The organism is Stutzerimonas marianensis, assembly GCF_022810315.1.
Classification (GTDB): Bacteria; Pseudomonadota; Gammaproteobacteria; order Pseudomonadales; family Pseudomonadaceae; genus Stutzerimonas; species Stutzerimonas marianensis.
In genome coordinates, this window is sequence record NZ_JALGRD010000004.1 from 115344 (window position 1) to 230686 (window position 115343).

The window sequence follows — 115343 nt, forward strand, 5'->3', positions numbered from 1 at the left end:
CTGCTCATGGTGCGCGGCACGCGGTATGGGCCGATGCGCTTGACGCCCTTGTCGCGCAGGATGTCGATGGCTTCCATCTGGTTGATGGTCGAGGCGCCACCGGAACCGGCGATCAGGCCGATGCGCGGATTGGAGATGTCATCGAGGTCGAAGCCGGCATCCTTCACCGCCTGCTCCATGGCCAGGTAGGCATAGGCGGCTGCGTCGCCCATGAAGCGCAGGACCTTGCGGTCGATCAGTTCTTCGAGGTTCAGATTGACGGAGCCGGAAACCTGGCTGCGCAGACCCATGTCCGCATAGGCCTGGTTGAAACGGATACCGGGGCGACCGGCACGCAGGTTGCCGGAGACGGTCTCTTTGTCATTGCCCAGGCAGGAAACGATACCCAGGCCAGTGATCACGACGCGACGCATGCGGATGTCCTTCAGAAGCTGTCGGTAGAGGTGAACAGGCCGACGCGCAAACCTTCGGCACTGTAGATCTCGCGGCCATCGACGCTGACGGTGCCATCGGCGATGCCGAGGATCAGCGAGCGGTTGATGGTCCGCTTGATATGGATGTTGTAGGTGACTTTCTTCGCGGTCGGCAGGACCTGACCGAAGAACTTCACTTCGCCCGAGCCGAGCGCGCGGCCACGGCCGGGATTGCCCTGCCAGCCGAGGTAGAAGCCGACCAATTGCCACATGGCATCGAGGCCCAGGCAGCCCGGCATGACGGGATCGCCTTCGAAATGACAGGCGAAGAACCAGAGGTCGGGGTTGATGTCCAGTTCGGCAACCAACTCGCCCTTGCCGTACTTGCCGCCCACTTCGCTGATATGCACGATGCGATCGACCATCAGCATGTTCGGCGCGGGCAGTTGCGCATTACCGGGACCGAAAAGCTCGCCGCGGCTGCAACGAAGCAGATCTTCCCGAGTAAAGGCCTGTTGTTTGGTCATGCGTATTCCTCAATGGTCCCTACATGGAGGGCTTGCTGCTTTCATCCGACCCGGAACGAGGGAGGGATCATGAAGACTAGTCGTAGACTGCAGCCCTGCGCCGAAAGTCACAGCATCAGGGGCATGCAAGCCACTCGTTTACTGGCGCGATGCCGACACCCGCGCGCAAACGGGGCAATACTTTAACACTCCTGCACACATGACTACGACCTTGTGACACCTTGTCCTCTATAGACCATCGCCCAACGGCCTGTTGCGACGCGGCGGACGAGCGGCTCCGGCGCAGGTTACACAAGGCTCCGGCGTGGTTTTCCGCCTTGTTTCGCGGATGGCCGGCGGGGCGCTGGCTGACCCGCGCACGCTACGTATAATGCCTGGCACTGCCACCCGTTGGCTCGATACGGACAAGTCATGACTGAACAGCAACCCATCGCGGTGCTTGGCGGCGGCAGCTTCGGTACCGCCCTGGCGAACCTCATGGCCGAGAACGGTCACAGCGTTCGATTGTGGATGCGCGATCCGGAGCAAGCTCGGATCATCCGCGTCGAGCGCCAGAATCCCCGCTATCTCAAGGGCGTGAAGGTGCATGAAAAGGTCGAGCCGGTAACTGACCTGCACCAGACCATAAGCGACTGCGAGCTGATCTTCGTTGCGCTGCCGTCCAGCGCGTTGCGCGCTGCACTGGCGCCTGTGGCCGGCCTGCTGGACGGTCGCATGCTGGTCAGTACCACCAAGGGCATCGAGGCCAGCGGTTTCAAGCTGATGAGCCAGATCATCGAGGAAATCGCGCCACAGGCCCGCATCGGCGTCATATCCGGACCCAATCTCGCCCGTGAAGTGGCAGAGCATGCCCTGACCGCCACCGTGGTCGCCAGCCACGACGAGGCCTTGTGCCGCGCCGTTCAGGCTGCGCTACATGGACGTACGTTTCGCGTGTATGCCAGTGCCGACCGTTTCGGCGTCGAGCTGGGCGGTGCGCTCAAGAATGTCTACGCAATCATGGCAGGCATGGCGGCGGCGTTGGGTATGGGCGAGAACACGCGCAGCATGCTCATCACCCGGGCGCTTGCGGAAATGACCCGTTTTGCCGTGAAGCTGGGCGCCAACCCGATGACGTTTCTCGGCCTGGCCGGTGTCGGCGACTTGATCGTGACCTGCACCTCGCCGAAAAGCCGCAATTTCCAGGTTGGCCACGCGCTCGGCGAGGGCCTGAGCCTGGAACAGGCTGTTGCACGCCTTGGGGAGGTGGCTGAAGGCGTCAACACGATCAAGGTATTGAAGTGCCGCGCAGAGGAATTGCAGGTCTACATGCCACTTGTCGCGGGTCTGCATGCGATCCTGTTCGAGGGGCGTACGCTGGATCAGGTCATCGCCGTGTTGATGCGCGGCGAACCCAAGACTGATGTCGATTTCATTTCCACCGATGGCTTTTGAGTACCGGGAGACAACCATGAACAATCGCAACGCTGAGCGAGAGTCGCTGATCCTGCGAGCCATCTGGATGCTGGTCTTCTTCTTCGTCTGGCAGCTGGCTGAACTGGCTTTGCTGCTGGTGGTGGTCGTGCAGCTGATCATGCGGGCCGTAAAGGGGCGGGTGGATGAGAGTCTGCAAGCGTTTGGCGACAGCCTCAGCCAGTACGTGGCGCAGATTGGGCGTTTCGGCACCTTCAATACCGATCGCAAGCCGTGGCCGATGTCCGACTGGCCGACACCGCGTCCAGCGGACGTGGAGACACCGCCTCCTGTTACGTCTGTCACTCCAAAAGAGGAACCGCCTGTATGAAGCTATGGCTCCTTCGCCACGGTGAGGCTGAATCCCGTGCGCGTACGGACGCGCAGCGCAATCTCACCGAAGCCGGGCGTGCCGAAGTACAAAGCAGTGCTGCGGCGCTGCGTGGCCAGCCGCTGCAGGCGATCTTGGCGAGCCCCTACGCACGCGCGCAGCAGACTGCCGAGATCGTCAGGCAGGCGATTGGCTTCGAAGGGCGGGTCGAAACCGTGCCCTGGGCGACACCCGACTCTGATCTCGGAGATGCCCTGTTGTATCTCGATCGTCGCAGCGAACAGTCGTTATTGCTGGTTACCCATCAACCCTTCGTCGGGGCGCTGGGCGGCTGGTTGGTCAGCGGTCACCGCGAAACGCCGTTGCCGATGGCGACCGCCAGCCTGGCCGAGCTCGAAGGTGAACAGATCGCCGCGGGCCTGATGCATCTGTTGGACCTCAAGCATCCCCGCTAGGCTGCAATCATGGTCTCGGGGCTGTCCGAGCCGTTCATGACAACAACAACGAAGGAGCGTGGCATATGGGCATCTGGTATCGACGACCCGACCTCGAACAACTCAACGCCAGCCGTGAAAACACCATCGTGGAGCTGCTCGACATCCGTTTCGAGGCGGTCGATGACGAGTCACTGACGGCGAGCATGCCGGTCGATGCGCGCACCCATCAACCTTACGGTCTGCTGCATGGTGGCGCGTCGGTGGTCCTGGCCGAGACCTTAGGTTCCATGGCCAGTTATCACTGCATCGACACTAGCAAGTTCTATTGCGTGGGGCTCGAGGTCAATGCCAACCACCTGCGTGGCCTGCGCAGTGGACGGGTGATCGGGGTATGCCAGCCAGTGCATTTGGGGCGTTCGACCCATGTCTGGGACATTCGCCTGAGCGGCGAGGACGGCAAGACGAGCTGCATCTCGCGACTCACGGTGGCGATCGTTCCGCTTGGGGAAGGGCGGCCCACCCCTTGATCCGGCGAACCAGGCCGCTTGTTTGGCATGACTGCCTTTCAATCGGCTGAGGTCCCCGATTGCCGTGCACGGACGCTGGCCAGACAATGAACGCCCCATTCCGTCAGCGCGCAATCATGTCGCAACGCATCTTCTTCGCCCATGCCAACGGCTTTCCCTCGGGCACCTATCGCAAGCTGTTCGCAGCGCTGGAGCCCGACTACCAGGTCACCTATCTGGACCAGCATGGGCACGACCCAAGGTTTCCGGTCGACGACAACTGGCGGAACCTTGTGCAGGAACTGATCGTGCAGCTGTCCGCACTGGGCGAGCCCGTCTGGGGCGTTGGCCATTCGCTGGGCGGCATGCTGCACTATCACGCCGCCTTGCAACGTCCCGACCTCTACCGGGGCGTGGTCATGCTCGACTCACCCATGCCGACCTGGCTCGATCAGGCCGTGATCTGGACCGCCAAGAAACTCGGCTTCATCGACAAGCTGACGCCTGCCGGCCAGACCCTCGGGCGTCGTGAAGCCTTCAGCTGCCGCGACGAGGCCAGGCGCTACTTCGCCAGCAAGCCACTGTTCCGTACCTTCGACCCGGACTGTCTGGACGCGTACGTCAGCTACGGTCTGCAGCCGTGCGGGCGGGGTGTGCGCCTGCGTTTCGATCCGCAGACGGAAATCAACATCTATCGCAGCGTGCCGCACGTCACGCCGGGTTGGCCCCACGCGTTGGCGATCCCGCTCGCCGTTGTGCGCGGCACGCAGAGTCGCGTCGTGCTACCGCATCACGCCTACCTGTTGCGACTGGTGGCGCGCGGTGAAGCACACAGGGTTCCTGGCGGCCACATGTTCCCGCTGGAATATCCTTCGCAAACCGCGGCGCTGTTGCGCGAGCTGTTTGGCCGCTGGGCTGCCCATGATCGGAAAGCAGTCGCATGAGCCTCGTTTTCGAAGAGATTCGTCTGAACCTGCCACATATCGAAGTGGCCGCTCATCTCTATGGGCCCGAGCAGGGCAGGCCGGTGATTGCACTGCATGGCTGGCTGGACAACGCTGCCAGCTTCTCGCGTCTGGCACCTTTGCTCGAGGGGGTGCGGATCGTCGCGCTGGATCTGCCTGGCCACGGCCATTCGGCCCACAGACCGGCTGGCGCCGCTTACAACATCTGGGATTACGCCCATGACGTTCTGCAGGTCGCCGAGCAGCTTGGCTGGCAGCGGTTCACGCTGCTCGGCCATTCGATGGGCGCGATCGTATCTGTCCTGCTGGCCGGGGCGATGCCCGAACGCGTCGAACGGCTGGCGTTGATCGATGGGGTCATCCCCTATACCGGGGAAGCGGACACCGCGCCTCAGAAGCTGGGCGAGTCGCTGCGTGCGCTGCTCGAGGTCGATGAACGACGCAAACCGGTCTATACAAGCTTCGATGAGGCCGTTTCGGCCCGCATGAAGGGGGTTGGTGCAGTGAGCCGCGAGGCCGCCGAACGTTTGGCGCAGCGTGGGCTGATGCCCGTGCCAGGCGGTCTGACCTGGCGAACCGATGCGCGACTGATGCTGCCTTCACCTATGCGCCTGACGCGCGCTCACGCGTTGGCTTTCGTCGACCGCGTCGAGTGTCCCGTAAGCCTGGTACTGGCGGAGCAGGGGCTGATGACCGAGCCACCAATCCGTGGACTGGTCGACCGTTTTCCCTTCGAACGCCATCGCCTACCGGGCGGCCATCATCTGCATCTGGACGACGAGCAGGGCGCACAGGCCGTGGCCTCGGTATTCAATGCGTTCCTTGATCGTTGAACCTCTCGCAAGAAACTGTCGCAAAGCCCTGCTTGACTTGCATTTCCCAACTGGTGAGGCTGACGTCACGTCTCAACCCGGTAGCCCTACGCATGACTGGATCGATTTTGCCGGCATGGCCCATGCTCGACGAGCGGAGCTTGGCGACGTTACGCGGCTTCGCAGGGTTGTGTCAGACAGTCTCGAAGTGTTGAGGAGCGTTATGCGAGGTACATGGATCGCCCCCCTGGCACTGTTCAGCATGGCCACGCTGGCTGCTGACGTGCCGGGAAGCACTGATTTCGAAGCGCTACCGCGCTATCCGCAGGCCGAGATCGTTGGGTTCAAGGAACAGCAAGTGGTGGAGCGCACCTACCCACTGGACTCCATTAGGCGAATCAGTGGGCGGTTGCGCATGGCGGACCAGGTCAGTGCGCCCGGTGAACTGACTGCTGTGACCTACCTGCTACCGAGCGTGCACACGGGCATCGAGGCCTTCGAGAAAAGCCGACGCGATCTGCTGGCGGCTGGTGGCGAGCTGCTGTACTGGTGCGAGGGCCGCGAATGCGGATCGAGCAGTCTTTGGGCGAACGATGTGTTCCAGCGCGCCATGCTCTATGGGCCGGATGCGCAGCAGGCGTTCCTGCTGGCGCGGATGCCCGGCGAAGCCGATGAATTGATGGCTTTGTACGGCATCACTCGAGGCAACGGCCGACCCTACCTGCAGGTGGAGCGTCTCCGCCCAGAGCGCCCCCTCGGTGTGATTCTTCCGAACCCTGCGACGCTGCTTCGGCAATTGAAGACGACGGGCGAACTGCGTCTGGCGCGGCTACCCGATGAGCCCACTGCCGAGTGGGGAGCCTTGCTGGCCAATGTGCTGCGGCTCGATAGCACCATGCGTATCGAGCTGATCGGGAGCGGGGCGGCAGCCTGGCTCGAAGCGCTACGGGCCGAGCGCGTCAAGCCGCGGCGGATCGACGCCGTCGACTCCGATGAGCCAGGACTGGTGATCCGGCTCTTGCGTTGAAGGCTGTTTCCAGACTGAATAGCGCTCCAGCCCGGTGCGCCTTGCTCAAGGCGCACACTGTTTCTCGATAGGTAATTCCTGATGCTCAATAATGACCGCCTGCTGGTGCAGATTCTGCTCCTGGTGCTGCTCGGTGCCTGTCTTTGGGTGTTGGCGCCGTTCGCTTCGGCGATCTTCTGGGCGGCGGTCCTGGCGTTCGCGAGCTGGCCAGTCATGCGGGTGCTCACGCGCTGGCTGAAGGGCAACGCCACGCTTGCCGCAACGCTGTTGACGGTTGGCTGGATGGTTTTGGTGGCGGTGCCGCTGGTCTGGCTGGGGTTCAACATCGCTGACCAGATCCGCGAGGTAAACGTGCTGGTGCACAATCTTCAGGTTCAGGGCTTGCCAGCGCCACCTGATTGGCTTGGTGAACTGCCCCTGGTAGGGGAGCGCCTGGTGACCCTCTGGACCACCCTGGACGAGCAGGGCACGGCGTTCTTCGCAACGATTCGGCCCTACATCGGGCAGGTCGGCAACTGGCTGCTGGTACGCAGCGCACGGATCGGCGGCGGTATGCTCGAACTGGCCCTGAGCCTGGTGCTGGTGTTCTTCTTCTATCGCGATGGCCCGAAGCTCGCCGCATTCGTCCATAGCCTGCTGCATCGTCTGATCGGCGAGCGTGCCGACCATTATCTGGAGCTGGTCGCCGGAACGGTACAACGCGTCGTCAATGGGGTGATCGGCACCGCCGCGGCGCAGGCGATCCTGGCCTACGTCGGCTTCAGCATCGCCGGCGTGCCAGGGGCGCTGATCCTGGGCTTGCTCACCTTCGCGTTCAGCTTCGTCATGGTTCCGCCACTGGTGTGGGGGCCTGCGGTGGCGTGGCTGGCCTGGCAGGGGCAGTACGGCATGGCGGTGTTTCTCGGCGTATGGGGCATGTTCATCATCAGTGGGGTGGACAATGTGCTCAAGCCCTACCTGATCAGCCGTGGCGGCAACCTGCCGCTGGTCGTGGTGCTGCTCGGTGTGTTCGGCGGTGTGCTGGCATTCGGCTTCATGGGGCTGTTCCTTGGTCCGACCTTGCTTGCCGTCGCGTACAGCCTGCTGGGTGATTGGCTGATCAAGGAGGTACCGGAGGTGGCGGCGCCGGAGCGGCTGCCCGGCAACCGGGTCGACTGATCAGGCCTGCTCCTGCTCATACCGCGCAAGCGTGTCGCTGGCGATGATCCGTCCCAGTTGAATCAGTTCCGGAGCCTTGTAGAACTCGTAAAAGCGGCATGCGCGTTTAGGAATGTTGATCAGCACATTGGGCGGGTAGCCGGCGATCTTGTACTGCGTCAGGGATGACTGCATGACCTCGAAGCTCTGGTTGATGAGTTCGAGCAGCGAAGCCGGGCCACCGACATCCACCACCCTCGAACCCTCCGCCGATTTCGGCGCGCTGCGGCCGCTCGGCGCGACGGCGGCATGTTCTTCCAGTAATACATCGGCCGGTTCGAGCTCGTTGCCCTGGTCCTCAAGGGCCTTGCTGTCCTTGCGCCAGAAGGGCAGGTGGGAGCTGAGCGAACTGACCATCGCATCGAAACGGCCCGGGCGCAGGACTTCCGGTAACGGATACTGGCGATGGTTGTTCCCGTTGAGGTTCACCGCGATGATCAGGTCGCTATGGCTGGACACCACCGGTACGATCGGCAGCGGGTTAAGAATGCCGCCGTCGACGAGCATCCGGCTGCCTTGCATCACCGGTGTGAACAGGCTTGGGATCGCTGCCGAAGCGCGCATCGCCAGTTCCAGGTTGCCCTCCTGGAACCATATTTCCTGTTGGTTGGTGAGGTCTGTGGCGACCGCGGTGTAGGGGATGGGCAGGTCTTCGATGTTGATCGAGCCCAGCATGTCGCGTATCCGGCCGAAGATTTTCTCGCCGCGGATGGCACCCAGGCTGAAGCTCAGGTCCATCAGCCGCAGCAGGTCGAAGTAATCCAGGCTCTCGATCCAGGCTCGGTATTCGTCCAGTTTTCCAGCGGCATAGATGCCGCCGACAACCGCCCCCATGGAGCAACCGGCGATGCAGTTGATCTCGTAACCCCGCGCCGTAAGTTCCTCGATGACGCCGATGTGCGCGTACCCTCGCGCTCCACCGGAGCCCAGTACCAGTGCGACCTTGTTGCCCATGCGTTTCTCCCTTTGCAGGGGCGTTAGCTTCACGCCTGCGGCGCCTGGCTTCAAGGGGGCATGCGGCTGTCGTCGCGATACCGCTATCAGCGGGGCTTCTTGCTACAATCGCCGCCCGTTTTTTCAGCGTCGCGAGAGCCACTCCATGAGCGAACCCATCCGCCTGACCCAATACAGCCACGGTGCCGGCTGCGGCTGCAAGATTTCGCCGAAGGTGCTCGATGTGATCCTCTCCGGAAGTGGTGCGCAGAACCTCGATCCGCGCCTTTGGGTCGGCAACGCCTCGCGTGATGATGCCGCCGTCTACGGTATCGATGACGAGCGTGGCGTGGTGTCCACCACCGATTTCTTCATGCCGATCGTCGATGATCCCTACGATTTCGGCCGTATCGCCGCGACCAATGCGATCAGCGACATCTTCGCCATGGGCGGTACGCCGCTGATGGCCATCGCCATCCTGGGCTGGCCAGTGAACGTACTGCCACCAGAAGTGGCCCGTGAGGTCATCGCTGGTGGCCGGGCGGTATGCGACGCGGCCGGCATTCCGCTGGCGGGCGGGCATTCCATCGACGCGCCCGAACCGATCTTCGGGCTGGCCGTCACCGGGCTGGTCGATAAGCGACAAATGAAACGTAACGACACTGCGACCCTTGGCTGCAAGCTGTACCTGACCAAGCCACTGGGGATCGGCATTCTCACCACGGCGGAGAAGAAGGCCCTGCTGCGCGCCGAAGATGTTGGTCTCGCGCGCGACTGGATGTGTACGCTCAACACGCCTGGCGCACATTTCGGCAAGCTCGACGGCGTGCGTGCCATGACCGATGTCACCGGTTTCGGTCTGCTCGGCCATCTGGTGGAGATGGCCGATGGCAGTGGCCTGACGGCCCGTATCGAGTACGCGCGGGTTCCGCGTCTGCCGGGCGTCGAGCATTATCTGGAGCAGGGCTGCGTGCCGGGTGGCACGGGGCGCAACTTCGACAGCTACGGTGAGCGCATCGCGGGGCTGGACGAGGTGCAGAAACAGCTGCTGTGCGACCCGCAAACCAGCGGTGGCCTGCTGGTGGCGGTAGCGCCTGAAGGCGAGGATCAGTTCTGCAAGGTGGCCGCCGGACTGGGGCTGGCGCTCGAGCCCATTGGCGAATTCGTTGAGGCCGGCGCCTTTGCCGTCGAGGTCCGTTGATGCGCCACGATACCGCGGACTACCGCCAGCTCTTCCTGGACGATGTACCGATGATGGACGCCCGCGCACCGGTGGAGTTTTCCAAGGGCGCGTTTCCCGGTGTGGTCAACCTGCCGCTCATGAACGATATCGAGCGGCAAAAGGTGGGAACCTGCTACAAGCAGCACGGCCAACAGGCGGCGATCGAACTGGGCCACCGCCTGGTAACCGGCAAGGTCAAGGCCGAGCGAATCGAGGCCTGGGCGGCTTTCGCCAGAGCCAATCCGCATGGCTATATCTACTGCTTCCGCGGCGGGCTGCGCTCGCAGCTCGTCCAACAATGGCTTAAAAGCGAAGCCGGGATCGATTACCCCCGCGTCACGGGTGGCTACAAGGCAATGCGCCATTTCCTGCTCGAGACGCTCGAGCACGCTGCCGATCACAGCAATTTCATTCTTGTCGGTGGCATGACCGGGACCGGAAAAACCGAAGTGCTGGCGCGGCTGGACGATAGCGTCGACCTCGAGCATATCGCCAATCATCGAGGCTCCAGCTTCGGCAAGCGCGCCACGCCGCAGCCGGCCCAGATCGACTTCGAGAACATGCTGGCCATCCGCTTGCTGAAGATGCAGGCGGCCGGTGCTCGGCAATACGTACTCGAGGACGAGGCGCGCCTGGTTGGCCGCTGTTCGATTCCGTTGCCGTTGTATCAAGGCATGCAGCGTTATCCGCTGGTGTGGCTCGAGGACAGTCTGGAAAGCCGTGTGGAGCGTATCCTCCGCGACTATGTGATCGACTTGTGTGCAGAGTTCGTTGCCGAAGAGGGCGAGGGTGGGTTTGCCTCATTCAGCGAGAGTTTACGGCAAAGTCTGGTCAATATCAGCAAGCGGCTAGGCGGCGAAGGCTACAAGCGGCTGGCGGCGATCATGGATCAGGCGCTCGCCGAGCAGGCCAGTAGCGGGGCGGTGGACCTACATCGCGAATGGATCGAGGCCCTGCTTAACCAGTATTACGACCCGATGTATGCCTACCAGCGCGAGAACAAGGCCTCGCGGATCGAATTTGCTGGCGAGCAGAATGCGGTGGTGGAGTTTCTGCAGGCCCGTGCCGCGAAAGACCCAATGTGAACAAATGTCGAAAACGAGGGATGTATCGATGAAGAACCTGATCTGTGTGTCACTGATCGCACTGGCCCTGACCGGCTGTGCCGGGAAGACCGCCTACCGGGACAGCTGCGCTTCGCAGCTCGACGCTGCCTGGGAAGAACAGAGCCTGGCCGAGGCGGAAGGTTTTGCTGGCACCGTCAGCTACTCCAAGGCGATGGCCCTGCTGACCGGCGCCAAGACCCAGCAGCAGTTCGAGGCCTACCAGGGCTGCGTCGACAAGGCCAAGAAGGCACGCTTCTACTTGCGTGAGTCACGCGCCGGTCGCTGAGTCGTCCTCTCACGTGGCGGTCGCATCGGCCGCCACCGTATCACCCGTCACGCCGGTCGCCTCGACCCGGCAGGAACCCAAGCATGCAACTCGATTTTTCCACCCTGGCGCCCCAGGATGCCTACCGTTGGCTGACGTCCACGGTAACGCCGCGTCCCATTGCCTGGGTTTCGACCTGCTCCAGTGGCGGGGTGAGCAACCTCGCGCCGTTCAGCTTCTTTCAGGTCATCAGCAGCGAGCCGCCGACGCTGTTGATCAATGTCGGCTTGAAGAACGGCCAGCCAAAGGACACCGCGCGCAACGCTCAGGAAACGGGCGAATTGGTGGTGCAACTGGTCAGTGCCGAGCAGGCCGAGGCCATGAACGCTTCCGCCGCAGCGCTTGCCCACGGGCTGAGCGAGTTCGAGCACTGCGGTATCGCCAGCGAGCCGTCGCGGCTGGTAGCGGTGCCACGCGTGATCGGAGCGCCGGTCGCCTTCGAATGCCGCGTGGCGCAGATACTCCCGTACCCGGCCCAGTCGCCCAACTGCCAGCTGATCTTCGCGGAGGTGCTGATGGCACACATCGACGATGCCGTGCTGGACAAGCGCGGTCGCGTCGATGCTGCGCGGCTGGATCTGGTTGGCCGGCTCGGTGGCGCTGCCTACAGCTATACCCGTGAGCGCTTCGAGATGCAGCGGCCCTGACGGTCTTGCCGGCGGCTGAGGCAAGCGGCCGTTCACAACTTCGTCACCGCAGGTTTCGATCGGCTTGCCTGAGCCTCAGGGCCCGGTAGGATCGCCGGAACGAACAAAGGAGAGTCGTATGCGTGCCCGATTGGATGTCTGTCTGCGAGCGGTCAATGAAGTCCTGCTCGGCAAGCAATCTCAGGTGCGACTGGCCATGGCCTGCCTGCTGGCACGTGGGCATCTGCTGGTCGAGGACCTGCCCGGCATGGGCAAAACGACCCTCAGCCACGCATTGGCGCGCATCATGGGGCTGGAGTTCCAGCGCATACAGTTCACCTCGGATCTGTTGCCGGGCGACATCCTCGGCACTTCGGTGTTCGACAAGGAGAGCGCCGGGTTCGTTTTTCACCCCGGCCCGATCTTCGCCGAGCTGATTCTGGCCGATGAGATCAACCGCGCCACGCCGAAGAGCCAGAGTGCCCTGCTCGAAGCCATGGAAGAGGGTCAGGTCACCATCGAGGGCGCTACTCGACCATTGCCGGAACCGTTTTTCGTCGTGGCCACGCAAAACCCGGTGAGCTCGGGCGGCACCTTCGCCTTGCCCGAGTCACAGATGGACCGGTTTCTCATGCGCCTTTCGCTGGGGTATCCGGCCAAGGCTGCGGAAAGAGCCCTGTTGCTCGGCGACTCGCGTCGCGATCTCCTGGCTCGCCTCGAGCCGCAGTTCGATCGCACCGCGCTGCGTGCCGTTCAACAGGAGGTCGCCGGCGTTCGTGTCAGCGATGCGCTGGTCGACTACGTCCTGCGGTTGGTCGAGGCGACTCGCACTCAGCCCCAGTTCGCCTGGGGACTGTCGCCGAGGGGAAGCCTTGCGCTGCTCGCCGCCGCCCGCGCCTGGGGCTATCTCGACGGTCGCGACTACGTGATTCCCGAAGACGTCCAGGCCGTGTTGCCCTCGGTAGTTGGCCACCGCCTGCGCGAGCGGGCAGATGCGACCGGCCACGGCGGTGGAGCCCTGGTGCAATGGCTGTTGCGTGAAGTGCCCGTCCTTTGATCCCACGCACCGCGGCCCGTTGAGGATGCGCCCATGAGACTGCTGCCCAGGCTTCGCGATCGCTGGCTGCTGCAGCGCATCCCGCCCGGTCCGAGCGTACGCCTCGATCAGCGCCGGATATTCATCATGCCGACGGCGATAGGCCTGGCCTACCTCGTGGCGATGCTGCTCATGCTGCTTGCCGCGATCAACTACCAGAACAGCCTGGCCTATGCGCTGACCTTTCTGCTCGGCTCGGTTTTTGTCGTGACGATTCTGCATACCTGGCGCAACCTGGCCGGACTCGTTCTGCAAGCGGGTGGGGCCGAGGCGGTTTTCCTGGGTGAGCACGCCCGCCTGCGGGTGCGGTTGGAAAGCCCGACGCGCACCTATCAGGCTGTGGCGCTGGGTTGGCCAAAGAGCGGCTTGCAGGTTATCGACGTCCCGCCGGGCGGGACCTGTGAGGTCGAGCTGAGCCTGCCGACCGAACGGCGCGGCTGGCTTCGCCCCGGACGCCTGCGTGTGGAGAGCCGTTTCCCGCTCGGCATCCTGGTCGCCTGGAGCTGGGTCGATTTGCAACTCGCAGCGTTGGTTTACCCAAACCCGCAAGAGGCCGAGCTACCGCCGACCATCGGAGCCCTTGGGGACGAAGAGGGCGCGCGGGCTTCCGGGCGTGGTGTCGATGATTATCAGGGCTTGCGGCAATGGCAGCCGGGCGACTCGCGGCGCCGACTGCACTGGAAGGCCTACTCGCGCGGACAAGGTCTCTTGGTCAAGGATTTCGCTGCGCTGGCAGGGCAAGAGCCGATGCTTGATCTGGATGCCCTTGGTGGCGATCTCGAGTCACGGTTGTCCGTGCTCTGTCATTGGGTGGTCGAGCTTTCGGCGCGGCTGCAGCCGTTCAGCCTGATCATCGACGGCCAGCAGATAGGCCCGGATCAGGGTGCTGAGCACCGCGCACAATGCCTTCGCGCGCTGGCCCTGTTCGGTTCGCAGCAGGAGCGCACCGCGTGAGCGTCGTCCAGCCGATCCCGCGTAACGGACTGCTCTGGTTGCTGGTGGCACAGGTGTTGGTGATCCTGCCGCATCTTGGCCATTTGCCTTTGTGGATCATCGGGCTCTGGCTGACCTGTGCGACCTGGCGCGTGCAGATCTTTCGCATGCGCGCGCGCTATCCCCGCAGCTGGGTGAAGGCGGCAATGATGATTGGCACCGGTGCAGGGGTGTACCTGTCCCGTGGCAGCCTGATCGGGCTGGACGCCGGTGCGGTGCTGTTGATCGCGGCCTTCATCCTCAAACTGGTCGAAATGCGCAGCCGGCGCGACGCGTTGGTGTTGGTCTTTCTGGGCTTCTTTGCGGTGGTTACCAGCTATCTGTTCAATGACAGCCTGGTCGCCGGTGTGTACAGCCTGCTTCCAGTTACCGCTTTGCTCGCGGCCATGATCGGGCTGCAGCAGAGTCGGGTCGAAACGCATCCCTGGTCAACATTGCGACTGGCCGGCTCGCTGATGCTGCAGGCGGTGCCCTTGATGCTGGTGTTGTTCGTGTTCTTCCCACGGTTGGGGCCTCTGTGGTCGTTGCCGCAGCCGAGCGACCAGGGTGTGACGGGACTGGCCGACAGCATGTCGCCAGGGGATATTGCGCAGCTAAGCCGTTCCGGCCAGCTGGCATTTCGCGCCAGTTTCGAGGGACCCGTCCCGGCGCGCGACGCGCTTTACTGGCGCGCCGTCACTTTCGAGCGGTTCGACGGTCGGCGCTGGTCACAAGCCGCTCGTGCCCCGGCTTCCACGCCGCCCGCCTGGACGCCCGAGGGGGCGCCACTGCGCTACAGCATCGTCATGCAGCCAAGCGGTCGCCCCTGGCTTTATGCGTTGGATGTGCCCGAGCTGGAGGCTAACCAGGCGCAACTGATGCCTGATTTCCAGCTGCAGCGTGCGCGCCCGGTCGATCAGGCCCTGCTTTATCAGGTGACATCCTGGCCGCAAGCACAGCGCGAGCCGGTCGCACCGGCCGATACCCTGGCGCGGGCGCTGCAGCTTCCGCCCGGCGGCAATCCGCGTAGCCGGGAGTGGGCGGTCGAGCTTCGCCGCCAGCATCCCGAGCCTGAGGCGCTTGTCCAGACCTTGCTCATGCACTTCAATCGTCAACCCTACGCCTATACGTTGCGCCCCCCAGCTGTCGGGGCGGACATCGTGGATGGCTTCCTCTTCGACACCCGTCGCGGATTCTGCATCCACTATGCCGGTGCCATGACGTTCGTGCTGCGAGCCGCGGGAATTCCGGCTCGGGTCGTGGCCGGGTACCAGGGCGGCGAGCTCAACCCTTCGGGCAACTATCTCTCGGTGCGCCAGCTGGACGCGCATGCGTGGGTCGAGTATTGGCTACAGGGGCGCGGTTGGGTGAGTGTGGACCCCACCTTCCAGGTTGCTCCCGAACGCATAGAGCTAGGGCTGGAAGAGGCGCTCGCCGATGAGCAGGACCTCTTCGAAGGCACGCCGATGGATCTGCGCCGCTATCGCCAGATCGGCTGGCTCAATGAGCTGCGGTTTGGCTGGGATAGCCTCAACTATGGCTGGCAGCGTTGGGTGCTCGGCTATCAGGGCGAACGTCAGCTGGACCTGCTGCGCAGCGTCTTCGGCAAGCTCGACGGTGGCCGGCTGGGGCTGATCATGGTCGTCGTCGGTGCCGCGTTCGTCCTGTTGCTTGCGGTGGTACTGCTCAAGCCCTGGAAGCGCGAGCGCGATCCTCAAAAGCGGCTGTTTCGCCGCTTCGAGCGGGCCTTGGCGCGGCGTGGCGTGACGCGCGCCCGTGGCGAAGGCGCGCGCGATTTCGCTGAACGGGCCGCTCGCGCCCTGCCAGATGCGGCGGAGCCCATCCGCAGTTTTGCGCATGGCTATGAGCGACTGCGCTACGGTGGCGAATCCGACGCCTTGCCTGCGTTGCACCGCTCGCTTGCGCAGCTTAAGCGGCAGTTGGGTTGGGGGCGGCGCCGATAGCGGCCATCATTGGCGACTGCGATAACTCGTCAATCAGCCGGCGGGGCCGTCTACCGGTCGGAGAGCTGCCGTCATAGCATGCCCGCAGAACAACAACTCGAGGTCGACATGACACTTTCCGAACTGATTCAAGCCGCGCGTGCCAATCCGCAAGCTCTGGTAGTTCCCGCCAGTTGGGGCCAAGGTCGCGCCGGCTTCGGTGGCCTGGCCGCCGCGCTGGTCTTCGAAGCCATGCAGGCGCGCGTTCCGCACGACCGGCCGGTGCGCTCGTTGGCGATCACGTTCGTCGGCCCGCTGCAGGTGGATAAACCGGTCAGCCTGGAAGCCGAAGTGCTACGGGAGGGTCGCGCGGTGAGTCAGGTGTTGGGTCGCGCCGTGCAGGACGGCCAGGTCGTGACGCTGGTCCAGGGCAGCTTCGGCGCGCCGCGTGAGTCGGCCGTGCGCGTCGAAGCGGAGCCGGCGCCGGAGCTACCACCGGTCGAGGCCTGCCAGGAATTGCCCTACGTGCCGGGTGTGCCACCCGAATTCACTCGGCATCTGGCGATGCGTTGGGGAATCGGCGGCTTGCCATTCTCGGGTAACCGGTCACGGGAAATGGGTGGTTGGGTCCGCCAGCGGGGCGAGGTGATACGAGAGCGGGTAACCGTCTCGCACCTGTTGGCATTGGTCGATGCCTGGCCTCCCGCGGTATTGCCGCATCTCAACGGGTTCGCACCGGGTAGCTCGCTGACCTGGACGATCGAGTTCGTGCAGCCCCTGCCCACGCTCGACACCCACGAGTGGTGCCGTTATCGGGCGATCATCGAGCATGCGCAGGATGGCTATGGGCACTGCGCGGCGGGCCTGTGGACCGCCGCCGGAGAACTTGTTGCGCTGAGCCGTCAGACGGTGACGGTGTTCGGGTAGCGGCTAGAGCTTGAGCTGCTGGATCGCCTTGCCCAGGTCGCCGGACAGCGCTGCCAGTTCAACGCTGGTATTGGCCGAGGCGACGGTCTGCTGGACGGTCTGCTCGGTCACGTCGCGGATGACGGTGACAGCGCGGTTCAGCTCTTCGGCGACGCCGCTCTGCTGCTCAGCGGCGACGGCAATCTGCGTATTGCTCTCGCGCATCTGCGCGACGGCCTGGGTGATGGCCTCGAGCGCAGTGCCGGCTTCGCGGGCCTCGCGCACGCAGTCATCAGCTTTCAGCGAGCTGTCCTGCATGAACTCGACCGCGTCGCGGGTCATCGCTTGCAGGCCCGTCACCATCTGGGTGATTTCTTCGGTCGAGAGCTGGACGCGTTTGGCGAGGTTGCGGACTTCATCGGCTACCACCGCGAATCCACGCCCCATCTCGCCGGCGCGCGCCGCTTCGATGGCCGCATTGAGCGCAAGCAGGTTGGTCTGCTCAGCGATGTCATGGATCACGCCGACGACACCATTGATCTTCTGGCTGTCTGCAGCCAGTTGGCCAATGGTTTCCGCAGTCTGCTGGACGCCCAGCGACAGCGACGAGATCGATCGCTCAACCCGCGCCACGACCTGCTGTCCCTCGCCGGCGAGCCCGTCTGCGCGTTGAGACTGGTCACGCGTGGCGCGCGCATGTTCCGCGATGTGATGAACGGTGGCCGTCATCTCGTTGATCGCTGTTGCCGCCTGATCGGTTTCGTTCTGTTGCCCGATCATGCCTTGGCGCACCTCGCTCATGCTCGACGCTAGCCGGCCGGCGCCGTCATCCAGCCGAGTCGCCGCCTGCGCCACGGTCCCTACGATCCGCTGATAGCCGGCCTGCATGGCGTTGAAGGCACTGGCCATCTGGCCCACCTCGTCGCGGCTGTCGAGCGGCACACGCATGGCCAGATCGCCGCTGCGCTCGACCTGCAGCATGACGTCCTTGAGGGTGTTCAGATGGCTCAGCAGGAAACGGATCAGCAATTGCGAGGCGGCCAGCAGGACGAGCATTAGCACGGCAACGGCCGCTGCATAGCTGAAGAAATGAGTACTCAACAGCTGCCAGACGCTGGGCGATCGGGCCACGACCGCCAGTGTGCCGTTCGCCCCGGCATTCACCAGCGCGGCGCCAATGACGGGCGACTCGGAGAGAAACCGATCATGCTCAAGGTCGACCCACCCACGGGTCGCTGGCAGGCTTTGGCCGTCGATCCTGATCGGCTCTCCTGCAGCGGCACGGACGATCTCATCCATGACCGGTGCCGGAGCGTCCTGGGGCCAGGTCTGCAGGACGGCGGCCATCCGCTGCGCATGCATTCTGGCGTCCTGGCTGCGCACGTCCTGTTCGAGGTGCAACGCGAACACCACCAACATCAGGCTGATGGCGAAGCTCACCATGTTCAGGGCCCAGAATTTGTACTTCAGCGACAGGTCACGTATCCAAAGAAACATGGCGGCCCTTTCTTGTCTGGTAGGGGGAGGGGGTTGCTCAGCCGTACGATGAGAACCCGTTCATATAACGGCAGGTTGCCCGGTGGCTTGAGGGTCAGCCTGTCTCGATGGTGTCCAGCCGGAAAAAACGCCGCGCGGTTGCCGTGGTATGTCGGGCAAGCTCAACCTCGGTTTCACCTCGGTGGCGTGCGACTTCGCGTAGCACCTCAGTCAGGAAGGCCGGCTCGTTGTGGCCGCTTTTTGGCTTGGGCCGTAAGGTACGGGGCAGCAGATAAGGAGCGTCGGTCTCCAGCATGAGCCGGCCGGCAGGAATATCGCGGACCAGCGGGTGCAGATGCGTTCCGCGGCGCTCGTCGCAGATCCAGCCGGTGATGCCGATGTGCAGGTCCATGTCGAGGTAGCCATAGAGCGCGCGCTTTTCCCCGGTGAAGCAATGAATGACAGCCGCGCTCAGCCGATCACGGAAGTGGCGAAGCAGCTCGATCATGCGCTGGTCCGCGTCGCGCTCGTGAAGGAACACGGGGAGGCCCGTCTCGGCAGCCAGCTGAAGGTGTTCCTCCAGTACGCGTTCCTGCTGCGAACGAGGCGAGAAGTCGCGGTTGAAGTCCAGTCCACACTCACCCACCGCACGTACCTCGGGCTCCTTCAGTAGGCCGTTGAGCTCGGCGCCGCTCTCGGCTGTCCACTGGCTCGCATCGTGCGGGTGAACGCCAGCGGTGCAAAACAGGCGTTGCCGGCTCTCGTCCAGCTCCTGGCAGAGGCGTTGCGCCGTTTCGCTTTCCTCAAGGCTGGTGCCGGTCAGGATCATCTGCCCGACGCCGGCCGCGTAGGCGCGCTCCAGCACGGCGACGGCGTTCTTCAACAGTGAGGGGTGGGTCAGATTGACGCCAATATCGACCAGTTGCATGCGGTTCTCGCTTATGAAATCAAAATATAACGTTATTTTTCAATTGGTTGTGATTCGTTCTTGAGGTGATTGATCGCATTCGGCTGGCGGCGTTTCGCTCGCTGTGAGAACCTTCGCCGCTTGGCGCGGCCCAGCCCCGCCTGGCCACCCCTCTTTCGAGCCATTCGATGATCCGACTGCTGCCCTTGCTGCTCTGCCTGTTGGCGCTGGCGCCCTGGCCGGCGACTGCCCGCGTTGTGGGGCCGGTCGCTTGTTGGCAAGCGGGCGATACGGTACGCGATCTGGCCGAGATTCGCCGCAGCGGTGTGTTGCGTGTGCTGGTCAACCAGAGCCGTAACAGTTCGGGTGAAGTGAAGGGCGAAGCCATTGGCGTCGAATATGTGCGGCTGCGTGCCTTCGAGCAGTTCCTCAACCGCAGCGGTAAAGGCATGCCGATCCATCTGGAAATCGTGCCCAAGGCCAAGGACCAACTGCTCGCCGCGCTGCAGCGTGGGGAAGGTGATCTCGTCGCACCCGGCGAGCTGCTCGACTCGGCTGGCGTGCGCAAGGTCAGTCGCAGCAGGGCGGTGGTCCCCAAGGTTTCGATGATTCTTGTCGGTCGCCAGGGCGGCCCGCGTTACCAGCGGCTTCAGCAGCTGTCGGGCCGTAGCCTGGCATTGCCTGCCGGGAGCGCCGCCGGGCCGTTGCTGGCGCAACTGAACCAGGAGCTGATGGAGGCCGGAAAGTCGCCGATTGCGATCGAATGGGTCGACCCGACGCTGGCGGTCGAGGATGTCCTCGAGATGGTGCAGGCAGGTATCTATGCCGCCACGGTCGTCGAAGACAGTATCGCCAAACGCTGGGCCAAGGTGATGCCTAAGCTGCGCCTTGAAACGGCGCTGACGCTCGGCGAGCCGGCCGACATGCATTGGTTCGTGCGGCAGGATGCACGGACCCTGCGCGCCAGGGTCGACCGTTTCCTCGAGCGCTACAGCCCGCCAGACAACCAGGATGCGGCATTCGTGAGGGTCTACCGGCGGCTGTATCGGGTTCAGTATCCATTGGATCGCCTGGGCCGGCAGCGGCTGGAAAAGGTCCGTCCAACCTTGCAGCGTTACGCCCAGCAGCAGGAGCTCGACTGGCTCAACCTCGCCGCGGTGGCGTTCAAGGAGTCTACGCTCAACCCCGCCGCCCGGGGTGCGGCGGGCGCAACCGGCCTCATGCAGGTGACGCCCACGACGGCCCGCAGCATGGGCGTGCGCGATATCAGCTCGCTGGACAACAACGTCTTGGCCAGCGCGAAGTACCTGACAAGTATCCGCCGGCAGTTTTTCGCCAGTGCCAGGCTCAACGACCGCGAGCGGATGGCCTTCGTGCTGGCCGCATATAACCTCGGCCCGCAGCGTGTCCAGAGCCTGCGTGCCGAAGCCCGACGGCGCGGGCTCAACCCGGATCAATGGTTCTTCCAGGTGGAACGCGTCGCGATGGAAACCATGGGCATGGGCGTGGTCAGCTACGTCAATGCAGTGAACAAGTACTACCTGGCCTATTCGCGCGAGCGCTACCTGCTGGAAGGGGCCCCGCAAAGCGCTGCGAAATAGCGTCAGTGGCGCTTCTGCGCGATCCGCTCTTCGGAAGCAGCCAGGCGCAAACGCTCGGTTTCGTCGAAACGTTCACGGGCGAGCAGGGTGATCGCGGTGTGCTTGTCCGCCTGGCTCAAGCCCCGGCTGCGCTCGATGCGCGCCTTTTCCTGCTGATAGCCGGCGAGTCGCGTGCGCCAGGCCTGTCTTTCGAGATCCAGCTTCTCCAGTCGGCGAGTCGCCTCGTTGCCGACCAGTTGCTGGCGCAGCGCGCGCAAGGCCTCCGGGGATCCTCCGGTGGCCCGCAGCGCACGGGTCTGCTGGTTCAGCTCCAGATGCATGGCCGGCGTCAGGGCATCGAGCATCGCTGGCGGCAGGCTGCGCTTGAGCTGGTCGAGCGCTTCTCCCTTGGCAGCGGCATCCAGCTGCGGGTCGTGACGTATGGCCAGCCGTTGCAGGGTGAAGCGATCCAACGCCTCCTCGTCAGCAAAGAAGGCTCGATGAGCCTCTTCGCTGAACAGAGTTTCGCGCAGTTGCTGTGCGGCATGCAGTCGACTGCGCAAGCCTTCCAAATCCGCCTTGAGCGGATGCGTCTGCTCGAGCACCAATAACTGGCGCCGATAGTCGAGATAACGGCCTAGCAGGTCGAACGCCTGGCCGCGTGCGGGCTGTGCCAGCTGCGTCTCGAGGTGCCGGCGCAGGCGCGCCACGCTCGTCTTGAGCGGTTCCTCTCCGAAGGTGCTGAGGAAATAGTCGAAGACCTGCCTGACCTCCCGGTCGACCAGCAGGTTGCCTGACGAATCCGTGCGCAGGGTTCCGTCCACTCGGGTTCCGCTAAGAGAAGCCGGTAGCCGCGCCAGGTCCGGGGCCGGCGCAGGCGGCGTCTCACCTTCATGCTTGGTCGTTGCTGCGTTCGGAGCGGCGCCGGCTTCGGCGGCTGGCTGATCGATCAGGGGCCTGTCTGCGTCCTGATCGAGCACAACGAGACTGACGCCCACGACCAGCAGGAACAACGGGAAAAGAATCTTCATCGGCTCGATGCCCTCGCACAGGTATCCGGGGCCTGGATGGCCCCGTCGATGCTTAAAGCCCTGCGTTCTTCAAGCGATTGGCGTGCTGTCGATAGATGCTGACCGGGTCGGTCTCGAACAGGCTGGTCAGGCCGAATACCTGGTTGACCTCGTCCAGATGGTTCATGCGGTAATTGTCGCGGATGACCATGCCCAGATGAGAGCTGCAGCGGCCCACGAGTCCATCGGTCGGGCCTTCGAAAGCCAGTGATGCGGCGCCCATCATGGCATCACTGACATCCAGCGGGTTGGTCAGGGGGCTGGTGCCGCTCCAGGAGTAGTAGCGAACGCCATTGACCTTGTACGCGCCTTCGCCACATTCGGTAGTGGGCACGCCTTGCGGGTACTTGGCATTGAAACGGGCGGCTCCCTCGCTGTTGAGCGATTCCAAGCTGCCGAGGGAGTTCTGCGGCGCCGTGCTGCTACTGCCGGAAAGGAAATTGATCAGCGCGCCCATGCCATTGACGAGGCCTGCAACGATGGCTTCTTCGGTGGAACCCTCGGGAATCCTGCGCAGCAGGTCCGCTACGTCCGAACCCTTGTGCGGACCGCCGACGCTGGTGACCGATGCGACCAGATCCGGCCTGACGGCGGCGACATAGCGGATCGTGGGGCCTCCATGGCTGTGGCCGATCAGGTTGACCTTCGGCTTGCCACTGATGGCGACGATTTCCTCCACCTGGGCCAGCAGTTCTTCGCCGCGCAGTTCGGACGTGTTGAGCTGGCTCACTTCAGTGACATAGACCTGCGCGCCGTCGCGCCTCAGCGCGGCAGGAATGCCGTACCAGTAGTCGACGCCCAGCAGGCTGTCGAAGCCCAGCATGCCGTGCGCCAGGACGATTGGGTAGCGAGTCTCGGTATAGCCGCTGGAGCCGAACAGGCTGGCGTTAACCGAGCCCGAGGCGGAGAGGGCAACGCCAAGGGTGAGGGCAAGCATTTTCTTGTTGTTGTTCATTGAGGCACTCGTCTTTGGGTATCAAGCTCCCGGCCCGTGGGGTCAGTGAATGACTCGGCTCGAACGGACGAAGGCTGCAACCGGGGCCCCGGGGAGCGTCCCCGGGGTGCAGCCGCGAAACAGCGCAAGCCTTGGCTCAAGTGGTCACCGACCATACAGGCCCCCTGAGCGGTCCTTCGCCTTTTCACCGCGCCCCGCGCGTACTGCCGCTTCAGTACCGCAGCTATCGTGCCAGCCTGCACGGCAGGAGCCGTAATCCGCTCTAGCGCCTTGATGTACATTCCGTTTGGGCGAGGTTGGCCGCGCGGGTTGAAGCTCAATAAGTGTTACCAGGCGGAACGTGTGCGCAGCATTGTGTTCTATCGCGACATTCGGCGCTCAAATCGGAGCGTTTTCGACGTAAATCGTGACCTATAAGTCTTTTTTCTACCGCAAGGTCACGAAGCCGATTGGTCACGGATAGTCGATCGAGACGATGTACCAGTATTTCGGACCTGTCGGTGTCTGGACCTGCACCTCCGCATCCAGCGGTTTGCCAACGAGGGCTCGTGCCAAGGGCGAATCGATGCTGATATGCCCGATCTTCAGGTCCAGCTCATCCGGGCCTACGATCCGGTAACGGGCCTGCTCGCCGTCTTCATCCTCGAGCGTCACCCAGGCGCCGAAATACACCTTGCTGGCATCGCTTGGCCGATCGTTCACTACCTTGAGCTTTTCCAGCCGCTTGGTCAGGAAGCGGACCCGACTGTCGATTTCACGAAGCATCTTCTTGCCGTAGGTGTATTCGGCATTTTCCGAACGATCGCCTTGGGCTGCCGCTTCGCTGACCGACTGGGTGACCTGCGGGCGTTTGACATGCCAGAGTTCATGCAGCTCGGCGCGCAGTCGGGCTTCGCCTTCTGGCGTGATCAGCGGGGTGCCCGCGGGGCGGGGTGGGCGGTAGCGGCTCATGGATCTTCCGGTTCTGTCGGTTGTCGCTGCGCGCTGGGGTCAGCTTTCACGCAGCACGTTCAATGGGCTGGCGTTGAGCGCACGTCGGGTTCCGAGCACGCCGGCCGTGCCAACCAGCACGGCACCTATCAGGGGCAATGTCAGTAGCCAGGGGTGCGGTTGCCACTGAAGGTCGAAAGCGAAACGATAGAGCAAGGCGCTCACCAGCTCGCATCCCAGCGCGGCCAACGCGCCGCTGGCTGCACCAAGCACGCCGAACTCGGTGCGCCTTGCCCGAATAAGCAGCCGGCGTTCGGCGCCCAGTGCCCGCAACAACGCACCCTGGCGAATACGTTCATCCAGCGTGGCTTGCAAGCCGGCGAACAGAACCGCAAGGCCTGCGGCCAAAACGAACATCAGGACGTACTCGACCGCGATGGACACCTGCATCAGGATGCTGCGTAACTGCGACAGCAGGGCGTCGACCTGTAACAGCGTGGCGGACGGAAAGTCGCGGGCCAGCTTGACCAGCTCTCGCTCCTGGCCGGCGGGCAGGTAGAAGCTGGTCATGTAGGTTGTCGGCATGTCGCGCAGGGTGCCGGGCTCGAAGATCATGTAGAAGTTTGGCTGGAAGCTGTCCCAGTTCACTTCACGCAAGCTGGTCACGCTCGCATCGCGCGTGATGCCACCGACGGTAAAGCTGAGCCGGTCGCCGAGTGACAGTTGCAGGCTTTCGGCCAGTTCGGCTTCGACCGACACGCCCGGTAGCTCGCCGGGTTCGCCGCCCCACCATCGGCCGGCGCTGAGCCGGTTGTCGGCGGGCAGGTCTTGCGACCAGGTGAGGCTGAGGTCACGGCGAATCGCGCGCTCGCCCTGACTGTCCTTGGTGACCTGCTGGCGAACCGGTTCTCCGTTGATCGCCACAAGCCGCCCCGGCACGACCGGGTACAGGGGCGCGGCGTGGTCCGAAAGCGCGGCGATGCGGCCGGCAAAGGCGTCGCGCTCGGCCGGTAGCACATTGAGCACGAAGTGATTCGGTGCGTCCGCTGGCAGTTGGTCCTGCCAGGTGTCGAGCAGTTCGCCACGCAGCAATGCGATCAGGGCCATCGCGAGAAGAATCAGGCCGAAGGCCAGTGATTGGCCGGCCGCGGCAAGCGGATGGCGTAGCAATTGGCCCAACCCCAGGCGCCACGGCAGCGCTGCGCCGGAAAGCATCTGGCGCAGGCCTCGCAGGGTCAGCAACAACAGGCCACCAAGCACCACCGTCGCCAGCAGACCTCCGCCGAGCAGCGCAAGAGTGATGCGCAGGTCCAGGCTCAGCCGCCACATGATTACGCCCAGCGCGGCTACTGCCGTGCCGTAGACGAGCCAGGAGCTGGCGGGGACCGGCAGCATGTCGCGGCGCAGCACGCGCAGGGGCGGAACACGACCGAGAGCGGCGAGCGGTGGCAGGGCAAAGCCGGCCAGTGCCACGAGCCCGGTTGCCATCCCCGCGAGCGCCGGCCAGAGAGTAGCAGGCGGGATCTCGTTGACGATCAACTCTCTCAGCAGGTGGAACAGTCCGAGCTGGGCGACCCAGCCCAGCAGGGCGCCGACGGCACAGGCGAACAGGCCTAGATAGCCTAACTGGAACCCGTACAGCGTCAGAGCCTCGCGCCGCGAGAGGCCCAGGCAGCGCAGCAGCGCACTGGCGTCGAAGCGACGTGCCGCGAAGCGTGCGGCGGACAGCGCAACGGCGACGCCAGCCAAGAGCACGGCAGCCAGGCTCGCCAGGTTCAGGTAGCGCTCGGCACGGCCCAGGGCGCCACCAATCTGGCGATTGCCGTCCTTGGGTGTTTCAAGGCGCTGGTTCGGCTCGAGCGTAGGGCGGACCGCGCGCTCATAAGCTGCGAGCTGTTCACCTGGGCCGCGCCACAGCTCGCGGTAACGCACACGGCTGCCGGGTTGCACGACACCAGTCGACGCGAGGTCATCCAGGTGCATGAGCACTCGAGGGGTAAGACTGTAAAAGTCGCCCACCCGATCGGGCTCGTAGGTCAGGACGCGAGTGAGGCGCAGCCTTTTGTTGCCGACCTCGATGTCGTCACCGATGCTCAAGTCCAGCGCAGCGAACAATCGGGCCTCTGCCCAGGCTTCACCCGGGCCGGGGCCCTGGCTCGGCTGCTCCGCCTCGTAGGGCGCCGGTGCACTGCGAAGCGTACCGCGCAGTGGGTAGTTGCTATCCGCGGCCTTGACGCTGGAAAGCTGCAGGTTTTCGTCGGTCGCGATGACGCTTGAAAACTCGACGACCTGCGAATGATCCAGTTGGAGGTTGCGTCCGATTTCGATTTGTTCCGGCTCAGCCGGTGCGCTGCCCCGCAGGACCAGGTCGGCACCAAGGAATTCGGTCGCGCGTAGCTGCATGGCGTCGTTCAGGCGTGCCCCGAAGTAACCGATGGCCGTACTCGCGGCCACAGCGATGACCAGGGCGAAGAACAGGACCCGCAACTCGCCAGAGCGGGCGTCACGCCACAGTTGGCGCAGAGCGAGCTTGGCCAGTCGACTGGCGGGAACCGACCTCATGCGCTTTGGCCGCTGATCTGGCGGCCTGCTTCGAGGCGGATCGAATGCTGGCAGCGGTGTGCCAGGCGTTCGTCATGAGTGACCAGCACAAGGGTGGTGCCTCGCTCGCGGTTCAGTTCGAACAGCAGCTCGGTAATGGTTGCGCCGGTGTGGCTGTCGAGATTTCCGGTAGGTTCGTCAGCGAAGAGGACATCGGGCTCGGCGGCGAATGCGCGTGCCACGGCAACGCGCTGTTGTTCGCCACCGGAGAGCTGTCGCGGGTAATGGTGCAGGCGAGAGCCAAGTCCGACACGGTCCAGCAGCCTGGTCGCCTGCGCTTCGGCGTCCGGACGACCGTGCAGCTCCAGTGGCAGCATGACGTTCTCGAGTGCGTTGAGGCTGTCCAGCAGCTGGAAGGATTGAAATACGAAGCCGACATGTTCGGCCCGAACCCTGGCTCGCTGGTCTTCGTCCAGCGAGCCGAGCAGGTTACCGGCGAGACGTACTTCTCCGGTGCTGGGCAGGTCCAGGCCTGCCAGCAGGCCGAGAAGAGTCGACTTGCCCGACCCCGACGTGCCGACGATAGCCAGGCTGTCACCTTTGGCGAGGTCCAGGGAAAGGTCTTCAAGGATCACCAGCTCGCCTTCCGCGCTGGGTACCACTTTGCTAAGGTTCCGGGCATTGAGAATGCTGGCGCTCATGGAGAATCCGATGCGAATGTGGCTGAAAGGTGGGGTTCTGCTGCTGTTGTGCTGGGCGCAAGGAACTGCGGCAGGCACGCTGCTGGTGGTCGGGGATAGTATCAGCGCCGCTTTCGGCCTGGAAACCAGTCAAGGTTGGGTGCATCTGCTCGAACAACGCCTGCAGCAGGAGGGGCTCGATCACCAGGTGGTGAATGCCTCGATTACCGGCGACACCACGGCTGGCGGGCTCTCCAGGCTGCCTGTGCTGCTCGCCGAGCACGACCCCGAGCTGGTGATCCTGGAGCTGGGGGGCAACGATGGGTTGCGCGGCCAACCACCGGCGCAAATGAAACAGAATCTTTCGCAAATGGTGGCGCTGTCCCGCGAGTCGGGCGCCCAGGTCTTGCTGCTTGGCATGCGTCTACCGCCCAACCTTGGCCAGCGCTACACGAGCGCCTTCGCCGGCGTGTTCGACTCGCTTGCCGAGGAGAAGCAGCTCGCCTATGTACCGTTTCTCCTCGAAGGTGTCGGTGGCGTCTCGGGGATGATGCAGGCCGACGGCGTACACCCGACCGCGGATGCCCAGCAAAAGCTGCTGGAAAACGTCTGGCCGGTGCTCGAGCCCTTGCTTTGATACGTGGGCGCGGCTACTGTCGCGCCCCTTGATTGGAGCCTTAGATGCCGCGGCCAGCCTGGACCCTTTTCGCTTACAGAATGATCGTGCCCGACGAGCAGTTCGACCTGTTCGCCTGCCGTGAAAATCGCTTTCATCTGGCGCTGCGGCAGCTCGAACTCAACGGTCAGGTCGATCGCACCCTCTGTGGTGGTTTTCTTCCGGCTCAGCCGCGCTGGGAGGATTTGCAGCGACCGGCACTGAAGGATCGGCGCCTATGCGCGGCCTGTCGCGACGCCCTGCAGGCGCAGCGTCGCGGCCTTCCGTCTGCCGCGAACGTCTGGTAGCTCGGCGTCTCCGTTGGCTTCGCGTACAATGGCCAGCAATTTCCATCATCCTCGTTCCAAGGAATTCTGAATGCTCTCGCGCGCGTTTGCAGTCGCCTCCTGTGTGTCTATCGCTGCTCTGCTGGGTGCAGGTCAAAGCGCTGCGCTTGAACTGCCATTGCCACCGGAAGGCGAGGACGTGGTTGGCCAGATCCAGGTGGTCAAGGCCAGGTACGAAGACACCTTTGCGGCGCTGGGCGAAGCGCATGATCTCGGCTATCTGGAGATGGTGGCGGCGAATCCGGGGGTTGATCCCTGGCTCCCCGGCGAAGGGACGGACATCATTCTGCCAACGCGTTTCATCCTGCCGCCAGGACCACGCGAAGGGATCGTCATCAACCTGCCTGAGTACCGTCTGTACTACTACCCCAAGGGCGAGAACGTGGTGCATACCTTCCCGCTGGGCATCGGTCGTGAAGGGTGGGGGTCGCCCGTAGGCAACACCCGCATTTCAGCCATGACCAGCAATCCGGCCTGGTACCCGCCGCAGTCGATCCGCGATGAGCACGCTGCCGAAGGTGACCCACTGCCTAAGGTCGTACCACCGGGCCCGGATAACCCACTCGGGCCGTACAAGATGAATCTGGCCATCCCTGGTTATCTCATTCACGGTTCCAACAAGAAATTCGGGATCGGCATGCGGGTCAGTCATGGTTGTTTCCGCATGCTCAACCACAACGTTCTTGAACTGGCCGGACTGGTGAAGGTGGGGACGCCGGTTCGTATCATCGACGAGCCTTACAAGTTCGGTTTGAGCCAGGGCAAGGTCTACTTGGAGGCGCACACGCCGTTGCAGGACGAAGACCACCACATGACGCTTATGGACAAGCACGCAGTCGTGATCAATACGCTTCTCAAGCGCGACGAGGCGGCCAGTGGACTGCAACTGGATTGGGAGATGATTCGCGAAATCGTGGCGGGAGAAGACGGCCTGCCGATTCAGATTGCCGATCAGGCCCAGGCGCTGGCGGCGGCAGAGGACGAACAGATTTTCTGATGCCGTAGTCCGCCGCGGCTGAATGACACGCATAAAAAAGCCGACCTGTTTGCAGGTCGGCTTTTTTTCGCCTGAAAGCTTACTTGCGGCTGGCGCGTTCCAGCATGCGCAGGGCGCGCTCATTGGCTTCGTCAGCAGTCTGCTGAGCCTTCTGAGCAGCCTGCAGAGCCTCGTCGGCCTTGCTGTACGCTTCGTCAGCGCGAGCCTGAGCACGGGCAGCAGCATCTTCGGTAGCGGTCAGACGGGCTTCGCTTTCCTTGGTCATGCTGTTGCTGCAACCAGTGGCCAGTACTGCGGCGAATGCCAGAGCAGAAAATTTCAGAACGTTGTTCATCGTGTTCCCCTTAAGGATGGAATCCATGGCAACTTCCGTTATGGAAAGTTGGCGCGCACATACTACCTATTAGTTGCGCTAAGTAAACTGAGTCAAGCAGCAACTGCACAGTTTTTTCTGCAAACTCGTTTCGTGCAACGTACCCACTGATTGGAATGCTCAAAAAGCATCCAGCCGGTGCTCGTTGCGCACGCTACATGGACCGGCAGCGCACCGGAAAGTTGCACTTCGTCCGGCGCAGGGATATATGAATCCGGCTTGGCGAAGTGCGGTTAGATGCATCAAAGCGTTTGTCGCCGTGCAGGGCTGGCAGTAGGATGCGGGGTCAACTAACAACAATGAAGCAAGCACGCCTCGTCGGCGTGACCTTCGCCATTGACAGGCAAACACGCCTGCTTGGGAGGCCATATGAGCGAACAGCTGACTATCCGCCACGACCGGACGGGCCACCAGTTCGAAACCACGGTGGACGGCTATCGCGCGTACCTGGCTTATGTCGATCTTGGCAAGCAGACGCTGGATATCTATCGCACCTTCGTTCCGGATGCGCTTCGGGGGCGCGGGGTCGCAGCTGCGTTGACTCAGCATGCGCTCGACTATGCCGCCCGGGAGGGATTCACCGTCATTCCTTCGTGTTCGTATGTCGAACGTTACATGGAGCGCCAGGCAGGCGAGCGGGATGACGCTTGATTAGGTGCAGGCAAAACTGAAAGACCCCGCCAAGACGGGGTCCTTTCCAACTCTCTGCGACATCAGCTCCGGGTGCGTTTTGGCAGGATGTCCTTAAGCTTCTGGTGCATGCCTCGTATCGCTTTTTCCGTTGTCTCCCAGTCGATACAGGCGTCGGTGATGGATACGCCGTATTGCAGGTCCGCCAGATCTTTCGGAATTGACTGGTTGCCCCAGCCCAGGTGGCTCTCGACCATCAAGCCCACGATTGAGTTATTGCCTTCTAGGATCTGGTTGGCGACGTTGTCCATCACCAAGGGCTGAAGGGCCGGATCCTTGTTCGAGTTGGCGTGGCTGCAGTCGACCATGATGTTCGGACGGATGCCAGCCTTGTTCAGTGCCTGTTCGCAGATCGCGACGCTGACCGAATCGTAGTTCGGCTTGCCGTTGCCGCCACGCAGGACCACGTGACCGTAGGCGTTGCCCTTGGTCGTGACGATCGAGACGCCACCGGATTGGTTAATGCCGAGGAAGCGGTGCGGGCTGGATACCGATTGCAAGGCGTTGATCGCGACGGTCAGGCTGCCATCGGTGCCGTTCTTGAAGCCGACGGCCGAGGAAAGGCCGGATGCCATTTCCCGATGCGTCTGGGATTCGGTGGTGCGCGCCCCGATTGCGGACCAGCTGATCAGGTCCTGCAGGTACTGCGGAGAAATGGGGTCGAGCGCCTCGGTGGCGGTCGGCAGGCCCATTTCCGCCAGGTCTAGCAGCAGCTGTCGGCCGATGTGCAAGCCATCCTGGATCTTGAAGGAGTCGTCCATGTAGGGATCGTTGATCAGGCCTTTCCAGCCGACCGTCGTGCGCGGTTTTTCGAAGTAGACACGCATCACCAGAAACAGACTGTCGGCGACTTCTGTCGCAAGACCCTTCAGGCGTTCGGCGTACTCGTGTGCGGCTTTCAGGTCATGGATGGAGCAGGGGCCCACCACTACGAACAAACGATGGTCCTTGCCGTCGAGGATGTCGCGCACGACCTGGCGACCTTTCGAGACCGTCTGGAGCGCAGTCGCGGTCAATGGAATTTCACGCTTGAGCTGGTCCGGAGTAATCAGGGTCTCGTTGGACGCAACGTTAAGGTCATCGATCGGTAAATCAGCCATCGTGTTACTCGTCAGGATCACGGATGCCGTCCGCCAGCCATCCCGGTGCGGCGGATCAGAGCGTGGGGCGCAGCGGGAAAGCGGAACCTTAGCGCGGATGCTCCGCCCCGACAATGGCCTGGAAGTCTTACGGGCCGGATACTGGGAAGGAGTGGCTGGACGCTGTTACTGTTTCGCCTCGCGCATCCGCGCAGCGGTTGTTCCCTGACATCGTATGGAGAGTTTCATGACTGCGACCGGCCCGAGCATCGGCATCATAGGTACAGGCGCGATTGGCGGCTTCTACGGCGTTCTGCTGGCTCGCGCCGGCTACGACGTGCACTTCCTGCTGCGTAGTGAATACGAGGCGGTCATCGAGAACGGCTTGCTGGTGAACAGTGCGATACACGGCCGCTTGCATCTCGACGGCGTACAGGCCTATCGAGACGCTGCCGACATGCCGAAATGCGACTGGGTGCTCGTCGGTGCAAAAAGTACCAGCAACAACGCCCTGGCGCCGTTGATCGCGCAAGCCTCCGCCGAGCATGCCAAGGTCGTGGTCCTGCAGAACGGCCTTGGCGTGGAGGATGCACTGCGGCAAGCACTGCCCGAGCGTGTTCATCTACTCGGCGGGCTCTGCTTCATATGCGTCCATCGTTCAGCGCCGGGTGTCGTCGAACACCAAGCCCTGGGCGGTATCAACCTCGGCTATCACTCCGGTCCCGCGACTGATCTGGAACAGAAAGCACTGGTCGAGGAAGGGGCGGCCATGTTCCGTAAGGCCGGCGTTGACTCCAGCGCAGCGCCGAACCTGGCGCAGGCGCGCTGGCAGAAGCTGGTCTGGAACATGCCTTACAACGGCCTCTCGGTTTTGCTGAACGCGGGCACCTCCAGGCTGATGGGCAATCCTGACAGTCGTGCGTTGGTCAAGGCGATCATGGAGGAAGCCTGCGGTGCGGCCGCCGCTTGTGGTCACCCGCTGCCCGAGGTGCTGGTGGAGCGGATGCTGATGGCCACCGATCACATGCCGGACTACCTGCCGAGCATGTACCACGACCACAAGGAGAGGCGGCCGATGGAGCTGGATGCAATCTACGCGGCGCCACTGGCTGCGGCGGAGCAGGTCGGCTTAGCGATGCCTCGCGTGGAGTCTCTGTACCGCGCGTTACGCTTTCTCGATGCAGAATCCGGTGCGCGGCAATGAGGCCGCTGGACGGCGTATTGGTCCGGTAGTGCTTTTCCGGCGGCCTGCTAAGCTCATTTCATGCCGGTTCGGTCCGATTTCGCTGCACGGCGGTGGGCGCGTTCATATACCGCCAGCGTTCTGGTTGACCGGCGTCTCATTCGATGAGAGACGTCCGTGGAGCGTCGGGCCAACTTGAGCGATATACCCTAGAATCCGCACGACGGCTGCAACGGTTATAAGAAAAGGGTGGCGTGCAGCGCCATGGTCTCGAGGGATCTCTATGAAGCTTCAGCAACTGCGTTACATCTGGGAGGTGGCGCATCATGACCTCAACGTCTCGGCGACCGCGCAAAGCCTGTTCACCTCCCAGCCTGGCATCAGTAAACAGATTCGCCTGCTCGAAGACGAGCTCGGCGTCGAAGTGTTCGCCCGCAGCGGCAAGCACCTGACACGTGTAACGCCTGCCGGTGAGCGGATCATTGCCACTGCCGGCGAAATCCTGCGCAAGTGTGAAAGCATCAAGCAGATCGCTCAGGAGTTCTCTAACGAGAAACGCGGCACCCTCAGCATTGCCACGACCCATACCCAGGCACGTTACGCGTTGCCGCCGGTGATCAGTCGCTTCATCAAGCAATACCCCGATGTCTCGCTGCACATGCACCAGGGAACCCCCACTCAGATTGCCGAGATGGCCGCTGACGGTACCGTCGATTTCGCGATCGCCACCGAGGGGCTGGAGCTGTTCGGCGATTTGGTCATGATGCCCTGCTATCGCTGGAATCGCTGCGTGGTCGTGCCACAGGATCACCCACTCAGCAAACGGGGCAAGTTGACGCTGGAAGCGTTGGCCGAGTACCCGATCGTGACGTATGTGTTTGGCTTTACCGGGCGTTCGAAGCTCGACGAGGCCTTCAGTCACAAGGGGTTGTCACCCAAGGTGGTCTTCACCGCCGCCGATGCTGACGTGATCAAGACTTACGTTCGCCTGGGGCTTGGCGTGGGCATCCTGGCGCGGATGGCCGTCGACGCCCAGCACGACCCCGATCTCGTCGTGCTCGATGCCAGCGAATTGTTCGAGCCAAGCGTCACCAAGATCGGGTTCCGCCGCGGCACCTTTCTCCGAGGATTCATGTGCGACTTCATCCAGACGTTCGCGCCGCACCTCGACAAGGACATGCTCGAGCGTGCCGTGCAGTGTCGCAACAAGGCCGAGCTGGATGCCCTGTTCGAGAACGTGGAGTTGCCGACGTTCTAGCGCGCAAGCGCTCGCGCCCTTTGTGATTCCATCCAGGAACCACGAGCGCGATACGGCGCGTCAGCTTTTCGCAATGAGATTGCCGGCGTGGAGCCCGCATTCTTTTTGCGTCGATTCCTCCCACCACCACCGCCCCTCGCGCTCATGCTGGTTCGGCAGGACTGGGCGGGTGCAGGGTTCGCATCCGATGCTGATGAATCCACGCTCATGCAGGCTGTTGTAGGGAATCTCCAGCATGCGGATGTAGCCCCAGACCTCCTCGCTGGTCATTTGGGCGAGGGGGTTGAATTTGTACAAGGTGTTCTCGGGCGTGGAAAACGCCGTGTCGATTTCCAGCACCGACACCTGGCTGCGAGTGCCGGGGCTCTGGTCGCGTCGCTGGCCTGTAGCCCAGGCGCGTACGCTGGAGAGCTTGCGGCGAAGGGGCTCGATCTTGCGGATGCCGCAGCACTCGCCATGACCGTCGCGGTAGAAGCTGAAGAGGCCTTTCTTGTTGACCATGGGCTGTAGCAGCGCGGGATCGGGCGTCATGATCTCGATGGCGATACCGTAGTGTTCGCGTACTTGCTCGATGAAACGGTAGGTCTCGCTGTGCAGGCGCCCTGTGTCGAGGGTGAAGACCTTGACGCTCTTGTTCAGCTTCCAGGCCATGTCCAGCAACACCACATCTTCGGCGCCACTGAAGGAGACCCAGAGGTCATCGCCAAACAGGTCGAAAGCGAGTTGGAGAATCTGTTGCGGGGACTTGCCGGCATAGGCGGTGGCCAGCTCGGCGACATCGATTGATTGGCTCATCAGGCGGTTTCCTAATCTGGCGCTGTGCGCTCTTTGCAGGCCGGGGATGGTAGCAAAGCCGCTTTATTCCGCTAAATAACCTTTAGGCTTCCATACCCATTCTTCACGGAATAAGCGTTGCGTTGCGTCCCTCGGGGCATGCCGTTAGAGTGCCGGCTCCAATTTTTCTGCTTTGAGGAGTGGCCCCGTGGAAATTGCCTGTCTCGACCTGGAAGGTGTACTGGTTCCGGAAATCTGGATCGCCTTTGCCGAGGCCACCGGAATCGAGTCGCTTCGGGCGACGACGCGCGACATCCCCGACTACGACGTGCTGATGAAGCAACGCCTGCGGATTCTCGACGAGCACGGGCTCAAGCTCGCTGACATTCAGAAGGTCATCTCGACACTGACGCCGCTGGATGGCGCTGTCGAGTTCGTCGACTGGCTGCGTGAGCGGTTCCAGGTCGTGATCCTGTCGGATACCTTCTATGAGTTCTCCCAGCCGCTGATGCGTCAGCTCGGCTTCCCGACGTTGCTCTGCCATCGCCTCATCACCGACGATTCGGATCGGGTCGTGGATTACCAGCTGCGGCAGAAGGATCCCAAGCGTCAGTCGGTCATCGCGCTGAAAAGTCTGTATTACCGTGTGATCGCGGCAGGCGATTCGTATAACGACACCACCATGCTGGCCGAGGCGCATGCCGGTATTCTGTTCCACGCGCCCGACAACGTCATCCGCGAGTTCCCGCAGTTCCCGGCCGTGCATACCTTCGATGCGCTCAAGCAGGAATTCATCAAGGCGTCCAACCGCAAGCTGAGCCTCTGACCGAGCCCCGGGTGCGCCGAACGGTCAAGGCTCGGCGGCGCACTCCAGCGTTCTCATCAATACCCCGACCTTGTCCATTGACTCGCGATACTCGGCCTGCCAGTCAGAGTCCGCGACGATGCCGCCTCCACCCCAGCATGTGGCCTGCCCGTCCTTCATCAGCAGCGAGCGGATGGCAATGGAGCTGTCCATTTCTCCTCGCACATCCAGATACAGCAACGATCCGCAATAGATCGACCGGCGAGTAGGTTCCAGTTCGTCGATGATCTGCATGGCTCGAATCTTCGGGGCACCGGTAATCGATCCGCCAGGGAAACTGCCGGCCAGCAGATCCAGGGCGTCTTTGCCGGGCGCCAGGGTGCCGGTTACGCAGCTGACCAGATGGTGGACGTTCGGGTAGCTCTCCAGGCTGAAAAGCTCGGGCACTCTGACGCTGCCGGTCTGGCAGGTGCGTCCCAGGTCGTTACGCAGCAGATCGACGATCATCAGGTTTTCGGCGCGATCCTTGGCGCTCGCGAGCAACGCCTGGGCCTGTTCGGCATCGGCGCGGGGATCGGCGTGACGAGGGCGGGTTCCCTTGATCGGTCGGGTTTCGACTTGGCCCTCGCTCAGACGCAGGAACCGCTCAGGCGAAAGGCTCAGGATGGCATCGCTGCCCAGCGAAACAAAACCTGCGTAAGGAGTAGGGCAGGCCGCGCGGAGCCGCCTGTAGGCTTCCCACGGGTCGCCCTCGTAAGGCGCGCGGAAGCGTTGGGCGAAGTTGACCTGATAACAGTCGCCGGCCGTGATGTAGCGATGGATGCGTTCGATCGCCTGTCGATATTGGTCGGCTTGCAGGTCGGGCTCGAAGCGCCCGCGCAGGCGAAAGGAGCTGGGCGCGGTGAGCGTCTCGGCGCCGAAGAGGCGAATGATTCGTTGACGCTCGCCATCGGCCAGCGTTGGATGGAACACCAACTGGCAAGTCCCCAGATGGTGGTCGCTGACCAGTGCCCAGGAATAGAGTCCGAATCGGGCGTCCGGCAACGCGAGGTCGTCGTTGGACAGTCTTTTCAGGCGCTCCAGCCGCGCGCCAAAGTCGTAAGCGAGGAAACCCAGCAAGCCGCCAACGAAGGGCAATGCAATGCCCTTGGGGGCTTGCGCCGGGCCAAGCATTCGCGTGGTCGCGCGCAGGCGCTCGAAAAATGCGCCGCCAGACTCGTCAGGCCATGGCTCGACGACTTCCAGTGGCCATGCGCTCAACAGGTCGTAGCGGCCTCGTGTGGCGGTCGGGCGGCCGGAATCCAGCAGAATCGCGCCTGGCGCGTGGCGAACCCGCTCGAACCAGGGCGCCGGATCGGCGAGGTAGGGTAGTGGGTATATCGAACAGGAGGGCATTCGAGTCGTTCGGTTGATGACCCGGCGTTCGCCGGGCCAGGGTCAGGCGTGGCTGGGAATGTGGCCGAACAGCTCCTGGGCGAAGCGGACGCGCTCTTCGGGCGTTTCCTGGACACCTTTTTCCTTGAGCGCCTCGATGCGGTTCTCGATGGCATGGGCGCGGTGGGTCAGGCCGCAGTCGTTGGCGATCTGGATGTTCAGGCCGGGGCGGGCGTTGAGCTCGAGGATCAGCGGGCCCTTGTCCTGATCCAGCACCATGTCGACGCCGATGTAGCCGAGCCCGCACAGCTCGTAACAGCCGGCGGCCAGCTTCATGAAGCCGTCCCAGTTGGGCAGCTGTACGCCATCCACCGCGTTGGTCGTGTCGGGGTGCTTGGTGATCTTGTTGTTCAGCCAGGTACCGCGGAGTGTGATGCCGGTCGCCAGATCGACCCCGACGCCGATGGCGCCCTGGTGCAGGTTTGCCTTGCCGCCGGATTGGCGGGTCGGCAGACGCAGCATCGCCATCACCGGATACCCCATGAGCACGATGATGCGAATGTCCGGGACGCCTTCGTAACTGATGCTCTTGAAGATCGGATCCGGTGTGACGCGGTACTCGATCAATGCGCGGTCACGGTGGCCACCCAGCGAGTAAAGCCCGGTGAGGATGTTCGAAATCTGATGCTCGATTTCCTCGTGGGTGATGATCTTGCCGGACACCGTGCGATAGCGCCCCTCGAAGCGGTCGGCGATGACCAGGATGCCGTCACCGCCTGCGCCCTGGGCGGGCTTGACCACGAAGTCGACGTGGTCCTTGACGATATCCCTGAGCTTGTCGATGTCCTTCTCGGTTTCGATGATCCCGTACAGCTCCGGCACGTCGATGCCGGCCTCGACCGCCCGTTCCTTGGTGATGATCTTGTCATCGACGATTGGATACAGGTGGCGCTTGTTGTACTTGAGCACATAGTCCGCATTACGGCGGTTGATGCCCATGATGCCCTTGGCTTCAAGGGCCTTCCACGTCTTGATCAGACCGAACATGGCTCAATCCTTCAGAAAGGCTTTGAATCGGAACAGCTCGGTCAGGCGATAGCCGCGGTAGCGACCCATCGCCAACATGAAGCCCACCATGATCAGCAGCACGGCCGGGAAGGTGAAGATGAAGTAGGTCAGCTCCGGGATGCTCATCAGCAAGTGCGCGAGCGTGGCGGCAATCAGGGTACCGACGGCGACCTTGAAGGCATGGCTGGCGCCGCGCTCTTCCCAGGTGATCGACAGACGCTCAATGGTCATCGTCAGGATCACCATCGGGAACAGGGCCACCGACAGGCCGCGTTCCAGGCCCAGCTTGTGGCTGAGCAGGCTGATAACGGCGATCAGCACCACCACGAACGTCAGGACTACGGACAAACGCGGCAGCATCTGAAGCTTGAGGTGCTCGAGGTAGGAGCGCAGCGAAAGGCCGAGCGCGGTGATCAGGGTGAACAGAATAATGCCGAAGCCCAGCTGGGTTTCGCGGAAGGCCAGCGCAATCAACACCGGGGTGAATGTGCCCAGTGTCTGCAGGCCGCCCAGGTTCCGCAGAATGAGGATCACCAATACGCCGATCGGGATCATGATCATGATCTGGTAGGTCTGCTGGGTCTGCAGTGGCAGGCCGTATAGCGAGTACTCGAGGAAGTCGGCGTCCGTGTTTTCGTCCGTCAGCTTGGCCAGGCGGATGGCGTTCATTTCACTGCTGTTGAGCGTGAAGGTGACCTGCGCGTTGCGGCCGCCTTCGAGGCTGAGCAGCGGGTCGTCACCTGTCCACCAGATCAGGCGATCCTTGGGCAGGCCTTGCTCGCCGTTCTCGGGGTTGAAGTAGAGCCATTTGTCGCCGTTGAAACTGCGCAACCAAAGTTCAGGGGACTGCGCCGTGTCGGCGGCCAGGCGAATGGTATGCACACGCTCCATCGGGACGTGCGCAATGGACAGCAGCAGTTCGACCACACGTGCCTTGTTGGCAGTCGAGGCGTCGCCGCCAAGCAGCAGCCTCACATTGTCGTCGTTGGCATTGTTGACGCGCTTGATGGCCTCGCTGATGAAGGTCTCGACGTCGGCCGAATGCTGGCGGATCGGCGAAAGCAAGGCTTCTGCGGCGATCTTTTCGGCGCCTTCGACCGGGATGCTGTCGCGGAAGATGGGGCCGGTGGTCTTGGTCTGCTCGCCGCTGTAGCGGCGCGTCAGCACCAGGCGGTAGTAGAGGGTCTGGTTGCCGTTCGCGCGGCGTGCGGACCAGGTGACGCGGCGGTTGCCGTCGGCGCGGTTGATGCTGACGCCATAGTTGTTCGAGATGAAGCTCTCGTTGAGGCTGACGAATTCCTGGGTCAGTGGCGGCACGTACATCTGCAGCTTCACCGGCTCGCGCGCGTTGGTCTGGAATTCGATCTTGGCGTCGATGTTCCACAGATCGTCCGTCTCGTCTTCGGTCACGGGAATGCCGAGGAAGAAGATCTGGTACGCCGTGATCGCGACTCCCAGCGTGACGAGCAGGAAGATCAAGACTTTGAGGTGCAGGGTCAGGGAGCGCATTGGGTTACTCGTCAGCGTCGGATACGGTAATGCAGCCAGGTTTGCCGGCAGCGTAGGTGAGGCTCGGGTCGACCAGCGCCCCGAAGCGGGTAAGGGCGTCGGAGCCGATCAGAAGCGGGTATTGAAAGGCACTGCGATCGGTGAGGTTCACTTCGATGCTGCGCCGAGCCGCGCCCATGCAGAGGTCCAGTTCGACGACCGGGCGCGGTGTGTAAGTCTTGTCCTCGTCCGGGTCGAAATCGCCGGCGCGTCGCTTGATCTTGCTGATGCGTTGCAGGGGCAGCTCGATGGGGCGGTCATGGGCCTCGTCAATCGCCAGGTAGAAACGCACCCAGCTCTTGCCGTCGCGCTTGAAGCGCTCGATATCGCGTGCGCTGAGTGAGGCGGTTTGCGCCCCGGTGTCGAGTTTGGCTTGCACTTCCAGATCGAAACCAGGTAAGGCCACGTGCTCGTTCAGGCCGTAGATGGTTTTGTCGGCGGCATGCGAAAGCAGAGGGACAGGCAGTAGGCACAGCAGTAGAAGGTAGGGTCTGACGCTCATAGATCCAGGCGTAGTCGAGTCGGAAGAAGCATGGCGGAACAACGGCACATGCGCTTGAACGATCACGAACAGCGAACGCTGACCGCGGCGAAGTATCGCTGCATTCTAGCATGGCGTCCTTGGGGTCGCGAGAAGGCCAATGCAGCGCTTGCATGTCGTCTCTCGATGTTGATGTGTCGACAATCTACCTTGGTATACGTTGACCCTCTGCAGTTTACAGGCGTAGATTTGCGGAAAACTCGTCGCAAGTGTCAACAATATGCTCGATACGCTCATTCCGAACTCGTCAGCTACCGCCGATAGCGGAACCCTCTCCGAGCATGTGTTCCGCTCGATCCAGGCCGCGATCATCCGCGGGGACATCGCGCCTGGCAGCAAGATATCGGAGCCTGAGCTCGCCAGAACCTATGGCATCAGCCGCGGGCCGCTGCGCGAAGCCATTCACCGGCTCGAAGGCCAGAAGCTGCTCGTCCGGGTTCCTCATGTCGGGGCGCGGGTGGTGTCCTTGAGCCACGCCGAACTCATCGAACTCTATGAGATTCGCGAATCACTGGAGGGCATGGCATGCCGTCTCGCCGCCGAGCGTATGAGCGAGGCGGAAATCGACGAGTTGCGCCGTGTGCTCGATACGCACGAGCGTGACGAGGCCTTCCAGGCTGGTGTGGGCTATTACCAGCAGGAAGGCGATTTTGACTTCCACTATCGCATCATCCAGGGCAGCGGCAACCGTACCCTCACCCAGATGCTCTGCAGCGAGCTCTATCAACTGGTACGGATGTACCGGATCCAGTTTTCGACCACTCCCAACCGGCCGCGCCAGGCCTTCGCCGAGCATCACCGCATCCTTGATGCGATCGCCGACCGGGACGGTGAACTGGCCGAGCTGCTGATGCGCCGCCATATCTGCGCGTCCAAGCGCAACATCGAGCGTCACTACCAGGGCGTTCGCCAACAGACACCACAGACAAGAGGTGAGGCATGACACTTCCAACACCCGGCCAACGCTTTCGCGACGCCGTCGCCAGTGAGCATCCTCTGCAGGTGGTCGGCGCGATCAACGCCAACCATGCGCTGCTTGCCAAGCGCGCCGGCTTCAAGGCGATTTACCTCTCCGGCGGCGGCGTAGCGGCCGGCTCGCTAGGACTACCGGACCTGGGCATCACCGGGCTGGACGACGTGCTGACCGACGTCCGCCGGATCACCGACGTCTGCAATCTGCCGTTGCTGGTCGATGTCGATACCGGTTTCGGCGCTTCGGCATTCAACGTGGCGCGTACCGTGAAGTCGATGATCAAGTTCGGTGCCGCTGCGATCCATATCGAGGATCAGGTCGGCGCCAAGCGTTGTGGCCATCGGCCCAACAAGGAAATCGTGAGCCAGCAGGAGATGGTCGATCGGATCAAGGCGGCGGTTGACGCCCGCACCGACGACAGCTTCGTGATCATGGCGCGAACTGACGCGCTGGCCGTCGAGGGGCTGGATGCGGCACTCGAACGTGCTCAAGCCTGCGTCGAGGCGGGGGCCGACATGGTCTTCCCGGAGGCGATCACCGAGCTGGCCATGTACAAGCAGTTCGCCGAGCGCGTCGGCGCGCCCATCCTGGCGAATATCACCGAATTCGGCGCGACGCCGCTGTACACCACCGATGAGCTGGCAAGCGTCGACGTCTCGCTGGTGCTTTACCCACTGTCGGCCTTCCGCGCAATGAACAAGGCCGCGGAAAACGTCTACACCGCCATCCGCCGCGACGGCACTCAGAAGAACGTCGTCGACACCATGCAGACCCGCATGGAGTTGTACGAGCGCATCAACTATCACGCATTCGAGCAGAGCCTTGACGCGCTGTTCGCGCAGAAGAAGGGCTGAAGCGCGTAGCACGAAGCGACTTTGCAATATCCAGAATAAATCCAAGAAGGAGAACGCAATGGCTGAAGCAAAAGTACTGAGCGGGGCGGGGCTGCGCGGGCAGATCGCCGGCCAGACCGCACTATGCACCGTCGGTAAGGAAGGTGCGGGTCTGACCTATCGTGGTTATGACGTGCGCGACCTGGCCGCCGTGGCCGATTTCGAGGAAGTCGCCCATCTGCTGTTCCATGGCGAGCTACCCAACGTGGATCAGTTGGCCCGCTACAAGGCGCGCCTGAAGACGATGCGCGACCTGCCGCAAGCGCTCAAGGAAGTGCTCGAGCGCATTCCATCGAGTGCACATCCGATGGACGTGATGCGCACCGGCGCATCCATGCTGGGCACACTTGAGCCCGAGCTCAGCTTCGATCAGCAGCGCGACGTGGCCGAGCGGCTGATGGCGGCCTTCCCGGCAATCATGTGCTACTGGTATCGCTTCAGTCATGACGGGGTGCGGATCGACTGTAACAGTGATGAGGACACCCTGGGCGGGCATTTTCTGGCGCTGCTGCACGGCAAGAAACCGAGCGATCTGCATGTCAAGGTGATGAACGTCTCGCTGATTCTTTACGCCGAGCACGAGTTCAACGCGTCGACCTTCACTGCACGTGTCTGCGCCTCGACCCTCTCCGACCTCTATTCCTGCGTGACCGGCGCTATCGGCTCGCTACGTGGCCCGTTGCATGGCGGTGCCAACGAAGCCGCGATGGACATGATTCAGCAATGGAAGTCGCCAGACGAGGCGGTGCAGGGCATCCTCGGCATGCTCGAGCGCAAGGACAAGATCATGGGATTCGGCCATGCGATCTATAAAGAGTCGGATCCGCGCAACGAGGTGATCAAGGTCTGGGCGAAAAAGCTTGCCGACGAGGTCGGTGACACCGTCCTGTATCCGGTGTCGGTCGCGGTCGACGAGACCATGTGGGCACAGAAGAAGCTCTTCCCCAACGCCGACTTCTACCACGCTTCGGCGTATCACTTCATGGGCATCCCCACCAAGCTGTTCACGCCGATCTTCGTTTGCTCGCGGGTAACCGGCTGGGCGTCCCATGTGTTCGAACAACGCAGCAACAACCGCATCATCCGGCCGAGTGCCGACTACATCGGCCCGGAGCAGCGCGCGGTCGTTCCGCTCGCCGAGCGCTGATGGACAACGGGGAGCCGAGTGCTCCCCGGACATGCACACACCGAATCGAGTCTTTCCGGCATGAATACAGAACACCGCAAACCTTTGCCCGGCACGCAGCTGGACTACTTCGACACGCGCGCCGCCATCGAAGCGATCCAGCCGGGTGCCTACGACAAGCTGCCTTACACCTCGCGCGTGCTGGCCGAGCAGCTGGTGCGTCGCTGCGATCCCGCGTTGCTGGGCGATTCGCTGCGGCAGATCGTCGAGCGTCGGCGCGACCTCGATTTCCCCTGGTACCCGGCGCGGGTGGTCTGCCACGACATCCTCGGCCAGACCGCTCTGGTGGACCTGGCCGGCCTGCGCGATGCCATCGCCGAGCAGGGCGGTGACCCGGCGAAGGTCAATCCGGTCGTGCCAACTCAACTGATCGTCGACCACTCGCTGGCGGTCGAGTACGCGGGCTTCGACCCCGACGCGTTCGAAAAGAATCGAGCGGTCGAGGAGCGGCGCAACGAGGACCGTTTCCACTTCATCGAGTGGACCAAGACGGCGTTCAAGAATGTCGACGTGATTCCCGCTGGCAATGGGATCATGCACCAGATCAATCTGGAAAAGATGTCCCCGGTCATCCAGGCGCGCCATGGCGTGGCCTTCCCCGACACCTGCGTCGGCACGGACAGCCACACCCCTCACGTCGATGCGCTGGGTGTGATCGCGGTCGGCGTCGGTGGGCTGGAAGCGGAAACGGTCATGCTCGGGCGTGCCTCGATGATGCGCCTGCCGGATATCGTCGGTGTGCGTCTGGAGGGCAAGCGGCAGCCGGGCATCACTGCGACGGATATCGTGTTGGCGCTGACCGAATTTCTACGCCGCGAGCGCGTCGTCGGCGCTTACGTCGAGTTCTTCGGCGAGGGTGCGGCGAGCCTGACCATTGGCGACCGCGCAACCATCTCGAACATGTGCCCGGAATACGGCGCCACAGCAGCAATGTTCTATATCGACCAGCAGACCATCGACTACCTCAAGCTGACCGGGCGTGAGCCGGAGCAGGTGGCGCTGGTCGAGCACTACGCGCGGACCACCGGCCTCTGGGCTGATGCACTGGTCGATGCCGAATACGAGCGCGTGCTCGAATTCGACCTGTCCAGCGTCGAGCGCACCATGGCGGGGCCGTCCAACCCCCATCGGCGCCTGCCGACCACGGCATTGCACGAGCGCGGTATCGCAGTCGACCTGGACAAGGCAAAGGCCGAGGAAGCGCAGGGTCTGATGCCCGACGGGGCGGTTATCATCGCCGCGATCACAAGCTGCACCAACACCTCCAACCCGCGCAACGTGGTCGCTGCCGGTCTGCTGGCGAAAAAGGCCAATGCGCTGGGGCTCGTACGCAAGCCGTGGGTGAAAACCTCGTTCGCGCCCGGCTCGAAAGTGGCGAAGCTCTACCTGGAGGAGGCTGGCCTGCTGACCGAACTGGAGAAGCTCGGCTTTGGCATCGTGGCCTATGCCTGCACCACCTGTAACGGGATGTCGGGCGCGCTGGATCCGAAAATCCAACAGGAAATCATCGAGCGCGACCTTTACGCGACGGCCGTGCTTTCCGGCAATCGCAACTTCGACGGGCGCATCCATCCCTACGCCAAGCAGGCCTTTCTCGCTTCGCCGCCCCTTGTCGTGGCTTATGCAATCGCAGGTACGGTGCGTTTCGACATCGAGCAGGACGTACTGGGCCACGATGCCGAAGGGAAGCCGATCACCTTGAAGGATCTCTGGCCCAGCGACGAGGAAATCGACGCGATCGTCGCGTCGTCGGTCAAACCCGAGCAATTCAAGCAGATCTACATTCCCATGTTCGATCTGGGCACGGTCAGGGAGGCTGAAAGCCCGTTGTATGACTGGCGGCCGATGTCGACCTACATCCGTCGCCCGCCGTACTGGGAAGGGGCGCTGGCTGGCGAGCGTGCGCTCAAGGGCATGCGTCCGCTGGCGGTGCTGCCGGACAACATCACCACCGACCATCTGTCGCCCTCCAATGCGATCCTGCCGGACAGCGCGGCGGGCGAATACCTGGCGAGGATGGGTTTGCCTGAGGAAGACTTCAACTCCTATGCCACCCACCGCGGCGATCACCTGACTGCGCAGCGCGCCACCTTTGCGAATCCACAGCTGGTCAACGAAATGGCGGTGGTTGATGGGCAGGTGAAGAGAGGCTCGCTGACGCGCGTGGAGCCGGATGGCACCGTGATGCGGATGTGGGAAGCGATCGAAACCTACATGAACCGCAAGCAGCCGCTGATCATCATCGCGGGCGCGGACTATGGGCAGGGATCCTCGCGTGACTGGGCAGCGAAGGGCGTTCGATTGGCCGGGGTGGAAGCCATTGTGGCTGAAGGGTTCGAGCGTATTCACCGGACCAACCTGGTCGGCATGGGTGTGCTGCCGCTGGAATTCGAGCCTGGAACGACGCGCCTTACGCTTGGCATCGATGGCAGCGAAACCTTCGACGTGATCGGTAAGCGCACGCCTCGTGCCACGCTGACACTTGTAATGACGCGCAAGAATGGCGAACGCATCGAAGTGCCCGTCATCTGCCGGCTGGACACTGCCGAAGAGGTATCGATCTACGATGCCGGCGGCGTGCTGCAGCGTTTTGCCAAGGATTTTCTCGGCCAATCCTGACGACGCGCCGGGGCGCAGCGGCCCCGGCGAACCCTTATCCAGGCGGCGCTGCTTGTTCGCCGCCCCATCTCATGAGGCACACCTTCGATGGCCCACGCACCCCAGATGAGAATCCCCGCGACCTACATGCGTGGCGGGACCAGCAAAGGCGTATTCTTCCGTCTGCAAGACCTGCCGCCTGCTGCGCAGGTCCCCGGCGAGGCGCGGGACCGGCTGTTCATGCGTGTCATCGGCAGCCCGGACCCCTACGGCAAGCACACCGACGGTATGGGCGGTGCTACCTCGAGTACCAGCAAATGCGTGATCCTGTCGCGCAGCGAACGCGCTGAGCATGACGTCGAGTATCTCTACGGCCAGGTCTCGATCGACACCGCATTCGTCGACTGGAGCGGCAACTGCGGAAACCTGTCCACTGCAGCGGGCGCTTTCGCCATCCACGCCGGCCTGGTCGACCCGGCACGTATCCCGCGCGACGGCACCTGCAGCGTACGGATCTGGCAGGCCAATATCGGCAAGACCATCATTGCCCATGTACCGGTCAGCGACGGAGCGGTCCAGGAAACCGGCGATTTCGAACTTGACGGTGTGACCTTCCCGGCGGCGGAGATCGTGTTGGAATTCCTTGACCCGGCGGACGAAGGGGAAGGCGAGGGCGGCGGCTCGATGTTTCCTACCGGCAAGCTGGTCGACGACCTGGATGTGCCTGGCGTCGGCGTGCTCAGGGCAACCCTGATCAATGCGGGCATTCCGACCGTCTTCATCAACGCCAAGGACGTCGGCTTCAAGGGCACCGAATTGCAGGACGCCATCAATGGGCACCCTGAAACGCTCGCCATGTTCGAATCGATTCGCGCTCAGGGCGCGATCCGCATGGGGCTGATCGAGTCCGCGGAGCAGGCCGCCAAGCGGCAGCACACGCCCAAGGTTGCGTTCGTTGCCAAGCCTGCCGACTATCTGTCGTCGAGCGGCAAGACAGTGCATGCGGAAGAGGTGGATCTGCTGGTGCGCGCGCTGTCGATGGGCAAACTGCACCACGCGATGATGGGTACCGCCGCCGTCGCCATTGCCACCGCGGCTTCGGTTCCGGGAACGCTCGTCAATCTCGCCGCTGGCGGAGGCGATCGATCTGAAGTGGTGTTCGGGCACCCCTCGGGCACGCTCCGGGTGGGCGCCGAGGCGCGCCAGGTCGATGGCAACTGGACTGTGCTCAAGGCCAGCATGAGTCGCAGTGCGCGCATTCTCATGGAAGGGTGGGTGCGCGTCCCAGGCGAAGGCCTGTAAAACCGCAGTGGCGTCTCCATCACCTGGCCGGGTTGATCGCTATCAGACAACAAAAAGTCCGCACTAAGCGGACTTTTTGTTGTCTAGCGAACCGGTGACTATTTGAGCCTGCGCTCGACGCCTTTCTCGACGAGGATCTTCGCGGATATTTCCTCGACTGAAAAATGCGTCGAGTTGATGAAGTTGATGTTCTCGCGCCGGAAGAGACTCTCGACCTCGCGGACCTCGAATTCACACTGGGCGAAACTGGCATAGCGGCTGTTGGGCTTGCGCTCATTGCGGATCGCGGCCAGTCGGTCGGGGTCGATTGTCAGGCCAAACAGCTTGTCGCGATGCGTCTTCAGCGCATTCGGCAGCTGCAGCCGCTCCATGTCGTCTTCGGTCAGCGGGTAGTTCGCCGCGCGGATGCCGTACTGCATGGCCATGTAGAGGCAGGTAGGCGTTTTGCCGCACCTGGACACGCCGACCAAAATGAGGTCGGCCTTGTCGTAGTAGTGCGTGCGAGCACCATCGTCGTTATCGAGGGCGAAATTGACCGCATCGATTCGCTCCATGTAGTTCGCGTTATGGCTGATCGAGTGGGATTTGCCCACGGAATAGGAGGAACGTGACATCAGTTCATGTTCCAGCGGAGCAAGGAAAGAGGAAAAGATGTCGATCATGAATCCATTCGACTCGGCCAATATGTCCCGAATCTCCTGGTTGACCAGCGTGTCGAAGATGATCGGCCGCGCCCCGTCGTTCTCCGCCGCTTTGTTGATTTGCTGTACCATTGCCCGCGCTTTTTCGGCCGTATCGATATACGGGCGGGTCAGTTTGGTGAAGCTGATCGTTTCGAACTGTGCCAACAGACTCTGGCCGAGTGTTTCGGCCGTGATTCCGGTGCCGTCGGAGATAAAGAAAGCAGTTCGTTTCATTGCGCCTGGGACCTTAAGTCAAGAACGGTTCTCAGCTATAGTAGGCCCCTTCGCCGAGCCTCGATTGGCGGGCATTGTTACTTATTTCGCAGGGCCAGGCCACCGTGCCGCGGAAGGGCACGAATCGAGTTTCCAACACAACGTGGAGAGATCACCTTGGTAGAGTACGTAGTTTCCCTCGATAAGCTCGGCAATCATGATGTTGAGCGTGTAGGGGGCAAGAACGCCTCCCTGGGCGAGATGATCAGCAACCTGGCGGGTGCCGGTGTCTCGGTGCCCGGTGGTTTCGCCACTACGGCTCAGGCGTATCGCGACTTCATGGAACTCAGCGGACTGAACGAGCAGATCCACTCGCTGCTCGACGCGCTGGACGTCGATGATGTCAATGCCCTCGCCAAGGCCGGCTCGCAGATCCGAGGCTGGGTCATGGATGCCGAATTCCCGCCGCAGCTCGACGCCGACATCCGTACCGCGTTCGCTGAAATGGGAGCTGGCAATGAGAATATGGCGGTCGCCGTTCGCTCATCTGCCACCGCCGAAGACCTTCCAGACGCCTCTTTCGCCGGGCAGCAGGAAACCTTCCTCAACATCCGTGGCGTCGACAATGTCATTCGCGCCACCAAGGAAGTCTTCGCCTCCCTGTTCAACGATCGCGCCATTGCGTACCGCGTGCACCAGGGCTTCGACCACAAGCTGGTTGCGCTCTCCGCCGGCGTCCAGCGCATGGTGCGCTCGGAAACCGGCACCGCGGGCGTGATGTTCACGCTGGATACGGAGTCCGGTTTCCGCGACGTCGTATTCATCACCGGTGCCTATGGCCTCGGCGAGACCGTGGTGCAGGGCGCGGTCAACCCTGACGAGTTCTACGTCCACAAGCACACCCTGCAGGCCGGCCGTCCAGCGATCCTGCGCCGCAACCTCGGCAGCAAGGCCATCAAGATGGTGTACGGTGAGGAGGCTCGTGCCGGCAAGTCGGTCAAGACCGTGGATGTCGAGCAGGCCGACCGTATGCGCTTCTGTCTGACGGACGAAGAGGTCTCCAACCTTGCCAAGCAGGCGATGATCATCGAGCAGCACTACGGCCGTCCGATGGATATCGAATGGGCGAAAGACGGTGACGACAACCAGCTCTATATCGTCCAGGCCCGCCCGGAGACCGTGAAGAGCCGCAGCAGCGCCAATGTCATGGAGCGCTACCTGCTCAAGGAAAAAGGCAAGGTACTGGTCGAAGGCCGTGCGATTGGCCAGCGCATTGGCGCCGGCCCGGTCAAGATCATTCGCGACGTCTCCGAAATGGACAAGGTTCAGCCGGGCGACGTGCTGGTCTCCGACATGACCGACCCGGACTGGGAGCCCGTGATGAAGCGCGCCAGTGCCATCGTCACCAACCGTGGCGGTCGTACCTGCCATGCCGCGATCATCGCCCGTGAGCTGGGCATTCCCGCTGTCGTCGGTTGCGGCAACGCCACCGAACTGTTGCAGGACGGCCAGCGCGTAACCGTAACTTGCGCCGAGGGCGATACCGGCCTGATCTTCGAGGGTGAGCTGGGCTTCGACATCCGCCAGAACTCCATCGATGCCATGCCCGAGCTGCCGTTCAAGATCATGATGAACGTTGGCAACCCCGACCGTGCGTTCGATTTCGCCCAGTTGCCGAACGAAGGCGTGGGTCTGGCCCGTCTCGAATTCATCATCAACCGCATGATCGGCGTGCACCCGAAAGCGCTGTTGAATTTCGACGGCCTGCCGGCGGACATCAAGGGCAGCGTCGAGAAACGTATCGCCGGTTATGGCGATCCGGTCGACTTCTATGTCGAGAAGCTGGTCGAGGGCGTCAGTACGCTGGCGGCAGCGTTCTGGCCGAAGAAGGTCATCGTGCGCCTGTCGGACTTCAAGTCCAACGAATACGCCAACCTCATCGGCGGCAAACTCTACGAGCCGGAAGAAGAGAACCCGATGCTCGGCTTCCGCGGTGCGTCGCGCTATATCAGCGACTCCTTCCGTGACTGCTTCGAGCTCGAATGCCGCGCCATGCGCAAGGTCCGCGACGAGATGGGCCTGACCAACGTCGAACTGATGGTTCCGTTCGTACGGACCTTGGGTGAAGCGTCGCAGGTCATCGACATCCTTGGGCAATTCGGCCTCAAGCGTGGCGAGAACGGCCTGCGGATCATCATGATGTGCGAGCTGCCATCCAACGCGCTGCTGGCCGATGAGTTCCTCGAGCACTTCGACGGGTTCTCCATCGGGTCGAACGACATGACCCAGCTGACACTCGGTCTCGATCGCGATTCGGGCATCATTGCCCATCTGTTCGACGAGCGTAATCCGGCGGTCAAGAAACTACTGGCCAGCGCCATCGAGGCGTGCAACAAGGCGGGTAAGTACATCGGTATCTGCGGCCAAGGCCCATCCGATCACCCCGACCTTGCAAAATGGCTGATGGAGCAGGGCATCGAAAGCGTCTCGCTGAACCCCGATTCGGTCCTGGATACCTGGTTTTTCCTCGCTGACGCGGAACTGAAGTAAGTAATGTGGAAAGGGGGCTCGCCCCCTTTCACAGTCTCATTCTCGCGCCGACTTCAATATAGTGCTTCGGCTGCTCTGGCTTGCGCCAAGCCGGGGCTAGTCGGCAACGTAAGGAGCGTCTCATGCAATACGTCACGCCCGATCTTTGCGACGCCTACCCGGACCTGGTGCAGGTCGTGGAGCCTCTGTTCAGCAACTTCGGTGGTCGCGACTCGTTCGGTGGTCAGATCGTCACCATCAAGTGTTTCGAAGACAACTCGCTGGTCAAGGAGCAGGTAGAGCTCGACGGTGCCGGCAAGGTTATGGTCGTCGACGGTGGAGGTTCGCTGCGCCGAGCGCTGCTGGGCGACATGCTCGCCGAGAAGGCGGCGCGCAACGGGTGGGAAGGCTTGATCATCTACGGCTGCATACGTGATGTCGATGTGATCGCACAGACCGAGTTGGGTGTACAGGCCTTGGCGACGCATCCGATGAAGACCGACAAACGCGGCATCGGCGATCTGAATGTGCCGGTGACCTTCTGCGGCGTCACCTTCCGGCCTGGCAACTACGTCTACGCCGATAATAATGGCATCGTGGTTTCGCCCGAACCGTTGAAGATGCCCGAATAGGTGCCAACTGCGTAAGCTTCGAGCCCGGCAACGCCGGGCTTTTTTACAGGTCTGGTTTGCAAAGGTGGTCAGTTGATTCAGGTTGATCAGTCAGGATTGCTGCACGCGCTCGTACTGGACGGTAACGGCGGGGCTCGGCACGTCGAACATGCGGATCTGGCCATGCTCGAGTTGGGTGAGTCGGAAACCCTCTGGTTGCATTGGGACCGCAGTGCGCGCGGCGCGCAGCAATGGTTGCGCCAAGCAAGCGGCTTGAGTGGGTTCGCCTGCGACGTCCTGTTAGAAGAGAACACGCGCCCACGATTGCTCAACCTGCCCGGTGACGAGCTACTGCTCTTTCTTCGAGGTGTGAACCTCAATCCGGACGCTGAGCCAGAAGACATGGTGTCGTTGCGTGTGTTCGCTGACGCTCGACGGGTTATCTCGCTGCGCTTGCGTCCGCTACGTTCGACCGAGGTCGTGCGTGCGCAGCTGGACGCAGGGACTGGCCCGAGGACGTCCTCCGAGGTCTTGCTGGGCCTGGCCGACGCGTTGACAGAGCGTGTCGATGACCTGGTTACCGTGCTGACCGAAAGGCTGGACGAGGAGGAGGAGCGCGTCGAAAGCGATGAGCGTTATACGCCCCCGCAGGACAAGCTGCTTGCGCTTCGCCGCCAGGCGGCCAGCCTGCGTCGTTTCTTGTTGCCACAGCGGGAGATTTACGGCCAGCTGACGCGTCATCGCCTGCCGTGGTTCGTCGCCGACGACACCGACTATTGGAACGAGCTGAGCAACCGGCTGATCCGGTATCTGGAAGAGCTTGAACTCATCCGAGAGCGGATCAATCTGGTGCTCGAGGCTGAAGAGCGGCGCATGCGCGAGCGTATGAACCGAACCATGTATCTGCTCGGTATCATTACCGGCTTCTTCCTGCCACTGAGCTTTATCACCGGCCTGTTGGGTATCAACGTGGGCGGCATCCCAGGGGCTGATTATTCATTCGGCTTCCCTGTGGTGTGTCTGATCATTCTCGCTACCGCCGCTTTCCAATGGTGGTTGTTCCGCCGCCTGAAGTGGGTCTGAGATGTGACTTGCATCCCCCTTCCTGCCGTCTAGATGTGACACCAAAGTGAGGTAATCATGCGCGATCCCTTCGAAGAGTCGCTGCGAGACCTGCTCAATTCCCAGTCGACACACGATGACGAGGCGTGCCTTGATCGTGTGCTGAAAACCGCCAACCGACAGGTGGGTGCTGGTGATCTGTTCGGCTTGATGGGGCACTGGCTGCAGGCCGCGATGATCGCCCTTAGCGGCGGCGCTTCGAGCAAGTCGGTCGCCGCGCGGCGCAACCCTTCCCGTTCTTCTATCGATAAGGCTGACTGATCATGGATCTCGATCCCTGGAGCCAGAGTTTGTTTGGCGCCTTGAGCGCGCTGTGGACGCCCATTGCCGCCTTCATTCCGCGTCTGTTCGGCGCATTGCTGGTGTTGGCCGTCGGCTTCGTTGTGGCCAAACTGCTGGATGCGTTGCTATCCAAGCTGCTCGCGAAGGTGGGGCTCGATCGCCTGGTGGCAGGCACAGGGCTGACGAAGCTGCTATTGCGTGCTGGCATTCGTGCGCCCGTATCGGCGCTGATTGGCAAGATCGTCTATTGGTTCGTGCTGCTGGTGTTTCTCGTGTCCGCCGCCGAGTCACTGGGCCTGGCTCGGGTATCGGCGACCCTCGACATGCTTGCGTTGTACGTGCCGAAAGTTTTCGGTGCCGCGGCGATCCTCCTGGCCGGTGTCCTGTTGGCGCAACTGGTAAATGGCCTGGTTCGCGGTGCGGCGGAAGGCGTGGGGCTGGAGTACGCAAGCGGGTTGGGACGGATTGCCCAGGGCTTGGTAATCATCATCAGCATTTCGGTTGCGATAGGTCAGCTGGAAGTCAAGACCGAGCTGCTCAATTACGTGATTGCCATTGCCCTGATCTCCGTAGGCCTTGCGGTGGCGCTGGCCTTCGGCCTCGGAAGCCGAGAATTGGTGAGTCAGATTCTGGCGGGAATCTATGTTCGTGAGCTCTACGAAGTGGGCCAGCGAATCAGGGTTGATGCCTTGAATCTCGACGGCGAAATCGAGGAGATCGGAACGGCAAAGACGTTGCTGCTGACCGACGATGGCGAATTGGTCTCCATCGCCAATCGAGTGTTGTTGGAGCAGCGCGTGGGCAGCCGTTAGGCCGGGAATCTGTTAAAGTGCGCCGCCCCCGATTGCTGTTTTCAGGATCGGCGTCCGTTACCGACCGCCGGCTCGAAGTGTCTTGACCAAAGCTCAGCCTCTCGCCATGAATTATGACCCCCGCCAGCTATCCGATGAGGAACTGGTGCAGCGCGCGCATACGGAACTGTTTCATATAACGCGTGCGTACGAAGAGCTGATGCGGCGATATCAGCGCACCTTGTTCAACGTGTGCGCACGTTATCTCGGCAACGATCGCGACGCCGACGATGTCTGCCAGGAAGTGATGTTGAAGGTGCTGTATGGCCTCAAGAATTTTGAAGGCAAGTCCAAATTCAAGACATGGCTATATAGCATTACTTACAACGAATGCATCACCCAATATCGCAAGGAGCGGCGCAAGCGTCGACTGCTCGACGCCTTGAGTCTGGATCCTCTTGAGGAGGCGTCGGAGGAAAAGGCTCCGGTAATCAATGACAAAGGCGGGCTCGATAGGTGGCTCGTTCATGTCAATCAAATAGATCGGGAGATTCTAGTTCTACGATTCGTCGCGGAACTGGAATTTCAGGAGATCGCCGACATCATGCACATGGGTTTAAGCGCAACGAAGATGCGCTATAAACGGGCACTGGATAAATTGCGGGAAAAATTTTCCGGTATTGCTGAAACTTAACGCCTGATAGTTGTCGTATTGGTAGCGAACAGCGTTGGCTTACAGTTAACCGGTTTCCTTAGATTGTTCTGATACTAACCACCAGATGGGGATTTACGGATGAAGCTTAAAAACACCTTGGGCGTTGCCATTAGCTCCTTGGTCGCCGCCACTTCTCTTAGCGCGCTGGCACAGGGCCAAGGCGCCGTAGAGGTGGAAGCCTTCGGTAAGCACTATTTCACCGACAGCTCTCGCGATGTTCAGCGCGACGGCGAGCTGTACGGCGCAGGCGTCAGCTACTTTCTGACGGATGATGTGTCCTTGGGCCTGTCCTACGGCGAATATCACGACCTGACGTCCAAGGATCCCGTCGGTGCGGGCGGCCACAAGGACATCAAGGGCAGCCTGACCTCTCTCGATGCCACCTACCACTTCGGTCAGCCTGGGGTTGGCCTGCGTCCGTACGTTTCGGCTGGCGCCGCGCATCAGAGCATTGGACAAGCCAACCGCAGCGGGCGCGATCACAGCACCTTCGCCAACGTGGGCACCGGGGTGAAGTACTACTTCACCGAGAATTTCTTCGCCAAGGCCAGCGTCGATGGCATGTACAACATCGATGCGGACGAAGGCGAGTGGATGGCAGGCGTGGGTGTTGGCCTGAACTTCGGTGGCGGCGCGCAGCAGCAGGTCGCGCAAGTCGAGCCGACGCCGGAGCCGGCACCTGCCCCTGTCGTCGACACCGAGCCGGAGCCGGAACCCGAACTGGTTCGCGTGGAACTCGACGTCAAATTCGATTTCGACCGCGCTCAGGTTCGTGAGGAAAGCTACAGCGACATCAAGAACCTGGCTGATTTCATGCAGCAGTATCCGCAGACCAGCACCACGGTCGAAGGGCATACCGACTCCGTGGGTACCGACCAGTACAACCAGCGTCTGTCCGAGCGTCGTGCTCAGGCCGTTCGTGAGGTTCTGGTCAATCAATACGGTGTGGAAAGCCAGCGTGTTGACTCGGTCGGCTACGGCGAATCTCGCCCTGTCGCCGACAACAGCACCGAGGAAGGTCGCCAGATCAACCGCCGTGTAGAAGCAGAAGTAGAAGCTCAGGTTCGCTAAACGATCTGCGCGTCAAAAAAAGCCCGGCACCGCCGGGCTTTTTCATGCCTCAAGGAAACGGCAGGGAATGCTGCGCTGCAGCTCAACCACGCGGACCGAATTTCGTCTGTGGGAGCGTGCCAGCCCTTGCTCCGGCGCCGGCTGAAATGCTGAAAGCCAGGCAAGAAAAAGCCCGCCGAAGCGGGCCTTTCCACACAACGTTTCGCTTACACGGCTACGACGTCGATCTTGGCCTTGGCCGCTGATTCGCGGAACTCGGCGATCTGGTCGAAGCTCAGGTAGCGATAGACATCTGCCGCCATGGTGTCGATCTGCGCTGCGTAGGTCATGTATTCCTCCACAGTAGGCAGGCGACCCAGGATCGAGGCGACTGACGCCAGCTCGGCCGAAGCCAGGTAGACGTTGGTCGCGTCGCCCAGACGGTTGGGGAAGTTACGGGTCGAGGTGGAGACCACCGTCGAGCCGGTTTCTACCCGAGCCTGGTTACCCATGCACAACGAGCAACCTGGCATTTCCAGTCTTGCACCGGCACGGCTGTAGATGCCGTAGTAGCCTTCCTCGGTCAGCTGATGCTGATCCATCTTGGTTGGCGGCGACAGCCACAGGCGAGTGGGCAGGGCGCCATCCACCTTGTCCAGTAGCTTGCCGGCTGCACGGAAGTGGCCGATGTTGGTCATGCAGGAGCCGATGAACACTTCGTCGATCTTCTCGCCCTGAACACTCGACAACAGGCGCGCGTCGTCCGGATCGTTCGGTGCGCAGAGTACCGGCTCCCTGACCTCGGAAAGATCGATTTCGATGATTTCGGCGTACTCGGCGTCTGCATCCGCAGACAGCAGCTTCGGATTGGCCAGCCAGGCTTCCATTGCCTGGGCGCGGCGCTCCAGGGTGCGAGCGTCGCCGTAGCCTTCGCTGATCATCCAGCGCAGCAGCGTGATGTTCGACTTCAGGTACTCAGCGATTGCCGCTTCCGGCAGCTTGATGGTGCAGCCGGCCGCCGAGCGCTCGGCAGAGGCGTCAGAGAGTTCGAAGGCTTGCTCGACGGTCAGGTCGTTCAGCCCTTCGATCTCGAGAATACGACCCGAGAAGATGTTCTTCTTGCCTTTCTTCTCGACCGTCAGGAGGCCTTTCTGAATCGCGTAGTAGGGGATTGCATGAACCAGGTCGCGCAGCGTGATACCAGGCTGCATCTTGCCCTTGAAGCGAACCAGTACGGACTCCGGCATGTCCAGCGGCATGACGCCGGTGGCAGCTGCGAAGGCGACCAGGCCGGAACCGGCCGGGAAGGAAATGCCCATCGGGAAGCGGGTGTGCGAATCACCGCCAGTGCCCACGGTGTCCGGCAGCAGCATGCGGTTCAGCCAGCTGTGGATGATGCCGTCGCCCGGGCGCAAGGACACACCGCCACGGGTCATGATGAAGTCGGGCAGCGTGTGATGCGTGGTCACGTCGATGGGTTTCGGGTACGCCGCCGTGTGGCAGAAGGACTGCATTACCAGATCGGCGGAGAAGCCCAGGCAAGCCAGGTCTTTCAGCTCGTCGCGGGTCATCGGGCCGGTGGTGTCTTGAGAACCGACTGTGGTCATCTTCGGCTCGCAGTAGGTGCCGGGGCGAACGCCCTTGCCTTCAGGCAGGCCACAGGCACGACCGACCATCTTCTGCGCCAGGGTATAACCCTTGTTGCTTTCGGCAGGCGCTTCGGGCTTCTTGAACAGGCTGGACGGACCCATGCCTAGTTCGGCACGTGCCTTTTCGGTCAGGCCGCGGCCGATGATCAGCGGGATGCGGCCGCCGGCGCGCACTTCATCGAGCAGGACGTCGGTCTTCAGCTGGAAGGTGGTGACCAGCTCGTCGCTGTCGTGGCGACGGACCTCGCCCTTGTAAGGGTAAACGTCGATCACATCGCCCATGGCGAGGTCGGAGCAGTCGAACTCGATCGGCAGGGCGCCGGCATCTTCCATGGTGTTATAGAAGATCGGTGCGATCTTGGTACCGAAGCAGAAGCCACCAGCGCGCTTGTTCGGAACGTTCGGGATGTCGTCACCGAAGAACCACAGGACGGAGTTGGTTGCGGATTTGCGCGAAGAACCGGTGCCGACCACGTCGCCGACATAGGCAACCGGGAAGCCCTTGGCCTTCACGGCTTCGATCTGCTTGAGCGGGCCGACAGAGCCCGGCTGGACCGGCTCGATGCCGTCGCGGGCCATCTTCAGCATGGCTTGTGCGTGCAGCGGGATGTCGGGACGGGACCAGGCATCCGGAGCGGGCGACAGGTCGTCCGTGTTGGTTTCGCCAGGTACCTTGAAGACCGTCAGGGTAACCTTTTCAGGTACGGCAGGCCTCTTCACGAACCACTCGCCGTCAGCCCAGGACTGCATCACGGCCTTCGCGGCGGCATTTCCATTCTTGGCGCGCTCGGCGACGTCATGGAAAGCATCGAACATCAGCAGGGTATGCTTCAGTTGTTCGGCGGTAACCTCGGCAAGCGCCGGGCTGTCCAGCAGTTCCACCAGGGTGGCGATGTTGTAGCCGCCCTGCATGGTCCCCAGCAGTTTGACGGCGTGCTGCTTGTCGATCAGCGGCGAGGTGGCTTCGCCCTTCGCGATGGCGGAAAGGAAGCCTGCCTTGACGTAGGCGGCCTCATCGACGCCCGCCGGAACGCGGTTGGTGATCAGGTCGAGGAGGAATTGTTCTTCGCCGGCCGGCGGATTCTTCAGCAGTTCGACCAGACCTGCGGTCTGCTCGGCGTTCAGCGGCTGGGGCACGACGCCCTGGGCGGCACGCTCTTCTACGTGTTTGCGATAGGCTTCAAGCACAGTTATTACCCTCATCAGTGGTCCCTTGGGTGTCTCGGGACGCGCATCCGGAAGCTGTTTTCAAAGTTTTACGCCGGCCAGGCCGGATGCGCAGGGTAGAGGGATCTGCGCATCCGCTAATGCCGGTTCAACTGTGCTCGTGACGCTTTGAAAACAGCTTCTCTCGGATCGTGGCGCCGAAAACGGCGGGCTGATTCTACTGGAACGGGCTCGCAAAGTTAAGCGCGCGACCGCCGCGCGCGCCCGAACCAAAGCGCCGGAGCGCGGCCCGTGGAGAGCGGTCGGACCTCCGACTGGCGCGGCCTTGGTGGATCTCGATGCGCTGAAGCGCATTGGGCCGTGACCCGGCTTGGACAAAAGTCTAAGATGCAGCGCCGTCGTTCGATCCTGCTTTGTCATGTCCAATCACCGCATCAAAACGCCTTGTGTCGGCTTGTGTTCCACCGTCTATGGCGATGTGGTGTGTCGCGGCTGCAAGCGCTTTCATCATGAAGTGGTGAATTGGAACGCGTACGACGAGCAAAGCAAACGCTCGGTCTGGCGGCGCCTGGAGCATTTGCTCGCGCAGGTGATGATGGCCAAGGTGGAAATCTTCGATACTGAGCTGCTGCGGCGTCAGCTTGAGGCCCGGCAGATTCGGTTCGTTGCGGAGCAATCCCCTTATTGCTGGGCTTATCAGCTCATCGCCCGGGGCGCACGCATGATTCAGCAGCTTGACGCTTACGGTGTCGTGCTGCTGCCCGAGTTTCGCGACTGGGCGCTACCAGAGCTGCGTGACGCCATCGACCGCGAATTCTTTCTGCTGTCGGAGGCGCACTACCACCGGTACATCGCGCCCGGACTGGTGGCAGGTTCCGAGTAAATCACGGCCGCACATGACAACGTTGTGCCACGAGCTGTTCCAAGTGATCGATGATGTCGTCAGGCTTGAGTACCAGAACGTCGCTTTCCAGTGCATCAAGCACGACTTCAGCGGTGTTGCCCATCAAAGCGCCTGAAAATCCCGTTCGGGCTACGGTGCCGATCACGGTGACAACCGCGTTTAGTTGATGACAGACGCGAGGGATCAGCGCGTCCGCCGGGCCCTCTTCAATATGAAGTTGGCCGTCCGGAATGTTGAATTCCGCCTGGAACTGCTTGCAGGCGGCGCGATAGCGCGCTTCGATAGTTTCCTTGAGCTGAAATGCCGGATCTGCAGCGGAAAGCATGGCCGACGGGTGGGCTGTGATGACATGCAGATTGCCTTCGGCCAGTGCGGCGATCTGGTGGCCGTGTTGAATGATCGATGCATGCAGCGTCCGGTGTTCGATGTCGGCATTACCGACGTCGACGGCGGCGAGCACATTACCGCCGGTCCATGGCGCCTCCGTCTTCACCAGCAGAACGGGGCAGGGGCAGTAGCGCATCAGTTTCCAGTCATCCGGTGTTAGCAGGGCGCGCTTGAGTGCGCTGTCGGGCACATGCTGCTTGATTACCAGGCCGCATCCTTCGGCTTGCTGCACGCAGGCGATCGTCTGGTGCAAGCTGTCGTGCCACGCTTGTTCCGCTGTGACGACCATGCCCTGACCCTGGAGCTCCTGCTGGATCCGGGTGAGGTAGGCGTCATGATCGTCCTTGCTGGCGACCAGCAGATGCAACCTGGCCTGACTGACGCTGGCGATCAGACGGGCGCGTTTCACGGCCAGGTCATCTGGCTGTTTCGGGTCGAGTACCACGAGAATGCAGCGAAGCGCTTGCATGTTCGGCTCCTTTTCCAGCTTTGATGGACTCACTATAGACAAGTGGCGACGCTGAGAATCTGACGCAGGTCAAACGCTTCTGGCCGTGAGCGGCGGTGCCCGTATAATGCGCTCCCCGACTCGCCACCTTTCCCGCATGATGCCCAACCCGATGCTGCCTGAACTCAACGACTTTCTCGGATGTGCCACACCCCAGGCATGGATTGACCTGGCGTTGCGTAAGCAGGACGTGATGTTGATTGATCACGCCAACTGCGAGAAGAAGGCTGCCGGAACCGCCTTTCAGCTGATGTTCAGATACGTCGACAAGCCGGATCTGCAAAACAAGATGTCCCGGCTGGCACGAGAGGAGTTGCGGCATTTCGAGCAGGTGCTTTCGATCATCCGCAAGCGGGGCATCGAGCTGCGCAATGTCGGTTCGTCTCGTTATGCCGCGGGCTTGCGCGCCTTCGTGCGTAACGCCGAGCCGCACCGGCTCATCGACACACTGGTCATCGGCGCGTTCATCGAGGCACGATCCTGCGAGCGCTTCGCATCCCTGGTGCCATACCTCGACGAGGAACTGAGCCGGTTCTACCACGGCTTGCTGAAATCCGAGGCCAGGCACTTTCAGGACTATCTCAAGTTGGCCTACCTGTACGGCGATTCAGCCGATATCGAGGCGGCTGTGGAGCGCTTCAGGGTGAAAGAACGCGAGCTGGTCGAAAGTCCGGATGACGGCTTTTACTTTCACAGTGGTGTGCCGGCCGCCAGCTGAGGTCAATCCAAGGCGAAGGGTTGTTGATGTGCACCCGATTCGTCTATTTGAAGAGCCCAGCCCTGACGATCCCAGTCGCCGAGCACGATACGCCTGGCAGACCGGCCGTCTACTTGCATGTCATGCACCGCCGGACGGTGCGTGTGACCATGGACAAGCGTTCGAACCTTGTACCGCCGCATGACCTTGATCACCTCGTCCGGCGTCACGTCGACGATATCGCTGGCCTTCATGCGCGTCTCGGTCTTGCTGGTGGACCGTAGCCTACTGGCGAGCTGCTGGCGCTTGGCGAGTGGAAGCTGGTGGAGTACGAACAGGCTGATCGGATTACGGAGCCACCGTCTAAGCCGCATGTAGCCGGTGTCGCGAGTGCACAGGCTGTCGCCGTGCATCAGCAGTACCCGCTCGTTTCTGAGCTTGGCGACGTGCGGGTCATGCAGCAGCTCGCAGCCGGCCTGACGACAGAATCTCCTTCCGATCATGAAGTCGCGGTTCCCGTGCATCAGGAAGATGCGGGTGCCGCGCTCGCTTAACGCCTTCAATGCACCGGCGATATCGATCTGGAACGGGGTCATCCCGTCGTCGCCAATCCAGACCTCGAAAAAGTCCCCGAGTATGTAGAGGGCTTCGGCATGGCTGGCCCGGTCGTCGAGAAAACGAAGAAACGCCCGGGTAATATCCGGGCGTCCTTCCTCAAGATGCAGATCGGAAATCAGCAGGATCAACAGGCTTTACTCGACGATCTCTGCCTTTTCGATCACCACGTCATCGACCGGTACGTCCTGGTGACCGGACTTCATGGTCGTCGGCACGCCCTTGATCTTCTCCACCACGTCCATGCCTTCGACGACCTTACCGAACACCGCGTAGCCCCAGCCCTGAACGGTCGGCGCCGTGTGGTCGAGGAAATCGTTGTCCTTGACGTTGATGAAGAATTGCGCAGAAGCCGAATGCGGCTCCATGGTGCGCGCCATGGCGAGGGTGCCGGTCTTGTTGGAAAGACCGTTGTTGGCTTCGTTCTTGATTGGCGCACGGGTAGCTTTCTGCTTCATGCCCGGCTCGAAACCACCGCCCTGGATCATGAAGTTGCTGATCACGCGGTGGAAGACTGTTCCGTCGTAGTGGCCGCTCTTGACGTATTCCTTGAAGTTGGCGGCGGTTTCCGGGGCCTTGTCTTCGAACAGTTCGATCGAGATGACGCCATGATTGGTGTGGAGTTTGATCATTGAAGCCTTCCTTATCAGACGAGAAGTCGCGTCGGTACGCGGTGCCTGGATCTGGGCTGAACAGCGCTGCAGTAGCGGCAGATGCGGCCGGGCGCATGGCTCTGTCAGGGGGTTGACGGGTCCGCTATGATAAGCGCTTTGATTTGGCGGGCCTACCCTGAGCCGCGCATTCGCAGATTGTAAGGACACCATGAGCAAGCCCGAGACTACCGCAGCCACCAACTTTCTTCGTCCGATCGTCCAGGCCGACCTGGAGTCGGGCAAGCACGACAAGATCGTCACGCGTTTTCCGCCGGAGCCCAACGGTTACCTGCACATCGGTCACGCCAAGTCGATCTGCCTCAACTTCGGGCTGGCCAAGGAGTTCGGTGGCGAGTGCAACCTGCGTTTCGACGACACCAACCCGGCCAAGGAAGATCAGGAATACATTGACGCCATCAAGGCGGACGTCCAGTGGCTGGGTTTCGAGTGGGCCGGCCAGGAGCGCTACGCGTCCGATTATTTCGAGCAACTGCACACCTGGGCCGTTGAACTGATCAAGGCCGGTAAGGCCTACGTCTGCGACCTGACACCCGAGCAAGCGCGTGAATATCGCGGCAGCCTCACCGAGCCGGGCCGCAACAGCCCATTTCGCGATCGGTCCGTGGCGGACAACCTCGACTTGTTCGCCCGCATGAAGGCCGGTGAGTTCCCGGACGGCGCCAAGGCCCTGCGTGCCAAGATCGACATGGCTTCGCCTAACATGAACCTGCGCGATCCGATTCTCTATCGCATCCGTCATGCGCATCACCACCAGACCGGCAACGCGTGGTGCATCTACCCGAGCTACGACTTCACCCATGGCCAGTCCGATGCCATAGAAGGCATCACTCACTCGATTTGCACGCTCGAGTTCGAAGATCATCGCCCGCTGTATGACTGGTTCTTGGAGAACCTGCCCGTGCCGGCGCGTCCACGCCAGTATGAATTCGCGCGGCTCAACCTGAACTACACCATCACCAGCAAGCGCAAGCTCAAGCAGCTGGTGGACGAGCGGCATGTAATCGGCTGGGACGATCCACGCATGTCGACGCTCAGCGGCTATCGCCGCCGCGGCTATACGCCGGCATCGATTCGTAACTTCTGCGACATGATCGGAGTGAACCGCGCCGGCGGCGTGGTCGATATCGGCATGCTCGAATTCGCCATTCGGGAGGATCTGGACGCCAACGCGCCGCGCGCGATGTGCGTGCTCAAGCCGCTGAAGGTCGTGATCACCAATTACCCCGAAGGTCAGGTCGAGAACCTGGAGCTGCCGCGCCATCCCAAGCAGGACATGGGCATGCGTCAGCTGCCGTTCTCGCGGGAGATCTACATCGACGCGGGTGACTACGAGGAGAACCCGCCGAAGGGTTTCAAGCGCCTCGAGCCGGGCGGTGAGGTCCGTCTGCGCGGCAGCTATGTCATTCGTGCCGATGAGGCGATCAAGAACGCCGACGGCGACGTTGTCGAGCTGCGCTGCTCCTATGACCCGGATACGTTGGGCAAGAACCCCGAGGGCCGCAAGGTCAAAGGTGTGATTCACTGGGTGCCCGCTGCCGAAAGCGTCGAATGTGAGGTGCGGCTGTATGACCGCCTGTTCCGTTCCGCCAATCCGGAGAAGGACGAGGGGGGCGGCAGCTTCCTGGACAACATCAATCCCGACTCGCTGGTCGTCCTCAAGGGTTGCCGCGTCGAGCCTTCGCTTGCCAACGCCGAAGCGGAAGAGCGCTTTCAGTTCGAACGCGAGGGCTATTTCTGCGTCGACCGCAAGGACAGCAAGCCGGGGGCGCTGGTATTCAATCGCACCGTGACCCTGCGTGATTCGTGGGGAGGCCAGTAATGGCGTTGACGATTTACAACACCCTGAGCAAGGTCAAGGCGCCGCTGCAGCCGCTGGTGGGCAACCAGGTGCGCATGTACGTCTGTGGCATGACGGTCTATGACTTCTGCCATATCGGCCATGCGCGCGTCATGGTGGCCTTCGATGTCGTCGCCCGCTGGTTACGCCAGCGTGGTTACGAGCTGACCTATGTGCGAAACATCACTGATATCGACGACAAGATCATCCGCCGTGCGCAAGAAAACGGCGAGTCGTTCGAGGTTTTGACCGAGCGCATGATCGCGGCGATGCATGAGGACGAGGCGCGCCTGAGCGTGCTGCGCCCCGATGCCGAGCCCAGGGCGACGGAGCATATCGCCGGCATGCACGCGATGATCCAGGCGCTCATCGACAAGGGCTTCGCTTATGCGCCGGGCAATGGTGACGTCTACTACCGCGTCGGCCGCTTCGCCGGGTACGGCAAGCTGTCGCGCCGCAAGATCGAGGATCTGAAGATCGGCGCCCGGATCGAGGTCGACGAGGCGAAGGAAGATCCGCTGGATTTCGTGCTCTGGAAAGCCGCCAAGCCCGGCGAGCCGAGCTGGGACTCCCCATGGGGCAAGGGGCGTCCGGGTTGGCACATCGAATGCTCGGTGATGTCCACATGCTGCCTGGGCGAGACCTTCGACATTCACGGCGGTGGCCCCGACCTGGTGTTCCCGCACCACGAGAACGAGATCGCGCAGAGCGAGGCGGCCACCGGTAAGCCGTACGCGAACGCCTGGATGCATGCCGGTGCGGTGCGCGTGGATGGCGAGAAGATGTCCAAATCGTTGGGCAACTTCTTCACCATTCGCGAGGTATTGGAAAAATACCAGCCTGAAGTGGTGCGCTATCTGCTCGTCTCCAGCCACTACCGCAGCCCGATCAATTACTCCGAAGACAGCCTGAAGGAAGCCAAGGCTGCACTGGAGCGTTTCTACAATGGGCTCAAGGGGCTGCCGTCGGCGGCGCCGGCAGGTGGCTCGACATTTGTCGAGCGCTTTGGCGCAGCGATGGACGATGATTTCAATTCACCAGAAGCCTGCGCCGTGTTGTTCGAAATGATCCGCGAGGTCAATCGTCTGCGCGAAGCAGACCTGCAGGCCGCGGCCGGTCTGGCCGCGCAACTCAAGCAGCTGGCCAGCGTCCTCGGTGTGTTGCAGCTGGAGCCCGATGCCTTTCTGCAAGCCGGTGCCGCTGACAAGGTTGACGCTGCACAAGTGGAAGCGCTGATCGCGGCGCGCCTGCAGGCGCGTGCCGACAAGAACTGGGCCGAATCCGATCGCATACGCGACCAGCTCACCGCAATGGGCGTGGTGCTGGAGGACGGCAAGGGCGGCACGACTTGGCGCCTCGCTGAATAATGCATGTTGCGGGCGGCTGCGGTCGCTCCGGCTGCAAGCGAGCCTTCACCCCTGACCCGCTGGATACAGCCCTTCGGCACGCAGACGTTTGTACAAGGTGTTGCGGCTGACGCCGAGCTGGCGAGCCAGTAAGGCGATGTTGCCGTTGCAGGCGCGGTACTGATAACGCAGCGGCTGGTCAGCTGCCACCTTTGGGCTGGCGCTGGTGAAATGTTCGCCCCGAGCGTCGGCCTCGATGTCGAGGAAGAAGTCGCCGGGCAGATGCTCAGATCGAACCGGCTGGTCATCGGCCAGCGCCAGGGCAACCTGAATCACACTGCTCAGCTGACGGACATTGCCGGGCCAGGGGTGGGCGTCGAACAGCCTCAGCACCTCGTCGCTCAGCCCTGCGGTCTGCTCACGTTCACGGTGCTCCTCCCACAGGCGCTGGTACAACCAGCGCTTGTCCTTACGCTCGCGAAGTGGCGGGAGCGTCACGCCGAATCCGTTGATGCGGTAGTAAAGATCCTGGCGGAATCGACCGTTGTCGACATCCTCGCGCAAGCAACGGTTGGTTGCACAAATCAGGCGGAAATCCACGGGAAGCACTTCACCGCCACCCAGCGGTTGTACGCAGCGATCCTGTAGCACCCGCAACAGGCGGGCCTGCAGGCTGGGTGGCATGTCACCGATTTCGTCAAGAAACAGCACACCTTTGTCCGCCTTACGGATCAGGCCGGTGCGACCCTTCTGGTGCGCGCCGGTGAAGGCGCCTTTCTCATAGCCAAACAGCTCCGATTCGATCAGTTCGGCCGGGATCGCGGCGCAGTTGACCGCCACCAGGGGCGCATCACGCCAGCGACTTGCCTGATGTAAGGCCTTTACCAGGATTTCCTTGCCCACGCCCGTTTCGCCATGGATCAGGATCGGGATGTTCTTTTCCAGCATCCGCTGTGCCTGGCCAACGGCACGTTGCACCCTCGGGTCGCCATGCTCGATAGCTCCGGCCCCCTGGGCCGGGGCTGGGGCGGGGCGGAAGTCGCGGGCCTGGATACGGGGACGTTGTGGTCTGCGGACGAGGCCATGGAAGCGATGCCGTCCGCGAGCTCGCAGCAGGATGGGCTGGTCCTCGGGCTGGCTCTGAAGCTGGCGTAGCGGCGTATCGAACAGGGTTTCGATCTTCACGTGGGCCAGATCCAGTCCGAGCAGGATGTCCGCTCGACGGTTGGCCGAAACGATCATGCCGGTGTCATCGAAAACGAGCAGCCCAGCCCACTGGCTGTCCAGGCTGTCCGGCCCGGTGTTGAAGATGAGTTGGAAATAGTCATCGCGAAACAGATTGAGGATCAGCCGATTCTCCACGGCCTGGCTCATCATCTTGACCATGCCGAGTGTGTGGGACGGCGGCAGGTAGCTGTCGCTGGACACATCAAGTACGGCAATCAGCTCGCGTTGCGCGTCGTAGATGGGAGACGCGGCGCCGGTGAGGTAGCGGTTGGCCTTGAGATAATGCTCGTCGCGCTGGATATGCACGGCCTGGCGGCAGGCCAGCGCGGTGCCGATGGCATTCGTGCCGGTATCTTTCTCCATCCAGCTCGCGCCAGGTGCGAAACCACGCTGCCGAGGAGCCTCGAAGCGCTGATCGCCCCAGCGCTGCAGCAACCGACCGTTGCTGTCGGCAAGCAGGATCAGGCAGCTCGAGTTCGACAGAATGTTCTCGTAATAGGGCAGGACTTCCTGCTGAGTCGTCTGTACCAGGCTTCGCTGGCGCTCGAGCAGGGCGCTGACATCCTGCTCGTCGGGCTCACCGAAGCTGGGTTGGCTCAGTGGGTCGAGCCCGTAGCCTTCGCAGCGCTGCCAGGATTGCTGAATCAGCGTCTGATGGGAGATGGACCGGAGCGGCTCTGCCATAGCGTCCTCTTGGAACGAATTATTGTTGTTCTGTCGCCACCTGAGCTGCGGGCGTCCTGAACAGTCTTGTTCATTTCCGTTCACTGTCAATGTTCAGAAATGTTCATTTTGAACACTTCAGAGCGCTCTGGTCGCCCGCGACCCCCGCTGCAGAGCGTTGCGTTTGGCCTGGCACGGAAATCGCTCCTGTCGCCTTCATAACAATCAGAAGGATGCGACATGTCCCTCACACTGGAGCAGGTTTCCAAGACGGTTGACGGCCAACTGCATATCGATGCCGTCAGCCTGAGCTTCGAGCCGGGTTCGTTCAACGTACTGATCGGCAGGACGCTTTCGGGCAAGACCTCGCTGATGCGGCTGATGGCTGGGCTGGACAAACCGAGCAGTGGCCGAATCCTCATGAATGGCGCTGATGTGACGGGCGTCCCGGTACGCAAGCGCAATGTCTCGATGGTCTATCAGCAGTTCATCAACTATCCGACGTTGAGTGTTTTCGAAAACATCGCCTCGCCGTTGCGGCAAGCAGGCCTGGAACGTTCGGAGATCGATCGCCGGGTGCGCGAGACGGCCGAGATGCTGCATATCGAGGCTTACCTCTCTCGTTTGCCGCTCGAGCTTTCAGGTGGGCAACAGCAACGGACGGCCATGGCGCGTGCGCTGGTTAAAGACGCCGATCTGGTGCTGTTCGACGAGCCGCTGGTCAACCTGGACTACAAGCTGCGCGAAGAGCTGCGTCAGGAAATGCGCGAACTCTTTCGCACCCGGCGCAGCATTGCCGTCTATGCCACGACAGAACCCAACGAGGCGCTGGCACTGGGTGGTACCGCGACGGTGCTGCACGAGGGGCGCGTCATCCAGAGCGGTCCGACCGGCGCGGTCTATCATCGTCCCAGCCAGATTCTCAGTGCCGAGCTGTTTTCCGAACCGCCGATCAACCTGCTGCCAGGGCGCATCGGCGCCAATGAAGTGAGCTTTCAGGAACGGTTGCATTTCCCGCTCAATGCCGATCTGCAGGCGCTTGACGAAGGTGAATACAGCTTCGGCGTACGGCCCAGTCACATCGGCCTCGTGCCTTCCAACGACGATGATCTGGAAGTGTCCGGCGTGGTCGAGCTTGCCGAAATCAGTGGCTCGGAGACCTTCCTGCACGTGCGTAATGAGCAGATGAGCCTTGTCCTGCACCTGCAGGGCGTCCACGACTATGCGGTGGACGCCCCCATCCGCGTCTACATCCCGACTCACAAGTTGTTCGTATTCGATGCCCGTGGCCGGCTGGCCCAGGCACCGGCGCGACGTGCCTGAGGAAGCGCCCATGGCGGAGATCCGTTTGCAGAACCTCGCCCACAGCTACAGTTCGCAGCCGCGCGAGGCGGCCGACTACGCGATCAGGGAGATGGACCACGTCTGGGAGCAGGGGGGCGCCTATGCCTTGCTGGGACCCTCCGGATGCGGCAAATCGACCCTGCTGAACATCATCTCTGGACTGCTCAGCCCCTCGGAAGGCCAGGTGCTGTTCGATGCCCGTGAGGTTAATCGCCTGTCACCCGAGCAGCGCAACATCGCACAGGTTTTCCAGTTCCCGGTGGTCTACGACACGATGACGGTCTTCGACAATCTGGCTTTTCCGCTGCGCAATCAGGGCGTCCCGGAGACAAAGGTGACGAGCCGTGTGCACGAGATCGCCGAGGTGCTCGATCTACATCCGGTCCTGAAGAAGAAGGCGCGCAACCTGACCGCCGACGAAAAACAGAAGGTGTCGATGGGGCGCGGGCTTGTGCGGGACGACGTGACAGCCATTCTGTTCGACGAGCCGCTGACGGTGATCGATCCGCATTTGAAGTGGAAGCTGCGCCGCAAGCTCAAACAGATACATGAGCAGTTCAACATCACCATGATCTATGTGACGCACGATCAGTTGGAGGCCTCGACGTTTGCCGACAAGATCGCTGTGATGCATGGCGGCCAGATCGTGCAGTTCGGTACGCCGCGTGAATTGTTCGAGCGACCGCAGCACACCTTTGTCGGGTTCTTCGTGGGGAGCCCGGGCATGAACCTGATCGAGGTGACGCCAGAGCCCGGTGGGGTTGGCTTCGGCGGTCAGCACCACCCGCTGGCCGGCCCGTTGCTGGCGCGCCTGCCGGAACTGGCGGGCCGTCGGCTGCAGCTTGGCATCCGGCCGGAATTCGTCCAGGTCAGTGACGAACCCGGCGCCGGTGGCATGCCGGCAGATGTGGTCCTTGTCGAGGATCTGGGGACCTACAAGATCGTCACGCTCCGCTTGCAGGCGCAGTTGCTCAAGGCGCGGCTGCCGGAAGACCAGAGCGTTCCCAAAGGCCGGGCCTGGGTCGGCTTTCCTGAACAGTGGTTGATGCTCTATGCCGATGACCGTCTGGTGGAGGCGCAGCCATGAACAAGGTTCAGGACAATCGGGCCTGGTGGCTGGTACTGCCGGTGTTCCTGCTCGTCGCCTTCAGCGCCGTGCTGCCGATGATGACAGTGGTCAACTATTCGGTGCAGGACATCTTCGATTCCTCGACGCGCTTCTTCGTCGGCGCGGACTGGTACCGCCAGATTCTCAACGACCCGAGGCTGCACGACTCGCTGCTGCGGCAGTTCATCTTTTCCGCCTGCGTGCTGCTGATCGAGATTCCGCTGGGTATTGCGGTGGCGCTGACGATGCCGACACGTGGTCGCTGGACCTCTGTCTGCCTGATCGTGATGGCTATTCCGTTGCTGATTCCATGGAACGTGGTGGGCACCATCTGGCAGATATTCGGGCGTGCGGATATCGGCCTGCTGGGCTACGTGCTGAACGAGCTGGGGGTGAACTACAACTACGCCTCCAACACGCGTGACGCCTGGGTCACGGTACTGGTCATGGATGTCTGGCACTGGACATCGCTGGTTGCGCTGCTCTGTTATTCGGGACTGAGAGCCATACCGGACGTTTATTACCAGGCCGCGCGTATCGACCGCGCTTCGGCCTGGGCCGTGTTCCGTCACATCCAGTTGCCCAAATTGAAGAGCGTGCTGCTGATCGCCGTAATGCTGCGTTTCATGGACAGCTTCATGATCTACACCGAGCCCTTCGTGCTGACGGGCGGTGGGCCTGGCAATGCGACGACGTTTCTCAGCCAGACCCTGACGAAAATGGCGGTGGGGCAATTCGATCTCGGGCCGGCGGCGGCGTTCTCGCTGATCTACTTCCTGATCATCCTCCTGGTGTCCTGGTTGTTCTATACAGCCATGACCCATGGCGACCAGACGCGATGAGGGCCCGCCAATGAATCTGCGCAAGCGAGCGTTACTCATCCTTTACGTCGTGTTCCTGCTGGTACCGATCTACTGGCTGGTGAACATGTCGTTCAAGAGCAATACCGAGATCCTGGGTGGCCTGACCCTCTGGCCCCGGGGGTTCACGCTGGATAACTACCGGGTCATCTTCACCGACCGAAGCTGGTACAGCGGTTACATCAACTCGCTCTACTACGTGTGCCTCAACACGGTGATCTCGTTGACTGTCGCGCTGCCGGCCGCTTATGCCTTCTCCCGTTTTCGTTTCCTGGGCGACAAACACCTGTTCTTCTGGTTGCTGACCAATCGCATGGCCCCGCCCGCCGTGTTTTTGCTGCCGTTCTTTCAGCTGTATTCCTCGATCGGGTTGTTCGATACCCATATCGCCGTGGCTCTGGCGCACTGTCTGTTCAATGTGCCCTTGGCGGTATGGATTCTCGAAGGCTTCATGTCCGGTGTGCCCAAGGAGATCGACGAGACGGCGTATATCGACGGCTACAGCTTCCCCAAATTCTTCCTCAAGCTGTTCATACCGCTCATACGCTCAGGGATCGGTGTGACCGCGTTCTTCTGCTTCATGTTCTCCTGGGTCGAGCTGCTTCTGGCACGCACCCTGACGTCTGTCGATGCCAAGCCGATCGTCTCTGTCATGACGCGGACCGTCTCCGCTTCCGGCATCGACTGGGGAGTATTGGCGGCGGCTGGGGTGCTGACCATTCTGCCGGGCATGCTGGTGATCTGGTTCGTTCGTAACCACGTGGCCAAGGGCTTTGCCCTGGGCCGAGTATAGGAGCGGCGCTGATGAGCTGGATGGCCTGGACTTTGCCGACCGCGGCGTTCTTTTCGCTGATCGGTTTGACGTTGGCGGCAATGAGCGCATGGGAACTGGCGCGACCTTGCACGCCGCGAAAGGGTTTTCTACCGATTGTGACCACGCGTGGTGATCGGTTGTTCGTTGGACTTCTGGGCAGTGCGTATTGGCATCTTCTGCTGATCGGGCTGACCGACTGGAGCATCTGGATAGCGACCGTGCTGTCCCTCGTCTGGTTGTTTGCAGTGATGCGCTGGGGATGAGCCATGCGGCCCATCTCGTTGAATAACCCAAAGGAGGTGTTTATGTTCGAAAACAAAAACAACACCCGACATGGCATGGCATTGACCGCCTTGCTGACGTTGTCAGGCATGGCGGGCACGGCCTGGGCCGACGCCTATGAAGATGCGGCTAAGAAGTGGATCGAGTCGGAATTCAACCCCTCGACCCTATCGGCTGAAGAGCAAATGGAGGAACTGCGCTGGTTCATCAAGGCGGCCGAACCCTTCCGCGGCATGGAGATCAACGTCGCCTCGGAGACCATTACAACCCACGAGTATGAGTCCAAGACGCTGGCGCGTGCGTTCAGCGAAATCACCGGTATCCGGTTGCGACACGACCTGATGCAGGAGGGCGACGTCGTCGAGAAACTGCAAACCCAGATGCAGTCCGGCAAGAATATCTACGATGGTTATATCAATGACTCGGATCTGATCGGCACCCACTTTCGCTACGGCAAGGCGGTGGCGATCAGCGACATGATCGAGGGGGAGGCGAAGGACTACACCTTGCCGACGCTGGATCTGGACGACTTTATCGGCATTTCCTTCACCACGGGACCAGACGGCAAGATCTATCAGCTCCCGGTCCAGCAGTTCGCCAACCTTTACTGGTTCCGCGCCGACTGGTTTGAGCGGCCGGAGCTCAAGGCGCAGTTTCGGGAAATTTATGGCTATGACCTGGGCGTACCGGTGAACTGGTCGGCCTACGAGGATATCGCCGAGTTCTTCAGCAAGCATGTCAAAGAGATCGATGGCCAGCGCGTCTACGGCCACATGGACTACGGCAAGAAGGATCCTTCCCTCGGCTGGCGATTCACCGACGCCTGGTTCTCCATGGCCGGGGCAGGGGACAAGGGGTTGCCCAATGGCTTGCCTGTAGACGAATGGGGCATCCGCGTCGAGGATTGCCACCCGGTGGGCTCGAGTGTGGCACGTGGCGGCGCGACCAACGGGCCGGCCGCCGTATTCGCGACCCAGAAATACGTTGACTGGATGCGCGAATACGCACCGCCGGAGGCGCAGGGCATGACGTTCTCTGAGTCCGGTCCGGTGCCGGCGCAGGGGAACATCGCGCAGCAAATCTTCTGGTACACGGCGTTTACCGCAGACATGACCAAGCCTGGTTTGCCGGTCGTGAACGAGGACGGCACGCCCAAATGGCGAATGGCGCCGTCGCCGAAGGGGCCGTATTGGGAGGAGGGTATGAAGCTGGGCTATCAGGATGCTGGCTCTTGGACCTTCCTCGACTCGACACCCGAGAAGCGTCGTTTGGCCGCCTGGCTTTACGCACAGTTCACCGTAGCGAAGACGGTTTCGCTGAAGAAGACGCTGGTCGGGCTGACCCCTATTCGCGAGTCCGACATCAACTCCGACGCGATGACCGAGGCTGCTCCCAAACTGGGTGGGCTGGTGGAGTTCTACCGCAGCCCTGCACGGGTGCAGTGGACCCCGACTGGTACCAACGTGCCCGACTACCCACGCCTGGCCCAGCTATGGTGGCAGTACATCGCTGAGGCGGCGAGCGGTGACAAGACGCCCCAGGAGGCGCTCGATGGACTGGCTGAAGCGCAGGACTCGATGATGGCTCGGCTCGAACGGGCCAACGTCCAGCCTAAATGTGGGCCCAAGATGAACGAACCACGCGACCCTGAGTATTGGTTGAGTCAGCCCGGTGCGCCGAAACCGAAACTGGAGAACGAAAAGCCCAAAGGCCAGACCGTCAGTTACGACGAGCTGATCAAGTCCTGGGAAAAGGAAAGCTGATCGACATTCAGGTACGGAGTATAAGAAACGGCACCTGAGGGTGCCGTTTCTTCATGAGTCAGCCGTGCAGATGCTCGGCGGCGTGCAGGGTGTTTTCCAGCAGACAGGCCCGTGTCATCGGCCCGACGCCACCTGGAACCGGCGTGATCCAACCAGCGCGCTGGACAGCTGATTCGAATTCCACATCGCCGACCAGCTTGCCATCGGCTTGGCGGTTGATGCCTACGTCGATAACGATGGCGCCCGGCTTGATCCACTCGCCTTTCACCAGGCCGGTAATGCCTGTCGCCACAACGATCAGATCAGCACGTTTCACATGCTCGGAGAGATCGTGCGTGAAGCGATGCGTGACCGTCGTGGTACACCCTGCGAGCAGCAATTCGAGCGCCATCGGGCGACCGACGATATTCGAGGCGCCCACCACGACTGCGTTCAGGCCATGAAGGTCGACGCCGGTGCTCTGCAGCAAGCTCATGATGCCTTTGGGCGTGCAGGGGCGCAGAAGTGGCATTCGCTGTGCCAGCCGTCCGATGTTATAGGGATGGAAGCCGTCTACGTCCTTGTCGGGACGGATGCGCTCCAGCAGCTGAGAGGCGTCCAGGTGCTTGGGCAGCGGCAGCTGCACCAATATGCCGTCGATTGTGGGGTCCTCGTTCAACTCATCAATGAGGGCCAGCAACTCGGCTTGGTTGGTCTCGGCCGGAAGGTCATGGGCAGTCGAACGGAACCCGACTTCCTCGCAATCCTTGCGCTTGTGTGCGACGTAGACCTGGGAGGCGGGATCGGTACCCACCAGGATGACGGCCAGCCCTGGAACCCGCAGGCCTTGCCTGGCGCGCTCGGCCACGCGACCCGCTATCTGCTGGCGAATATTGGCAGCGATCGTTTTACCGTCGATCAGTTGTGCAGTCATGACGCTTGGCTAACCATAGAATGAAGGAGAAAAAGGACGCGCATTCTCGCACGGCGTTGCGGTCCGGCAAAGGCGACAGGGCTACAGCGTCCCGTAACTCCTTTACCTGGCTGAATTTTTCTGAAATTTGTTGTTGACGGCATCATGGGGCGCCTTTAAGATTCGCCCCGCTTGTCGAGCACAGCTCGCTGCTGGGTGAGACGGCTTTCAAGGCAGTCGCTTTTGGAAGCCCGAGCTTGAAGTCTGCGCTCCAAACAGAATGCAGATGAAAGCGCCCGTAGCTCAGTTGGATAGAGCATCCGCCTTCTAAGCGGATGGTCGCAGGTTCGAATCCTGCCGGGTGCGCCATTTGGACTCTGGCACAAGCAAGGCAATATGGTGGACGTAGCTCAGTTGGTAGAGCACAGGATTGTGGCTCCTGCGGTCGTGGGTTCGAGCCCCATCGTCCACCCCATATTCCGAAGCGCCAGGCGATGCCTGGCGTTTTCGTTTTGAGCACTGCGGACGTGGTGAAATTGGTAGACACACCAGATTTAGGTTCTGGCGCCGCAAGGTGTGAGAGTTCGAGTCTCTCCGTCCGCACCACTCGATGTTTTCGCGACGTTCGCGTCGATCCGAAAATGGCTGAAGCCCCTTGATTGGGGCTTTTTTGTGTCTGTCTGTTTTTACCGAAGCCCGGTTGCTGACGGCTCCTGGAGGGTTTGGGGGTCGTGGTGGACGAGACGTACGGATTGTACGCGGCGGTGAGCTGGACATTGCCGGCGTGCCCAGACCAGGATTTTCATCCTGGTCGGTCAGTCAAGCCTGTGGCTTATCGCATCGGGCATCAATGACCCAATTCCGCAGCTAGGAGTCCTATTCCTGTATGGCTTGACGGAGTAGGGGAATGACCGCTTTCGATTGGTCGCGCATGCTGCTGGCCGATTTTCCGCTGCTGTTTCTGACAGAGGTTGCGTTTCGAGCGCTCTTCGCGTTCGTGGTGGTCTTCGTGTTCCTCAAAGTCAGTGGCCGTCGTGGCATTCGCCAATTGTCCTTGTTCGAGCTGGTCGTCATTCTCACGCTGGGTTCGGCGGCCGGTGATGTCTCGTTTTACGGGGATGTGCCGCTACTACCTATCGCCACGGTCTTCGTGACGCTCCTACTGCTCTACCGTCTGACTGTACTGGCGATGAGCCATAGCGTTCGGTTTTCGAACTGGATGGAAGGAAAGCCAGTCACCATCATCAAGGACGGTTTATACGAACTCGAGAGTCTCAATCACCTGAACATCTCTTCCGACGAGTTCTTCATGGAGCTCAGACAGCAGGGGGTAGAGCATCTGGGGCAGGTGCGCCTTGGTATCCTGGAAACCGATGGCGATGTGAGTCTCTATTTCTACTCGGGCGGTGACGTCAGGCCGGGGCTGTCAGTGCTGCCGCCCGATCACCGCGCTGTGTTTGGACGGGCACCTGCCACCGGGCTGTTTGCCTGCACGCGCTGCGGCCATACGCAGCGCATCGAGGAGCAGCAGGGAGCGGTTTGTCCACGTTGCGAAAACCGCGACTGGTCGCACGCCTTGATCGTACCAAGATCCCGTTAGCACTAACTCGTCAACGGCTGCGTTAACGTCCGGAACGCCTGGTGTCGCTGCCAGACAGCGCAATCGCAGCCCTCGAGCAGGCTTGCCGGACGGGGTGACTTCTGCCAGACGAGCCACTAGAATGCTTGCCCATTCTGGGGCCGGAACGCCGGCTTATGTCTGTGCAACGAGGAAAATCCATGCAAGTTTCTGTTGAAAGCACCTCCGCTCTCGAGCGTCGTATGACCATTGGCGTGCCGGTCGAGCGTATCGAGAACGAAGTCAACAAGCGTCTGCAGCAGACTGCAAGCCGGGCCAAGATTCCGGGTTTTCGTCCTGGCAAGGTGCCGATGAGTGTCATTCGCCAGCGCTATGAAGCTGCCGCTCGCCAGGAAGCGCTGGGAGATATCATCCAGGCTACCTTTTATGAGGCCGTCGTTGCAGAAAAGCTGAATCCTGCTGGCGCGCCGGCTGTCGAGCCCAAGGTTTTCGAGAAGGGCAAGGATCTCGAGTACGTTGCAACCTTCGAAGTCTTTCCGGAATTCAAGGTCGCCGGGTTCGAGAGCATCGAGATCGAGCGTCTGCAGGCCGAGGTGGGTGACGCCGACGTCGACAATATGCTGGAGATCCTGCGCAAGCAGAACACCCGTTACGAGACCGTTGACCGTGCGGCCGAGAATGGCGATCAGCTGAATATCGATTTCGTCGGCAAGATCGACGGCGAAGCCTTCGCTGGCGGCTCGGCTAAAGGCACACAACTGGTCCTGGGATCCGGTCGCATGATTCCGGGCTTCGAGGATGCGCTGGTTGGCGCCAAGGCGGGCGAAGAGCGCGTCATCAACCCGACCTTCCCTGAGGATTACCAGAATCTCGACCTGGCCGGCAAAACCGCCGAGTTCACCGTGACCGTCAACAGCGTCGCCGCTGCTCAACTGCCCGAGCTCAACGACGAATTCTTCGCTCAGTTCGGCGTGCAGGAAGGTGGCCTTGAGGGCTTCCGTGCCGAGGTCAAGAAGAATATGGAGCGGGAACTGCGCCAGGCAATCAAGACCAAGGTGAAAAACCAGGTAATGGAAGGGTTGGTTGCTGGCAACCCGATCGAGGTACCGAAGGCGCTGGTCGACAATGAAGTCAACCGCTTGCGCGCCCAGGCTGTGCAACAGTTCGGTGGCAACATCAAGCCCGATCAGCTGCCGGCCGAATTGTTCGAAGAGCAGGCCAAGCGTCGCGTCGTGCTGGGTCTGATCGTTGCCGAGGTGGTCAAGCAACACGAGCTCAAGCCTGATGACAGCCGTGTTCGCGAGCTGATCGAAGAGATGGCTTCCGCCTATCAGGAGCCGGAGCAGGTGGTATCCTGGTACTACAAGAACGCCGAGCAACTGAACGAAGTCCGCTCGGTTGTGCTCGAAGAACAAGTTGTAGATACTGTCCTGCAGCAGGCTAAAGTAACCGACAAATCGGTTTCCTACGAAGAAGCAGTGAAGCCTGCGGAAGCCCCGCAAGCAGCTTGAATCTCTTCAAATCGTTTTGAATGCACGTTCATAAGCCAGCCTAGTGCTGGCTTATGTCTTTGAGGCGTGACATAGGGAGTATCGTTGGACATGTCCGGCAATCCGTTTATGCAAGCACCCGATATCCAGGCCGCCGGTGGGCTGGTCCCGATGGTCATCGAGCAGTCCGCCCGTGGCGAGCGCGCGTATGACATCTATTCCCGACTCCTGAAGGAGCGGGTGATCTTCATGGTTGGCCAGGTCGAAGACTACATGGCGAATCTGATCGTCGCGCAGATGCTGTTCCTCGAGGCCGAGAACCCCGAGAAGGATATCCACCTCTACATCAATTCGCCGGGTGGCTCGGTGACGGCGGGCATGTCCATTTACGACACCATGCAGTTCATCAAGCCCGACGTTTCGACGATCTGCATCGGCCAGGCCTGCAGCATGGGTGCGTTGCTGTTGACCGGCGGCGCAGCCGGTAAGCGCTACTGTCTGCCGCACTCGCGGATGATGATTCACCAGCCGTTGGGCGGCTTCCAGGGGCAGGCTTCGGACATCGAGATTCATGCCCGTGAGATCCTTACCATTCGCGAGCGCCTGAACAAGATCATGGCTCAGCATACGGGCCAGCCGCTGGATGTCATTGCCCGTGACACCGACCGCGACAACTTCATGAGTGGCGAGGAGGCCGTCAAGTACGGGCTTATCGACCAAGTGCTGGCTCAGCGTCAGATGGCGGGGTGATCTCGTCAGCCCTGGCGATGTCTGGCTTTAGCCCGGGCTTGAAAAAGCCCTCGAATGCCTTCATCTTGTGTTTCAAGCCTTCCCGATTGGATCGATCGAATGACTGACACCCGCAACGGCGAGGATTCCGGCAAGCTGCTTTATTGCTCCTTCTGCGGCAAAAGCCAGCACGAAGTGCGCAAGTTGATTGCTGGCCCCTCGGTTTTTATCTGCGACGAGTGCGTCGACCTGTGCAATGACATCATCCGTGAGGAGGTGCAGGAAGCCCAGGCCGAAAGCAGTGCGCAAAAACTGCCTGCGCCCAAGGAGATCAGCGGCATTCTCGACCAGTACGTCATTGGTCAGGAGCGTGCCAAAAAGATTCTGGCAGTGGCCGTTTACAACCATTACAAGCGACTCAATCAGCGCGACAAGAAAGAAGAGGTCGAGCTGGGCAAGAGCAATATCCTGCTGATCGGCCCGACGGGTTCAGGCAAGACGCTGCTCGCCGAGACGCTGGCTCGCCTTCTTAACGTCCCGTTCACCATCGCTGATGCCACGACGCTGACCGAGGCCGGCTACGTGGGCGAGGATGTGGAGAACATCATTCAGAAGCTGTTGCAGAAGTGTGACTACGACGTGGAGAAGGCCCAGATGGGCATTGTCTACATCGATGAGATCGACAAGATCTCTCGCAAGTCCGACAACCCATCCATCACGCGTGACGTGTCGGGTGAGGGGGTGCAGCAAGCGCTGCTGAAGCTGATCGAGGGAACCGTTGCTTCCGTTCCGCCGCAGGGCGGCCGCAAACATCCCCAGCAGGAGTTCCTTCAGGTTGATACCCGCAACATCCTGTTCATCTGCGGCGGTGCGTTTGCGGGCCTTGAGAAGGTGATTCAGAGCCGTTCTACCCAGGGCGGTATCGGGTTCAATGCAGAGGTACGCAGCAAGGATCCGGGCAAGAAAATCGGAGAATCGCTACGTGCGGTTGAGCCCGACGATCTGGTCAAGTTCGGCCTGATCCCAGAGTTCGTGGGGCGTTTGCCGGTTATTGCCACCCTGGACGAACTGGACGAAGCGGCATTGATCCAGATTCTGACCGAACCGAAAAATGCGTTGACCAAACAGTACGCCAAGCTGTTTGAACTCGAGGGAGTCGATCTGGAGTTCCGCACCGATGCGCTCAAGGCAGTAGCCGGACGTGCATTGGAGCGCAAGACCGGTGCGCGGGGCCTGCGATCGATTCTTGAGGGCGTTCTGCTCGACACCATGTATGAAATTCCTTCGCAGAAGGATGTCAGCAAAGTAGTGATCGATGAGAGCGTGATCGAAGGAACGTCGAAGCCGCTGCTGATCTACGAGAGCAGCGAGCCGCCAGCGAAGGCTGCGCCTGACGCGTGATAGTACAAAGGGGCCTCCGGGCCCTTTTGCATTTCTGCGTCCTCCTTGTTTTTTGCCTAGCGCGCCCTCATCTTTGTTTCCAGGGTGTTTCCCCGTTCCCGCCGTAGAGCTGAATGTTATGAAGACAACCATCGAATTGCCCCTTTTGCCACTGCGTGACGTCGTGGTCTATCCGCACATGGTGATTCCGCTGTTCGTTGGCCGAGAGAAGTCCATAGAGGCCCTCGAGGCGGCGATGGCGGGCGACAAGCAGATTCTGCTCTTGGCTCAGAAGAATCCGGCTGACGACGATCCCAATGAAGATGCCCTTTATCGTGTGGGCACCGTTGCGACTGTTCTACAGCTACTCAAATTGCCTGATGGCACCGTGAAGGTGCTGGTGGAGGGTGAGCAGCGCGGTGTGATCGACCGTTTCTTCGAGGTCGAGGATCATTGTCGTGCCGAGGTCGAGCTGATCGAGGAGTCGGAGATCGACGAGCGGGAAGGCGAGGTGCTGACGCGGAGTTTGCTGAGTCAGTTCGAGCAGTACGTTCAGCTTGGCAAGAAGGTCCCGTCTGAAGTGCTCTCTTCGCTGGCAAGCATCGATGAGCCTGCTCGGCTGGTCGATACGATGGCGGCCCACATGGCGCTGAAGATCGAACAGAAGCAGGCGATTCTGGAAATCACCGAGCTCTCGGCACGAGTCGAGCATGTGCTCGCCTTGCTGGATGCCGAGATTGATCTGCTGCAGGTCGAAAAGCGAATCCGTGGCCGGGTCAAGAAGCAGATGGAGCGTAGCCAGCGCGAGTACTACCTGAACGAGCAGATGAAGGCTATTCAGAAAGAACTCGGCGATATCGATGAAGGCCACAATGAAATCGATGACCTGAAGAAGCGCATCGAGAACGCAGGCCTGCCCAAGGATGCTCACGCCAAAGCCACGGCTGAGCTGAACAAGCTCAAGCAGATGTCTCCCATGTCCGCCGAGGCCACGGTGGTGCGGACCTATATCGACTGGCTGGTCAATGTCCCGTGGAAGGCGGCAAGCAAGGTCCGGCTGGATCTGCAAAAGGCAGAGGAGGTGCTCGACGCCGATCATTACGGCCTCGAGGAGGTTAAGGACCGGATCTTGGAATACCTGGCCGTGCAGAAGCGAGTCAAGAAGCTCAAGGGTCCGGTGCTGTGTCTGGTTGGTCCGCCCGGTGTGGGTAAGACCTCGCTGGCCGAGTCCATCGCCCGATCCACAAATCGCAAGTTCGTCCGTATGGCGCTCGGCGGCGTGCGCGACGAGGCCGAAATCCGAGGGCATCGTCGGACCTACATCGGTTCGATGCCCGGACGGCTGATCCAGAAATTAAGCAAGGTTGGCGTTCGCAATCCGCTGTTCCTGCTCGACGAGATCGACAAGATGGGTAACGACATGCGTGGGGATCCTGCGTCTGCGTTGCTGGAAGTGCTCGACCCGGAGCAGAACCACAACTTCAATGATCATTATCTTGAGGTCGATTACGATCTGTCCGACGTCATGTTCCTGTGCACAGCGAACTCGATGAACATTCCGGCGCCGTTGCTCGATCGCATGGAAGTGATCCGCCTTCCAGGCTACACAGAGGACGAGAAGATCAACATCGCTAACCGTTACCTAGTGCCGAAGCAGGTCAAGGCCAACGGTCTCAAGAAAACCGAGTTGGTATTCCAGGACGAGGCATTGCGAGACGTTGTTCGCTACTACACCCGCGAGGCGGGGGTGCGAAGCCTGGAGCGGCAGCTGGCGAAGGTGTGTCGGAAAGTGGTGAAGGAGCACGCCGCGGAAAAGAACTTCAAGGTTCAGATCGACGCCGCATCGCTCGAACATTATCTGGGCGTCCGCAAGTTCCGTTACGGTCTTGCGGAGCAGCAGGACCAGGTCGGACAAGTGACCGGGCTCGCCTGGACCCAGGTTGGTGGCGAGTTGCTGACCATCGAGGCCGCGGTCGTTCCCGGCAAGGGACGACTGACAAAGACCGGTTCGCTCGGTGACGTGATGGGGGAATCCATCACTGCCGCATTGACAGTGGTCCGCAGCCGAGCCCAAAGCTTGGGAATAGCGCCGGACTTCCATGAGAAGCAGGACATCCATATCCATGTCCCTGAAGGGGCGACTCCCAAGGATGGCCCGAGCGCCGGTATCGGTATGTGCACCGCGTTGGTTTCGGCTCTGACCCACATTCCGGTTCGCGCTGAAGTGGCGATGACGGGCGAGATTACGCTGCGTGGTCAGGTACTCGCCATTGGCGGTTTGAAGGAGAAATTGCTGGCCGCACATCGGGGCGGAATCAAGACCGTGATCATCCCGGAAGAGAATCAGCGTGATCTGAAAGAGATTCCTGAAAATATTAAGCAGGACCTGCTGATTAAACCGGTCAAGTGGATTGACGAAGTCCTTCAAATTGCGCTGCAATACGCGCCGGAGCCCTTACCTGATGCGGCTCCCGACATCGTTGCAAAGGAAGACAAGCGCGAGTCTGATTCCAAGGAGCGAATCAGCACGCATTAGTCTGGAAGGCTCTGTTGACATATTTTCGGCGCCCTTGATATAAACCGGCCCTTTGTGTCGCTGCTATTTCAGCACCGCTTTGCTTACACCAAAAATTAAAGATACGACTCAACAGAAATAAGGGGACTTAGAGTGAACAAGTCGGAACTGATCGATGCTATCGCTGCATCTGCTGATATCCCGAAAGCTGTTGCTGGCCGCGCGCTGGATGCAGTAATCGACTCCGTTACTGGCGCGCTGAAGGCTGGTGATTCCGTGGTACTGGTTGGTTTCGGTACTTTCGCTGTCAAGGAGCGCGCCGCTCGCACCGGCCGCAACCCTCAGACCGGCAAGCCGATCAATATCGCAGCGGCCAAGATTCCGGGATTCAAAGCTGGCAAGGCTCTGAAAGACGCTGTCAACTAAGCGTTTTTTGATCCGGCCAGCTGTCAGTCGACTCTGACCCTGGCTTGGAGTGGTGGTTCGAACAGGCCGCGCCTGTTGCGCTCGGGCTTGGGGGATTCGGCCCAACCGCTCCAAAAGCTCCGCGAAGGCGCATCCCCGGATGCGCCTTTCTTTTATCCGGTTTCCACCCGTGCTGCAGTGTATGCCGCGCAGCTGCCTCCTGGGGGACGCATGCTTCAGAACATCAGGGACAACTCTCAAGGCTGGATTGCCAAGACCATTATCGGCGTCATTATCGTTCTACTGGCGCTGACCGGTTTTGATGCGATCTTCAGTTCCGTCAGCAATAGCCGGAACGCTGCTGAAGTCAACGGCGAGGAAATCTCGCTGGATGAACTCAACGAGGCCATGAACATGCAGCGCCGCCAGCTCGCGCAGCAGCTGGGTGGCGACTTCGATCCCTCGCTGCTTGACGACAAACTGGTGCGAGAGTCGTCGTTGCGGGCGCTGATAGACCGAGCCTTGCTGCTGCAGGGGGCTCGCAATGCCGACTTTGCCTTCTCCGAAACCGCACTGGATCAACTGATCCTGCAGACGCCGGAGTTCGCCGTAGAGGGTAAGTTCAACGCGACCCGCTTCGATCAGGTCATCCAACAGATGGGTTACACGCGGATGCAGTTCCGTGAGTTGCTCAAGCAGGAAATGCTGATCGGCCAACTGCGTGCCGGTATTTCCGGTTCAGGATTCGTTACGGACGAGCAGATCGAGCGATTCGCCAGCCTCGAGCAGCAAACCCGCGATTTCGCCAGTGTCCGGATCCAGGCCGACGCCAATGCGGTTCAAGTCAGCGACAGCGACGCGCGTGAGTATTACGAACAGAATCCAGACCGTTTTCGTTCGCCTGAACAGGTGGTATTGGAGTACGTCGAGCTGGACAAGGAGTCGTTCTTCGATCAGGTCGAAGTGTCTGACGATGAGGTCGACGAGCTCTACAAGCAGCGTATCGCGAACCTCGCGGAACAGCGCCGTGCCGCGCATATCCTGATCGAGGCAGACGATGGCAATGACGCGCAGGCGAAGCAGCGGATCGACGAGATTGCCAAGCGGGTATCTGCTGGCGAAGATTTCGCAGCGCTGGCCAAGGAGCTGTCCGAGGACCCGGGCTCAGCCGGCGAGGGCGGCGACCTGGGATTTGCGGGCCCCGGTGTATATGACCCTGAATTCGAAGCGGCTCTCTACGGGTTGGAGCAGGGGCAGGTTTCTGCTCCGGTTCGATCCGAGTTTGGTTGGCATCTGATTAAGCTGCTTGGTGTTCAATCACCCGAAATACCGACCCTTGAATCAATGAAGCCCGAACTGGTTCGCGAACTCAAGGCTCAGCAAGTCGAGCAGCGCTTCGTCGAGGCCAGCAAACAGCTGGAAGATGCGGCGTTCGAGTCCTCAGACCTGGCACAACCTGCTCAGGAACTTGGATTGCAGGTTCGGACAACTGAAGCGTTCGGTCGCGAGGGGGGTGCTGGTGTAGCCTCGAACCGTCAGGTCATCCAGGCGGCTTTCAGTGATGAGGTGCTGTTGGATGGTGCCAACAGTGAGGTTATCGAGCTGGATCCGGACACCGCCGTTGTGGTGCGGGTCAAGCAGCACCTGCAGCCCGAGGTGATGCCTTACGATCAGGTCGGGGAGGGCATCGTTGCCCAATTGCAGCAGGCCAAAGCGGCTGAACAAGCTGAAGCCCAGGGCCAGGCGCTGCTGGCCAAGCTGCGTGGCGGCGAGCAAGCTGAGGTCGAATGGCAGCCTGTCGAAGCCGCATCGCGCAATCAGGAGGGCGTCGAGCCGGCCGTGCTGCAGGAAGTGTTCCGCATGCCTCGTCCGCAGAATGGTGATGCTCCGACCTATGGTGGTATTCGATTGGGTGAGGGTGATTTCGTAGTCATCCAATTGAACGGCGTCAGCGAACCGGATGCCGAGCTTTCGACTGAAGAAAAGCAGAGCTACCGTCGATTCTTGGCTTCACGCAGTGGCCAGCAGGATTTCGCCGCCTACCGCGACATGCTGCATAACGAAGCGGACATCGAGACGTATTGATCGAGTGAGAGAAACAAAAAAACCCGCACGATGTGCGGGTTTTTTATGGATGTTGGCTTTAGTCTTCGATGTTGCCCATCGCTGTCGTGTTGAAGCCGCCGTCTACATAAAGAATTTCGCCGCTGATTCCTGAAGCGAGGTCAGAGCAGAGGAACGCGCCCGCGTTGCCCACTTCCTCAATGGTCACGTTACGGCGCAGCGGCGTCTGCCTTTCGTTCGCGGCGAGCATCTTGCGGAAGCTCTTGATGCCAGACGCCGCAAGCGTGCGAATCGGGCCGGCGGATACAGCATTGACGCGGGTGCCTTCGGGACCAAGACTTCCGGCAAGGTAGCGGACGCCTGCTTCCAGACTCGCCTTGGCCATGCCCATGACGTTGTAGTTGGGCATGGTGCGTTCTGCGCCAAGGTAGGACAGCGTGAGAATGCTGCCGTTACGGCCTTTCATCATCGGGCGACCGGCCTTGGCCAGGGCAACCAGACTGTAGGCGCTGATGTCATGAGCGATGCGGAAGCCCTCACGCGTGGTCACCTCGGTGAAGTCACCGTCGAGCTGGTCGCCCGGGGCGAAACCGACCGAGTGAACGATTCCGTCCAGCCCGTCCCACTTCTTGGCTAATGCTTCGAAAACCTGGGCAATCTCTTCGTCGCTGGCCACGTCGCATGGGAAGCACAGCTCCGGGCTTGAGCCCCAGCTCGCGGCGAATTCTTCGACGCGCCCCTTGAGCTTTTCGTTCTGATAGGTGAAGGCCAGCTCGGCGCCTTCGCGGTGCATGGCTGCAGCAATGCCCGAGGCAATCGATAGTTTGCTGGCAACGCCCACGATCAGTACGCGCTTACCGGTTAGAAAACCCATGTGCTTGTCCCTCTTCTGGTTGGGCAGTCGCCGGCGTCATGAAAGCCGACTCCAGCAACTGCTGTGTATACGGATGTTGCGGAGCGGCAAAGATGCTCTCGGCCTGCCCCTGTTCAACGACCTTGCCTTGCTTGACCACCATCATCTGGTGGCTGAGCGCCTTTACCACCGCCAGGTCATGGCTGATGAAAAGGTAGGTCAGGTTGTACTTGGCCTGTAGCGAGCGTAGTAGCTCCACCACCTGTCGTTGTACCGTCCTGTCCAGCGCCGATGTCGGCTCGTCCAGCAGAATGAGCTCGGGCTTGAGTACCAGCGCCCGGGCTATCGCGATCCGCTGACGTTGACCGCCGGAAAACTCATGCGGATAGCGATGCTGGCTCTCCGGGTCCAGACCCACCTCGACAAGTGCATCGACGATGGCCTGAGCCTGCTCGGCAGCCGTACCGACGCTATGGATTCGCAGCCCTTCTCCGACGATCTGGCCGACCGACATACGAGGGCTGAGGCTGCCGTAAGGATCCTGGAAAACGACCTGCATCTCCTTTCTCAAAGGGCGCACCGCCCGTTGAGAAAGGTTTTGTAGCGCCTTGTCGCGAAAATGAATCTCGCCTCGGCTGGCAAGCAGACGAAGGATGGCCAATCCTAACGTCGACTTTCCGGAACCGCTCTCGCCAACGATACCCAGCGTCTGGCCTTTAGGGAGGCTGAAACTGACGCCGTCAACCGCCTTCACATGGTCCACGGTGCGCCGCAATAGCCCCTTCTTGATCGGAAACCACACCCTCAGATCCTCCACTCGAAGGAGTGTGGAGGAGGATTCGGTCTCGACTGGCCCGCCACTGGGCTCCGCTGCCAGCAGTTCCTGGGTATAGGGATGCTGTGGCGAGTGGAACAGTTGCTCACAAGACGCTTGTTCGACGACGCGACCGCGCTGCATGACACACACGCGGTGCGCAATTCTTCTCACCAGATTGAGATCATGGCTTATCAGGAGCAGCGCCATGCCCATACGGGCCTGTAAATCCTTGAGCAGCTCCAGGATCTTCAACTGCACTGTTACGTCCAAGGCGGTGGTCGGCTCGTCTGCGATCAGCAGTTCCGGCTCGTTGGCGAGCGCCATGGCGATCATGACGCGCTGACGCTGGCCACCGGATAATTCATGGGGATAGGCCCGGATGCGTTTCCTAGGGTCCGGAATCCCGACGAGCTCTAACAACTCAAGGCTGCGCGCGGTGGCCGCCTTGCCACGCAGCCCTTTGTGAATAAGCAGGATTTCGTTGATTTGCTGGCCGATGGTGTGCAGCGGGTTGAGAGACGTCATCGGCTCCTGAAACACCATCGCGATGCGATTGCCGCGGATGCGGCGCATGCGCTTTTCATCAGCGCCCAGAAGATCCTCGCCATCGTAGCGAATGCTGCCCGAAGGGTGCCGGGCCAGGGGGTAGGGGAGCAATCTGAGAATCGAATGGGCGGTAACCGACTTGCCGGAGCCACTCTCGCCGACAAGCGCCAGCGTTTCTCCCTTGCGTATATCGAAGCTTACGCCTTCGACGACTCGCTGCGCACGGTCACCACTGACGAATTCCACGGCGAGGTCGCGAACCTCGATGAGCGTCTCGGTCATGCTATTTCCTTGGGTCGAAGGCATCACGCGCCGCCTCGCCGATAAACACCAGCAGTGTCAGCATGATCGCCAGGACCATGAAGGCGCTGATACCCAGCCAGGGTGCCTGCAGATTGGCCTTGCCCTGCGCCACGAGTTCGCCCAGCGAGGGGGCCCCGGGAGGCAGGCCGAACCCCAGAAAATCCAAGGCGGTCAGGGTGCCGATGGCGCCGGTCAGGATGAAGGGCATGAAGGTCATGGTCGAAACCATGGCGTTGGGCAGGATGTGGCGGAACATGATGGCTCCGTTCTGCATGCCCAGGGCACGCGCGGCGCGCACGTATTCCAGGTTACGCCCCCGCAGGAACTCGGCGCGTACTACATCGACGAGGCTCATCCAGGAGAACAGCAGCATGATGCCCAGCAGCCACCAGAAGTTCGGCTGTACGAAACTCGCGAGGATGATCAACAGATAAAGCACCGGCAGGCCGGACCAGATCTCCAGCACGCGCTGCCCAACGAGATCGACCCAACCTCCGTAAAATCCTTGGAGCGCGCCCGCGACAACGCCGATGATCGAGCTGATCAGGGTCAGCGTCAGGGCGAATAGCACGGAAATGCGGAAGCCATAGATGACTCGGGCCAGCACGTCCCGGCCCTGATCGTCGGTGCCGAGCCAATTGTCCAGCGATGGGGGAGCCGGGGCGGGTACCTGCAGGTCGTAGTTGATGCTCGAGTAGCTGAAGGGAATGGGTGGCCAGACCATCCAGCCGCCTTTTTCCTCGATAAGCCCCTGGATATAAGGCCCCTTGTAGTTCGCTTGGAGAGGAAATTCGCCGCCAAAGGCGGTCTCCGGGTAACGTTTGAACACCGGAAAGTACCAGCCGCCATCGAAACGTATGACGATCGGCTTGTCGTTAGCGATCAGCTCCGCGCCTAGGCTCAGGACGAACAGGGCGAGGAATATCCATAGCGACCACCAGCCTCGTTTATGGGCTTTGAACAGGGCGAAGCGACGCTGATTGAGCGGGGTCAGCTTCATCTCAGGCCTCCCTGCTTTCAAAGTCGATGCGCGGATCGACCAGCGTATAGGTCAGATCGCCGATCAGCTTGACCACCAGGCCCAGCAACGTGAACAGGAAGAGGGTGCCGAAGACGACAGGGTAATCGCGATTGATCGCCGCCTCGAAACTGAGCAATCCAAGCCCATCGAGCGAAAAGATCACTTCGATAAGGAGCGAACCCGTGAAGAACATGCCGATGAACGCCGACGGGAAGCCGGCAATGATGATCAGCATGGCGTTGCGGAATACATGACCGTAGAGAATTCGGTTCTTGCTGAGGCCCTTGGCTCGAGCCGTGATCACGTACTGCTTGTTGATCTCGTCGAGAAAGCTGTTCTTGGTCAGCAGCGTCAGGGTCGCGAAATTGCCGATCACCAGTGCGGTAATGGGCAGTGCCAGATGCCAGAAATAATCGATGATTTTCCCGGTAAGGGTCAGTTCGTCGAAGTTGGCGGAGGTAAGCCCGCGTAGCGGGAACCAGTTCCAGTAACTGCCGCCCGCAAACAGGACGATCAGCAGGATGGCGAACAGAAAGGCGGGAATGGCATAACCGACGATGATGGCCGAACTGGTCCAGACGTCGAAGGCGCTGCCATGTCGCGTAGCCTTGGCGATGCCTAGCGGGATCGACGCCAGGTACATGATCAGCGTGCTCCACAGCCCCAGTGAGATCGACACCGGCATCTTTTCGACGATGAGTTCCGTGACCTTTGCGTCACGGAAAAAGCTCTCGCCGAAATCCAGTCGGGCATAGTTGCTGAGCATGATCCAGAAGCGCTCGTGCGGCGGCTTGTCGAAACCGTAGAGGCGCTCGATCTCGGCAATCAGCTCCAGGTCCAACCCCTGCGCACCGCGATAGTTGTTGCCAGTGGCGACCTCCGACCCGCCGCCGGCAATCCGGCTGGTAGCCCCTTCGAATCCCTCGAGTTTGGCTATCGCCTGCTCCACAGGCCCGCCCGGTGCGGCCTGGATGATCACGAAGTTGATCAGCAGAATGCCGAACAAGGTCGGGATGATCAGCAACAGGCGGCGAACGATGTACGCGAGCATGTCTAGCGCTCCGTGCCCGAGCTGGTCTCACCTTCGGAAGACACCTCGGTTTCCGGCTTCGGCGGGGCGCTCTGCGGCTTCTGCCACCAGGTCATCAGTCCAATGTCTTGCATCGGCGTGGTTTCGGGGTGTTCCAAGTGGTTCCAGTAGGCGACTCGCCAGGTTTTGATGTGCCAGTTGGGTACGACGTAGTGGCCCCACAGCAGTACCCGATCCAACGCGCGTGTGCGCGTCACCAGTTCTTCCCTTGAATCGGCTGCGATGAGCTTTTCGACCAGGGTGTCGATGGCGGGATCTTTGAGCCCGATGAAATTACGGCTACCCGGATTGTCTGCGCTTGCCGAATGCCAGTATTCACGCTGTTCATTGCCGGGCGAGTTGGATTGCCCGAAGCCACTGACAATCATGTCGTAATCGCGCGATCGCAGGCGGTTGATGTACTGGGAAACATCGACGCGTCGGATCTCCAGATCGATACCGAGGTCGGCCAGGTTACGTTTGTAGGGCAGGAGCACACGTTCGAATTCAGCCTGCACGAGCAGAAACTCGAGCTTTACCGGCTTCCCGCCGGCGTCGAGCATCCGATCGTTCTCGACCGTCCAGCCGGCCTCGGTCAGCAACTCGTAGGCACGCCGCTGTTGCTCGCGAATGATCCCGTCGGCATTGGTCTTCGGCAGCTCGAAGGGTTTTTCGAACACCTCGTCGGGAATCTGCCCGCGCAGCGGCTCAAGGAGTTTCAGTTCCTGCTCATCCGGCATACCGGATGAGGCCAGCTCGGAGTTGTCGAAATAGCTGCGGGTGCGGGTGTAAGCACCATTGAACAACTGCCGGTTGGTCCATTCGAAGTCGAACAGCAGCGAGAGGGCCTCGCGCACACGCGGATCCTGCAGGCGCGCTTTGCGGGTATTGAAGACGAAGCCCTGCATGCCTTGAGGGTTATGGTTGTCGATCTCTTCCTTGATGATGCGTCCGTCACGCACCGCATCGATGTCGTAGGCGGTGGCCCAGTTCTTCGCACTGGTCTCGAGCCAGTAGTCGAAATGCCCGGCTTTGAAGGCCTGAAGCGCGACGGTGTTGTCGAGGTAATAGTCGTACTGCAGATGGTCGAAGTTGTAGAAGCCACGGTTTACCGGAAGGTCCTTGCCCCAGTAATCCTCGACCCGACTGTAGCGGATCGAGCGCCCGGCCTGGACGCGCTCCACGCGATAGGGACCGCTTCCGACCGGCGACTCGAGGTTGCCGGCGGTGAAGTCCCGATCAGCCCACCAGTGCTTGGGCAGCACTGGCAATTGCCCGAGGATGAGCGGTAACTCGCGGTTCCCGGCGTGCTTGAAGTCGAAGCGCACGCGCCGCTCGTTTTCCGCGACGACCTTTTCCACGTCCGCGTAATAGCCCCGGTAATGGGGTGCGCCCTTACTGATCAGGGTCTCAAAGGTGAACACCACGTCCTCGGCTGTGACGGGTTCTCCATCGTGAAAGCGTGCCTCGGGGCGCAGGTAGAACCTCACCCACTCATTGTTTGGTCCTTTTTCGATCTTTTCCGCCAGCAAGCCGTAAACGGTGAAGGGCTCGTCCAGGCTGTTCGTCGTGAGGGTGTCATAGATCAACCCGATGTCGTCGGCCGACACGCCTTTATTGATGAAAGGGTTAAGCGAATCGAAGCTACCGAAACCCGCCTGGCGAAGCGTCCCACCCTTGGGGGCGTCGGGGTTGGTGTAGTCGAAATGCGTGAAGTCGGCGGGATACTTCGGCTTCTCGTCGTATAGCGTCAACGCGTGCTGCGGTGCCGCCTGGGCCAAACCAGCGAGGCAGAGAAGCGCCAGCAGTCCGGTGCGCATCAGGGGACGTCTCGCGTTTCGTTTCATTTTGACTTCTCCTGAGCCGTCAGCCACCACGCGCGCAACCCCAGCGTATAAGGCGGCGTCGTGACATGGGCAAACCGATTCTGGTACGCCACGCGGTGGTGACTGATGTACCAGTTGGGGATGGTGTAGTGGTTCCAAAGCAGGACACGGTCGATCGCACGCCCGGCGGCGACCTGTTCGTCACGTGTCTTGGCGGAAAGCAGCTTGGCTATCAGGTCATCCACGATGGGGTTGGCGATGCCGGCGTAGTTCCGCCCGCCTTTGACGTCCACCTGGCTGGAATGAAAGTACAACAGTTGCTCCAGGCCCGGGCTCAGCGTCTGGGAGAGTGTGGTGAGAATCACGTCGTAATCGTACTGGTCGAGCCTCTGCTTGTATTGGGCGCTGTCGACCGTTCGCAGGCGGGCCTGTATGCCAATGCGAGAGAGGTTCTCGACATAGGGCTGAAGAATCCGTTCCAATCCGGGGTTCACGAGCAATATCTCGAAGCTGAAGGCGCGCCCTGATTTGTCGCGCAAGCCGTCGGCTGTCAGTTTCCAGCCCGCATCCTCCAGCAAGGACAGTGCGGCGCGCAGGGTCTCGCGCGGAATCCCTCGGCCCTCGGTGCGGGGCAGCTTGAAGGCGTCGGTGAAGAGCTCGGGCGGTAATTGGTCCCGATAGGGGGAGAGCAACAGCCATTCGCCCCCCTCAGGTTTGCCTGTAGCGGCAAAATCACTGTTCGGGTAGTAGCTTTCGCTTCGCTTATAGGAGCCGTAGAACAGCGCGCGGTTAGTCCATTCGAAATCGAACATCATGCCCAGCGCCCGGCGGATCCGGATATCGTCGAAGAGCGCCCGGCGCCCGTTCAGAAACAGGGCTTGGGTCTGTGTGGGAATCTGGTGAGGGATCTCGGCTCGAATCACGTCACCGCGAAGCACCGCCGGAAACTGGTACCCGTTGGCCCAGTTCTTGGCCTGGTGCTCGATGTAGAAGTCGAACTCACCGACCTTGAAGGCTTCGAACGCGACGGTGCTGTCCCGGTAGAACTCGACTTCGACACGGTTGAAGTTGTATTTGCCGCGGTTGACCGGCAGATCGGCGCCCCACCAGTTCTTGACGCGCTCGAATATCACGCGTCGGCCGGGTTGAACCTCGGTGATCCGGTAGGGGCCGCTGCCTAGCGGCGGGTCAAAGGTCGTGGCCTTGAAATCACGGTCCTTCCAGTAATGCTGCGCCAGTACGGGTAACTCACCAAGACGCATGATCAGTAGCGGATTGTTCGGCGTGTCGAAGACGAAACGGATGCGGTGGCGGTTGAGGATGTCGACACGCTTTACGCCCTTCAGATCGGTTCGATAGCGCGGATGACCGTCCTTGACCAGTGTCCTGTAGGAAAACGCCACGTCGTAGGCGGTGATGGGCTTGCCATCATGAAAGCGCGCCGATTCGCGAAGGTTGAAGACGACCCAGCTATGGTTGTCGCTGTACTCCACCGTCTCGGCGATAAGCCCATAGGCTGAGGCAGGCTCGTCGCCAGATGGATCGTAGATGCCGGAGCCTACCATCAAGGGTTCGTTCAACTCGGTGATGCCGTATTGATAGAAGCCGGGCGTCGCGATCGGGCTCGTCCCCTTGAAGGTATAGGGATTAAGGGTGTCGAACGTACCTGATGCCATCAACTGGACGCGTCCCCCCTTGGGGGCATCCGGGTTGACCCAGTCGAAATGGGTGAAACTTTCGGGGTACTTGAGCGTACCGAACTGCGCATAGCCGTGGCTTTCGCTGATGGTCGCGAAAGACGGAAAGCTCAAGCCCAGGCATGTCAACAACAGAAGGACGGGTCGCATCAAAAGGTGATTCCGATCCATGGCGCTTTCGGTTTTCGGCCGGTTACAGTAACAGCTTGTATCCGCTGGAAAAAGGGCGGCCATCTGGGCACACTGCCATCATTCAAGCGCTGCTGGAGCGCTTTCCGAGGTCGCTATCGTGAACGAATCCACATACGGTTTGCAGTCGTGGATCGACCGCCTGAACCAGTCCGATCTACCTGCACTCGCGGCGGTCGTTCAGGACCTGCAGCGGCTGACCGAGCAGGAAACCGCCTCGGTGCAGCAGCTCGCGGACGTACTCTTGCGCGACGCTGCCTTGACTTCCAAGGTTTTGCGGGTCGGCAACAGCAGTTACTACAACCCTTCTCAGGAAACGATCAAGACCATTTCGCGCGCCATCGTCATGATCGGTTTCGATAATGTGCGGCTGATCAGTCTTTCGGTCAGCCTGATCGACGGCCTGCTCGACAGGGCGCCTCGGCAGCAATTGCAGGAATTGTTGGCGCGTTCTTTCCATGCGGCGGTACAGGCTCGCAACATCAGCGGCTATGTCCTGAGCAAGCATGAGGAGGAGGTGTTCATCGCAGCGTTGCTCCACCATGTCGGCGAGCTTGCATTCTGGGGCTGCGGCGGCGAGCAGGCCGACCGCTTGGGCGATTTGCTTGACCGGGGCGAGCCGGACTTCGACAAGCAGGTCGAGCAGCTTCTGGGAACCAGTTTTCGCCAGTTGAACCTCGGTCTGATCAAGAGCTGGAACATCGGCGAGCTGGCGAGCCTGGCGCATGGGACGGCCAGCTTGCGTGACCCTGGCGTTCGCTCGGTCAGTCTGGGTGTTCGCATTGGTGCCGCTGCGTTGAACGGCTGGGAGTGTGAGGCCATGCAGGCCTTGGTCAAGGAACTGGCCGAATTCACCGGAATATTGGAAGACGACGCGATGCAGCAGATCCTGGCCAGCGCCGACGAGGCCGTCGACGTGGCGGCAACCTTTGGCGCAAGCCGACTGTGCAAGCTGATACCGTCGACAGATCCCGAACAACTGCGCTTGCAGCATGAGCAACGCCTCGCCAGCCAACTCCAGCCGGACCTGGTATTGCTGCAGCAGGCCATGCAGGACCTGGCGATGATGGCCTCGTCGCGTGGTGATGTGGCGCTCATGCTCGAAACGCTGCTTAAGGGGCTGCATCAGGGGGCGGGGTTGGAGCGGGTAATGCTGTGCGTTCTCGCCGACCAGCAGACTACCTTTCGCGTGAAGTGTGCGGTCGGCGAGGGGAGCGAAGCCTGGAGGGCGGGTTTCGTACTGCCGGCGGATCCGGCAAGACGGGCTGATATCTTTAGCTACGTTCTACGCCAGCGGGAGGCGCTTTGGATGGGAGTGCCCGCGAGCTACAACCTCGAGGAGCTGGTGACGTCTGCAATCCGCCAACGGTTGGGCCGAGGCATGTTCTTCATCGCGCCGTTGCTGGCGGGAGGGCGAGAGATCGGCGTGCTCTATGCGGACGGAAGAACCACAGGGCGGGCGCTCAAGCATGAGCAGTTCGTGGCGTTCCAGCGCTTCGTCCAGCTGGCGGGGCGCTGCCTGGAGGCGCTGACCCGGCGCAGCTGAGCCTCAGCGGGGAAGATAGAGCGTCAAGGTCTGACCGGGCTTGAGCAGCGCCGAGTCACGCGGATTCCAGGTTTTCAGATGATTGATCTGGACATTGAAGCGTTTGGCGATCTGGTAGAGCGAGTCGCCCTTCCTGACCTTGTAGTAGGTCGGCGCCGGCTTGCCGCTGCCGCTATGTCGGGTGGCCGTATCCTGGAGGAACAGCGCCTGGCCGACCTTCAACTGGCTGCCGGAGAGGTTGTTCCAGCGCTGCAGGTCATTGACCGATACCTTCTGTGCCTTGGCGATGTCCCAAAGGTTGTCTCCCTTTTGGACACGGTAGCTACGTGGTGCCGGCTGGCTGCGTGCGACGGCGTGAAGCAGCTCGCGTGATTGGCCGCCATTGGCGGGTTGCGGAAGGCTCAGCAGCTGGCCGATGCGAAGCGTATTGTTCTTCAACCGATTGATGTCGCGGATGACGCTGATCGACAGGTTATGGCGATTGGCAATCGCGCCGAGCGTGTCTCCCGGGCGAACTTTATATTGGGTCCAGTCAACCATGTCCTGCGGCTTCATCAGGGCGAGGTTGGCTGCGAACATTTCCGCTTTCGCCGTGGGTACTAGCAAGTGCTGCGGGCCGTCCAGAGTAATGCGCCGAGTGTAGGCCGGATTGAGCTGGTACATCTCGTCTTCGTCCAGCTCGGCGAGCTTGGCCGCACGTGCCAGATCCATCCGTTGCTTGAGCGTGACGACCTCGAAGTAGGGCTCGTTGGCGATCGGATTGAGGTTGATGCCATAGGCTTCGGGGGTCTGAACCAGTTGCGAAAGCGCCAGCAGCTTGGGCACGTAGTCCCGGGTTTCGGCTGGCAGCGGCAGGTTCCAGTAGTCGGTCGGCAGGCCGAGCTTCTGGTTGCGCTCGATCGCGCGGCTCACAGTGCCTTCGCCTGAGTTGTACGCCGCTAGCGCCAACAGCCAGTCGTCGTTGAACAGGCCGTGCAGATAGTTCAAATAACGTAGCGCTGCAGTGGTCGATGCGGTGATGTCGCGGCGACCGTCGTACCAGCTCGTCTGTTGAAGATTGAAATGCCGGCCAGTCGAAGGAATGAACTGCCACAAGCCGACGGCATGGGCGGGCGAGTATGCGAATGGGTTGTAGGAGCTCTCTATGATCGGCAGCAGCGCCAGCTCGAGCGGCATCTCACGCTCTTCCAGCTGCTCGACGATGTAATGGATGTAGGGGCTGCCGCGCTCACTGGCGATCTCGATGGAGTTGGGGCGGCTGGCGAACAGCAGGCGTTGCTGTTCGATCCTTGGATTGCCGTCGAGATGCTCCTGAAGCTGAAAACCATGCCGAACCCGATCCCAGATGTCGGTGTGGCTGGGCTCGACGGGGCCGCTGGTGAGCCACAGGGTGTCGTCGACCTCCTGGACATCCGTTACTTCCACGGGCGACGGTGCGCGTGGGGCTGCACTCTGGCAGCCGGCGATGGCAAGACAGATGGCCAGCGCCAGGGCTCGCCCAGACGCTGCCAAGGCGTCTGGTCGAGCGGAATTGGATGGGTCAGGCGACATTGGCTGGAGGCTTCCCCGGGCTCGAAAGTCGGGCGAGTGTAGGAATGCCGTTCCGGTGGGTCAAGCAAAGGTCAGGTGTTTTGGGGACTGGTCGACGCTGCTCAGAAGCGGTCTTTCCAGGCGCGGAGTGCCGCAAAGACCTCCGCCGGACTGTCCGGATGCGTGCCGCTGTGCCGCTCAACTGCTTCGGCGACCGCCTTCTCGGTGCTCCGCAGGAAGGGGTTGGTAGCGCGCTCGAGACGGATCTCGGACGGCAGGGTGATCTGCTGGGATGCCCGCATCCGCTCGACTGATTCGAGGCGCTCTTGTAGCGCTGCATTGTCCGGTTCGACGGCCAGGGCGAAACGCAGGTTCGACAATGTGTATTCATGGGCGCAGTAAATGCGCGTGTTCGCAGGCAGGGCCGCGAGGCGCTCCAGCGAGGTGAACATCTGTACAGGGGTGCCTTCGAACAGCCGACCGCAGCCCCCGGCGAACAAGGTATCGCCGCTCATCAGCCAGGGTGCTGTTGGGTCGGCATGAAAGTAGGCGATGTGCCCCAGCGTGTGACCCGGTACTGCCAGGACCTCCAGCTCATGGCCAAGTACCTGGATGCGATCGGCATCGGCGATCGCATGGTCGCGGGCCGGTATGGCTTCGCTGGCGGGCCCGTACACCCGCGCACCGGTCTCGTGCTTGATACGTTCCACTCCGCCAACGTGGTCGGGGTGGTGGTGGGTGATAAGGATATCGGTCAACTGCCATTCCGAGTGGGCTTGCAGCCATGCCAGGACTGGCGCCGCGTCACCCGGGTCGACGACAGCGCAACGTTTGGTTTCGGCGTCCTGCAGGAGCCAGATGTAGTTGTCGGTAAAGGCGGGGAGAGCTTCGATCTTCAACATGATGCGGGTCGCCAAGTTAGTCGCAAAGGCGCATCCTAACAGCCGGACTTGATACTGTTGAATCGACCGGGTCGGATGCCGGCCGGACCCGTGGAGGCAAAACATGAGCGAGTTTCGCGCCACCCCGCCGCAACTGCAGTGGGCTGATCTGATGAACGAGGCCAGTGCCTGGTTCGACGGACCGTTGGGCTCCCAGCTGCTCGAGCACGAGCGGCTCATCATCGAGCACGAACTCGAACGGTGTTTCGGTAGCTACCTGGTGCACTATGGACCGTTCGCCAACACGCCCATCGAGCCCCGCAAGATCAAGCGAAGCGTACGCGTGGGGCCGTCACTGCCTGGCGTCGAGATCGTCTGCGAGGAGCAGTCCTGGCCGGTTGGCGAGCATGCCGCGGATGTGGTGGTGGTCCAGCACGGGCTGGATTTCAGTCTGTCGCCTCATGCCTTGTTGCGCGAAGCGGCTCGCAGTGTACGCCCCGGTGGTCACCTGTTGATCGTCGGTGTCAATCCCTGGAGCCCATGGGGCGCCAGGCGGTTGGTCTCCCGTAGCGCTTTTCGCGATGCCCGATGCATTCGGCCGACGCGGGTGGGGGACTGGCTGAATCTGCTCGGATTCGCGCTGGAGAAACGCCGGTACGGGTGCTATTGTCCGCCGCTTTCTTCGGGCCAGTGGCGAGAGCGGCTCGCAGGTCTTGAGCCGATCGGCCAACGCCTGCAAGCCCCGCTGGGTGGCTTTTACGTGCTGGTCGCGCGCAAGCTGATGGTTGGCTTGCGGCCGTTACGTCAGCAACGTCGCGAGCGTATGGGGCAGCTGTTGCCAATGCCGGTCGCAAAGCTCAGCCGTCGTGACGCCGAACACTAGGATGCTTTGATTCTTCATGAGCGATGAAACGGTCGAGATCTACACCGATGGCGCCTGCAAGGGCAACCCTGGGCCCGGCGGCTGGGGTGCCCTGTTGATCTACAAGGGCGTCGAGCGGGAGCTCTGGGGAGGCGAGGCGGAGACGACCAACAACCGCATGGAGCTCCTGGCTGCGATCCGTGCATTGGAGGCGCTGAAACGACCTTGCCAGGTGCGGCTGATCACGGACTCCCAGTACGTCATGCAGGGCATCAACGACTGGATGCCCAATTGGAAGAAGCGTGGCTGGAAGACCTCGACCCGGCAACCGGTAAAGAACGAGGACCTGTGGCGACAGCTCGATGAGCAGGTCAATCGCCACCAGGTGAGCTGGCAGTGGGTGCGCGGCCATACCGGGCATCCAGGCAATGAGCGCGCCGACCTGCTGGCCAACCGTGGCGTAGTACAGGCCAAACGACAAACTGCTTGAGAGAGTTGAACGATGCGTAGCGTAGTGCTGGATACCGAAACCACCGGCATGCCGGTGACCGATGGGCACCGGATCATCGAGATCGGCTGCGTCGAGGTCATCGGGCGTCGCTTGACCGGGCGGCACTACCATGTCTACCTGCAGCCGGACCGCGAAGTCGACGAAGGGGCGATCGCGGTTCACGGCATCACCAACGAATTCCTGACCGATAAACCGCGTTTCCGCGACGTCGCAGATGAGTTCTTCGAGTTCATCAAGGGCGCGCAGCTCATCATCCACAACGCGGCGTTCGACGTCGGCTTCATCAGCAACGAGTTCGCCTTGCTTGGCCAGCAGGACCGGGCCGAACTGAGCGATCATTGCAGCATCCTCGATACGCTGATGATGGCGCGCGAACGTCATCCGGGGCAGCGCAACAGCCTGGATGCCCTATGCAAGCGCTATGGCGTCGACAACTCCGGGCGCGATCTGCACGGTGCGTTGCTCGACGCCGAAATCCTTGCGGATGTCTACCTGACCATGACCGGCGGGCAGACCAATCTGTCGTTGGCCGGAGAAGGGGCCGATGCCGAACACGGCGGTCGTCAGCAGGCCACGCCGATCCGTCGGCTGCCTGCGGAGCGACCCGCAACCCTGGTGATCCGTGCCAGCGCCGAGGAAATCGCGGCGCATACGGCGAGGATGCAGGCCATCGAGAAAGCCGCCGGGGCCACGCCGCTCTGGGTCCAGCTGGAACAACCGGTGAAGGTGGAAGCGGAGCCGGCCTGAGGGTCGTACCGCCCGGCGGCGCGTATTCCGGCTTGGTGCTTGGGTGCGAAGCTTCTACCCTGAAGAGGACTGTCTTCAGGATGCTTCCATGTACAAAGATCTGAAATTTCCGATCCTTATCGTTCACCGAGACATCAAGGCTGATACCGTCGCCGGAGAACGCGTTCGCGAAATTGCCGCCGAGCTCGAACAGGACGGCTTCCACATCTTGCCCACAGGCAGTGCTGCCGAAGGGCGTATCGTCGCCTCGACTCACCACGGACTGGCCTGCATTCTGGTTGCAGCGGAGGGCGCCGGCGAAAACCAGCGGTTGCTCGAAGATGTCGTGGGGCTCATTCGCGTTGCACGTCGGCGGGCCCCGCAATTGCCGATCTTCGCGTTGGGCGAGCAGATCACCATCGAGAACGCACCGGCTGAGGCCATGGCCGACCTGAACGAGCTTCGCGGTCTGCTTTACCTGTTCGAAGACACGGTGCCATTTCTGGCGCGTCAGGTGGCTCGGGCGGCGCGAGGTTACCTGGAAGGCCTGCTGCCGCCGTTCTTCCGTGCGTTGGTGCAGCATACCGGTGACTCGAATTATTCCTGGCATACGCCAGGGCATGGCGGCGGTGTCGCTTTTCGCAAGAGCCCGGTCGGGCAGGCCTTCCACCAGTTCTTCGGCGAAAACACGCTGCGCTCCGACCTGTCGGTGTCGGTCCCCGAGCTGGGGTCGTTGCTCGATCACACCGGGCCGCTGGCGGCAGCAGAGGCGCGCGCGGCGCGCAACTTTGGCGCGGATCATTCCTTCTTCGTGATCAACGGCACCTCGACGGCGAACAAGATCGTCTGGCATTCGATGGTGGCGCGTGACGACCTCGTACTCGTCGACCGCAACTGCCACAAGTCGATCCTGCATTCCATCATCATGACCGGCGCGATTCCGCTGTATCTCACACCGTCGCGTAACGAGCTGGGCATCATCGGGCCCATCCCGCTCGAGGAATTCTCCACGCAATCCATCCAGGCCAAGATCGACGCCAACCCGCTGGCACGTGGCCGTCCGCCACGCGTCAAACTGGCTGTCGTCACCAATTCGACCTACGACGGCCTCTGTTATAACGCCAACCTCATCAAGCGGACACTGGGCAACGCCGTCGACGTGTTGCACTTCGACGAGGCCTGGTATGCCTACGCCGCATTTCACGAATTCTATGACGGCCGCTATGGCATGGACACGCGTGAACAGGGGCCGCTGGTTTTCACCACCCATTCGACACACAAGGTGCTCGCGGCCTTCAGTCAGGCGTCGATGATCCATGTGCTCGATAGCGAACAGCGACAGTTGGATCGTGACCGCTTCAATGAGGCGTTCATGATGCACATCTCGACATCGCCACAGTACGGCATCCTGGCGTCATTGGACGTGGCCTCGGCGATGATGGAAGGTCCCGCGGGTCGATCCTTGATTCAGGAAACCTTCGATGAGGCGCTGAGCTTTCGCCGTGCGCTGGCCAACGTACGTCAACACATGACGGCTGATGACTGGTGGTTCAGCATCTGGCAGCCCCCGGCGGCAGACGGGGCCGAAGCACTGGCCACCCATGACTGGCTGCTGGAGCCGGACGCCGACTGGCATGGTTTCGGCGATGTGGCCGAGGATTACGTTCTGCTTGACCCGATCAAGGTCACGCTGGTCACGCCCGGGCTCACGGCAGGAGGCAAGCTCGGCGAGCGCGGCATCCCCGCGGCGGTTGTCAGCAAGTTCCTCTGGGAACGCGGGCTCGTCGTCGAAAAGACGGGACTCTATTCGATCCTAGTGCTGTTCTCGATGGGCATCACCAAGGGCAAGTGGAGCACCCTGCTGACGGAGCTGCTGGAATTCAAGCGGCACTACGACGGCAATGTACCGCTGTGCGATGCGCTGCCGTCGGTGGCGCAAACAGGCGGTAGCGCATATACCGGTATGGGGCTGCGCGACCTCTGTGACGCGCTCCATGATTGTTACCGCCAGAACGCCACTGCCAGAGCCATGCGGCGCATGTATACATCGCTACCGGAGCTCGCGCTGAAGCCGGCCGATGCGTATGACAAGCTCGTGCGAGGCGAGGTGGAGGCGGTGCCGATCAGTGAACTGGAGGGGCGCGTGGCGGCGGTCATGCTGGTGCCCTATCCGCCGGGTATTCCACTGATCATGCCGGGCGAGCGCTTCACGTCCGAGACGCGTTCGATTCTGGACTACCTCGGTTTCGCGCAGCGCTTCGCCAGCCTGTTCCCGGGATTCGACGCCGACGTCCACGGCCTGCAGCACGAAGAGCGACCGGATGGGGCGCTGTATACGGTCGATTGCGTGCTGGAGAACTGACGATAGGGGGCCGATGCGGGCTGACTGCGATTGTCAAAGCGGATCATGCGCGAGGGCGTGGGCTGCATCACAACCCCCCGCATCGACTTTCGAGAGGCTGTTGTTATAGTTGTGCGGTTGAAAAAGCAGCATTTGCTGCAGAATTCAGAAGGCACCGGGTGCCTCAGCTGTCGAGGATGATAGCGTGACTCAATACCAAGCCTTCCGTGTCGAGCTGAAGGACAGGGTTGCCCATGTGGCAATCCACAGGCCCGAAAAGATCAACGCGATGAACGCTGCGTTCTGGGACGAGATCGTCGATATTTTTCGTTGGGTCGACGAGACGGACGAAGCGCGGGTCGTGGTCCTCTCCGGCGATGGCCAGCATTTTTCCGCTGGCATCGATCTGCAACTTCTCGCCCAAGCTGCCACGCAGCTAGGGGATGACGTTGGTCGCAATGCCGACCGGCTTCGGCGTCAGATTCTCAAGCTGCAGGCCTCGTTCAACGCGGTCGATGAGTGCTGCAAGCCAGTGATCGCTGCCATTCAGGGTTATTGCCTTGGCGGGGCGATCGATCTCATTGCCGCATGCGATATGCGGTATTGCACATTGGATGCGCAATTTTCCATCAAGGAGATCGACATGGGGATGGCGGCAGACGTCGGTACGTTGCAACGGCTGCCGCGTATCATCGGCGACGGTATGATGCGTGAGCTTGCCTACACGGGACGCATGGTCGATGGCCGCGAAGCGCAGGCCATAGGCCTGGTGAACCGGACATATGCCGACCGAGGTGAGTTGACGGACGCCGTTCAGGCCCTGGCGAGCGAAATCGCTGCGAAATCGCCCATTGCGATTCGCGGTACCAAACAGATGATTCGCTACATGCGCGACCATCGGGTCGACGACGGGCTCGAATACATCGCGACCTGGAACGCCGCCATGCTTCAATCGGCGGACCTGAAGGTCGCGATGGCCGCTCACATGAGCAAGCAGAAACCGGACTTTGCCGACTGATGTGTACTTTTAACGTTGCGCGGGAGGCGCACTAGGCATGGTTACCGGAGCTACTTCGCTGAGTCTGGTCCGCGACGAACTGTTCGCCACCATGGAGGAGGCCGAGCAGAGCCTCGAACATTTCATCATCGATCGCAACAATGGCGGCCTTTTGCAGCAGGCCGTGGAAAACCTGAAGCAGGTCCGCGGCACCCTCAACCTGATCGAGCTGACCGGCGCCGAGCTACTGGCGCAGGAAATTCTGCAGCTCGCCACCGATATCCCGGTAGGCGCGGGGGAGGAGCGTGACACCCAGCTGGCCGCATTGAGCAATGCGCTCTATGTACTGGGGCGCTACCTCGAAAGTGTGGATGCCAGTCGTCAGGAAATGCCCGAGCTGCTGCTGCCGGCGATCAATGCGCTGCGGCTGGTCAGTGGCCAGCCCGCACTTCCCGAGAGCTTCTTCTTCAGCGCACGCCTGGATCACGCCCGCCCTCCGGTTGCCGCCGCGGTGCGCGAATCTGCTGGTCGTGGAGCGGAAGCACGCCGGCTGCGTCAGATGTATCAGGTCGGCCTGCTTGGATTCATCCGAGAGGAAAATGCTGCGGCCAGTCTGCGGCTCATGGGGCGCGCGCTCGGACGGCTGGACGTTCTGTTCGCCAATACGCCGGGCGGCCGACTATGCTGGCTCGGCACTGCGGCGCTGGAAGCGATGCTCGACGGTCAGCTTCTGCCCCGTCAGTCACGCAAGCAGCTTTTCTCGCGACTGGACCGCGAAGTCCGTCAGCTGATCGCCAATACCGCATACGAGGCGCCCCGTGGCCTGTTGAAAGAGCTGCTCTATCTTGTGGCGCTCGCCGAAAGCAGCGGGCCTATCGCCAGTGAAGTTCGACAGATATTTTCGCTAAGCTCCCTGCCGTTTACCGACCATCTGCTGGAAGACGAATTCCAGCGGCTTGCCGGGCCTGGTCAAGCGGTGATGCGTTCACTTTCGTCGGCGATCCGAGAAGAGCTGGCGAGCGTCAAGGATCTGCTTGACCTGATCGAGCGACAAACCGCGCCGGCCGATGCCTATGTCAGCCTGCAGACCCAACTGGGCAAGCTGGGCAAGACGCTGGGTATGGTGGGCCTATCTTCGGCTTCGAGCGCCTTGCATGCCCAACTGCCCGTGGTTGCTGGATGGACGGGCGAGGTCGCTCCCGATCCGCAGGCGCTTCTCAAGCTCGCCGACGCCGTGCTCTACGTCGAAAGCATGGTCGGCAGTCTCGAGCGCGGCGAAAAACGCGATCCGCGCCCCCAGATTGCACAGCCCGGCCATGAAGCTGAAGCCTTCGCCAACCATCAGCTCACGGAAGCCTGCATCGTGGTGATCGGCGAGGCGACCGCCGGCCTTGCATTGGCCAAGCGCGCCATTACCGCCTATTTGGAATCCAATGGTGAAAAACTCCACCTGGCCAATGTCCCGTTCAGCCTGATGGCCGTTCGCGGCGGCCTGCGTTTTCTCGAGCAGGATCGGGCAGCCGATCTGATTGGGGCCTGTGCCGACTTCATTCAGAAGGAGATGCTCGAGGGCATGCAGATGCCAGCCGAGCAGATGCTCGAGACCCTGGCCGATGCCTTGACCAGCCTCGAGTACTACCTTGAGGGCGGTGCGGTTCTACGTCGTGACGATTCGCGCGTCAGCGTTCTCGATCTCGCGGAAGAGAGCGTGCGAGCGCTTGGATTGCCGGTGGCGGCCTGATGAGCCTGCGCTGGCAGCCCGCACTGCTGGATCCGGCTGGTGAAGCCGGCTCAGCACTGGTGCGTTGCCAGCAGGGTTTTCTGGTCGATCCCAATGGAGTGTTGTTTCCGCGCAGTTGGCTCAAGCGTCTCGAACTTCCCCTGATCAGCGAACAGGGGCTTGGTTATTTCGAAGGTGAGCCGGTCTTCCTCATGGAGCTGGCCGATCCTGTGACTGTTCCGGGTGCCGGCTGGCAGGGCCTGCGGCAGTTGATGATGCAGGACGAAGACAACGACCGGTTCCGCATGCTTGGCTTTGCGGCGCAGATCGGTACGTGGGCCAGTCAGCATCGGTTTTGCGGTCGTTGCGGCAACCCTATGACCCAGCATCCCCGCGAGCGAGCGATGAAATGCGAAGCCTGTGGCATTCATCAGTATCCGCGCCTCTCGCCAAGTATGATTGTGCTCGTCACCTCGGAGGACAGGGTGCTGCTGGCTCGTTCGCCGCGCTTCGCCCCAGGCGTCTACAGCACGCTGGCCGGTTTCGTAGAGCCGGGGGAATCCGTCGAACAGTGCGTGCGGCGTGAAGTGCAGGAGGAGGTCGGCGTGTCGATCCACGACCCGCAGTACATCTGCAGCCAGGGTTGGCCATTTCCTCACTCGCTGATGCTTGGGTTCCACGCCGAGTACGCCTCGGGCGACATCGTGATGCAGCCTGAGGAAATCGAAGATGCCGGATGGTTTTCCATTCATGACCTGCCGGCCTTGCCGGCGCCCAGGTCCATCGCGCGGTATCTGATCGAACTCTATGTGGCCCGGCGCCTAGGGAGTACCGAACCAGTGCTGCCAGGCTAGACGCAGACTCAGCGCCAATACCACCAGGATGAAGATCGGGCGGATGAATCGGGAGCCACCATGGATCGCGGTGCGCGCGCCAAGGTAGGCGCCCAGCATCAGAGACAACCCCATGCCACAGCCCAACACCCAGGCCACCTGCCCGTGAATGGCGAAAACCACAAGTGCGGTGCCGTTGCTGACGAAGTTCATGGTTCGGGCAACACCGCTGGCGCGTAGGAGATCGAGCGGGTAGAGCAGCATGGTACTGACGGTCCAGAACGCACCTGTTCCCGGCCCGGCCACGCCATCATAGAAGCCCAGCCCGATACCTTGAGGCCATTGTCTGTGTGGCTTTGACGATAGGGAGCCTTCGCGGGGCGTCGTTGGGACCTGGCCGAACAGGACGTACAGCGCGCAAACGAACACCACTACCGGCAGCAACTGGTTCAGCCAGCGCGCCGGAATCAGGTGCGCCAGAGCGGCGCCCAGGATTGCGCCGATCGCGGTGGCCAGCAGTGCATGACGCCACTGGCGAGGGTCGAACAACTTGCGACGATAGAACGTAAAGCTTGCCGTCGCGGAGCCGAAGGTCGCGCTGAGTTTGTTGGTGCCGAGTACCAAATGCGGTGGCAGCCCTGCCGTGAGCAGCGCCGGTAGGGTCAGCAGTCCACCGCCACCGGCGATGGCGTCAATGAATCCAGCGGTGAAGGCGACGGCGAGCAGCGCGACCAGCACCGGTAGGTCCATGGCCAGTTCAAGGTACGGCATCGAGTTCTCGTGGCGCAGAGAGGGGACGCCATGATGCCCGGCGGAGCGATGCCAGCCAACGGCGAATCGCTATGTTTGTGCGTGGTTCGCTTGTGCGGGGCGGGTTTGGTCGGTCACGGCGTGCAGAATGTCGACTCGTAATCAGAGTGCTGCGCTGGTGCTGGCGGTTTGACCGGGGCTGTCGATAATTGGGCGCGTTCCGTTCATCCAAGGAAGATCACATGCAATACCTGGGGTTGTCCGTTGTGATCGCGCTGTTTGCGCTGATTACCGTGCTGGTGGCGCTGCGTTTGTTGCTCGGCGGGCATTGGCTGCTTGGTTGGTTGCGCGGAACCTTTGGATTGCTGGTACTTGGCTTGGGCGGTTTGATTGGACTCGTCGCCTGGGATGCGCGGACCTACCAGGCACTGGAAGAGAATGCCCCTCTGGCCACGCTGACGTTCCAGGCCGATGGCTATCAGCGGTATCAGGTACGGATCGAGCAGGGCAGCCAGGTGCGCCATGTCACTCTCGAGGGCGACCTTTGGCAGCTGGACGCACGCGTGTTGCAGTGGCGGGGCCTGGCGACCCTGATTGGTCTGGAACCTGGCTTTCGTCTGCAACAGCTATCAGGTCGCTACCTGGCGGTCGAGCAGCAGGACCTGGCCCGCCGTCCCAGGACTCAACTGGCACAAAGCGCGCTTGGTGTGGATGCCTGGGCCTGGCTTCAGCAATGCCAGTGCGGTTCGATGTTCCTCGAGGCACGTCCATTACGGGTGAGTTATCTGCCGATCGCAGACGGTGCCGAGTATGCGATTGAGCAGGCGCCAACCGGGCTCTTGGCACGGCCGCGTAACGATGCAGCCGAGCAGGCGCTGAAGGCATGGTGATTCAAAAATATCCGTTGCCCGCAGCGCGGAGCGCGTGACTCATTCAAATGGATGGACACCGATGGCACCCGCCCGGAAGCCTTCATCAGGCGAGATAGCCACCATCGACATTTAGTGACAAGCCGGTGGTGTAGCTGGAGGCATCGCTGGCCAGATAGAGCACGGCACCGGCCATTTCGCTCGGATCCGCAACACGATGCAGCGGAATGTGCCGCAGCGCTTCCTCACGTATGGCGTCGTTCTTGACCAGCGCAGAGGCGAACTTGGTGTCGGTCAGGCCCGGTAGGAGCGCGTTGCAGCGAATCCCGGCGCCCGCGCACTCTTTGGCGAAAGCCTTGGTCATGTTGATCACCGCCGCCTTGGTGATCGAGTAGATGCCCTGGAAGTTGCCCGGCGTGACTCCGTTGATCGAGGCGACGTTGATGATGCTGCCGCCACCGTTTTCACGCATCAGCTTGCCAGCCTCCACGGACATGAAGAAATACCCGCGGATATTCACGTCGACGGTTTTCTGAAAGGCCGCTACATCGGTATCCAGGATATGGCAGAACTGGGGGTTGGTCGCAGCGTTGTTGACGAGGATGTCAAGCCGGCCAAATTGCTCGCGTATCTGAGCGAATACGCTCTGGATCTGCTCGAGTTCACCAATATGGCAGGCAATGGGCGTCGCCTTGCCGCCGGCGGCATTGATAGCGTCGGCGACTGCCTGGCAACCATCAATCTTGCGGCTGGAGACGATGACGTGGGCGCCTTGCTGGGCGAGCAGTTTGGCGATCGCTTCACCGATACCGCGGCTGGCGCCCGAAACGAATGCGATCTTGCCGTCGAGATCGAACAGTGTGGTCTTGCTCATGGAAATTCCCCTCTGTGGCTGTATGTCTTACAGCGTCGACTTGTTGATGACCTGAAGGCTCATTTGCTCGAGTAGCGCATTCATCTGGACGAATTTGGCGAAACGCTTATCCTGGGTCTGTCCGTGGAAGTACCGGTAGTAGATCTGCTGAACGATGGCGGCCAGACGAAACAGCCCATAGGTGTAGTAGTAATCGAAGTTGTCCAGGCGGATGCCGGCGCGTTCGGCGTAATAGTCCACAAACTGTCGGCGGGTCAGCATGCCCGGTGCGTTGCTTGGCTGGCGGCGCATCAGTTGAACTGACGCCGGGTCGTCCGCTTCGATCCAGTAGGCGAGGGTATTGCCGAGGTCCATCAAGGGGTCGCCGATGGTCGTCATCTCCCAGTCCAGTACCCCGATAATTTCCATCGGGTTTTCCGGGTTCAGGATGACATTGTCAAAACGGTAGTCGTTATGGACGATGCCAGGTTTGTGGTGGTCGGCAGGCATCTTGTCGCGAAGCCACTGCTTGACCGGTTCCCATTTCGCGGCATCCGGCGTAATGGCACGCTCGTAGCGGTCGATCCAGCCTTCGATCTGACGTTGTACGTAGCCGGTCGGTTTGCCGAGATCCCCGAGGCCGCAGGCGAGGTAGTCGACGTTGTGCAGCTCGACGAACTTGTCGATGAAGCTCTTGCACAAGGCCGTGGTCTGGTCGGCTGTAAAGCCCAGCTCTGCCGGCATGTTTTCCCTCAGGATGATCCCACGCACCCGCTCCATGACATAGAACGGGGTACCGATCAGCGATTCATCGGTGCAATAAGCGTAGGCCTTGGGGCAGTACGGAAAGCCCGCGTTGAGCTGGTTGAGGATGCGGAACTCGCGCCCCATGTCGTGGGCCGACTTGGCCTTGTGGCCGAACGGAGGACGCCGAAGGACGAGTTCTCGATTGGCGTATTCGACGAGGTAGGTCAGGTTGGAAGCGCCGCCTGGAAATTGTGAGATGACCGGTGTGCCTTCCAGCGAGGGAATCTGCTGCTTGAGGTACTGGTCGACGACGTCGATGGGGAGCTGCTCGCCCTCGCGAACGGGGCTCGTCTGATCTGCTAGCGACATGCTTGTCCCTTCTCGTTATAGGTGGCTGCCTGAAGGCAGCGATGTAGCCGGCCCGAGCGCGAGCACTGGACCTTTTCAATCTAATGCGCCGATACCCCTGTTACCAAGCGATTCAGCTTGTTATTGGCAAGGCTGTTGCTGATCAATCACTACGCTTTATGCATGGAAAAAGCATTCAAAATCCATAAAAAAAACCGAAGTCGCTGACTTCGGTTTTTTATTCCCGTGCCCGATCAGGCTGGGAAGAGTTCGCTCAGCTTGAGCGCGAGCATCATGTCGCCTTCAGCGCGGAGCTTGCCGGCCATGAAGGCCTGCATGCCGTCGGTCTCGCCACTGATCACCCCTTGCAGGGTTTCGCTGTCCATGATCAGCGTAACGTTGGCATCGGCCGACTCGCCCTTGTGAAAATCGCAGGTTCCGTCCTTGACGACGAGGTAGTAGTTGTCGGCATCGGTGATATTGAACTGGAATACCAGGTCCAGGCCGGTCGCGGCGCTGGGGTTGAACTTGGCCTTCATGCCCTGGATGGTTTCGTCGACGTTGCTCATTCGATTTGATCCCTTGTTTTCGTGGTGAACATGCAGCCGTGGCCACAAGCAGTTGGAGCTCATCGATAGGTGATCAGCTCCGGATTCTTCTGTAGATCGAGGTGCGCCCGGCTGTTGAACGAGGCCAGGGTGACCTCTTCGGCGCGAAACTTGAGCTGGCTCAGCGACGTATTGACGATCTGCCAGTTGAGTTCGAACGCCTTGATTGGTGGAACGCCAATGATCAGTTGTAGCAGGGCGGTGATGGTCCCGCCCGAAGTGAATACGGCGACCCTGTCGGTCTGCTTCGCCTCGAGAAGCAGTCGCTTCAGGCCGGCGTCGACACGTTCGACGAAGCCTTGCCAGCTTTCCAGGCCTTCCTTCTCGTGCTCGCCGGATACCCAGCGTCGAATCACGTAACTAAACAGCCGTTGGAACTCGCCCCGGTGATCGGCGGCATTGCGCAGGATATGGAGTGCATTCGGCTCCACCTCGAGCAGATCAGGCATATGGGCGCGAATTACCTCATCGGCAGGAAACTCGTTGAAGGCCCCATCGATCTCAAGGTTGGGCACGGCGCCGTCGCACCGTTTGAACAGACTATCGAGCGTAGCGCGCGCGGTGTCCTGTTGGCGGTTGAGCTCGCCGCTGATGCAGCGGTCGAAACGGATGCCGAGTTCGCCGAGGTAGTCGCCCAATACAAGGGACTGCCGCAAGCCGAGCGGCGACAAGACATCGTAATTTTCCGCGCCGAACGACGCCTGACCGTGGCGGATCAGGTAGATGCTGCCCATGCTTCGCTCCGGGGGACTGATTTTCGCGAGGGTAGGTGGATGCCTCCGGAGTGTCAACGATAAATCATACGTTTGTTTGAATGAGCATGACTGGCTCCTCGGTCGAAGGACTGGGTATGCTTGAGCGGTTTTGGCGCGCCGGGCGCGCCTGGTCGAGTGGCCCTAGGAGGATATGTGGAGTTTCTTGCTGACTATGCGAGTTTTCTGGCCAAGACCGTGACGCTTGTCGTCGCGATACTGGTGGTGCTCATCACGCTCGCATCCTTGCGTAAAGGGCGGGGTAAACAGGGGAGCGGCCATCTGGAAGTGCAGAAGCTGAACGACTTCTACAAATCGATGCGCGAGCGGCTCGAACAGGCGCTGGTCGACAAGGACCAGCTCAAGGCGCAGCGTAAGCGCGAGGCCAAGGCCGCCAAGCAGGCAAAAAAATCCGGTGAATCACGCTCTCGGGTTTTCGTGCTGGATTTCGATGGTGACATCAGGGCATCGGCTGTCGAGAATCTTCGGCACGAGGTCACGGCCGTCCTGACCCTGGCGACGCCACAGGACGAAGTTGTGCTGCGGCTGGAGAGTGGCGGCGGTATGGTGCATGGGTACGGGCTGGCAGCGTCACAGCTGGTGCGTGTCCGTGATGCCGGGGTGCCGCTCACGGTATGCGTCGACAAGGTTGCTGCCAGCGGCGGTTACATGATGGCCTGTATCGGCCAGAAGATTCTGAGCGCGCCATTCGCAATCCTCGGGTCGATCGGCGTGGTCGCCCAATTGCCCAATGTGCATCGATTGCTGAAGAAGCACGATGTCGATTTCGAGGTTCTGACCGCGGGAGAATACAAGCGCACCCTGACGGTGTTCGGCGAGAACACGGAGAAAGGGCGTGAGAAGTTCCAGGATGATCTGGAAACCACACACGAACTCTTCAAGAACTTTGTGGCGCGCTATCGCCAGGAGCTGGCCATCGACGAGGTCGCGACGGGCGAGGTCTGGCTCGGTATTTCGGCACTGGGCAAGCGACTGGTGGACGAACTGAAGACCAGTGACGAGTACCTGGCCGAACGTGCCCGCGAAGCGGATCTGTTCCATCTGCACTACGCGGAAAAGAAAAGCCTTCCCGAGCGGTTCGGCATGGCGGCCAGCACGGTTATCGAGCATGGCCTGCTCAAAGGCTTGAGCCGCTTGAATGAACAACGATTCTGGCAATGAGGAAACAGCGAATGGCTAGTTTCAAGGCGCTGCTGACTACAGAGCAGGCTGATGGTCGCTTCGAGTCGAATGTGGTCGAACGCAGCACTGACGACCTTCCGACTGGCGAGGTGCTCATTCGAGTCGCGTACTCCTCGCTCAATTACAAGGACGCGCTTTCAGCGACCGGCAACCGCGGGGTGACGCGTCAGTTCCCGCATACGCCGGGCATCGATGCGGCTGGCACCGTCAGCGAATCGAGCGTGGCGGAGTTTGCCGTCGGGGACGAGGTAATTGTCACCGGATACGACCTGGGCATGAACACCGCTGGCGGCTTTGGTCAATACATTCGAGTGCCGGCTGCCTGGGTGATCAGGCGGCCTGCAGGGTTGTCCTTGCGCGACGCGATGATTCTCGGTACGGCTGGGCTTACGGCTGCGCTGTGCGTCGACAAGCTCGAGCAAGCCGGTCTGGAACCAGGAGAAGCGCCCGTGCTGGTGACCGGCGCTACAGGGGGCGTAGGCAGCATAGCCGTCGCACTGCTGGCTAGCCTGGGCTACAAGGTAGCGGCTGTCACCGGTAAATCCAGTCAGGCGGATTTCCTCAGGCGCCTCGGCGCGCAAGAGGTGGTGGAGCGAAGTGCACTGCAGGCGGGTGTCGAGAAGCCGATCCTCAAGGAGCAGTGGGCCGGGGCGGTGGACACTGTCGGTGGCGATATTCTCTTCAACGTCGTCAAGTCGCTGCGCCGCGGGGCGAGTGTCGCCTGCTGCGGCCTGACCGCGGGAACCAGCTTCCAGGCCAATGTGCTGCCGTTCATCCTGCGTGGTGTCAACCTGCTTGGCGTGGACTCGGTCGAGATCCCGTTGGTGGTGAAAGCCTCCATGTGGGACAAACTCTCGTTGCAGTGGAAGGTGCCGAACCTCGCTGACCTGGTCCAAGAGGTCACGTTGGATGAGCTACCGGGCGCGATCGAGCGCATCCTCGCCGGCGGGCAGGTGGGGCGGACATTGGTGCGACTGGACTGAATGCCGCCGTTCCGCCAGCTATTGTCCGAATAGCCAAAACCGATTTCTCTGATTCGAGTGATTCCAACAAGCTAGCGCCAGGTCATCACGCGAAACTCAAGGAGTCGGCTTTGAAAGCATTGGCAGAAAAGATCAAGGAAGCCTTCGGCAGTAAAGAGGCGACCAAGGGCGAGCAGCCCGAACATCCGAATTTCTGGATGTACCCGCGGACCTGAAAAGGGATGCCCGCCTCGCGAAACCCTGCTACGGCAGGGTTTCGCGTTTCGGGATTGTCGTACGGGGACGAAGGGGTTGGATGGGCCAGCAACATGCCGTCTTGCCGGCACGATGCAGGCCCGGTTGAGGGGTCAGGCCTGGCGGCGGCGGAACAGGGGCAGCGGCTCGTCCGCGGCGGGCTGATAGGTCACCGAGAAGTCTTTCAAGCCTTCCAGTGCATCATAAGGATCCCGATCGGCACGAATGGCGAAGGCGTCGAAGCCACAGCGACGCATGTAGAACAGCTGGTCCCGCAATACGTCGCCAATCGCCCGAATTTCGCCCTTGTAGCCATAGCGTTCGCGCAGCAGGCGGGCGCTCGAGTAATGCCGCCCATCGGTGAACGCCGGGAAATTCAGTGCGATTACCTGGAAATGCTGCAGGTCATCGGCGATGTCCTCCACCGCCTCATCGGCTTCCAGCCAGATGCCCAGCCCACCGTCACGCGCCTTGAGGGCATGAGCATGGTCGAGCCACAGCTGAAAGGGCACGATCAGGTCATCGCAGTTGGACAGTTCTTCGAGTGTCACGTCCTTGGGCAGCAGGTGCCAGGTTTCGTCAACGACCTGGTCGTTCTTAATGATTCGCTGCATAGACGCGCTCCTTGAAGGGGTCAATGCCGATCCGGCGGAAGGTATCTAGGAATGACTCGTCCTCGGTACGTTGCTCGACATAGACCTTGATGATTTTCTCGATCACGTCGGGCATCGCATCCTGCGCGAACGAAGGGCCGAGAATCTGCCCGAGGCTGGCATTGCGGCCCGAGCTACCGCCGAGCGAGACCTGGTAGAACTCCGCACCTTTCTTGTCCACGCCGAGGATGCCGATATGGCCGACGTGGTGGTGGCCGCAGGCGTTCATGCAGCCCGAGATGTTCAGGTCGATTTCGCCGATGTCGAACAGGTAATCCAGATCGTCGAAGCGACGCTGGATTGCTTCGGCGATAGGAATCGACTTGGCATTGGCCAGCGAGCAGAAGTCTCCGCCCGGGCAGCAGATGATGTCGGTCAGCAGGCCGATATTCGGCGTTGCGACGCCCAGCTCCCGTAGCTCGTTCCAGAGCTCGAACAGGCGAGCCTGCTCGACGTCCGCCAGGATCATGTTCTGTTCGTGGGAGTTGCGGACTTCACCAAAGCTGTAGCGATCGGCGAGGTCGGCAATGATGTCGAGCTGCTTGTCCGTGACATCTCCCGGAGCGACGCCGGTGCTCTTGAGCGATAGCGTAACGGCGGCGTAGCCCGGTTTCTTGTGTGCGACCACGTTGCGCTGACGCCAACGGGCGAAGCCGGGATACTCGGCGTCGAGTTGTGCGAGCGCGGCGTCCTGATCCTCGAGAACCTGGTAGGCCGGATCCACGAAGAACTGGCTGACGCGCTCGACTTCGGCCTCGGTCAGGGTGTTCGGGCCGTCCTTCAGGTAGGACCACTCGGCGTCGACACGTTCGGCGAACACCTCGGGCGTAAGCGCCTTGACGAGAATCTTGATCCGCGCCTTGAACTTGTTGTCGCGGCGGCCATAGCGGTTATAGACGCGCAGAATGGCATCGAGGTAGGTCAGCAAATGTTGCCAGGGCAGGAACTCGTTGATGAAGCTGCCAACGATCGGCGTGCGGCCCAGGCCGCCGCCAACCGAGACGCGGAAGCCCAATTCGCCTGCATCGTTCTTCACCGCTTCCAGACCAATATCGTGTACTTCGATGGCGGCGCGATCGCTGACCGCACCGTTGACGGCGATCTTGAACTTGCGCGGAAGAAAGGCGAATTCGGGGTGGAACGTCGACCACTGACGGATGATCTCGCACCAGGGCCGTGGGTCGACCAGTTCGTCGTGCGCCACACCCGCAAACTGGTCGGTCGTGGTGTTGCGAATGCAGTTGCCGCTGGTCTGGATGGCGTGCATCTGGACGGTCGCCAGCTCGGCGAGGATGTCCGGCACGTCTTCGAGTTCTGGCCAGTTGAACTGTACGTTGGTCCGGGTACTGATATGGGCGTAGCCCTTGTCGTAGTTGCGGGCGATTTCCGCCAGCTTGCGTACCTGCTTGGACGACAGTAGCCCGTATGGCACGGCAATGCGCAGCATGGGCGCATAGCGCTGAATATAAAGGCCGTTCTGCAAACGCAGCGGGCGGAATTCCTCACCACCGAGTTCGCCCGCCAGGTACCGGCGGGTCTGGTCGCGGAACTGACGCACGCGATCCTCGATGATGTGTTGGTCGTACTGGTCGTAAACGTACATGGGGTGTCCTGTTCTCAGGGCTGTCTACAGCTTTCTGCGCGCACGGCCGCGCACCCATTGAGGGAGGGCGGCAAGATACCAGCTAGCAGTTATGCGCAAAAGTGATGTTTGGGAATATGTTTAGAACGAAACACCGCTTTTTGGGAATTTGCACGCCTGGCCTTGAGCGCCGCGCAGCGGTGGTCTTAACTCCAGGCAGAACGCCCTGATCGACGCTGAAGAAACCCCATAAAGGAGCGCAGCCGTGTCTCAGCATCATGGTAATGACAGTCGCGCGGACGCCACCGCGATCTTCTTCATCATTCTGTTGGTCGTCGCCACGGCCGTGTTTTGGGTCAGTCATCAGTAGCGGCCTCGCTACAGGGCTACCAGATACAACACCAGCTTCACGACGCCGAGCAGCACGAGCACGAACAGCAGGGTGAATCCAAGGCCTAGCAGAATAAAGTGGCTGGGTTTGCCGTGGCTGAAATCACGAACACGGTTCTTCGCGCTCTGTACGCCCAGGGCGCCAGCGAGGACGCTTTGCAGCATTTGCCGCAGCGTGAGCGATTTAGGGGGCTGCTCGTCATTCATCCGGCAAGGCTCCAAGGTCTAGATTGAAGAGTCTAGCCAGCTCTGCCACCCACGCTCACCGATTCCGATAACGGCTTGATCTAACCAGGGGGCGCGCGTAAGGTTCGCGCGGTCGGTCACGAGGTGGCCGGTTCAATGGAGTGCGCGGTGCCCGGATCACGGTTCGGGTTGAATGGGAAATCAGTAGAAAGCTGATGCTGCCCCCGCAACGGTAAGGTCGACTCGTTCGACCGAGCCCGATACCAGCCCGTACTCCCCAAGGAATTGTCGCGGTGGGCGACATCCTCAGAAATGGCTCGCACCAGCTGCCTGGTTGTGGGTTTTCTGCCGCCCACGCGTCCCGATACGGGAGTGGGGCATGTCTTCGTCGATGCGCGGCCTATGCGCAGCCTTGTTGATGTTGCTGGCGCAGCCAGCGTTCGCGAACCAGATCAACGCCATCATTTCGCAGTACAGCGCCGCTGAATTCGCATCGGCGGTGGTGCGCTTCAAGCAGCGCCATCCGGGAATAACGGTAGCTGCGCGCACGCCCGAGCAGCTGTCGGAAATGAACGATGTCGAGGCTGCGGAGTGGCTTGCCAGCGGCGACGTCTTGCTGGTGGTAGGCGTATTTGGCGCAGAGGTAGATCGCTTGCACCGATTGCTCCAGCGCCCTGTACCGGCTGATCGGGTCATCATGCACAGCGACCAGTCATTGGTTGCCATGAGCCGTATCGATGGCCAACCGGTGTTTCGCGATGCCGAGCACGCTACCCGGCTAGGTGCCGAAAAGCCTGGGGAGGACCTGGTCGGCTGGGCCCGTCAGTTGGGCGACGCCAACCCCGGGCAGGCCAGTTGGATCGAGGCGCGCAGCTATTGGCTCGGAGGCGGCAGCGAGAATATCGCGCGGCTGCTGGGTTGGCTTTCGGACCGAGGCGGAGCGACCGAGGTCCTGCCCCCCGAGCCTCGTCCTGCGTTGCGTTTCTACCAGGATGGCCGCATCACCGATCCCGCCAGGCTGGCCTGGCGGGGCGAGACGCTGGTTGCCGTGGTCGACCATGGGCGAGCGGACCGCCGAGGCGATGCCGATCTCAACGATGCACTGTGCCAGACGCTGCAGCAGCGCGACATCGCCTGCGTCAGCCTGTTCGCCGCCTGGGGCGAAGGTACGCTACAGGCGCTGCGCTGGCTCGAGGGTGCCGAACACCCACCGCTGGCCGCCGTCATCGTGCTGCAGGACTTCGTGCTTGGCGGCGGTGAAGGCCGCGAGCAGGCGACCGATCTGCTGAAGAAGCTCGACGTGCCGGTGCTCAAGGGGTTGCGCCTGGATGACCGTGACGGCGAAGTCTGGCAGCTTTCGAGCGATGGCCTCGGGCGCGACAAGGTGCATTACCAGCTAGCCATGCCGGAACTGCAGGGTAGCAGCCAACCGATGGTGCTTGC

General features: G+C 61.3%; 105 protein-coding genes, 3 tRNA genes and 1 riboswitch (2 of these 109 cut by a window edge). Of the genes, 68 read left to right on the forward strand and 40 right to left on the reverse strand.

What is annotated here, in order from left to right; translation table 11 throughout:
• Positions 1–413: the start of a beta-ketoacyl-ACP synthase I gene (gene fabB, locus MST27_RS08280; protein WP_243605494.1), read on the reverse strand. It extends 805 nt beyond the left edge of the window; the window shows 413 of its 1218 coding nt (coding positions 1–413); it begins with the start codon at positions 411–413; its stop codon lies off the left edge, out of view.
• A gap of 11 nt (positions 414–424) precedes the next feature.
• Entirely contained in the window at positions 425–940 is a 516-nt protein-coding gene (gene fabA / locus MST27_RS08285) for a 3-hydroxyacyl-[acyl-carrier-protein] dehydratase FabA (RefSeq protein WP_021207858.1), read from the reverse strand.
• Between the two features lie 411 nt (positions 941–1351).
• Between fabA and MST27_RS08290 the strand changes: the two genes are divergently transcribed.
• From MST27_RS08290 to MST27_RS08325, 8 genes are all read left to right on the forward strand, one after another.
• A complete protein-coding gene (locus tag MST27_RS08290) occupies positions 1352–2374 on the forward strand; it encodes an NAD(P)H-dependent glycerol-3-phosphate dehydrogenase (protein WP_243605495.1) in 1023 nt (340 codons plus the stop codon).
• A gap of 16 nt (positions 2375–2390) precedes the next feature.
• Entirely contained in the window at positions 2391–2723 is a 333-nt protein-coding gene (locus MST27_RS08295; RefSeq protein ID WP_243605496.1) for a DUF4389 domain-containing protein, read from the forward strand.
• The gene (gene sixA / locus MST27_RS08300; protein ID WP_243605497.1) at positions 2720–3178 is read left to right on the forward strand and encodes a phosphohistidine phosphatase SixA; all 459 of its coding nucleotides are present in this window, start codon (positions 2720–2722) and stop codon (positions 3176–3178) included. The genes MST27_RS08295 and sixA overlap by 4 nt, the downstream gene beginning before the upstream one ends.
• A gap of 65 nt (positions 3179–3243) precedes the next feature.
• On the forward strand, positions 3244–3687 hold the full coding sequence (locus MST27_RS08305) for a hotdog fold thioesterase (protein WP_243605498.1): 444 nt from the start codon (positions 3244–3246) through the stop codon (positions 3685–3687).
• Positions 3688–3803: 116 nt separating this feature from the next.
• Complete coding sequence (locus MST27_RS08310; RefSeq protein WP_243605748.1) at positions 3804–4610, forward strand: alpha/beta fold hydrolase; 807 nt, start codon at positions 3804–3806, stop codon at positions 4608–4610.
• A complete protein-coding gene (locus MST27_RS08315; RefSeq protein WP_243605499.1) occupies positions 4607–5464 on the forward strand; it encodes an alpha/beta hydrolase in 858 nt (285 codons plus the stop codon). The genes MST27_RS08310 and MST27_RS08315 overlap by 4 nt, the downstream gene beginning before the upstream one ends.
• 202 nt (positions 5465–5666) lie before the next feature.
• Positions 5667–6470 (forward strand): DUF4892 domain-containing protein, encoded by an 804-nt coding sequence (locus MST27_RS08320; protein WP_243605500.1) that lies wholly within the window; start codon positions 5667–5669, stop codon positions 6468–6470.
• Between the two features lie 81 nt (positions 6471–6551).
• A complete protein-coding gene (locus tag MST27_RS08325; RefSeq protein ID WP_243605501.1) occupies positions 6552–7628 on the forward strand; it encodes an AI-2E family transporter in 1077 nt (358 codons plus the stop codon).
• Here the strand turns inward: MST27_RS08325 and MST27_RS08330 are convergent, their stop codons facing one another.
• Entirely contained in the window at positions 7629–8621 is a 993-nt protein-coding gene (locus tag MST27_RS08330; protein WP_243605502.1) for a patatin-like phospholipase family protein, read from the reverse strand. It lies immediately after the preceding gene.
• Between the two features lie 145 nt (positions 8622–8766).
• Between MST27_RS08330 and selD the strand changes: the two genes are divergently transcribed.
• From selD to MST27_RS08370, 8 genes are all read left to right on the forward strand, one after another.
• Positions 8767–9801: a selenide, water dikinase SelD gene (gene selD, locus MST27_RS08335; RefSeq protein ID WP_243605503.1), complete on the forward strand. Its 1035-nt coding sequence runs from the start codon at positions 8767–8769 to the stop codon at positions 9799–9801.
• Positions 9801–10907 (forward strand): tRNA 2-selenouridine(34) synthase MnmH, encoded by a 1107-nt coding sequence (gene mnmH, locus MST27_RS08340; RefSeq protein ID WP_243605504.1) that lies wholly within the window; start codon positions 9801–9803, stop codon positions 10905–10907. The genes selD and mnmH overlap by 1 nt, the downstream gene beginning before the upstream one ends.
• Before the next feature lie 28 nt (positions 10908–10935).
• A complete protein-coding gene (locus MST27_RS08345; RefSeq protein ID WP_243605505.1) occupies positions 10936–11214 on the forward strand; it encodes a hypothetical protein in 279 nt (92 codons plus the stop codon).
• An 83-nt stretch (positions 11215–11297) separates the two neighbouring features.
• On the forward strand, positions 11298–11900 hold the full coding sequence (locus MST27_RS08350) for a flavin reductase family protein (protein ID WP_243605506.1): 603 nt from the start codon (positions 11298–11300) through the stop codon (positions 11898–11900).
• 118 nt (positions 11901–12018) lie between these two features.
• A complete protein-coding gene (locus tag MST27_RS08355) occupies positions 12019–12936 on the forward strand; it encodes an AAA family ATPase (protein ID WP_243605507.1) in 918 nt (305 codons plus the stop codon).
• A gap of 33 nt (positions 12937–12969) precedes the next feature.
• Positions 12970–13929: a DUF58 domain-containing protein gene (locus MST27_RS08360; RefSeq protein WP_243605508.1), complete on the forward strand. Its 960-nt coding sequence runs from the start codon at positions 12970–12972 to the stop codon at positions 13927–13929.
• Entirely contained in the window at positions 13926–15911 is a 1986-nt protein-coding gene (locus MST27_RS08365; protein ID WP_243605509.1) for a transglutaminase TgpA family protein, read from the forward strand. Before MST27_RS08360 ends, MST27_RS08365 begins: the two co-directional genes overlap by 4 nt.
• A gap of 108 nt (positions 15912–16019) precedes the next feature.
• Complete coding sequence (locus tag MST27_RS08370) at positions 16020–16817, forward strand: acyl-CoA thioesterase (RefSeq protein WP_243605510.1); 798 nt, start codon at positions 16020–16022, stop codon at positions 16815–16817.
• A 3-nt stretch (positions 16818–16820) separates the two neighbouring features.
• Here MST27_RS08370 and MST27_RS08375 read toward each other — a convergent pair whose 3' ends face one another.
• Together MST27_RS08375 and MST27_RS08380 are read right to left on the reverse strand one after the other, a co-directional pair.
• On the reverse strand, positions 16821–18293 hold the full coding sequence (locus tag MST27_RS08375; RefSeq protein WP_243605511.1) for a methyl-accepting chemotaxis protein: 1473 nt from the start codon (positions 18291–18293) through the stop codon (positions 16821–16823).
• A 94-nt stretch (positions 18294–18387) separates the two neighbouring features.
• Positions 18388–19200 carry a TatD family hydrolase gene (locus MST27_RS08380; RefSeq protein WP_243605512.1) on the reverse strand — a complete coding sequence of 271 codons (813 nt, stop codon included), beginning with the start codon at positions 19198–19200 and terminating at the stop codon, positions 18388–18390.
• Between the two features lie 167 nt (positions 19201–19367).
• Between MST27_RS08380 and MST27_RS08385 the strand changes: the two genes are divergently transcribed.
• Positions 19368–20780, forward strand: coding sequence for an MltF family protein (locus MST27_RS08385; RefSeq protein WP_243605513.1), 1413 nt, complete (start codon positions 19368–19370; stop codon positions 20778–20780).
• Positions 20781–20782: 2 nt separating this feature from the next.
• On the opposite strand, the gene MST27_RS08390 is transcribed toward MST27_RS08385, so the two are convergent.
• The 5 genes from MST27_RS08390 to MST27_RS08410 form a co-directional block, all read right to left on the reverse strand.
• Positions 20783–21790 (reverse strand): lipase secretion chaperone, encoded by a 1008-nt coding sequence (locus MST27_RS08390; RefSeq protein ID WP_243605514.1) that lies wholly within the window; start codon positions 21788–21790, stop codon positions 20783–20785.
• A gap of 52 nt (positions 21791–21842) precedes the next feature.
• Positions 21843–22784: a triacylglycerol lipase gene (locus tag MST27_RS08395; protein ID WP_243605515.1), complete on the reverse strand. Its 942-nt coding sequence runs from the start codon at positions 22782–22784 to the stop codon at positions 21843–21845.
• 453 nt (positions 22785–23237) lie between these two features.
• Positions 23238–23735, reverse strand: coding sequence for a transcription elongation factor GreB (gene greB, locus MST27_RS08400; RefSeq protein ID WP_243605516.1), 498 nt, complete (start codon positions 23733–23735; stop codon positions 23238–23240).
• 39 nt (positions 23736–23774) lie between these two features.
• Positions 23775–26276, reverse strand: coding sequence for an ABC transporter permease (locus tag MST27_RS08405; protein ID WP_243605517.1), 2502 nt, complete (start codon positions 26274–26276; stop codon positions 23775–23777).
• Complete coding sequence (locus MST27_RS08410; RefSeq protein ID WP_243605518.1) at positions 26273–26956, reverse strand: ABC transporter ATP-binding protein; 684 nt, start codon at positions 26954–26956, stop codon at positions 26273–26275. Before MST27_RS08410 ends, MST27_RS08405 begins: the two co-directional genes overlap by 4 nt.
• A gap of 10 nt (positions 26957–26966) precedes the next feature.
• Between MST27_RS08410 and MST27_RS08415 the strand changes: the two genes are divergently transcribed.
• From MST27_RS08415 to MST27_RS08425, 3 genes are all read left to right on the forward strand, one after another.
• Positions 26967–27572, forward strand: a complete 606-nt coding sequence (locus tag MST27_RS08415) for an arylesterase (protein WP_243605519.1) — start codon at positions 26967–26969, stop codon at positions 27570–27572.
• A gap of 44 nt (positions 27573–27616) precedes the next feature.
• A complete protein-coding gene (locus MST27_RS08420) occupies positions 27617–27898 on the forward strand; it encodes a hypothetical protein (protein ID WP_243605520.1) in 282 nt (93 codons plus the stop codon).
• A gap of 70 nt (positions 27899–27968) precedes the next feature.
• Positions 27969–28934 (forward strand): L,D-transpeptidase family protein, encoded by a 966-nt coding sequence (locus MST27_RS08425; protein WP_243605521.1) that lies wholly within the window; start codon positions 27969–27971, stop codon positions 28932–28934.
• Positions 28935–29013: 79 nt separating this feature from the next.
• On the opposite strand, the gene MST27_RS08430 is transcribed toward MST27_RS08425, so the two are convergent.
• Positions 29014–29268 (reverse strand): Lpp/OprI family alanine-zipper lipoprotein, encoded by a 255-nt coding sequence (locus tag MST27_RS08430; protein WP_014853168.1) that lies wholly within the window; start codon positions 29266–29268, stop codon positions 29014–29016.
• A gap of 408 nt (positions 29269–29676) precedes the next feature.
• On the opposite strand from MST27_RS08430, the gene MST27_RS08435 reads away from it, so the two are divergent.
• Positions 29677–29958: a GNAT family N-acetyltransferase gene (locus tag MST27_RS08435; protein ID WP_243605522.1), complete on the forward strand. Its 282-nt coding sequence runs from the start codon at positions 29677–29679 to the stop codon at positions 29956–29958.
• Between the two features lie 62 nt (positions 29959–30020).
• Here the strand turns inward: MST27_RS08435 and MST27_RS08440 are convergent, their stop codons facing one another.
• On the reverse strand, positions 30021–31097 hold the full coding sequence (locus MST27_RS08440) for a 3-deoxy-7-phosphoheptulonate synthase (RefSeq protein WP_243605523.1): 1077 nt from the start codon (positions 31095–31097) through the stop codon (positions 30021–30023).
• A gap of 226 nt (positions 31098–31323) precedes the next feature.
• On the opposite strand from MST27_RS08440, the gene MST27_RS08445 reads away from it, so the two are divergent.
• Positions 31324–32280 carry a putative 2-dehydropantoate 2-reductase gene (locus tag MST27_RS08445; RefSeq protein WP_243605524.1) on the forward strand — a complete coding sequence of 319 codons (957 nt, stop codon included), beginning with the start codon at positions 31324–31326 and terminating at the stop codon, positions 32278–32280.
• Between the two features lie 262 nt (positions 32281–32542).
• On the forward strand, positions 32543–33517 hold the full coding sequence (gene cysB, locus MST27_RS08450) for an HTH-type transcriptional regulator CysB (RefSeq protein ID WP_243605525.1): 975 nt from the start codon (positions 32543–32545) through the stop codon (positions 33515–33517).
• Between the two features lie 60 nt (positions 33518–33577).
• On the opposite strand, the gene MST27_RS08455 is transcribed toward cysB, so the two are convergent.
• Positions 33578–34312, reverse strand: coding sequence for a phosphoadenylyl-sulfate reductase (locus MST27_RS08455; protein WP_243605526.1), 735 nt, complete (start codon positions 34310–34312; stop codon positions 33578–33580).
• Positions 34313–34499: 187 nt separating this feature from the next.
• Here MST27_RS08455 and thrH point away from each other — a divergent pair, with 187 nt between their 5' ends.
• A complete protein-coding gene (thrH, locus tag MST27_RS08460) occupies positions 34500–35117 on the forward strand; it encodes a bifunctional phosphoserine phosphatase/homoserine phosphotransferase ThrH (protein ID WP_243605527.1) in 618 nt (205 codons plus the stop codon).
• 24 nt (positions 35118–35141) lie between these two features.
• Here the strand turns inward: thrH and pabB are convergent, their stop codons facing one another.
• From pabB to rloA, 4 genes are read right to left on the reverse strand one after another with little or no spacing between them, the layout of a single operon-like run.
• Positions 35142–36491, reverse strand: a complete 1350-nt coding sequence (gene pabB / locus MST27_RS08465) for an aminodeoxychorismate synthase component I (protein ID WP_243605528.1) — start codon at positions 36489–36491, stop codon at positions 35142–35144.
• Between the two features lie 42 nt (positions 36492–36533).
• Positions 36534–37517, reverse strand: a complete 984-nt coding sequence (locus tag MST27_RS08470) for an alpha-L-glutamate ligase-like protein (RefSeq protein WP_243605529.1) — start codon at positions 37515–37517, stop codon at positions 36534–36536.
• A 3-nt stretch (positions 37518–37520) separates the two neighbouring features.
• Entirely contained in the window at positions 37521–39047 is a 1527-nt protein-coding gene (rloB, locus tag MST27_RS08475) for an osmotic stress tolerance membrane protein RloB (RefSeq protein WP_243605530.1), read from the reverse strand.
• Positions 39048–39051: 4 nt separating this feature from the next.
• Positions 39052–39588 carry a retropepsin-like aspartic peptidase RloA gene (gene rloA, locus MST27_RS08480; RefSeq protein WP_243605531.1) on the reverse strand — a complete coding sequence of 179 codons (537 nt, stop codon included), beginning with the start codon at positions 39586–39588 and terminating at the stop codon, positions 39052–39054.
• Positions 39589–39847: 259 nt separating this feature from the next.
• Here rloA and MST27_RS08485 point away from each other — a divergent pair, with 259 nt between their 5' ends.
• The 5 genes from MST27_RS08485 (at position 39848) to prpF (ending at position 46579) form a co-directional block, all read left to right on the forward strand.
• Entirely contained in the window at positions 39848–40570 is a 723-nt protein-coding gene (locus MST27_RS08485) for a GntR family transcriptional regulator (protein WP_243605532.1), read from the forward strand.
• Entirely contained in the window at positions 40567–41454 is an 888-nt protein-coding gene (gene prpB, locus MST27_RS08490) for a methylisocitrate lyase (RefSeq protein WP_243605533.1), read from the forward strand. Before MST27_RS08485 ends, prpB begins: the two co-directional genes overlap by 4 nt.
• A 58-nt stretch (positions 41455–41512) precedes the next feature.
• On the forward strand, positions 41513–42640 hold the full coding sequence (gene prpC / locus MST27_RS08495; RefSeq protein ID WP_243605534.1) for a bifunctional 2-methylcitrate synthase/citrate synthase: 1128 nt from the start codon (positions 41513–41515) through the stop codon (positions 42638–42640).
• A gap of 60 nt (positions 42641–42700) precedes the next feature.
• A complete protein-coding gene (acnD, locus tag MST27_RS08500) occupies positions 42701–45298 on the forward strand; it encodes a Fe/S-dependent 2-methylisocitrate dehydratase AcnD (RefSeq protein WP_243605535.1) in 2598 nt (865 codons plus the stop codon).
• An 87-nt stretch (positions 45299–45385) separates the two neighbouring features.
• Complete coding sequence (prpF, locus tag MST27_RS08505) at positions 45386–46579, forward strand: 2-methylaconitate cis-trans isomerase PrpF (protein ID WP_243605536.1); 1194 nt, start codon at positions 45386–45388, stop codon at positions 46577–46579.
• Positions 46580–46677: 98 nt separating this feature from the next.
• On the opposite strand, the gene ppsR is transcribed toward prpF, so the two are convergent.
• Positions 46678–47496, reverse strand: a complete 819-nt coding sequence (gene ppsR, locus MST27_RS08510) for a posphoenolpyruvate synthetase regulatory kinase/phosphorylase PpsR (protein WP_243605537.1) — start codon at positions 47494–47496, stop codon at positions 46678–46680.
• Between the two features lie 156 nt (positions 47497–47652).
• On the opposite strand from ppsR, the gene ppsA reads away from it, so the two are divergent.
• The 7 genes from ppsA (at position 47653) to MST27_RS08545 (ending at position 54596) form a co-directional block, all read left to right on the forward strand.
• Positions 47653–50025, forward strand: a complete 2373-nt coding sequence (gene ppsA, locus MST27_RS08515; protein WP_243605538.1) for a phosphoenolpyruvate synthase — start codon at positions 47653–47655, stop codon at positions 50023–50025.
• A gap of 122 nt (positions 50026–50147) precedes the next feature.
• Positions 50148–50636: a ribonuclease E activity regulator RraA gene (rraA, locus tag MST27_RS08520; protein ID WP_243605539.1), complete on the forward strand. Its 489-nt coding sequence runs from the start codon at positions 50148–50150 to the stop codon at positions 50634–50636.
• A 72-nt stretch (positions 50637–50708) separates the two neighbouring features.
• Positions 50709–51698 carry a CorA family divalent cation transporter gene (locus tag MST27_RS08525; RefSeq protein WP_243605540.1) on the forward strand — a complete coding sequence of 330 codons (990 nt, stop codon included), beginning with the start codon at positions 50709–50711 and terminating at the stop codon, positions 51696–51698.
• A 57-nt stretch (positions 51699–51755) separates the two neighbouring features.
• Entirely contained in the window at positions 51756–51998 is a 243-nt protein-coding gene (locus tag MST27_RS08530; RefSeq protein WP_243605541.1) for a CrfX protein, read from the forward strand.
• Between the two features lie 2 nt (positions 51999–52000).
• Entirely contained in the window at positions 52001–52831 is an 831-nt protein-coding gene (locus MST27_RS08535) for a mechanosensitive ion channel family protein (RefSeq protein WP_243605542.1), read from the forward strand.
• A gap of 82 nt (positions 52832–52913) precedes the next feature.
• Positions 52914–53504 carry an RNA polymerase sigma factor SigX gene (gene sigX, locus MST27_RS08540; protein WP_243605543.1) on the forward strand — a complete coding sequence of 197 codons (591 nt, stop codon included), beginning with the start codon at positions 52914–52916 and terminating at the stop codon, positions 53502–53504.
• 99 nt (positions 53505–53603) lie between these two features.
• On the forward strand, positions 53604–54596 hold the full coding sequence (locus MST27_RS08545) for an OmpA family protein (protein ID WP_243605544.1): 993 nt from the start codon (positions 53604–53606) through the stop codon (positions 54594–54596).
• 206 nt (positions 54597–54802) lie between these two features.
• Here the strand turns inward: MST27_RS08545 and acnB are convergent, their stop codons facing one another.
• On the reverse strand, positions 54803–57412 hold the full coding sequence (gene acnB, locus MST27_RS08550) for a bifunctional aconitate hydratase 2/2-methylisocitrate dehydratase (RefSeq protein WP_243605749.1): 2610 nt from the start codon (positions 57410–57412) through the stop codon (positions 54803–54805).
• Between the two features lie 397 nt (positions 57413–57809).
• Here acnB and MST27_RS08555 point away from each other — a divergent pair, with 397 nt between their 5' ends.
• Positions 57810–58274 (forward strand): DUF1289 domain-containing protein, encoded by a 465-nt coding sequence (locus tag MST27_RS08555; RefSeq protein ID WP_243605545.1) that lies wholly within the window; start codon positions 57810–57812, stop codon positions 58272–58274.
• A gap of 1 nt (position 58275) precedes the next feature.
• On the opposite strand, the gene MST27_RS08560 is transcribed toward MST27_RS08555, so the two are convergent.
• Positions 58276–59151, reverse strand: a complete 876-nt coding sequence (locus MST27_RS08560; RefSeq protein WP_243605546.1) for a universal stress protein — start codon at positions 59149–59151, stop codon at positions 58276–58278.
• Positions 59152–59302: 151 nt separating this feature from the next.
• Here MST27_RS08560 and MST27_RS08565 point away from each other — a divergent pair, with 151 nt between their 5' ends.
• Positions 59303–59908, forward strand: a complete 606-nt coding sequence (locus MST27_RS08565; RefSeq protein WP_420864233.1) for a MiaE family protein — start codon at positions 59303–59305, stop codon at positions 59906–59908.
• Between the two features lie 2 nt (positions 59909–59910).
• Here MST27_RS08565 and lpxH read toward each other — a convergent pair whose 3' ends face one another.
• Both lpxH and MST27_RS08575 read right to left on the reverse strand, forming a co-directional pair.
• Entirely contained in the window at positions 59911–60633 is a 723-nt protein-coding gene (gene lpxH, locus MST27_RS08570) for a UDP-2,3-diacylglucosamine diphosphatase (protein ID WP_243605547.1), read from the reverse strand.
• Between the two features lie 6 nt (positions 60634–60639).
• On the reverse strand, positions 60640–61134 hold the full coding sequence (locus MST27_RS08575) for a peptidylprolyl isomerase (RefSeq protein WP_243605548.1): 495 nt from the start codon (positions 61132–61134) through the stop codon (positions 60640–60642).
• Positions 61135–61324: 190 nt separating this feature from the next.
• On the opposite strand from MST27_RS08575, the gene MST27_RS08580 reads away from it, so the two are divergent.
• Together MST27_RS08580 and cysS are read left to right on the forward strand one after the other, a co-directional pair.
• Positions 61325–62995 carry a glutamine--tRNA ligase/YqeY domain fusion protein gene (locus tag MST27_RS08580; protein WP_243605549.1) on the forward strand — a complete coding sequence of 557 codons (1671 nt, stop codon included), beginning with the start codon at positions 61325–61327 and terminating at the stop codon, positions 62993–62995.
• Positions 62995–64380: a cysteine--tRNA ligase gene (gene cysS, locus MST27_RS08585; protein WP_243605550.1), complete on the forward strand. Its 1386-nt coding sequence runs from the start codon at positions 62995–62997 to the stop codon at positions 64378–64380. Before MST27_RS08580 ends, cysS begins: the two co-directional genes overlap by 1 nt.
• Positions 64381–64425: 45 nt before the next feature.
• Here cysS and MST27_RS08590 read toward each other — a convergent pair whose 3' ends face one another.
• On the reverse strand, positions 64426–66270 hold the full coding sequence (locus MST27_RS08590; protein ID WP_243605551.1) for a sigma-54-dependent Fis family transcriptional regulator: 1845 nt from the start codon (positions 66268–66270) through the stop codon (positions 64426–64428).
• A gap of 219 nt (positions 66271–66489) precedes the next feature.
• Here MST27_RS08590 and MST27_RS08595 point away from each other — a divergent pair, with 219 nt between their 5' ends.
• Genes MST27_RS08595 through MST27_RS08620 form a run of 6 tightly spaced genes read left to right on the forward strand, consistent with a single transcriptional unit; the run spans position 66490 to position 72420 of the window.
• A complete protein-coding gene (locus MST27_RS08595; protein ID WP_243605552.1) occupies positions 66490–67572 on the forward strand; it encodes an ABC transporter ATP-binding protein in 1083 nt (360 codons plus the stop codon).
• 10 nt (positions 67573–67582) lie between these two features.
• Positions 67583–68680, forward strand: coding sequence for an ABC transporter ATP-binding protein (locus MST27_RS08600; protein WP_243605553.1), 1098 nt, complete (start codon positions 67583–67585; stop codon positions 68678–68680).
• Complete coding sequence (locus tag MST27_RS08605; RefSeq protein ID WP_243605554.1) at positions 68677–69543, forward strand: carbohydrate ABC transporter permease; 867 nt, start codon at positions 68677–68679, stop codon at positions 69541–69543. Before MST27_RS08600 ends, MST27_RS08605 begins: the two co-directional genes overlap by 4 nt.
• A 10-nt stretch (positions 69544–69553) precedes the next feature.
• Complete coding sequence (locus tag MST27_RS08610; RefSeq protein ID WP_243605555.1) at positions 69554–70354, forward strand: carbohydrate ABC transporter permease; 801 nt, start codon at positions 69554–69556, stop codon at positions 70352–70354.
• 11 nt (positions 70355–70365) lie between these two features.
• Positions 70366–70638: a DUF2160 domain-containing protein gene (locus tag MST27_RS08615; RefSeq protein WP_243605556.1), complete on the forward strand. Its 273-nt coding sequence runs from the start codon at positions 70366–70368 to the stop codon at positions 70636–70638.
• Positions 70639–70680: 42 nt separating this feature from the next.
• Positions 70681–72420 carry an ABC transporter substrate-binding protein gene (locus tag MST27_RS08620; protein WP_243605557.1) on the forward strand — a complete coding sequence of 580 codons (1740 nt, stop codon included), beginning with the start codon at positions 70681–70683 and terminating at the stop codon, positions 72418–72420.
• 58 nt (positions 72421–72478) lie between these two features.
• Here the strand turns inward: MST27_RS08620 and folD are convergent, their stop codons facing one another.
• The gene (gene folD, locus MST27_RS08625) at positions 72479–73333 is read right to left on the reverse strand and encodes a bifunctional methylenetetrahydrofolate dehydrogenase/methenyltetrahydrofolate cyclohydrolase FolD (protein WP_243605558.1); all 855 of its coding nucleotides are present in this window, start codon (positions 73331–73333) and stop codon (positions 72479–72481) included.
• A gap of 271 nt (positions 73334–73604) precedes the next feature.
• Here folD and MST27_RS08630 point away from each other — a divergent pair.
• From MST27_RS08630 to MST27_RS08675, 10 genes are all read left to right on the forward strand, one after another.
• Positions 73605–73681 (forward strand) — tRNA-Arg (locus MST27_RS08630).
• A gap of 30 nt (positions 73682–73711) precedes the next feature.
• Positions 73712–73787: transfer RNA gene (locus MST27_RS08635), tRNA-His, on the forward strand.
• Positions 73788–73833: 46 nt separating this feature from the next.
• Positions 73834–73918 (forward strand) — tRNA-Leu (locus MST27_RS08640).
• Between the two features lie 301 nt (positions 73919–74219).
• The gene (locus MST27_RS08645; RefSeq protein WP_243605559.1) at positions 74220–74912 is read left to right on the forward strand and encodes a YetF domain-containing protein; all 693 of its coding nucleotides are present in this window, start codon (positions 74220–74222) and stop codon (positions 74910–74912) included.
• A gap of 179 nt (positions 74913–75091) precedes the next feature.
• A complete protein-coding gene (gene tig, locus MST27_RS08650; protein ID WP_243605560.1) occupies positions 75092–76402 on the forward strand; it encodes a trigger factor in 1311 nt (436 codons plus the stop codon).
• Between the two features lie 90 nt (positions 76403–76492).
• A complete protein-coding gene (gene clpP, locus MST27_RS08655; protein ID WP_243605561.1) occupies positions 76493–77131 on the forward strand; it encodes an ATP-dependent Clp endopeptidase proteolytic subunit ClpP in 639 nt (212 codons plus the stop codon).
• A gap of 99 nt (positions 77132–77230) precedes the next feature.
• Positions 77231–78511, forward strand: a complete 1281-nt coding sequence (clpX, locus tag MST27_RS08660) for an ATP-dependent Clp protease ATP-binding subunit ClpX (RefSeq protein ID WP_243605562.1) — start codon at positions 77231–77233, stop codon at positions 78509–78511.
• A gap of 118 nt (positions 78512–78629) precedes the next feature.
• Positions 78630–81026, forward strand: coding sequence for an endopeptidase La (gene lon / locus MST27_RS08665; RefSeq protein ID WP_243605751.1), 2397 nt, complete (start codon positions 78630–78632; stop codon positions 81024–81026).
• Positions 81027–81158: 132 nt separating this feature from the next.
• A complete protein-coding gene (gene hupB / locus MST27_RS08670) occupies positions 81159–81431 on the forward strand; it encodes a nucleoid-associated protein HU-beta (RefSeq protein WP_243605563.1) in 273 nt (90 codons plus the stop codon).
• Between the two features lie 210 nt (positions 81432–81641).
• Positions 81642–83495 (forward strand): SurA N-terminal domain-containing protein, encoded by a 1854-nt coding sequence (locus MST27_RS08675; protein ID WP_243605564.1) that lies wholly within the window; start codon positions 81642–81644, stop codon positions 83493–83495.
• A gap of 58 nt (positions 83496–83553) precedes the next feature.
• Here the strand turns inward: MST27_RS08675 and fabI are convergent, their stop codons facing one another.
• From fabI to MST27_RS08705, 6 genes are read right to left on the reverse strand one after another with little or no spacing between them, the layout of a single operon-like run.
• Positions 83554–84348, reverse strand: coding sequence for an enoyl-ACP reductase FabI (fabI, locus tag MST27_RS08680; RefSeq protein ID WP_243605565.1), 795 nt, complete (start codon positions 84346–84348; stop codon positions 83554–83556).
• Positions 84329–85972, reverse strand: a complete 1644-nt coding sequence (locus MST27_RS08685; protein WP_243605566.1) for an ABC transporter ATP-binding protein — start codon at positions 85970–85972, stop codon at positions 84329–84331. The genes fabI and MST27_RS08685 overlap by 20 nt, the downstream gene beginning before the upstream one ends.
• Before the next feature lies 1 nt (position 85973).
• Positions 85974–86993, reverse strand: a complete 1020-nt coding sequence (locus MST27_RS08690) for an ABC transporter permease (protein ID WP_243605567.1) — start codon at positions 86991–86993, stop codon at positions 85974–85976.
• Position 86994: 1 nt separating this feature from the next.
• Positions 86995–88065 carry a microcin C ABC transporter permease YejB gene (locus tag MST27_RS08695; protein WP_243605568.1) on the reverse strand — a complete coding sequence of 357 codons (1071 nt, stop codon included), beginning with the start codon at positions 88063–88065 and terminating at the stop codon, positions 86995–86997.
• Between the two features lie 2 nt (positions 88066–88067).
• The gene (locus tag MST27_RS08700) at positions 88068–89930 is read right to left on the reverse strand and encodes an extracellular solute-binding protein (RefSeq protein WP_243605569.1); all 1863 of its coding nucleotides are present in this window, start codon (positions 89928–89930) and stop codon (positions 88068–88070) included.
• Positions 89927–91756, reverse strand: a complete 1830-nt coding sequence (locus tag MST27_RS08705) for an extracellular solute-binding protein (RefSeq protein ID WP_243605570.1) — start codon at positions 91754–91756, stop codon at positions 89927–89929. Before MST27_RS08705 ends, MST27_RS08700 begins: the two co-directional genes overlap by 4 nt.
• Positions 91757–91895: 139 nt before the next feature.
• Here MST27_RS08705 and MST27_RS08710 point away from each other — a divergent pair, with 139 nt between their 5' ends.
• Complete coding sequence (locus MST27_RS08710) at positions 91896–93341, forward strand: HDOD domain-containing protein (protein WP_243605571.1); 1446 nt, start codon at positions 91896–91898, stop codon at positions 93339–93341.
• Positions 93342–93344: 3 nt separating this feature from the next.
• Here MST27_RS08710 and MST27_RS08715 read toward each other — a convergent pair whose 3' ends face one another.
• The gene (locus tag MST27_RS08715) at positions 93345–94892 is read right to left on the reverse strand and encodes a lytic transglycosylase domain-containing protein (RefSeq protein WP_243605572.1); all 1548 of its coding nucleotides are present in this window, start codon (positions 94890–94892) and stop codon (positions 93345–93347) included.
• Positions 94893–94993: 101 nt separating this feature from the next.
• Positions 94994–95773: a hydroxyacylglutathione hydrolase gene (gloB, locus tag MST27_RS08720; RefSeq protein WP_243605573.1), complete on the reverse strand. Its 780-nt coding sequence runs from the start codon at positions 95771–95773 to the stop codon at positions 94994–94996.
• A gap of 103 nt (positions 95774–95876) precedes the next feature.
• Between gloB and MST27_RS08725 the strand changes: the two genes are divergently transcribed.
• The 7 genes from MST27_RS08725 (at position 95877) to nudC (ending at position 103763) form a co-directional block, all read left to right on the forward strand.
• A complete protein-coding gene (locus MST27_RS08725; RefSeq protein ID WP_243605574.1) occupies positions 95877–96635 on the forward strand; it encodes a class I SAM-dependent methyltransferase in 759 nt (252 codons plus the stop codon).
• 16 nt (positions 96636–96651) lie between these two features.
• On the forward strand, positions 96652–97104 hold the full coding sequence (rnhA, locus tag MST27_RS08730; protein WP_243605575.1) for a ribonuclease HI: 453 nt from the start codon (positions 96652–96654) through the stop codon (positions 97102–97104).
• A 12-nt stretch (positions 97105–97116) separates the two neighbouring features.
• On the forward strand, positions 97117–97872 hold the full coding sequence (dnaQ, locus tag MST27_RS08735; RefSeq protein ID WP_243605576.1) for a DNA polymerase III subunit epsilon: 756 nt from the start codon (positions 97117–97119) through the stop codon (positions 97870–97872).
• An 88-nt stretch (positions 97873–97960) separates the two neighbouring features.
• Entirely contained in the window at positions 97961–100213 is a 2253-nt protein-coding gene (locus MST27_RS08740; protein WP_243605577.1) for an Orn/Lys/Arg family decarboxylase, read from the forward strand.
• A gap of 184 nt (positions 100214–100397) precedes the next feature.
• Entirely contained in the window at positions 100398–101210 is an 813-nt protein-coding gene (locus MST27_RS08745) for a crotonase/enoyl-CoA hydratase family protein (RefSeq protein ID WP_243605578.1), read from the forward strand.
• A 37-nt stretch (positions 101211–101247) separates the two neighbouring features.
• Positions 101248–102930: a FimL-related protein gene (locus MST27_RS08750; RefSeq protein ID WP_243605579.1), complete on the forward strand. Its 1683-nt coding sequence runs from the start codon at positions 101248–101250 to the stop codon at positions 102928–102930.
• Positions 102930–103763, forward strand: coding sequence for an NAD(+) diphosphatase (nudC, locus tag MST27_RS08755; protein ID WP_243605580.1), 834 nt, complete (start codon positions 102930–102932; stop codon positions 103761–103763). Before MST27_RS08750 ends, nudC begins: the two co-directional genes overlap by 1 nt.
• Here the strand turns inward: nudC and MST27_RS08760 are convergent.
• Positions 103731–104513, reverse strand: coding sequence for a sulfite exporter TauE/SafE family protein (locus MST27_RS08760; RefSeq protein WP_243605581.1), 783 nt, complete (start codon positions 104511–104513; stop codon positions 103731–103733). The two genes, nudC and MST27_RS08760, sit on opposite strands and share 33 nt — an antisense overlap.
• Before the next feature lie 221 nt (positions 104514–104734).
• On the opposite strand from MST27_RS08760, the gene MST27_RS08765 reads away from it, so the two are divergent.
• Positions 104735–105382: a hypothetical protein gene (locus MST27_RS08765; RefSeq protein ID WP_243605582.1), complete on the forward strand. Its 648-nt coding sequence runs from the start codon at positions 104735–104737 to the stop codon at positions 105380–105382.
• 85 nt (positions 105383–105467) lie between these two features.
• On the opposite strand, the gene MST27_RS08770 is transcribed toward MST27_RS08765, so the two are convergent.
• The 4 genes from MST27_RS08770 to MST27_RS08785 form a co-directional block, all read right to left on the reverse strand.
• Positions 105468–106235 carry an SDR family oxidoreductase gene (locus MST27_RS08770; protein WP_243605583.1) on the reverse strand — a complete coding sequence of 256 codons (768 nt, stop codon included), beginning with the start codon at positions 106233–106235 and terminating at the stop codon, positions 105468–105470.
• Between the two features lie 27 nt (positions 106236–106262).
• Positions 106263–107330 carry a phosphotransferase family protein gene (locus tag MST27_RS08775; RefSeq protein WP_243605584.1) on the reverse strand — a complete coding sequence of 356 codons (1068 nt, stop codon included), beginning with the start codon at positions 107328–107330 and terminating at the stop codon, positions 106263–106265.
• Positions 107331–107563: 233 nt separating this feature from the next.
• A complete protein-coding gene (locus MST27_RS08780) occupies positions 107564–107878 on the reverse strand; it encodes an SCP2 sterol-binding domain-containing protein (protein ID WP_243605585.1) in 315 nt (104 codons plus the stop codon).
• A gap of 59 nt (positions 107879–107937) precedes the next feature.
• On the reverse strand, positions 107938–108651 hold the full coding sequence (locus MST27_RS08785) for a histidine phosphatase family protein (RefSeq protein ID WP_243605586.1): 714 nt from the start codon (positions 108649–108651) through the stop codon (positions 107938–107940).
• 174 nt (positions 108652–108825) lie between these two features.
• Between MST27_RS08785 and sohB the strand changes: the two genes are divergently transcribed.
• Complete coding sequence (sohB, locus tag MST27_RS08790) at positions 108826–109851, forward strand: protease SohB (protein WP_243605752.1); 1026 nt, start codon at positions 108826–108828, stop codon at positions 109849–109851.
• An 11-nt stretch (positions 109852–109862) separates the two neighbouring features.
• Positions 109863–110855, forward strand: a complete 993-nt coding sequence (locus tag MST27_RS08795; protein WP_243605587.1) for a YhdH/YhfP family quinone oxidoreductase — start codon at positions 109863–109865, stop codon at positions 110853–110855.
• A gap of 347 nt (positions 110856–111202) precedes the next feature.
• Here the strand turns inward: MST27_RS08795 and MST27_RS08800 are convergent, their stop codons facing one another.
• The 3 genes from MST27_RS08800 to MST27_RS08810 all read right to left on the reverse strand — a co-directional run bounded on the left by MST27_RS08800 (position 111203) and on the right by MST27_RS08810 (position 113921).
• Entirely contained in the window at positions 111203–111703 is a 501-nt protein-coding gene (locus MST27_RS08800) for a DUF934 domain-containing protein (RefSeq protein WP_243605588.1), read from the reverse strand.
• Complete coding sequence (locus MST27_RS08805) at positions 111687–113345, reverse strand: nitrite/sulfite reductase (protein WP_243605589.1); 1659 nt, start codon at positions 113343–113345, stop codon at positions 111687–111689. The genes MST27_RS08800 and MST27_RS08805 overlap by 17 nt, the downstream gene beginning before the upstream one ends.
• Before the next feature lie 357 nt (positions 113346–113702).
• A complete protein-coding gene (locus MST27_RS08810) occupies positions 113703–113921 on the reverse strand; it encodes a DUF2970 domain-containing protein (RefSeq protein WP_243605590.1) in 219 nt (72 codons plus the stop codon).
• A gap of 127 nt (positions 113922–114048) precedes the next feature.
• Positions 114049–114186, forward strand: a riboswitch (cobalamin riboswitch).
• A gap of 93 nt (positions 114187–114279) precedes the next feature.
• On the opposite strand from MST27_RS08810, the gene MST27_RS08815 reads away from it, so the two are divergent.
• Positions 114280–115343: the 5' end (the start) of a cobaltochelatase subunit CobN gene (locus MST27_RS08815; RefSeq protein ID WP_243605591.1), read on the forward strand. It continues 3208 nt past the right edge of the window; only the first 1064 of its 4272 coding nucleotides appear in the window; it begins with the start codon at positions 114280–114282; the stop codon falls past the right edge of the window.

Coding starts and splice junctions, on each gene's coding strand:
- MST27_RS08320 (WP_243605500.1), top strand. CDS start 5,667: ATGCGAGGTACATGGATCGCCCCCCTGGCACTGTTCAGCATGGCCACG.
- MST27_RS08530 (WP_243605541.1), top strand. CDS start 51,756: ATGCGCGATCCCTTCGAAGAGTCGCTGCGAGACCTGCTCAATTCCCAG.
- MST27_RS08385 (WP_243605513.1), top strand. CDS start 19,368: ATGATCCGACTGCTGCCCTTGCTGCTCTGCCTGTTGGCGCTGGCGCCC.
- lon (WP_243605751.1), top strand. CDS start 78,630: ATGAAGACAACCATCGAATTGCCCCTTTTGCCACTGCGTGACGTCGTG.
- MST27_RS08380 (WP_243605512.1), bottom strand. CDS start 19,200: ATGCAACTGGTCGATATTGGCGTCAATCTGACCCACCCCTCACTGTTG.
- MST27_RS08595 (WP_243605552.1), top strand. CDS start 66,490: ATGTCCCTCACACTGGAGCAGGTTTCCAAGACGGTTGACGGCCAACTG.
- MST27_RS08740 (WP_243605577.1), top strand. CDS start 97,961: ATGTACAAAGATCTGAAATTTCCGATCCTTATCGTTCACCGAGACATC.
- MST27_RS08310 (WP_243605748.1), top strand. CDS start 3,804: ATGTCGCAACGCATCTTCTTCGCCCATGCCAACGGCTTTCCCTCGGGC.
- MST27_RS08760 (WP_243605581.1), bottom strand. CDS start 104,513: ATGCCGTACCTTGAACTGGCCATGGACCTACCGGTGCTGGTCGCGCTG.
- MST27_RS08805 (WP_243605589.1), bottom strand. CDS start 113,345: ATGTACGTTTACGACCAGTACGACCAACACATCATCGAGGATCGCGTG.
- MST27_RS08315 (WP_243605499.1), top strand. CDS start 4,607: ATGAGCCTCGTTTTCGAAGAGATTCGTCTGAACCTGCCACATATCGAA.
- MST27_RS08770 (WP_243605583.1), bottom strand. CDS start 106,235: ATGAGCAAGACCACACTGTTCGATCTCGACGGCAAGATCGCATTCGTT.
- MST27_RS08390 (WP_243605514.1), bottom strand. CDS start 21,790: ATGAAGATTCTTTTCCCGTTGTTCCTGCTGGTCGTGGGCGTCAGTCTC.
- MST27_RS08355 (WP_243605507.1), top strand. CDS start 12,019: ATGCGTGCCCGATTGGATGTCTGTCTGCGAGCGGTCAATGAAGTCCTG.
- MST27_RS08715 (WP_243605572.1), bottom strand. CDS start 94,892: ATGTCGCCTGACCCATCCAATTCCGCTCGACCAGACGCCTTGGCAGCG.
- folD (WP_243605558.1), bottom strand. CDS start 73,333: ATGACTGCACAACTGATCGACGGTAAAACGATCGCTGCCAATATTCGC.
- MST27_RS08560 (WP_243605546.1), bottom strand. CDS start 59,151: ATGCAAGCGCTTCGCTGCATTCTCGTGGTACTCGACCCGAAACAGCCA.
- MST27_RS08615 (WP_243605556.1), top strand. CDS start 70,366: ATGAGCTGGATGGCCTGGACTTTGCCGACCGCGGCGTTCTTTTCGCTG.
- clpX (WP_243605562.1), top strand. CDS start 77,231: ATGACTGACACCCGCAACGGCGAGGATTCCGGCAAGCTGCTTTATTGC.
- MST27_RS08350 (WP_243605506.1), top strand. CDS start 11,298: ATGCAACTCGATTTTTCCACCCTGGCGCCCCAGGATGCCTACCGTTGG.
- MST27_RS08765 (WP_243605582.1), top strand. CDS start 104,735: ATGCAATACCTGGGGTTGTCCGTTGTGATCGCGCTGTTTGCGCTGATT.
- MST27_RS08705 (WP_243605570.1), bottom strand. CDS start 91,756: ATGCGACCCGTCCTTCTGTTGTTGACATGCCTGGGCTTGAGCTTTCCG.
- MST27_RS08345 (WP_243605505.1), top strand. CDS start 10,936: ATGAAGAACCTGATCTGTGTGTCACTGATCGCACTGGCCCTGACCGGC.
- MST27_RS08330 (WP_243605502.1), bottom strand. CDS start 8,621: ATGGGCAACAAGGTCGCACTGGTACTGGGCTCCGGTGGAGCGCGAGGG.
- clpP (WP_243605561.1), top strand. CDS start 76,493: ATGTCCGGCAATCCGTTTATGCAAGCACCCGATATCCAGGCCGCCGGT.
- MST27_RS08555 (WP_243605545.1), top strand. CDS start 57,810: ATGTCCAATCACCGCATCAAAACGCCTTGTGTCGGCTTGTGTTCCACC.
- fabI (WP_243605565.1), bottom strand. CDS start 84,348: ATGGGTTTTCTAACCGGTAAGCGCGTACTGATCGTGGGCGTTGCCAGC.
- cysB (WP_243605525.1), top strand. CDS start 32,543: ATGAAGCTTCAGCAACTGCGTTACATCTGGGAGGTGGCGCATCATGAC.
- MST27_RS08675 (WP_243605564.1), top strand. CDS start 81,642: ATGCTTCAGAACATCAGGGACAACTCTCAAGGCTGGATTGCCAAGACC.
- acnD (WP_243605535.1), top strand. CDS start 42,701: ATGAATACAGAACACCGCAAACCTTTGCCCGGCACGCAGCTGGACTAC.
- cysS (WP_243605550.1), top strand. CDS start 62,995: ATGGCGTTGACGATTTACAACACCCTGAGCAAGGTCAAGGCGCCGCTG.
- MST27_RS08325 (WP_243605501.1), top strand. CDS start 6,552: ATGCTCAATAATGACCGCCTGCTGGTGCAGATTCTGCTCCTGGTGCTG.
- MST27_RS08395 (WP_243605515.1), bottom strand. CDS start 22,784: ATGAACAACAACAAGAAAATGCTTGCCCTCACCCTTGGCGTTGCCCTC.
- prpF (WP_243605536.1), top strand. CDS start 45,386: ATGGCCCACGCACCCCAGATGAGAATCCCCGCGACCTACATGCGTGGC.
- MST27_RS08725 (WP_243605574.1), top strand. CDS start 95,877: ATGAGCGAGTTTCGCGCCACCCCGCCGCAACTGCAGTGGGCTGATCTG.
- greB (WP_243605516.1), bottom strand. CDS start 23,735: ATGAGCCGCTACCGCCCACCCCGCCCCGCGGGCACCCCGCTGATCACG.
- MST27_RS08305 (WP_243605498.1), top strand. CDS start 3,244: ATGGGCATCTGGTATCGACGACCCGACCTCGAACAACTCAACGCCAGC.
- rloB (WP_243605530.1), bottom strand. CDS start 39,047: ATGCGCTCCCTGACCCTGCACCTCAAAGTCTTGATCTTCCTGCTCGTC.
- MST27_RS08600 (WP_243605553.1), top strand. CDS start 67,583: ATGGCGGAGATCCGTTTGCAGAACCTCGCCCACAGCTACAGTTCGCAG.
- selD (WP_243605503.1), top strand. CDS start 8,767: ATGAGCGAACCCATCCGCCTGACCCAATACAGCCACGGTGCCGGCTGC.
- MST27_RS08645 (WP_243605559.1), top strand. CDS start 74,220: ATGACCGCTTTCGATTGGTCGCGCATGCTGCTGGCCGATTTTCCGCTG.
- MST27_RS08410 (WP_243605518.1), bottom strand. CDS start 26,956: ATGAGCGCCAGCATTCTCAATGCCCGGAACCTTAGCAAAGTGGTACCC.
- MST27_RS08810 (WP_243605590.1), bottom strand. CDS start 113,921: ATGAATGACGAGCAGCCCCCTAAATCGCTCACGCTGCGGCAAATGCTG.
- ppsR (WP_243605537.1), bottom strand. CDS start 47,496: ATGAAACGAACTGCTTTCTTTATCTCCGACGGCACCGGAATCACGGCC.
- prpC (WP_243605534.1), top strand. CDS start 41,513: ATGGCTGAAGCAAAAGTACTGAGCGGGGCGGGGCTGCGCGGGCAGATC.
- MST27_RS08425 (WP_243605521.1), top strand. CDS start 27,969: ATGCTCTCGCGCGCGTTTGCAGTCGCCTCCTGTGTGTCTATCGCTGCT.
- MST27_RS08785 (WP_243605586.1), bottom strand. CDS start 108,651: ATGGGCAGCATCTACCTGATCCGCCACGGTCAGGCGTCGTTCGGCGCG.
- fabA (WP_021207858.1), bottom strand. CDS start 940: ATGACCAAACAACAGGCCTTTACTCGGGAAGATCTGCTTCGTTGCAGC.
- MST27_RS08565 (WP_420864233.1), top strand. CDS start 59,303: ATGCTGCCTGAACTCAACGACTTTCTCGGATGTGCCACACCCCAGGCA.
- MST27_RS08580 (WP_243605549.1), top strand. CDS start 61,325: ATGAGCAAGCCCGAGACTACCGCAGCCACCAACTTTCTTCGTCCGATC.
- MST27_RS08700 (WP_243605569.1), bottom strand. CDS start 89,930: ATGAAACGAAACGCGAGACGTCCCCTGATGCGCACCGGACTGCTGGCG.
- MST27_RS08775 (WP_243605584.1), bottom strand. CDS start 107,330: ATGTCGCTAGCAGATCAGACGAGCCCCGTTCGCGAGGGCGAGCAGCTC.
- rloA (WP_243605531.1), bottom strand. CDS start 39,588: ATGAGCGTCAGACCCTACCTTCTACTGCTGTGCCTACTGCCTGTCCCT.
- prpB (WP_243605533.1), top strand. CDS start 40,567: ATGACACTTCCAACACCCGGCCAACGCTTTCGCGACGCCGTCGCCAGT.
- rnhA (WP_243605575.1), top strand. CDS start 96,652: ATGAGCGATGAAACGGTCGAGATCTACACCGATGGCGCCTGCAAGGGC.
- MST27_RS08485 (WP_243605532.1), top strand. CDS start 39,848: ATGCTCGATACGCTCATTCCGAACTCGTCAGCTACCGCCGATAGCGGA.
- MST27_RS08370 (WP_243605510.1), top strand. CDS start 16,020: ATGACACTTTCCGAACTGATTCAAGCCGCGCGTGCCAATCCGCAAGCT.
- tig (WP_243605560.1), top strand. CDS start 75,092: ATGCAAGTTTCTGTTGAAAGCACCTCCGCTCTCGAGCGTCGTATGACC.
- pabB (WP_243605528.1), bottom strand. CDS start 36,491: ATGCCCTCCTGTTCGATATACCCACTACCCTACCTCGCCGATCCGGCG.
- MST27_RS08295 (WP_243605496.1), top strand. CDS start 2,391: ATGAACAATCGCAACGCTGAGCGAGAGTCGCTGATCCTGCGAGCCATC.
- MST27_RS08795 (WP_243605587.1), top strand. CDS start 109,863: ATGGCTAGTTTCAAGGCGCTGCTGACTACAGAGCAGGCTGATGGTCGC.
- MST27_RS08470 (WP_243605529.1), bottom strand. CDS start 37,517: ATGTTCGGTCTGATCAAGACGTGGAAGGCCCTTGAAGCCAAGGGCATC.
- MST27_RS08440 (WP_243605523.1), bottom strand. CDS start 31,097: ATGGCTGATTTACCGATCGATGACCTTAACGTTGCGTCCAACGAGACC.
- MST27_RS08545 (WP_243605544.1), top strand. CDS start 53,604: ATGAAGCTTAAAAACACCTTGGGCGTTGCCATTAGCTCCTTGGTCGCC.
- MST27_RS08800 (WP_243605588.1), bottom strand. CDS start 111,703: ATGCAGCGAATCATTAAGAACGACCAGGTCGTTGACGAAACCTGGCAC.
- gloB (WP_243605573.1), bottom strand. CDS start 95,773: ATGTTGAAGATCGAAGCTCTCCCCGCCTTTACCGACAACTACATCTGG.
- MST27_RS08415 (WP_243605519.1), top strand. CDS start 26,967: ATGCGAATGTGGCTGAAAGGTGGGGTTCTGCTGCTGTTGTGCTGGGCG.
- MST27_RS08430 (WP_014853168.1), bottom strand. CDS start 29,268: ATGAACAACGTTCTGAAATTTTCTGCTCTGGCATTCGCCGCAGTACTG.
- MST27_RS08695 (WP_243605568.1), bottom strand. CDS start 88,065: ATGCTCGCGTACATCGTTCGCCGCCTGTTGCTGATCATCCCGACCTTG.
- mnmH (WP_243605504.1), top strand. CDS start 9,801: ATGCGCCACGATACCGCGGACTACCGCCAGCTCTTCCTGGACGATGTA.
- MST27_RS08455 (WP_243605526.1), bottom strand. CDS start 34,312: ATGAGCCAATCAATCGATGTCGCCGAGCTGGCCACCGCCTATGCCGGC.
- nudC (WP_243605580.1), top strand. CDS start 102,930: ATGAGCCTGCGCTGGCAGCCCGCACTGCTGGATCCGGCTGGTGAAGCC.
- MST27_RS08610 (WP_243605555.1), top strand. CDS start 69,554: ATGAATCTGCGCAAGCGAGCGTTACTCATCCTTTACGTCGTGTTCCTG.
- MST27_RS08360 (WP_243605508.1), top strand. CDS start 12,970: ATGAGACTGCTGCCCAGGCTTCGCGATCGCTGGCTGCTGCAGCGCATC.
- MST27_RS08445 (WP_243605524.1), top strand. CDS start 31,324: ATGACTGCGACCGGCCCGAGCATCGGCATCATAGGTACAGGCGCGATT.
- sixA (WP_243605497.1), top strand. CDS start 2,720: ATGAAGCTATGGCTCCTTCGCCACGGTGAGGCTGAATCCCGTGCGCGT.
- MST27_RS08605 (WP_243605554.1), top strand. CDS start 68,677: ATGAACAAGGTTCAGGACAATCGGGCCTGGTGGCTGGTACTGCCGGTG.
- rraA (WP_243605539.1), top strand. CDS start 50,148: ATGCAATACGTCACGCCCGATCTTTGCGACGCCTACCCGGACCTGGTG.
- MST27_RS08575 (WP_243605548.1), bottom strand. CDS start 61,134: ATGATCAAACTCCACACCAATCATGGCGTCATCTCGATCGAACTGTTC.
- MST27_RS08435 (WP_243605522.1), top strand. CDS start 29,677: ATGAGCGAACAGCTGACTATCCGCCACGACCGGACGGGCCACCAGTTC.
- MST27_RS08290 (WP_243605495.1), top strand. CDS start 1,352: ATGACTGAACAGCAACCCATCGCGGTGCTTGGCGGCGGCAGCTTCGGT.
- MST27_RS08685 (WP_243605566.1), bottom strand. CDS start 85,972: ATGACCGAGACGCTCATCGAGGTTCGCGACCTCGCCGTGGAATTCGTC.
- MST27_RS08620 (WP_243605557.1), top strand. CDS start 70,681: ATGTTCGAAAACAAAAACAACACCCGACATGGCATGGCATTGACCGCC.
- MST27_RS08690 (WP_243605567.1), bottom strand. CDS start 86,993: ATGAAGCTGACCCCGCTCAATCAGCGTCGCTTCGCCCTGTTCAAAGCC.
- MST27_RS08750 (WP_243605579.1), top strand. CDS start 101,248: ATGGTTACCGGAGCTACTTCGCTGAGTCTGGTCCGCGACGAACTGTTC.
- MST27_RS08405 (WP_243605517.1), bottom strand. CDS start 26,276: ATGAGGTCGGTTCCCGCCAGTCGACTGGCCAAGCTCGCTCTGCGCCAA.
- MST27_RS08780 (WP_243605585.1), bottom strand. CDS start 107,878: ATGAGCAACGTCGACGAAACCATCCAGGGCATGAAGGCCAAGTTCAAC.
- MST27_RS08375 (WP_243605511.1), bottom strand. CDS start 18,293: ATGTTTCTTTGGATACGTGACCTGTCGCTGAAGTACAAATTCTGGGCC.
- dnaQ (WP_243605576.1), top strand. CDS start 97,117: ATGCGTAGCGTAGTGCTGGATACCGAAACCACCGGCATGCCGGTGACC.
- MST27_RS08590 (WP_243605551.1), bottom strand. CDS start 66,270: ATGGCAGAGCCGCTCCGGTCCATCTCCCATCAGACGCTGATTCAGCAA.
- MST27_RS08420 (WP_243605520.1), top strand. CDS start 27,617: ATGCCGCGGCCAGCCTGGACCCTTTTCGCTTACAGAATGATCGTGCCC.
- MST27_RS08535 (WP_243605542.1), top strand. CDS start 52,001: ATGGATCTCGATCCCTGGAGCCAGAGTTTGTTTGGCGCCTTGAGCGCG.